The organism is Rhizobium sp. 0TCS1.26, from assembly GCF_050455525.1.
Taxonomy (GTDB): domain Bacteria; phylum Pseudomonadota; class Alphaproteobacteria; order Rhizobiales; family Rhizobiaceae; genus Neorhizobium.
Window position 1 is genome coordinate 668,222 of the sequence record NZ_JBCIYV010000002.1, and the last position, 109,338, is coordinate 777,559.

Genomic DNA, 109,338 nt, shown 5'->3' on the forward strand with positions numbered 1-109,338 from the left:
GCAGGGCACAGGCTGATCACCCGGGCTATTGTGCAGGACGACAAGGCGCAGATCGCCGAGCAAGTGAGAGAGTGGACGCTGCGCGACGACATCGACGTGGTGATCACCACCGGCGGGACCGGCTTTACCGGCCGCGATGTGACGCCGGAGGCGCTGGAGCCGCTTTTCGAAAAGCGGATGGACGGCTTTTCCGAGGTGTTCCACCGGATCTCCTACGACAAGATCGGCACCTCGACGATCCAATCACGCGCCACGGGCGGAGTTGCCAACGCCACCTTCATCTTCGTCCTGCCGGGGTCGCCCGGAGCCTGCAAGGACGCCTGGGACGGCATCCTGCAGGCGCAGCTCGACTACCGCCACATGCCCTGCAATTTCGTGGAGATCATGCCGCGGCTGGACGAACATCTGCGGCGCGGTGGCACGCAATAAGCCGTCACGGACGGCGATCTCAGCTGCGCGCCGCCCAGGCCGGCACCATCTCGCTGACCAGTCGTAGCGCCTTTTCACCGCGTGCCAGATCGCTGAGCGACATTCCATCGCGCACCTTGGCAAGTGCCCGCTTTCGGTCGATCAGCATGCCGTTCTCCAGCGGCGGCAGGCGCTGGAACAGGCGCCGCAGCAGCGACGGGCGGTAATTGCGCGACGGCGAAAAGCGCGCCGGTCGGCCGTCGAGTGAGATATGCTCGGCGATCTCGTCGATCCAGCCGGGCTGCGGACGGGCACCGGGCTCGATCAGCAGCAACCATTCGCCACGGGCCGCCAGAAGCACGTCGCGCAGCTCTTCGTCCGCATGATAGCGGCATCCGGCCGCATCGGCGATCCGCGCCGAAGCATCCTTCGCGCCGCGATCGAGGACTGCCACATCGCCGACTAGTCCTTCCACGGCGCCAGCCACGAGCACAGACAGGGTCTGGGCCAGTTCGGTCTCCTGGTCGCGACATTCGATGATCACCGTGAGCATGCCGCATGCTTACCGCATCGCAACAGCAATATCCACAGCTCCCGCGCCTCGGCATTTTGTTCTTGCATTGTTCTCTTTTCGCGGCTAGGAATCGTGTCGGGTTGGACGCGACGTCCAGCGCAGGAGTTCCCACATGATTGAGATGTCTCAGTTGCGGCAGGGCGCATTTGCGCCTGCCCATACGGCCGATATTGCCGATGCGCTGGTGGAAACATCCGGCCTGCGGGTAGACGTCGATCGCCGCCGCGGACGTGGTGCCGGGCTCAACCCCAGTGGACGCTTCGAGGACCAGCGTCGCGAAGGGTTTGACGACGGTTGGCAGACGCTGGAGGATCTCGAGCCGTTCAAGACCGAGGTGCAGATCGAGAAGCCGCGCACCGCGATCACCCGCAACGAATCTCCCGATATTCCCTTCGACCGCTCGATCAATCCCTATCGCGGCTGCGAGCATGGCTGCATCTATTGTTTTGCCCGGCCGACCCACAGCTATATGGGGCTGTCCGCAGGCCTGGATTTCGAAGCCAAGCTGTTTGCCAAGCCCGATGCGCCGCGGCTTCTCGAACGCGAACTGAGCAAGGACGGCTACAAGGTTCGGACGATCGCCATCGGCACCAATACCGACCCTTATCAGCCGATCGAGAAGGAGTGGCGGGTGATGCGGCAGCTGCTGGAGGTGCTCGCCAAGGCGAACCATCCGGTGATGATCGTCACCAAGTCGGCACTGGTCATGCGCGACATAGATATTCTGGGGCCGATGGCTGCCAAGGGGCTGGCCAAGGTGGCGCTGTCGGTGACGACGCTCGACCGCAAGCTTGCCCGCTCGATGGAACCGCGCGCATCGACGCCGGCGCTGCGGCTGGAGGCCGTAAAGGCGCTGACCGATGCCGGCATTCCGACCAGCGTGCTGGTGGCTCCCGTCATCCCGGCGCTCAACGACCACGAGATGGAGCGGATCCTCGACGCCGCCAAGGCGGCGGGTGCCACGGAAGCGAGCTACGTGCTGCTGCGGCTGCCGCTCGAGGTCAGCCCGCTGTTTCGCGACTGGCTGCTGCGCAACTATCCGGATCGCTACCGGCACGTGATGTCGCTGGTGCGCTCGATGCGCGGCGGCAAGGATTATGACGCCGAGTTCGGCAAGCGGATGAAGGGTGCCGGTCCCTATGCCTGGCAGATTTCCCGCCGCTTCGAGCTGGCGACCAAGCGCCTGGGGCTCGGTCGGCGGGGCGTGATGCTGCGCGACGACCTGTTCGTCCGGCCGGACGGCGCCGGCGTGCAGCTGTCGCTGCTCTAGAGATCGGCCGTGGCGACAGGCGCCACGACCTGGCAGTCAGCGAGATCCTGAGCGGCATGACACCGCCTGGCAATCCCGCGCTGCTTTATCGACTTCGGAGGTTGGGCCGCGTTGATCGACGCCGGTGCGCCTCCAGAAAAGTTCCGGCACGGTCCCCACCGCCTCATCCGTGCCGGTACCCCGGACCGCCCTGTCCCCCTTGGGCGGAAAAGCGATGCCGCACTCAGCGCTTTGGCCGGGGCTTGCAGGAGATCGGGTGTGCGTGCGAATGAATGCCGCATGTTGAAACGCACGCCACCCGATTCTCCGAGCCTGTTCGATGCGCCGCCGCTGGCGCCGGATTTCAGCCTGGAGCTTGCCGCCCGTGCTGCCGGACACTGGCCGGTCGCCGGAACGGACGAAGCCGGGCGCGGACCGCTCGCCGGTCCGGTGGTGGCGGCAGCCGTCATTCTCGATCCAGACAACATTCCGGACGGCCTCAACGATTCCAAGCAGCTGACGGCCAGGCAGCGCGAGCGGCTGTTCGAGGAGATCATCACCTTTGCGCATGTATCGATTGCCAGCTCCGGACCGGCGCTGATCGATCAGCGCAACATCCTGCGGGCGAGCCTCGATGCCATGCGTCGGGCCGTTGCCGGCCTCTGCACCGCTCCGGCCTATGTGCTGACCGACGGCCGCGATATCCCGCCGGGGCTTGCCTGTGGCGCCAAGGCGGTCATCCAGGGCGATGCACGATCGGTATCGATCGCCGCTGCCTCTATCATCGCCAAGGTCACCCGCGACCGAATGATGACCCGAGCGCATCTCGTCTACCCGGCCTACGGCTTCGACAGCCATGCCGGCTATGCGACGGCGCAGCATCGCACGGCGATCGACACCACCGGCCCGTGTGGCCTGCACCGCATGAGCTTTCGGCCCCTGCGCAAGGACTGATTTCCCCTGCCCTCGACCTGGTTCAGCGCCGATGGTCGCGTGATCCCTGTTGCAAGGATTCGCCATCGCGTTGGGAAACCCCGGGCGCCAGCGTTGCTCTGACGAGCCGTCCAGGCTGATGCCTTCGACAAGCAAGGATGAGTTTGCCGACAGCCCCTCTTTCCCGTCTGCACCGCCTGATCGGCCACGGCCGCTATCCTGCAAACGCAAAAAAGGCCGGACAAGCCGGCCTTTCGAATGAGGTGAACGCTTGGAGCGATCAGTTGAGGCGGGTCTTCACCTGCGCCATCGACTTATCGAAAAGGGCGTTCTGCGTCGCGGCATCTGCCTTGGCGGCAATTACCTTCTCGGCCGCAGCGATCGCCAGATCGACGGCCGCCGAACGCACGGCACCGATCGCGTCGGTTTCCGCCTGGCGGATCTTCTGTTCCGAGAGAGCATTGCGGCGTGCAACGAATTCCTCGGTCTTCTGGCGGGCTTCTTCCGTCAGCATGGCAGCTTCGCGCTGGGCGGCGGCCAGGATATCGGCAGCCTCCGCTTCGGCTTCCTTGCGCTTGCGCTGGTATTCGGCGAGCAGCGCCTGGGCTTCCTCGCGAAGACGCTTGGCCTGATCCAGCTCGTCACGGATGTTGTCGGCGCGCTTGTCGAGCGCCTTGGTCATCATTGCCGGCACCTTGAGATAGGCAATCAGTGCCAGGAACAGCACCAGGCCGACAAGGGCGAAGAATGTTGCATCAAAAGCCATGGCGATCAGGCCTCCACTTTGGCAGCCGCAACCGCAGCCTTGACGTCATCGGCCGAGGCCTTGGGGCCGATCAGCTGGTCGACGATGGCGCTTGCGGTATCCTCGGCAATGGCACCGACTTCGGCAAAGGCGCTGGCCTTGATCTCGGCGATGCGGGCTTCGGCAGCGGCAAGCTTTTCGGCAAGCTCCGCTTCGATCGCGGCGCGGTCGGCAGAAGCCTTCGTCTTGGCTGCGTCACGTGCCGTGTCGGCGATGGTGCCGGCCTTGGCGCGGGCAGCCGCGAGTTCCTTTTCATAGGTTTCGACAGCGGCGTCGGCTTCAGCCTTGAGGCGCGATGCTTCGTCGAGATCCTGTGCGATCCGGTCGTGGCGGTGCTCGAGGATGCCACCGATGCGCGGCACGATCACCTTCTGCATGACCAGATAGAAGAGACCGAAGGTGATGACCAGCCACAGCAACTGCGACGGGTAGGTCGACTGGTCAAACGGCGGAAAAATGCCGGTGCCGTGCTCGCCAGGAGCCACACCGGTTTCCGTGTGCACGGTGCCAGCGGCTCCGTGCGTCTCGCCATTGGCCGGCGCGCCTTCCTGCGCGTATGCCGGTGTCACGAACATCATCACCTCCAGGGGTATTCGATACGAAGGATCACGGCGCGCGCGCGAAGGTGCGGCCGTGATCCCAATTCGTCAGCCGTGATTAGACGGCGAACAGCAGGAGGAGAGCAACGAGCAGCGAGAAGATGCCCAGAGCTTCCGTAACGGCGAAGCCGAATACCAGACGGCCGAACTGGCTGTCAGCAGCCGACGGGTTGCGCAGGGCGCCCGACAGGTAGTTGCCGAAGATGTTGCCGAGGCCGAGGGCCGTGCCGGCCATGCCAAAGCAAGCCAGACCTGCGCCGATGTACTTTGCTGCTTCCGCTTCCATGTGAATGCTCCTTAGAATGGGTTGTTGCGGCGGATGACTGACGCTTCAATACGCCAATGTCGCTCCTCAGTGGCCGCCCGGATGGACTGCGTCGTTGAGGTACATGCAAGTCAGTACCGCAAAGACGTAGGCCTGCAGGAAGGCTACGAGGAATTCGAGACCGGTCAAAGCGACCGTCATGATCAGGGGCAGGATCGCGCCACCGATTCCGAGTGCGCCAAGGGTTCCAAGCGAGGCGACGAAGCCTGCGAACACCTTCAGCGTGATGTGTCCCGCCAGCATGTTGGCGAAGAGACGAACCGACAGCGAAATCGGACGGGACAGGAAGGAGATGATTTCGATCGTCACGACCAGCGGCAGAAGCACGCCCGGCACGCCCTGCGGCACAAATACCTTCAGGAAGCTGAAGCCGTGCTTGTAGAAGCCGTAGACGAGAACCGTGCCGATGACGAGCAGCGCCAGCGCGAAGGTGACGATGATCTGGCTGGTGACGGTGAAGAAGTACGGGAACATGCCGAGCAGGTTGGCGGTCAGCACGAACATGAACAGCGTGAAGACCAGCGGGAAGAACTTCATGCCGTGGCTGCCGGCGCCTTCGCGCAGCATCGAGGCGATGAATTCATACGACATTTCCGCAACCGACTGCGAACGGCCGGGGATCAGGCCGCGATTGGCCGTGGAGAAGTACAGGAAGCCGGCTGCGACGGCGACGGTTGCCACCATGAACAGCGACGCATTGGTGAACGAGAAGTCCATACCAGCGATCTCAATCGGGACGATCTTCGAGATCTGGAACTGATGGGTCGGATCGTTGGCCACCGGTCTACCTTCTTTCTACCTTATACCCGCCGCGAGGACGGAAATTCCTAACCCAGGCGCTCCGCCCTTCAGTCGCCGGCCGGACCGTCACGGTCGGGCGCCTGGAGAGGCGCCGGCTTGGCGACCATGCCGACGGCACGGAGCACATTCAGTACACCGGCAGCAAATCCGAGAAGGAGAAGAATGATCATCCCCCAGGGCGCGCTGCCGGCAAAACGGTCGATCAGATAACCGAGCATGGCGCCTACTGCCACAGCCGCGATGAATTCGGAAGAGATTTTCAGGCCGAGAGCCATGCCTTTACGGCTTTCCTCGGACTGCGCCTCCCTCACTCGCTCCGCCGCCTCGCCTTTCTTGCGTCCCGCCAACTCGGCTGAAAGCTTGTTCCGGCGCTGCTCCAGACTATCTTCGCGGTCGTCCGTCATGGTCTATCCCCCGGCCCCTCGCCTGCCCGGGCCGCCCCGGCCCAAGCCTCTCTCGAAGCCCTGAAAATAGCGCCTTCCGGCCCGTTTTGAAGTCGGCCGCACCATAGTTTTGCGCGTTCGCATAGTCAAGGCACCGCGCGATGCTCATCCAGAACTAATTAAACCATGCAGGTCAAGGGGTTAGCCTGTTGAGACGCGAGCCTGCGACAGGTTTGCGCGGGAATCGCTGCGGTTCAGCTCCAGCCGCCGCCGTAGGTGCGGTAGAAGACATGCAGGCCGATGCGGCCGACCTTGTGCATGGTGCGGGCCCACTTGGGGCGCACATAGACGGCGTGATAGTGGGTGGCAGAGCCGACTTCCGGCAGCCAGATCTTGCCGGCGGTGACGGCCATTCCCACCTCGCGGGCCATGGCCCAGTGCTCTTGCGAGCGGATTCGGTCCTTGATGTTGTCGCAGGCAAACGAGAACTGGCAGCGGTTGCGCCAGTCTTCGTTCTGGTAGACGACGCCGCAGATGGTCTTCGGATAGGTGGGATTGCGGACGCGATTGAGGATCACCTGGGCGACGGCGGCCTGCCCCTTGGCCGATTCGCCGCGGGCTTCGAAATAGATGCCGGACGCCAGGCACTGCTGTTCGGCAGCGGAAAACACCTCAGCTGGCAGCGGCGTTGCGGCCCAGGCATGGTCCTCGGGGCCGATTTCGGGCACGAAGCGGCCGGCCTCGCTGTCAGCCTTGTCGTTCAGGATGGCATCGAACGGTGACTGGCGGGCAAAATCGGGTTTGGCCGGAGCATAGGCGGTCGCCAGCACATCGGCTTTCTGGTTGGTGATGAGGCTCGCCAGCATCGGCGACACGTCGCTGTCCGGGCTTGTCTCGTCGCGGCGGAAGTAGAAGGCCGCCAGTTCGACCTGCTCGTCCGGCTTCGGCGCCTTGACGAAGGCGACGCGATCGTCCTCCTCGTTCACCGGCGCCAGCAGGGAACTCTGCCGCTGCAACACGGACCCGGCGGAAAACGCCTTGGGCGGCTGCATCGGCTCGACCGCCATGACACGGCCGCGCTTGCCGTCGCGGTTGACGCGGGCTTCGTCCGGCGACTGATCTTCGTTCTTCTGCGGCGGCGTGAAGGCGATCTTGCGGCCGTCGGGCAGCGTCATGCCGGCACCGGCAACCAGTCGGGCCTCGCCGGCGGGAAACGCCAGTTCGGCCGCGTGCAGCGAGCCTGCCGGAGAATTGGTCATCACCATCCGCCACTGCGTGCCGGCCCGGTCGAAGCCGGCCAGCAGGTCCGCCAGATCGCCCTGGGCGGGGATGGTGGGAAAGACAAGCCATGCGGCAAGGCCGAAGATGGCCGGGGACGCCCACTGGTCCATCAAGGCCAGGGGCTTACGCTGAATGATCTTCGAACGCACAACCGCAACTCCACACGCACACATCGTTGGAGCAAACAATCTAATATTAACCTAAATGGACGGTTAACGCGGCGGCGCCAACCGTCCCTGGTCGAGGTGCTCGCCGCGCTTTGCGGGCGTCAGATGATGACGTGCGAACCGAGTTCGACGACGCGGTTGGCCGGCAGGTGGAAGTAGTCCGACGGGTCGATGGCAGCGTTCGCAAGGCCGATGAACAGCCGGTCCTGCCACATCGGCATGCCGGATTCAGCATCCGGCACCAGCTTGCGGCGGCCGAGGTAGAAGGAGGTCGACATGATGTCGAACTTCACGCCGCATTTGCGCAGGTAGCCCAGCGCCTGCGAGACGTTCTGCGACTGCATGAAGCCGAAGCGCAGCTCGATCAGCGTGAAGCGGTCTGTCAGCTTGGTGATCGTGAACGAGTTCTCCACCGACACCCGCGGCTTGTTGACGGTGCGGATGGTCAGGATGACGTTCTTCTCGTGCAGCACGTGATTGTGCTTGATGTTGTGCATCAGCGCTGCCGGCGCCGATTCCGGGTCGCTGGTGAGGAAGATCGCGGTGCCGGAGACGTTGACCGGGGCATGGGCGCTCTTGCGGTCGATCGATTTCTCGATGGAGGTGGCGAACGTCGACAGCGGCACGTCGATGCGGCGGGTCTTTTCGGCGAGAATGCCGGTGCCACGCCGCCAGGTCCACATGATCACGGTAAAGGCGATCGCCATCATGACCGGCACGTAGCCGCCGTCGTGGATCTTCAACAGGTTGGCGCCGAGGAAGACGAGTTCGAGCAGCAGCAGCGGCGCGAGCACGACGAGCGCGACGCCGCGCGGCCAGCGCCAGCGCGAACGGGCAAATTCGTAGGCCATCAGCGTGGTGACGACCATCGCCCCGGTGACCGAGATCCCGTAGGCGGTCGCCAGCGCATCGGAGCTTTCGAAGCCGAGCACCAGCGCCAGTACGCCGACGAGCAGCAGCGTGTTGACGGCCGGCAGGAAGATCTGCCCGGTATTGGTCTCGGAGGTGAAGAGGATCTCCATGCGCGGCAGGTAGCCGAGATGGATCGCCTGGCGGACCAGCGAGAAGGCGCCGGTGATGACCGCCTGGCTTGCGATGATCGTCGCGGCGGTTGCCAGCAGCACCATCGGCAGCAGCGCCCAGGACGGAAACATCAGGAAGAATGGGTTGCCCATGGCCTCCGGGTGCTTGAGGACGAGCGCCCCCTGGCCAAGATAGTTGAGCGTCAGCGCCGGGAAGACGACGACCAGCCAGGCCCACTGGATCGGCCGGCGGCCGAAATGGCCGAGGTCGGCATAGAGCGCCTCGGCACCGGTGACCGTCAGGAAGACCGCCCCGAGCACGACGATGCCGACATACTGCTCCTGGATCAGGAAGTTGACGGCATACATCGGGTTGAAGGCGAGGAAGATCGACGGATCGTCGAAGATGTGGGCGACGCCTGCCGCCCCCATGGCAAGGAACCAGACGGCGGTGATCGGCCCGAAGAAGCGGGCAACGAGCCCGGTGCCCTGCGACTGGATGGCGAACAGCCCGATGAGGATGACGATGGAGATCGGCAGGATCGCATCGTCCAGGGCGGGGGTGACGAGCTTCAGGCCCTCGACCGCCGACAGCACCGAAAGCGCCGGCGTGATCATCGCGTCGCCGAGAAACAGCGCAGCGCCGATCAGGCCGAGAAACATCAGGATCTTGCGGTTGCCGCGCGCGCTCTTCATCAGCATTGCGAGCAGCGACAGCGTGCCGCCCTCGCCGTCGTTATCGGCGCGCAGCAGGAAGAGCACGTATTTGAGCGTGACGATGATCGTCAGGGTCCAGATCATCAGCGAGATGATGCCGATGATCTCCGCCTGGGTGACGCCATCGGAGGCGACGGGCCGCAGGGCCTCGCGGAACGCGTAGAGCGGACTCGTGCCGATATCGCCGTAGACGACGCCGACCGATCCGAGAGCCAAGCCGAGAAACTGCTTCAGGCTGCGCGTATCTTCAACCTGTTCTTCATGTGCGTGCGACATCCGGTGATCTGGCCTTTTAGAGCCAGCCTTTCCAGCGGAAGAAAAAGAAGGGGACCACGGCCGACAGGATCATGACGCAGAGCGCCAGCGGATAACCGAGGGTCCAGCCGAGTTCCGGCATATGGGCGAAGTTCATGCCATAGATGGATGCAACGAGCGTCGGCGGCAGGAAGACGACGGAGGCGATCGAGAAGATCTTGATGATGGCGTTCTGCTCGACATTGATGAGGCCGAGCGAGGCGTCGAGCAGGAACGAGATGTTGGCAGCGACGAAGCCGGCATGTTCGGACAGCGTTGCGATATCGCGAGCCACCGTGCTGCACAGGCTGCTCAAGCCGGGGTCGCAGGTGATCGCCTGCGTATTCATCAGGAAGGTCAGCATCCGCGACAGCGATCCCAGGCTGTCGCGCACCTTGCCGATCAGCCGGTGACACTCGGCGATATCCGCCAGCTTGGCTTCCAGGAACTTCGGCGGACGACGGGTCTCGCGGTCGCGGAAGATGTCGGTGGACAGATGATCGATGCGGGCGATCGCCTGCTCGAGGATTTCCGCCGTGCGATCGGCGATGGTCTCCAGCAGATGGGCAAGCAGCGAGCGGCCATTGCCGTTGTCTTCCGGCGCGCGGCCGAGCGCTGCGATGAACAGGCCGAACGACTTCGGATCCGCATAGCGAACCGTCAGCAGCCGATCGTTGACGAGGATGAAGGCGACATCGGTCAGCCGCGGTGTATTGCTTTCGGCGCGCCACACGAGCGAGGCGGTCATGAACACCGAGCCGTGCTCGACATAGAGCCGGCTCGACGGCTCGATATCCTTCAGCTCGTCGCGGGTGGGCACGTCGATCCCCAGCAGGCTTTCGACGTAATGGTCTTCGTCCGGGCTCGGATCGATGAGGTCGATCCAGACGATGTCATCAGGCAAATGGGTCAGGGATGCGGCCGGCGTCAGAGCCGTTACCGAGCCGTTGGAGCGATAGGCATTGATCAATCTACGTCTCCGCGCCGGCGCCCGACTTACCGGCACATTTGAACGCCAAGGCTACAGTTCAGTTCCCTCGTCCAAGCGAGGAGCGCCTATAAGACCAGTAACGTCAGAAAGCAAGCGGAGCCTTCGGGCGACACGGGAAGCGGTTAATCAAAGACAATGCTTGGAGCGGCTCTTTGCTTGCGTCCCGTCAATTCTTCCCACACCTTGGCGGCGATCTCGCGGTAGATGAGCGCGGACGCACTTTCGGGGTCGGAGACGACGACCGGCGTACCCGCATCGGAGCGTTCGCGGATGTCCATGGTCAGCGGTACCTCGCCGAGGAAGGGGACGCCGATCCGCTCCGCCTCGGCTTTCGCGCCGCCATGGCCGAAAATGTCGTAGCGGTTGCCGGTGTCCGGGGCGAGGAAGTAGCTCATGTTCTCGATGATGCCGAGCAGCGGCACCTCGACCTTGCGGAACATCGCGATGCCCTTGCGGGCGTCGATCAGCGCCAGATCCTGCGGGGTCGAGACAATCACTGCGCCGGCCAGAGGAACCTGCTGAGCCATCGTCAGCTGCGCATCGCCGGTGCCGGGCGGCATGTCGACGATCAGCACGTCGAGATCGCCCCAGGCCACTTCGCGCAGCATCTGCAGGATGGCCGACTGGACCATCGGTCCCCGCCAGATCATCGCCGCTTCCTCGTCCACCAGGAAGCCCATGGACATGGCCTTCAGGCCATAGTTTTCCATCGGCACGATGATCCGGTTGTCAATCTGCTGCGGGCGACCGGAAATATTCAGAAGCCGCGGCACCGAGGGGCCGTAGATGTCGGAATCCAGGATGCCGACCTTGAGGCCGTTAGCCAGCATCGCCAGCGCCAGGTTGACGGCGGTCGTCGACTTGCCGACGCCGCCCTTGCCGGAGGCCACCGCGATGATCGACTTGACGCCCGGGACGCCGACCTTTTGCGGACGGTGGCCGTGGCCCGGCGCCTGCGGAGCGCCGGCTTTGGCAGCCGGAGGCGACGGCGGGGTCTGCGGCGCGGCGCCGGCCTTGCGGTCGGCCGTCAGGGTGACTAGCGCGCCCTTGACGCCCGGCATCGCCTTGACCGAGCGTTCGGCCGCTTCACGCAAGGGTTCGAGTTCCTTCGCCCGATCGGACGGCACCGTGATCGAGAAGTAGACCTTGGAGTCGGCGATGAAAACGTCGGAGACCATGTTGCGGGAAACGATGTCGCCCTCAAGGTCGGGACCGCGGACGCGGCGCAGCGTCTCGATCACCATTTCCTTCGTTACGTCCGACGTTACCTCGGCCATGACCCATCTCCCATTGCATCAACGGCATGACGCGGGCGGCAAGCCGTCGCGCGTTTTCGGTCGGACTTATAGGTGGTGCGCGGCGGCGGGAGCAACAAGTATTAAGCCGCCGGCGGGAGCCTGCCGCGGTCTTTCGACGCGCATGGGTCCTGCCGACGGCTTTTCCGTTCAGTCGCGCCTCTTGGTGCGCTTTCAGCCCCTCTGGACCTACGGGAAGCAATGCAGGATGCATGCCAACTGTAACAAAGCCGGTTTGCAGGCTCCAATCCATAGGATTTTGGACCTTGAAGCCTCCGGATGCTGAAATCTTGTGCGGCGCAGCGAAAGAAACGGGCGAATTGGTTACTTGATCAGGCCGCGCCGCAGGGCCTTGGCAACCGCCTGAGTGCGGTTGACGGCGTCCAGTTTCTTCGTTGCCCGGTTCAGGTAATGGTTCACCGTGTGCTCGGAGAGGTCGAGTATGCTGGCTATCTCGACGCTCGTCTTGCCGGCAGCCGTCCAGTTCAGACAGTCGAACTCGCGCTGGCTGAGTGTCTCGGCGGGCTTGCTGTCGCTGGAGCCGATCATCGTCAGACGCTCGAAGACATGCATGGAGATGTACATCAGCTCCAGCGTCTGCTGGCTGGTGAGGCTGACATCGTTGCCGCAATAGCCGATCGCGCAGCGGTTTCCGGCAGGATCATGGACCGGGAAGTAGACGCAGTTGTCCATGCCGAAGCGGTTGAAGATCTCCTGCGCCGACGTATCGCCGCGTTCCTTCGCCAGTTCGCCACTGCTGAGGGCGAACGGCAGCGTCGACTGCCGCAGACGCCGCGCCACGGGGCTGTTCTGCAGCAGCTGACGCTCGTCGAAAAGAGCAAGCAGTTCGGACGGCCAGTTGGTGATAATCGTGTTGCCGGACAGCACATTGACCGTGAGAGGCGGGATCGGCAGCACCATGAAAGCGCGAAAGCCATAGGCATCGGAGAGCCGGCGCATGAAGCGGAAGATATCAAAGTGGGTATCGAGACGAGCGATTTCGGCAACGGATTCGGACAGCCGCAGACGGGTGTCCCTGAAGGTATGCAAGTCCATGCTGTTCGATCAATCAATTGACGGCGGCAACGCCTCCCGCATCAACCCGCGACGTCTCCGGAAAGCCCGCCTTCGAGCTCGTTAAGCGGAGACAATATCAGCTTTCGATGTCGTTGCCTGCTGTGCGAAACCCTCCCTCACAATTGACAGTCGTCAGACAACCTATCTAGCGGCGTGGGCCCAGTCCGCATTCCACATCCCGGCTGATTGCGGCGGCGGCGGTACGCAACGGCACCGACCAGGCCTGCAACTGCGCGCCGTCGGCGCGGAAGGCCGGCGCGGTGACCGAGACGCCGCCGACGAAGCCTTGTGCGTCGACGCGGATGGATGCCGCGACGCAACGGATGCCCGGCTGATGCTCCTCCCAATCCAGGGCATAGCCGCGGCTGGCGGTTTCCTCGATAGCGGCGTTCAGTCCCGCGGCATCGGCCAGAGTCTCCGGCGTAAAGCTGCGGAACGTCAGCCGGTCAATGAGCTCGGCACGAACGTCGGGATCCAGGCTGGCGAGCGCCGCCTTGCCGACGCCGGTGCAATAGATCGGCGCGTTGTTGCCGACCTGCGAGTGCATGCGCACCGCCTGGCGACTTTCGAGCTTGTCGAGATAGACGACGTCGACGCCCCGCAGGACGCCGAAATGAATGGTCTCGCCGGTCATCTCCTGCAGCCGGTGCAGATGCGGTTCGGCAATCTGGCGCACCGAATTGCGCGACCAGGCCTTGGAGGCAAAGGCGAGCAGCCGAAGGCCCGGCGAGTAGCTGCCATCCGGCGCCACGTCGAGCAGCCCCTCCGCCACGAGATGGCGCAACTGGCGATGCAGGCTGCCCCGCGGCTGGCCGGCGATCCGCAGCAGGTCGCCGAAGCGCAGCGGCTGGTCGGCGCCAGCCACCAGATCGAGCACCGCAATCGCCTTGCCGAGGGTTCCCGTGCCGGCGACGCTGTCTTTTTCGTCGCTTCGCGCAACCGGAACGGAACCGGGTTCGGCATGTTGGGTGGGGCCGGAGCCGGCGCTCGAAGGGGGTGACATGCGGTGCGCCTTCGCGTGCGAGACCTTGACAGCGCGCCACGATACGGCGTCTATTCCAGATAGTCAAACTGAGTTCCACATATTGGAACTAGCGGAAATTCCATGAGCGATCACAGCAGCTTTAACTTCGCCGATCTTGCAGACCGCGGCGTGCTGATCACCGGCGGCGGATCCGGTATCGGCGCTGCCTTTACCCGGGCCTTTGCCCTGCAGGGCGCCAAGGTGGCGTTCATCGACGTCGCCGACGAGCCGAGCCTGGCGCTGGTCGAGGACCTCTCCGCCACCGCCCGCCATCCCGTTCATTACCTGAAGGCAGACCTCAAGCAGACGAGCGCCGTTCGCGCGGCAGTCGAGGAGGCCGCGAACCGGCTGGGCGGTCTCGGCGTGCTCGTCAACAATGCCGGCTGGGACGATCGACACGAGCTTCTCGAGGTCACCGAAGAGTACTGGGACGACAACCAGGCGATCAATCTGAAGCAGATGTTCTTTGCCGCGCAGGCGGCAGCCCCGCATCTGACCCGCGACGGCAACGGCGCGATCGTCAACCTGTCGTCGATCTCGTTCATGCTCAACAGTGGCAGCATGCCGAGCTATACGACGGCAAAGGCCGCCGTTCTCGGCCTCACCAAAAGCCTCGCGGGGAAGCTCGGCCCGGACAACGTCCGCGTCAACGCCATCCTGCCCGGCATGGTGGTGACGGAGCGGCAGAAGCGCTTGTGGCTCACCGACGAAAGCATGCGCGCGATGATCGACCGGCAATGCCTGAAACGCAGCCTGAGCGCCGAGGACATGGTCGGGCCTTGCCTGTTTCTCGCGTCGCGCGCCTCGGCCGGCATGACGGCACAATGGATAACTGTCGATGGAGGAGTACTTTGATGGCGCAGCCCGCCTACGTCGCCGTGGACTGGGGAACCTCCAGCTTCAGGCTATGGCTCATGGATGCCGAGAATGCGGTGCTCGCCGAAAGGCGCAGCGGCGAAGGCATGACGAGCGCCGCCGGCATCGGCTTCGGCGCGGTTCTCGACGCGCATCTGGCGGCCGTTTCGGCGCCTGACACGCTCCCCGTCGTCATCTGCGGCATGGCCGGGGCGCGCCAGGGCTGGGTCGAGGCCGGCTATATCGACGTGCCGGCACAGCTGTCGGCGGTCGCCCAAGGGGCGGTCCGCGTTCCCGGCGTCGCGCGCGACATCCGCATCCTGCCGGGCATCGCCCAGCGGAGCGTCGACACGCCAGACGTCATGCGCGGCGAGGAGACCCAGCTGCTCGGCTCGTTGTCGGACAGCGCCGCCGGCGAAAACCTGGTATGCATGCCCGGCACCCATTCGAAATGGGTGGCCGTTTCCGGATCGACCGTCACCAGCTTCTCCTCGTTCATGACCGGCGAAGTCTTCGACGTCCTGTCGAAGCAGTCGATCCTGAAGCACGCCGTCGACGGCGCCGAACCTTTCGACGGCAGCCATCCCGCCTTCCGGGCCGCCGTCAAGGCCGCCTGTGCCCGGCCGGCGATGATCAGCAACCTCATTTTCACTGCCCGCTCGGGCCAGCTTCTGCACGGGCTCGATGCCACCGGCGCGGCGGCACGGCTGTCAGGCATCCTGATCGGCACCGAGATCGCCGGCGGCCTGACCATGGCCGACCGGAGCGCGACGATCCGGCTGGTGGCTTCCGGACGGCTGCAGGGCCTTTATGAGGCCGCGCTCGAGACGGCAGGGCTTGCCTTCGAGACGGTGGACGCCGATCTTGCCGTTCGACAGGGGCTTGCGACGGCAGCCCATTCCCTTTTCTTCAGCACTGCGAAAGCCACGCCATGACCCGCATCCCCTTCCCCACCATGCAGCGGCCGCTGGTCGCCATCCTGCGCGGCCTGAAGCCCGAGGAAACGCAGGCCGTCGTCGGCGGCCTGATCGAGACCGGCTTTACCGCGATCGAGATCCCGCTGAATTCGCCCGACCCGTTCCGCTCGATCGAGATCGCCGCGAAGATGGCGCCGGACAATTGCCTGATCGGCGCCGGTACGGTGCTGACGGTCGAAAACGTTGCCTCGCTGGAAGCGGCGGGGGGTCGGCTGATGGTCAGCCCCAACGTCGAGCCGGCGGTCATCGAAGCGGCCGCCGCCAAGGGCATGGTCACCCTTCCCGGCTGCTTTACCGCCACCGAAGCGCTTGCCGCGGCGCGCGCCGGCGCAACCGGCCTCAAGTTCTTCCCCGCCAATGCACTGGGTGCCGCCGGCATCAACGCCATTCGGGCGGTGCTGCCGAAGGATCTCGTGATCGCTGCGGTCGGCGGCGTCTCGGAAGTCAACTTCGAGGAATATGTCAAAGGCGGCATCACCGCCTTCGGTCTTGGCTCCAGCCTCTACAAGCCAGGCATGAGCGCTGCCGACGTTACTGAGCGTGCGCGCATCACGATTACCGCCTACGACCGCGCCACGGGAGCGGCGGCATGACGGAGACGGTTGCTTTTCAGGGCAGCGTGCTGTCCTCGACGGCTTGCGAGCTCGGTGAAGGGCCGACCTACGACCCGCAGACCGACACGGTCTGGTGGTTCAACATCCTGGGGCGGGAACTGCATGAGCTTTCGGTCTCCACCGGCGACGTCAAGGTGCATGCGCTGCCGTTCAAGGCGAGCGTTCTCGCACGCATCGACGGCGACCGACAGCTCATGGCATCCGACCAGGGGCTGATGATCCGCGACAGCCGGACCGGAGCCTTCGAGCGATACCTGGAGCTTGAGCCTGCCCATATGGGCAACCGCTCCAACGACGGGCGCGTCCACCCCTCGGGCGCGCTGTGGCTGGGCACGATGGGGCTGAAGGCGCAGACCGGGGCCGGCTCGATCTACCACGTCGCGAAAGGCAGCGTGACGCGCATCGTCACCGGCGTCAGCATCCCCAACGCCATCTGCTTCTCGCCCGACGGCAAGGCCGGCTACTACACCGATACCGCGGTGAACCGGATCATGCGCCTGCCGCTCGACCCGGCGACCGGGCTTCCGACGGGCGACGCCGCCCTGTTCCTCGATACCAGCGACCGACCGGGCGGTGCCGATGGCGCGGTCTGCGATGCCGATGGGGCGATCTGGAACGCCCGCTGGGGGGAAGGCGCCGTCGATCGCTACGATGCCGACGGACGTCATCTGGCGCGCTACCAGGTCCCGGCAAAGCGCACCACATGCCCGGCCTTCTTTGGCGCCGGCGGACGCCGGATGCTGGTAACGACCGCCTTCGAGGGCGCGAGCGACAAGGAGCGCGCCGAGGATCCGCAGGCCGGGTTCACCTTCGATCTCGGCATCGACGTTGCCGGTCGGCTGGAGCCTTGCTTCGTGCTCTAGACGAAAGAGCGGCTGACGAAAATCGCGGCAAACGCGTTGTGATAGGTGAAAATGCTTTGGCATTTTTGCCTATTTTTTTCACAAATGCCTTAGGAACCATCCTTGTCGACCCGCATTGTCTCAACGGAACCGGTGCGGTGGCGGTCCTAAAAAGACCCGCAGCCGCGCTTCCGAAAGACACGAGACAAGAAGGTAGATTCGTTATGAAGAAGACACTGAGCACTATGGCAGCAGCTGCAGTTCTGATGGCTTCCACGGCGATCGCGCCGGCGTTTGCACAGACCAATAATGCCGCTCCGGCGACCCCGGCCACGCCGGGCGCACAGACCGACACGGTTACGCCGCCCGCCTCCGGCTCGATGGGTTCGCAGTCGGGTGCCGCAACGATGGGCGCCGCCTCGGGTGAATACCTGACGCAGCAGAGCGAAACCCAGATGAGCGCCAACGACTATATCGGCAAGGCCATCTACAACGGCGAAAACAACAGCATCGGTGACGTCAACGACATCATCATCGAGCAGAACGGCGGTATCGCCGCTGTTGTGGTCGGCGTAGGCGGCTTCCTCGGCATTGGCGAAAAGAACGTCGCCCTGCCGATGAGCAAGGTCACCATGAGCCGCGATGCGGAAAACCAGGACGTCCGCCTGACGACGACCGAAACCGCCGAAGCCTTGAAGTCCGCTCCGGAATTCCAGACGCTGGACGACCAGCAGGCTGCTGCTCGCTCGAACGGTGCGACCGACGGCACGACCACGTCGTCGACCACCGGCGCTGGTACGACAGCTCCGGCCGGCAGCGCAACGACCCCGTCGACGCAGGCCAAGCCGTAAGCTAGCCGCTGGAACGAGGGACGCGCTGTCGTCTCGACTGGGGGCGGTGCCTAGGCACCGCCCTTTTCCATGTTCGCCCGATGGATGTGGTTCAGAAGGCCTCGCGCACCAGCGGAGTGTCGCGGTAGTGGCGATCGAGGTAGGCGAGCGTAGCCGTCGCATCGACCGGCCGGCCGTAGTGATAGCCCTGCCCCATGGCGCAGCCGAGCGCCTTCAGCTTTTCGGCATCCGCCGGCTCCTCGATGCCTTCCGCGACCACCTCAAGATCGAGCCCGTCGCACATGGCGATGATGGCCTTGACGATATGTTCCGATGCGCGGTCGGTGGTGATCCGGGCGATGAAGGCACGGTCGATCTTGACCTTGTCAAAGGTGAAGTCGCGCAGCCTTCCGAGGCTGGACTGGCCGGTGCCGAAGTCGTCGAGGGAAATGCGCATGCCGGCGCCGCGCAGCTCGTTGATGATCCGCTGTGCCGTCTCGGCCGAACTCATCACCGCGGTTTCGGTAATCTCCAGCTCCACGCGGTTCGGATCCAGACCGACGCGCCCGAGTGTTGCCAGGATCGTCTGGACGGTGCCCGGCTCCATCAGCTGCACGGATGACAGGTTGAATGACAGGAACAGCTCGCGCGGCCAGGACAGGGCGGCCTCTGCGGCCTTGCGCAGCAGGGTTTCGGACAGCGCATCGATGAAGCCGCGCTCTTCGGCAAGCGGTACGAAGACGGCAGGCGACACGAAGCCGAGATCAGGATCGATCCAGCGGGCAAGCGCTTCGAAGCCGACCAGCGAGCCATCGCGAATGCGCACGATCGGCTGGAAATGGACGTCCACCGCGTCGGCGATGATGGCATTGCGCAGCGCCTGCTCCAGCTGCGTCGAGCGCTTCATCTCCTGGGCGATCTGGCGCGAATAGACGGTGATCTGGCCACGGCCGCGGCGCTTGGAGCGGTAGAGCGCCGTTTCAGCGCTCTTCAGCAGTTCCTCGAACTCCTCGCCGGCGAACGGATAGATGGCAAAGCCGAAGGAGGCGGAAAGCCGGACATTGCGGTCGCCGAGATCATAAGGTGCCGACAGCACTTCCTTGATCATCTGGCCCAGGCGCTCGGCGCCGTTCTTCTCGAAGACCAGCGGCAGCAGGAAGACGAACTCGTCGCCGTCATGACGGGTGACCGTCGCACCGTCGGGCATGCAGGCCTTCAGCCGGTGCGCTACCTGACAGAGGATCTCGTCGCCGGCCTGCGAGCCGAACAGGTCGTTGATCGGCTTGAAGCCGTCGAGATTGGCGATGCCGAGGGTAAAGGGTGCCGGGTCCTCGGCTCGTTCCGTGACGATAAGCCGGACTTTTTCCTTGATCCGCTGACGGTTGCCGAGACCCGTAAGGGCATCCCGGTAAGCCATTGCCTGCAGTTCTCTATGGGCGACCTCTGGCAACGGTTTCACCGCCGAATTCATGCATTGCCCCACGCATCTTTGGGTTTGCCGCAGAATGCGGCCCAAAGATTAAGAAAGGCATAGCAGTAGATACCGGGATATTGGGGGGGTGCCGAAGGGTCTGCGGCGGCTTTGACGAGGGGTCAGCCGGTGTCCTGGCGCCAGGCGCGGGACGTCTCGCCGAGATACTGGCGGAACTTCTCCTCGAGGATATCCGGGCTCAGCGGCTTCATCACCACGTCGTCGATACCGGCGGCCCAGCAGGCGTCGCGATCGCCTTCGACAGCCGGGGACAGCACGCCGATGATCGGCGTCGTACCCGGAAATTCCTCCGACTCGCGGATCTTCGAGGCAGCCTCGAAGCCGTTCAACACCGGCAGCGTGATATCCATCAGCACCAGCTTCGGCGACAGCTCCCGCCACAGCCGGACCGCCTTCTCGCCATCCGAAGCAATGGCGTACCGATAGCCGAAGCCTTCGAGGATCTGCGTGAAGACGATCTGGTTGACGGCATTGTCTTCCGCCACGAGGATGTCGATGGATGGCTCGGTGGAGATCTGCCAGTCGCCGTCATCGACCGGCTCGCTGACCACCGGCGGATTGCGCAGGTGACGGGTGATGTTCTTGACCAGGTCGCGGTGCAGCTGGAACGCCTCGAAGACCAGCACGTCGATGCCACAGGTCTGCGCCAGTTCAAGGCAGGCGATATCCATGGCGGCGTCGATGACCACCAGATCGATCGTGACGCCAGTATCGCGGGCAACTGCAAGGATCGCCTGGAGCTCCTGCGGATCGCGGGCAGCCGTCGCATCGAGCCCGAGCCGCAGCAGAAGCGGCAGGCCTTCGTTCTCGACCGACGTGTCGCCGGTCACCAGCAGGATCCGCCGTCCGGCGATATCGTCCGCCGCCGGCCGGACCGGAACTGGGCGATCACCCTGTCGGCGCAGATCCGAATGGACGAAATCGACGCCCTCGATGCCGGTCAGCAGCCGCTCGCCCTGCAGCCCGGCCTCGACGACGTCCGACAGATCCTCCATGGCTGTGACCACCAGGTAGCGGCCGGGCTTGCCGACCCTGAACTTGCGGGTGATGACCGCCGTCTCGGCGCCATCCGGCCGGACGAGCTTTTCGGCGATCTGGTAGGCGGTGCCGGTTTCGATGACCTGCTGGTTGATGCTGTCGACGCGGGCCGAGAGCTCGGCCGAATGCAGGTCTGTCGTCCGCCGTCCCAGCATCTGTTCGGATTGCAGGTCGTAGAGCGCACAGGCGGCGCGGTTGACGGCGACATAGGCGGAGTTGCGGTCCTGAACGGTGACCGGGAAAGGCAGGCTGTCGAGGATCTCCTCGGTCACCTGGACCCGTTCGAGATCGGAACGCCACTGATCCTCGCGTTTGCGGTGCTCGGAGATGTCACGGAAGATGCAGATGCCGAAGCCGGACGGCATTCGCCGCTTGGTCAGGCTCATCCAGCGGTCGGTGCCACGCTGCACGACGGTTTCGGCGCGCTCCTTCCACAGCGAGGCGATCTCGCCGGCGATCCAGTCGGCTCGCCCGACGCGCGACCGGCGTTCGGGCTCGGGCTGGTTCGGCCAATAGCCGCCGTGATCGTAGAGTGTGCCGAAGATATCGCGCAGGCGTGTGCCTGGCACCGGGGCGACGGAAAAGGCAGGCAGGAAGCTCTTCAGCTGCGGGCTCGCAAAGACAATCGCGTCCGTCCGGTCGTAGACCAGCATGGCGCCCGAAACTGCGTCGGCGATGATCTCCAGAAGCTGCGACGGGAAGGTGTCGTCCGAAAGCATGCCGGCAGTCATCGGAAGCCGTTCCGATGGCGACATGTGGCCCCAGATCGGCCGAGCCGGCGGCTCACTCGTGCCGGTCGCATCTTCGCATCCTCGTCGTCAGGCACAGTCGCCCCACTGCAGGGTCCCGCCTTGTTCTGATATGATCCGCCCGCCGCGGCCATCGATACCCAAACGATTAGACGGTCCGCGTTAAGGTCGACTTAACGGTTCGAAGCCCGGGACAAGGACGTCGCGGGGCTTTTCATCGCCGGGCGGATGCGAGACAATGGCGGCATGCCCGTCAGACAGCTGCCAGAAACCCTGATCAACCAGATCGCCGCCGGCGAGGTCATCGAGCGACCCGCCAGTGCCGCCAAGGAACTGATCGAGAACGCCATCGATGCCGGTGCCACGCGCATCGAGATTGCCACGGCCGGCGGCGGCAAGAGCCTCATCCGGATCACCGACAACGGCAGCGGCATGGATGCCGCCGACATCGACCTTGCGGTGCGCCGTCACTGCACCTCGAAGATCACCGCGACGCTCGACGACATCCGCACGCTCGGCTTTCGCGGCGAGGCGCTGCCGTCGATCGGCTCGGTCGCCAAGCTGTCGATCACCAGCCGTCGGGCCGGCGCCGATACCGGCGTCGAGATCACCGTCGTCGGCGGACGCGTATCGCCGGTTCGGCCGGCCGCTGCCAATCAAGGCACGGTGGTCGAGGTGCGCGACATCTTCTTCGCCACGCCGGCGCGCCTCAAGTTCCTGAAAAGCGAGCGGGCCGAGGCCGGCGCCATCACCGAGGTGGTGAAGCGCATGGCAATCGCCTTCCCGCATGTGCGCTTCGTCCTCTCCGGTTCGGACCGCTCCACGCTCGAGTTCCCGGCCTCGCCCGACGATCCGTTGACGCGCATGGCCCAGGTGCTGGGCGCCGATTTCAAGGACAACGCGATTGCCGTCGACGCGCTGCGCGAGGACGTCGGCCTCAAGGGCTTTGCCGGGGTGCCGACCTTCAACCGCGGCAATTCCGGTCACCAGTACGCCTTCGTCAACGGCCGGCCGGTGCAGGACAAGCTGATCCTCTCGGCCATCCGCGGCGCCTATGCGGAGACCATTCCGTCCGGCCGCTACCCGGTCGCCGTGCTGTCGCTGACGCTCGATCCGGCGCTGGTCGACGTCAACGTGCATCCGGCCAAGTCGGACGTCCGCTTTCGCGATCCGGGGCTGGTGCGCGGGTTGATCGTCGGCGCCATCCGCGAGGTTCTCGCCCGCGAAGGCGACCGCGCCTCGACCACCAGCGCCAGCGGCATGATGAGCGCCTTCCGGCCGGGGTTCGGCGGCGTGGGCTACGCCCAGCAACCGCTGCGGACCGCCTGGTCGGCGGCCACCTCGCCCTACCGACCCGTTAGTGGGTTCGCCCAGGCAGCCCAGCCCGACGGCTTTTACGAGACAGAGCAGGCGGCGTTCGAAACCGTGCTCTCTCCCAGCGCCCGCGCCGATCAGGGCTTTGCGACACCGGCCCTTGCAACTCCCGCCGAACGCCTGCAGACATCGGAACCGGTGGAGCTCGCCACCCGCTACCGGCTCGGGGCGGCACGCGCGCAGCTGCACGCGAACTACATCGTCGCCCAGACGGAAGACGGACTGGTGATCGTCGACCAGCACGCAGCCCATGAGCGGCTGGTCTTCGAAGCGATGCGCAAGGCGCTGGAACAGGAGCGACTGCCGTCGCAGGTGCTGCTGATCCCGGAGATCGTCGACCTTCCCGAGGAGGATTGCGACCGGCTGATGGTGCATGCCGAAGCGCTGGAGAAGCTCGGGCTGGCGATCGAGCGGTTCGGTCCGGGCGCCGTCGCAGTGCGCGAGACGCCGGCACTGCTGGGCGAGGTCGATGCAGCGAGGATGGTCCGCGACCTGGCCGACGAGATCGGCGAATGGAATACGTCGGAAGGCTTGCGCGGCCGGCTGGAGCATGTCGCGGCGACGATGGCCTGCCATGGCTCGGTGCGCTCCGGACGGCGCCTGAGACCCGAGGAAATGAACGCGCTGCTGCGCGACATGGAGGCGACGCCCGGTTCCGGCCAATGCAATCACGGACGGCCGACCTATATCGAGCTGAAACTCAGCGACATCGAGCGGCTGTTCGGGCGAAGCTGAGATATTTCTCGTCGCCGTCGGGACCGGCACTGGTCTTCGCGCGCCGCCGGCGATAGATCATGGCGATGATATTCGGCAGGAGACGCAAGATGAACCGTTTCGAAGGCGGCATGAACCGGGAGGCCAAGATCCGTTACCTCGACGGCGACTACCAGATCCTGACGCCCGGCGCCTACGTGCTCTGCGCCATGACCGGCGCCTCCATCCCGGTGGACGAGGTCCGCTACTGGAGCGTCGCCCGCCAGGAAGCCTATGTCGACCTGCAGTCCGCTGTGGAAGCCGACAAGCGCGCCGGCATCCTGCCGAACCAGAAGCGCGCCTGAGGCTTAAACATTCGGGCTGCTTGCCTGCCCCTCACCCGCGATCGGAGCAGGGCTAGCCCTACCCGTTGCGCAGCCGGCGAGCCCTGCATCGTTCGATCGCCTCGTCGATCATCCGGCCCGGTGCCTGCGGGTCATCAAACAGCATGTCCACCTCGACCACCGTCAGCCGCTTCAGGAGCGCCTCCGCTGCATCGTGATGGCCGGCGAGCCGTACCGCATCCTTGGCGGTGGTGACGAGCGTCAGGCCCTGTCTGCCGGCATCGTTCATCAGGTCGAGAAGCTCGTCCTCGACGAAGTGGTGGTGATCCGGAAAATCCCGGCTGGCGACGATCTCGCCGCCCATGGAACGCACCGTCCGGTAGAACTTCTGCGGGTCGGCAATACCGGCAAAAGCGAACAGTCGCTTGCCGGCGATCTGCGGGTCCGGGCGCGGCACCAGGCTTGCCACGTGGACCGCCTTCCCAGCCCGCGCCGTCTGGCGAACGAGGCTGTCCGCAGCCGACCCGCTGCCGACCTTCAGCATTGCCGACATCTGCCGCATCTGTTCGCGCAGCGGCGCGCGCACCGGTCCGGCGGGCACCAGATGGCCGTTGCCGATGCCGCGCATCGCATCCACAACCACCAGCGCGAAATCGATGGTCAGCCTGGCGCTCTGGAAACCGTCATCCATGATGATCAGGTCGGCGCCTTCAGAGACCAGCCGCTGGGCGCCTTCGTAGCGCCGCCTGGAGATCACCGTCATAGCCTCGCGCACCAGGAGCAACGGCTCGTCGCCGACCGCATCGGCGCGGTGGTGGTGCGGATCGACCAGCGTCGTGACGTCGAGCGTGCCGCCATAGCCACGGCTGAGGAAGCCCGGCTTCAGCCCACGGGCCTTGGCGGCCCGGGCGATGGCGAGCGCTGTCGGGGTCTTTCCGGCACCGCCGACGGTGAAATTGCCGACGCAGAAAACCGGTACCGGCACACTGGGACGGCGGGTGCGGGCCATCCGACGGCCGGCGATGCGGCCGTAGACCTGTGAGATCGGCCACAGGCTCCAGGCTTTCCAGTCCGCTCTTCCCCACCAAAAGGGCGGTGCTTCCGAAACCATCTCTTCCCCTCAAAACGGCGCCGGCGAAAGCCGTGGTATCTGCCTGTGCGTCAGGCCGGCTGAAAGACCGGTAGCAGGGTTTCCAACCCGAGAATATCGCCCAGCACGTGGTCGGCCGCAGCCTCCAGCGTCGACAGCGAACCGGTGCCGCTCAGCACTGCCACCTTCAGGCCGGCGCCGGCCGCAGCGGCCATGTGCAGGTCGTGATTGTTGTCGCCGATGACGGCGACCTGCGACGGCTCCAAGCCAACGGCACGGCAGAAGCCGAGGACCATGCCCGGTTCCGGCTTGCAGCCGTGGCCGCTGTCGTAGCCGGCAATGAAATCCAGATGTTCGAGAAAGCCGAAACGCCGCGCCGTCTCGCGGATCGACCGTTCGTTGTCGCTGGAGGCGACGCCGAGCCGATAGCCGCGGCGTCTCAGGCGACCGAAGAAGGCGGCGAGATCGGTCACCGCGACGGAAAAATCCGCAGCCCTGACGAACAGGTCGTCAAGCGCCACGGTCAGCGTCGCGACGTCGAGCGGCGATCCGGCTTCCACCAGTCCCGCGGCAATCTGTGCGGCGGTGCCGGCGGCAAACAGACTGTCGGCCATCGTCCGGCCGGTCACCGGATCCATGCCGCAGGCGATCAGCAGGCGCTCCTCGAAGGCGCTATCGCCGCCGGCGGCCGCGATGCGCGCCGCCTCGCGGTTCACCGGGCCCCAGCTTTCGTCGTACCGGAGGATCGTGCCGTCCTTGTCGAACAGCAGGCCGCGGATCAGGGCGGGATCGGTCGCCGCCATCAGATCAGGCGCCCGCACTGGCCGGTCGCAGCCGGGCGGTCACGGTCAGCGGGTTGATGTAGGGTTCGAGCGCCTTGACGGTGGTCGACAATGCGCCGCGCATGTCCTGCACCGCCTCGTGGCCGCAGTCGATCATCTTGCGGCGGGCAATGTCGTTGGTCATCAGGTAGTGGACGGCCTTGGCCAGCATCTCCACGTCGCGGACCATGCGCGCGCCGCCCTTGCGGATGATCTGCTGATAGGTCTCGCGGAAATTCTGGACGTTCGGACCCGACAGCACCGCGCAGCCGACCATCGCCGATTCCAGCGGGTTCTGGCCGCCGTCTTCCGTGAGCGAGCGCCCGACGAAGGAGATCTCCGTCATCCGCAGGTAGAGGCCCATCTCGCCGATCGTATCGCCGAGGAAGATGTCGGTCTCGGGCGTGATGACATCACCCCGCGACCGGCGGGCAACGACCAGACCCTTCTGCTTGAGCATGGTCTCGATCTCGTCGCCGCGCTCCGGATGGCGCGGCACGATGATCGTCAGCTGATGGTTGCGCGGCTTCAGCGCCCGGTGGACGAAGGCGGCGGCGGCCTCCTCGCCATCGAAAGTGCAGATCGCAGCCCAGGTCTTGCGATCGCCGACCTGCGACCGGTAGCGCTCCAGAACCTGCGGATCATAGGGAGGCGGATCGGTGTCGCCTTTCAGGTTGCCGGAAATGATCACCGGCCATGCGCCGAGATCGCGGAAACGTTCGGCATCGACGTCCGAGCGGGCGATCACCAGCGACAGCTTGCCGAACAGCAGCTCGGCGATGGCCGGATTGTTCTGCCAGCGATCATAGGAGCGATCCGACAGGCGCGCGTTGACGCGGATCTGCGGAATGTTGCGGCGGGTCAGTTCGGCAAGCGTCGTCGGCCAGATTTCCGATTCCGCGGTGATCGCCGCATCCGGGTGCCAGTAGGCGATGAACCGCTTGATCGGAAATTTGACGTCGAGCGGCACGTACTGGTGGATCACCTCGTCGCCGAGCCGCGACTGCACCAGCGAAGCCGAGGTGACCGTGCCGGTCGTCAACAGGACGTGGATGTTGCGGCGAACCAGTTCGCGGATGAGCGGGATGACGGCATTGGTTTCGCCAACGCTTGCCGCGTGAACCCAGATCAGCGGACCGTGCGGCCGGGCCCGGCTCGGGTAGCCGAGCCGTTCAAGCCGGCGCTGTCGGTCTTCCTTGCCCTTCAGGGCGCGGTAGGCGAGATAGGGCGTGACGAAGGGATAGGCGCCGATACCGGCGACACGGTAGCCAAGCAAAGCGGCGCGCGCCAGACCGCTCTTCACTTCACCCGCTCCCGCTTTTCCGCCATCCGCATCATCCCGTCTGCCGCTCTATCCTGCACATTGGCCTATGCGTTACAAATGCGTCAAAAACGCGCCGGCAAAGCCGGCCGCGTCGGACGTGCGGGCGGATCAGCCGTTGCTGTCGGGGTCCAGCAGGCGGTGCATGTGGACGATGAAGTAGCGCATCTGCGCGTTGTCGACCGTCTGCTGCGCCTTGGACTTCCAGGCGGTCAGCGCCGTGGCGTAGTTGGGGAAAATGCCAACGATATCCAGCGCCTGGAGATCCTTGAACTGGACGCCCTGCAGGCTTTCAAGCTCGCCGCCGAAAACCAGGTGAAGGAGTTGTTTCTGTCCGCTCTGGTCGGTCATGCTCAGCCTCGTCTTTTGTCTCTGCGAGCCCTTCTCCTGCGGCATTCCGGGCCAAAGGTCAACCCGCGTCCAGCCCGGCCACCAAGCTATCCAGCACATGTTCCGCAGCGCCGCACAAAACCCCGTGCTGGACGTCGGCGCGGTTATAGACGAGGCGCTTGCCCTGCATGTCGACGAGCCGTCCGCCTGCCCGCTCAAGGATAAGATCGGCCGCCGCCAGGTCCCAGTCGTGCGAGTTGCGCTTGACGACGGTGCCGTCGATACGGCCGGCCGCGACCATCGCCAGCCGGTAGGCGAGCGACGGCACGTGGCGGATCCTGCGCAGGGTGCTACGGAAAGCCGGGTTGAAGCTCTTCAGCGTGTCCTCTGCAACGGCGATCTCGCTCACCTCTCCCGGCCGCGCCGCCGAAACCGCGATCGGCTGGCCGTTGAGGACGGCCGGGCCGCCTGCCACCGCGAAGAACTCCTCTTCGAGCGCCGGGGCAAACAGCACGCCGGCCACCGGCGACCCGCGATGGACGACGGCGACGCTGACGCACCAGGTCTTTTCACCGTTGATGAAGGCGCGGGTGCCATCGATCGGATCGACCACGAACAGCGTTTCGCGCTTGAGCCGGGCGGCATCGTCGTCGGTTTCCTCCGATAGCCAGCCATAGTCGGGACGCGCGCCGAGAAGCAGCATGTGCAGCCGGTCGTTGGAGGCGAAATCGGCGGCGCTGACCGGCGAGCGTCCCTCGAGCTTCCACCAGACCTCCGGCGACTTGCCGAAATGCGACAGCGCGATCTCGCCCGCCTGTCGCGCCGCGTCGCGGATCAAGGCCAGGTCGTCGTTCCAGTCTCGCGCTGTCTGTTCGGTGAAAGTCATAGCCCCGCCAGCGTCATGCCCTCGATGGCAATGGTCGGTGCGGCGACGCCGTACTTGCGATCGATATCGTTCGCCGGCGTCAGGCGCATGAACATGTCCTTGAGGTTCGAGGCGATCGTCACCTCGGAGACAGGGAAGGCAAGCTTGCCGTTCTCGATCCAGAAGCCGGTCGCGCCGCGCGAATACTCGCCGGTGATCATGTTGACGCCTTGGCCGATCAGTTCGGTGACGTAGAAGCCGGTACCGATACCGGCGATTAGATCCTCGGGCGAAATGTCACCCGGCTCGAGCGCCAGGTTGGTGGAGGCCGGCGATACGAGATTACCGCCCCTCACGCCTCGGCCATTGGTGGCAAGGCCAAGCTCGCGGCCGGTCGATGTCGACAGGAACCAGTGATTGAGGACGCCGTCCTCGATCATCACCATGCGCTCGCCCTTGACGCCCTCGCCATCGAACGGACGCGAAGAGGAGCCACGGACCACCAGCGGGTCGTCGGTGATGCTGAGGCCCGATTTCAGCACCTGCTGACCCATCCGGTCGCGCAGGAAGCTGGTCTTGCGGGCAACCGACGCACCGTTGATGGCGCCGGCGATATGGCCGACGAAACCACGCGCCAGGCGCGGATCGAACACCACGGTCAGATTGCTGCCCGTCGGCACCTGGCGCGGATTGACGCGCTTGACGGTGCGCTCGCCGGCGCGGCGGCCGATGACCTCCGGTGCATCGAGGTCGGCGGCGAACAGGCGACTGTCGAAATCGTAGTCGCGCTCCATCTTCGTGCCCTCGCCGGCAATCACGCTGACCGAGCGGCCGAAACGGCTGGCCATGTAGTTGCCTGAGAATCCGTGCGAGGTGACCAGCACCATGCCGCCGGCACCGGCCGACGCACCGGCTCCGGACGAATTGCTGATGCCCGGCACATCGAGTGCCGCCTGCTCGGTGGCAAGCGCTGCCTCGGTCAGGGCGTCCGTCGAAATCTCCGTCGGATCGAACAGGTCGAGATCCGGATAATCCCGCGCCAGGCGATCCTCGTCGGCGAGGCATGCGAAGGGATCCTCCGGCGACACCTTGGCCATCGCCACGGCCCGTTCGGCGAGCGCCTTCAGATCGAAGCCGGGATTGGCCGAGACACTGGCGACCCGGTTGCCGACGAAGACGCGCAGCGAGAAATCGTCGCTCTCGGACGCTTCTGTGCTTTCCACCTTGCCGAGCCTGACGCTGACCGAACGGGATCTGGAGCGAACGATGACTGCATCGGCCCGATCGGCACCCGCTTTTTGTGCAAGATCGATAAGCTCGCCGGCGCGAGACTGCAGGGCACCGGAATCGATTTCAGAGGACATGCAATGAGCCTTTCATTCCAGAACCATGTATTGTGGACTAAAGGATGCATCAAGGGCGGCAAGGCGATTCTTGCCCGCTTCCAGTCCAGCACGTCGAGGCTTCATGGCGAACCCTGATCCGCTCTTCAACGAAACGCTCCTGCTTCTCGCCGGCACCGTCGTCGCCGCGCCTTTGTTCAAGAAACTCGGCCTCGGCACGGTGCTCGGCTATCTCGCCGCCGGGATTGTCATCGGCCCTGTCCTGCAGCTGATCAGCGATCCGGAGGAGGTTCTGCACGTCTCCGAACTCGGCGTCGTGTTCCTGCTATTCATCATCGGGCTGGAGCTCAAGCCGTCGCGGCTGTGGAAGATGCGCGGTGAGATCTTCGTGCTCGGCACGGCGCAGGTGATGCTGTCGGGCCTGATACTGACCGGGCTCGCCTGGGCCGCCAACATCGCCAGCTGGCAAGGCAGCGTCATCGCCGGCTTTGGCCTGGCGTTGTCGTCAACCGCCTTCGCGCTGCAGATCCTCAACGACGGCGGTGAGACCAACAGCCTCTACGGCCGACGGTCGTTTTCCATCCTGCTGTTCCAGGATCTGGCGATCGTGCCGCTTCTGGCGCTGGTGACGGTGCTCGGTTCGGGCCATGGCACGGCCGAAAGCTCGTTTCTGATCGATTTCGCCGAGGCCGCGGCGGCGGTGCTGATCATGGTTCTGGCCGGCCGCTACCTCCTGACGCCGATGTTCCAGGTGATCGCCCGCACCGGTGCGCGCGAGGTGATGCTGGCGGCCGCCCTGCTGGTGGTGCTGGGATCGGCCGCCGCGATGCAGCTGGCCGGGCTGTCGATGGCGATGGGTGCCTTCCTGGCCGGCGTGATGCTGGCCGAATCCTCCTATCGGCACGAGCTGGAGGCGGACATCGAGCCGTTTCGCGGGCTGCTGCTGGCAATGTTCTTCCTTGCCGTCGGCCTTTCGCTCGATCTTGCCGCAGTCGCGTCGAACTTCTGGCTGATCCTCATCGGCGTGCCGCTGTTCATGATCGTCAAGGCGCTGGTGCTCTACGGTCTCTGCCGCTTCTGGGGTTCGACACACGAGGATTCGGCGAGCATCGCTGCGCTGCTGCCGCAGGGCGGCGAATTCGGCTTCGTGCTGTTCACCACCGCTGTCGCCGCCGGTCTGCTGACGCCCGCCGACGCCTCGCTGCTGATCGCCAGCGTCACCCTGTCGATGGCGCTGACGCCGCTTGGCGTGGCGATAACGCAGCGCCTGCTGGTGCGCGACAGGCACGAGGAGATCGACGAAGATTTCGAAGGTGCCGGCGCCGACATCCTGATGGTGGGCTTTTCGCGCTTCGGCCAGATCGCCGCGCAGATCCTGCTCGCCGGCGGCAGCGAGGTGACCGTCATCGACGATTCTGCCGACCGTATCCGCCAGGCAGGCACGTTCGGATTCCGCATCTATTTCGGCGACGGAACGCGCCGCGAGGTGCTGCTGGCGGCGGGCATCGAGCGGGCGAAGATCGTCGCGGTGTGCACCCAGAAGCGTGAGGTGACGGATCGCATCGTCGACCTCATCCGCTCGGAATTCCCCGATGTCCGGCTGTTCGTGCGTTCCTACGATCGCATCCACACGCTGTCTCTCAGGGCGCGCGAGGTGGAATACGAGCTGCGCGAGACGCTGGAATCGGGGCTGCTGTTCGGCCAGAAGGCGCTGGAGGCGCTTGGCAAGCCGGAAACCGAAGTCTCGGCGATCGGTGACGACATCCGGCGGCGGGACGAGGAGCGGTTGCAGATCCAGGCGGCGGACGGCATCAGTGCCGGCCTGCACATGCTGCACACGCGGCCGGTGCGCCCGGAACCGCTCACCAAGCCCAAGCGCATGCCGGCGCCCGATCCGATGGAAGCGGCGGAAGAAGCCGATACGATGTAGGTCGATGCGGCAGCTGGTGGACGAGCACCGTCCGGCAGCACCGTTCAGACCCGGTCGGTCACCGACAGCAGGGCTTCGAGGCCACGCTTCAGCTCGTCCTTGACGCCTTCGGCTTCAGCGAGGATCTCGCGCGCCTTGAGGAAATCGAGGACCCGGAAGCGGTTGACCGAGGGGCGCAGGAAGAGATGCGGCGGGTGCAGCTTCATCGCCAGCGATATGGCGCCCTGCATCATCAGCTGGCTGGCGCCGAACATGCTGTCGAAGCGGTTCGGCGGGTGCGTCCCGTCACCTTCGGGCGCGCCCACCACGTCGATGCCGATGACGATGTCGCTCTCCGGCATGACGTGCTTCCACGGCACGGGATTGAAGATGCCGCCGTCGACCATGACGCGGCCGTTGATGCGCACCGCCATGAACAGACCTGGGATCGCCGCGGAGGCCGCAATCGCCTGGCGCAGGTCGCCCTCCTGCAGGATCGCTTCAGCCTGGCCGTAATAATCCGTGACGGCGATCTTCAGCGGGATTTCCAGCGCCTCGAAGCTGTCCGGCACCTGTGCCGGCAGGAAGGCGCCGAGGATGCGCTCCAGGTTGAAGTGTCCCAGCCGGAAGCCGCCGACACCGTCGCGCATGCTGCTGGGACCCAGCGACCAGAGCCGGTTCAGCACCGCGTTGCGGTTACCGATGGTCTCCAGCGTATGGTCGCGGATTTCCGCACCGCTCATGCCGGCCGCCATGCCGGCGCCGAAGATCGCACCGATCGACGAGCCGGCGATCGCCACCGGCCGGATGCCCATCTCGTCGAGTGCCTCGATGACGGCAATGTGGGCGATGCCCCGCGCTCCGCCGCCGCCGAAGGCGATGGCGACGCGCGGTGTCCGTCCTTTCGGCAGTCGATCCGTTTCAGGAAGAGAAAGCCGAGTGGTCATGACCGACCTCTTATGCCGGTTGATAGCGGAAGAAATGGATGCGGGTATCGCCGAAGATCCGCTGTTCCAGCGGCTGGAAGACAGGGGCGACCGCCGGCTCGACATCGGCGCGTTCCTCGAGCACGACGAGCGCACCGGGCATGACCCAGCCGCCTTCATGCGCCGAGAGGATCGCCGCTTCGCCGAGCCCCTGCCCATAGGGCGGATCGGCAAACAGGAAATGGCAGGGCTCCATCGTGCCGACGGGACCGAGCTTGGTGGCGTCGCGGCGCAGGATGCGGGCGCGCCCGTGCAGGCCGAGGCTTTCGATGTTTTCCCAGAGCAGGCCCCTGCCCTCGACGCCGTTCTCGACGAACAGCGCGGAGCGACAGCCGCGCGACAGGGCTTCCAGACCCACCGCGCCCGTGCCGGCAAAGAGGTCCATCACCCGCGTTGCCTCGATCGCGTCCGGATAGACGTGACCGATGATATTGAAAAGGCTTTCTCGGGTCCGGTCGACGGTCGGCCGGATCGCATTGGTTTTGGGCGTGGCCAGGTTACGGCCGCGAAACTCACCTCCGACGATCCGCACGCCCGTTACCCTCTCGGCGTTCTGGAGCGTGCGCCGCCCTTCGGACCGGCACCCGTGCCACGGGTTCCGGCGGGACGACCGCCGGGTTTACCACCCGGTTTGCCGCCTGCGGGCTTCGATCCGCCGGGCTTGCCGCCAAACGACTTTCCGCCGCCCGGCCTGCCGAATGGCTTTCCACCGGATGGCTTGCCACCCGAAGGTTTGCCGAAACCGCCGCGACCTTCCGGACGCTCGGAACGTTCGCCAGCCGGCCGGCCAAAGCCTTCGCGACCCGTGCCTTCGGCCCGCTCGGCCGACGGACGACCGGAATAGGGTCTTGCACCGGCGGGCTTGCCGCCAAAGCCGCCACGACCGCCCTCGGAGCGTTCGCCGGAGGGCTTGCCGGAATAGGGCCGCGCGCCGGACGGCTTGCCACCGAAACCACCACGCCCGCCTTCGGGACGGTCACCGGCGGGACGGCTAAAGGCACGCTCGGCGTTTTCACGCGGCGAACGACCAGGCCCGGCACCGGCGCCATACGGCTTGGAGCGCGGACGATCATTGTCGTCCCGCGGCTTGCGGTCGCCGCGCGGACGGTCGGAGAAACTGCGGTCTTCGCCGCGCGCCGGACGATCACCCCGGTCGGGACGGTCAGAGCGTGCCGGGCGATCGCCACGCGGCGGCCGGTCGCCACGGTCGCCACGGCCAGCGCCATCGCGCGGGCTGCGGGCGGCCGGCTCGTCGGCACGGATCCAGTCGCTGTCGCCCTGTACGCGGTTGACCTGGACGCGCAGGCTCACATCGTCGGTGCCCTTGGCGAACAGGCGCTCGGCCTCGGCGCGTGCCGAAGGACTGCCCTTGCCGTCGGCGGTCGGGCGGGCGCCCGGTGCCATCCAGACATTGGCGGTGCGCGACGTGCCCATCGGCGGGCGCTTCTTCGGCCTGTCCTCGTCGAACTGGCCGGCGCCCGGCTTGCTGCCGAATCTGGGCTTGTCGCCGAACTTCGGCTTGTCGCCAAACTTCCTGTCGCCCGAACCCGGCTTGCCGCCGAACTTCCTGGGGCCGGAGGAACGCTCGCCTTCGTGGCGCTCGCTGCGGCCCTGCTCGCCGTCACGGCGGTCGACGCGCTTGTCTTCGGTGCGGCCCGAGGGCCGTTCGCGACGCTCGGCACCCCAGCCACCCTCGGCCCGTTCGCCGCGGGCGGACGGCTTGGCAGCCGGCTGCTCTTCTTCGGCCGGTGCATCATTGTAGATCGGCGCGTCGAAATTGGCCTTCGATTCCTCGATCAGACGCGGGCCCAGCTGGTCGCGCAGCATGCGGCCGCGCACCTCGACCACCTGGCCTTCGGGCAGATCGCCAAGCTGGAACGGTCCGTAGGAAATGCGGATCAGCCGGTTGACCTCGAGACCGAGGGCGCCGAGGACGTTCTTGATCTCGCGGTTCTTGCCTTCGCGCAGGCCCATGGTGATCCACACATTGTGGCCCTGGGTGCGGTCGAGGGTCGCATCGATGGCGCCGTAGAGGACGCCGTCGACGGCGATGCCTTCCTTCAGCTTGTCGAGCTGTTCCTGCTTGATGTCGCCGTAGGCACGGACGCGGTAGCGCCGCAGCCAGCCGGTGGTCGGCAGTTCGAGAACGCGCGACAGGCCGCCGTCGTTGGTGAGCAGCAGCAGGCCTTCGGTGTTGATGTCCAGGCGGCCGATCGACAGCACCCGCGGCAGCTCTTCCGGCAGGTTCTCGAAGACCGTCGGGCGGCCTTCCGGATCGGAATTGGTCGTCACCAGGCCGGCCGGCTTGTGGTAGAGCCACAGGCGCGTGCGCTCGATGCCGCGGATCGGCTGGCCGTCCACTTCGATGTGATCCGACAGCGTCGCGTTGACGACCGGCGTCTCGAGCACCTTGCCGTTGACGCTGACGCGGCCCTCCATGATCATCCGCTCGATGTCGCGGCGCGACGCGATACCGACGCGCGCGAGGATCTTCGAGATCCGCTCGGGCTTGCCCGCCGTGGCATCGGCCACCGGCGCGGCTGCGGCCACCGGCTTGCGCACCGGTTTGTCGCGCATCGGCTTTTCGGCACCTGTCGGCTTTTTGGCAGTGGTGGCTTTTTTGCTGTCACGCTCGAAGGGCTTGCTGCCCGCGCGCTTCGGCTTGTCTTTGAAGCTCATATGTTGTTTGCCTGAGGCATGTGTCGGACGCAAAGCATCCAGAACATGTACGTTAACTTTACGGACATCGGGTCGCGCCCCGAAAATGCCGGGCGCAACGCAGGTTGGACCGTTCCTACCAGTTCGCGTCCTCCTGGTTAAGAGGGAATCGCCGCATGGGCGGGACAAATCGCTTCATGGATGAGGCACTGGTGGAAGCCCGCAAGGCCGGTGCCCGCGACGAGGTGCCGATCGGCGCGGTGGTCGTGGTGGATGGGGCGGTCGTCGGCCGGGCCGGCAACATGACGCGCGCCACCTGCGACCCGACGGCGCATGCGGAAGTGGTGGCGATCCGCATCGCCTGCGAGGCGCTGGGCCAGGAGCGGCTGACGAATGCCGATCTTTACGTGACGCTGGAGCCCTGCACGATGTGCGCGGCGGCGATCTCGTTTGCCCGCATCCGCCGGCTCTACTACGGCGCCAACGACATCAAGGGCGGGGCGGTGGAAAGCGGCGTGCGGTTCTTCGGCCAGCCGACCTGCCATCACGCGCCGGACGTCTATTCGGGCATCGCCGAAAGCGAGGCCGCAGGCCTGCTGCTGGGGTTCTTCCGTGGAAAACGGGAGGAGTAGCGATACACTTGCAGGATGCTGGCGGAATCGAACCAAGACGGTCGAATTTGTCCGCTTACCTTGCTCTCGCTGGCCCAGCGAGCCGCCTGAGGGGAAGAATGGAAAGCGACCCTGGCGCCAACGCGCGTCTTGCCAGCGGCGAGACGATGCCGGCAGGCGGATGAGACCGAAATTCACGCAGTGGTCACCAGGTCATCGACGAACGACCCAACCTCACCACCTTAGAAATGAAGCCCTTATTGGAAGGGCTTCCACCAGGACGAGGTCTTGCTCGAATCGGTCGCGGCCTTCTTGCGCTCGCGTTCCTTCTTGAGTTCCGGCTCGCCGAGATCCTCGAGATTGGCATTGTCGGCGATGCGGTACTGTGTCGGCGGCTCGGTCAGGGTGCGGCGCTGGCCGGCGATACCGGGGTTTTCGGCATTCGTCTTGGCCTGACGGAAGGCTTCCCACTTCTGGCTTTCGGTCATCGTGCCGGCGGTGCCGTTGCCGGCCAGAAGCGGCGAGCGGTAGTTGGGATTGTTGCGGTTGTCTTCGGCTTCCTGACGCAGGCGGGCGCGGGTTTCCTCCGGCGATTCCACCCAGTTCGGATTGTTCTCGCGGCTGGCAAGCGAGGTCTGCGGTGCCGGCAGGTCACCCGTCTGCTTGCCGCGCACGACCAGTGCCGGACGCGGATTGTACTTGGTGTCGGCGTTCTTGGCGCCGGGCGTTACCGCCACCGCATCGCCCAGGTCGTCCATCAGCTGTTCGGCCGCTGTCTTGCTGGTGCCATAGGTCGGGCTCGACATGCAGCCGGTCAGTCCGACGGACGCGACGGCCACAGCGAGAATGCCTGCGCGGGCGCGAATTCCTTGCGTCATTTTCATTCAAACCCTTCCAGCCGCGCCCGTCCCGACGCCTGCGAGATCCAATGTCACCCGCCTGACCGAAAAATCCGGCCAATTTCAGGCAGACTTACCGGATGATCCGCCAAAGCGCAATCATCCGGCCTTCCACTTACATGAGCGCTGCCAGCTCGCGCAGCGCCTGCGCATCGCGCGCCGAAACGTCCGGATACTCCGGATCCGATCCGACATCGCGGGTGATCTTCCACGACCGGGCGCAGCGCGTGCCTTCCGCAAGCTTCGGCTCGACGGAGACCTTCGTTCCGTCGTCGAGACGGAAGGCATCCGCCGGTCCCTCGCCCTCGACGACCGAGATGTCCGAGGTGATGCAGATTTCCGCGAAATCGAGACCGTCGAGTGCCCGGTAGAGTTCCGGCTCGGCGACATAGACGACCGGCGCCGCCTCGAGCGACGAGCCGATACGCTTTTCGCGACGCTCCACTTCCAGCGCGCCGGTGACGGCACGACGGACGGCGCGGACGTGCTTCCACTTTTCCGATACCGCTTCGTTCGACCATTCGGCCGGAATGTCGCGGAACTGCTCCAGATGCACCGATTCCGCTTTCGGATCGCGCGACAGCCAGGCTTCTTCCGAGGTGAATGGCATCATCGGCGCAAACCACAGCACCAGGCAGTCGAACAGCTGGCGGATGACATGCAGGGCGGCGCGACGCTTCAGGCTCGACGGTGCCTCGCAGTAGAGCGTGTCCTTGCGGATGTCGAAGTAGAAGGCCGACAGTTCGACATTGGCGAAATCGGACAGGGCCCGGACGATGCGTTTGAAGTCGAATTCGTCGTAGCCCTTGCGGACCACCTGGTCGAGCTCGGCCAGCCGATGCAGCATCAGCTTTTCGAGCTCCGGCAGGTCGGCATAGGCGATCTCCTCGCCCTGATCGTGGGCGAGCGTGCCGAGCATCCAGCGGATCGTGTTGCGGATCTTGCGGTAGGCGTCGATGTTAGTCTGGATGATCGTCTTGCCGAGACGCTGGTCCTCGGCGTAATCGGCACTCATCACCCAGAGGCGCAGGATATCCGCCCCCGACTGCGCCATCACCTCTTGCGGGGTGACGGTGTTGCCGAGCGACTTCGACATCTTGCGACCGTCCTCGGCCATGGTGAAGCCGTGGGTAACGACAGCATTGTACGGCGCCCGGCCGCGCGTTGCGCAGCTTTCCAAGAGCGACGAGTGGAACCAGCCGCGGTGCTGGTCGGAGCCTTCGAGATAGACGTCGGCCGGCCATTTGAGGTCCGGACGGTCTTCCAGCGTGAAGGTATGCGTCGAACCTGAGTCAAACCAGACGTCGAGAATGTCGGTGACCATCTGCCAGCGCTCGCCGTCATGGTCGCCGAGGAAGCGCTGCTTGGCGCCTTCGGCAAACCAGGCATCGGCACCTTCGGCCTCGAAGGCTTCGAGGATGCGGGCGTTGACCTCGTCGTCCTGCAGGACATTGCCATCAACATCGGCGAAGACGCAGATCGGCACGCCCCAGGCACGCTGACGGGAGAGGACCCAGTCCGGGCGCTGTTCGATCATGGCGCGCAGGCGGTTCTGGCCGCCAGCCGGCACGAAGCGGGTCTGGTCGATGGCCGAGAGCGCGCGGGTGCGCAGCGTCGTGCCGTCACCCAGCTCCTTGTCCATGTAGACGAACCACTGCGGCGTGTTGCGGAAGATCACCGGCTTCTTGGAGCGCCAGGAATGCGGGTATTCGTGCTTGATGCGGCCGCGGGCAAACAGCTTGCCGACGGCGATCAGCGCCTCGATGACGCGCTTGTTGGCGTCGCCCTTCTTGCCGTTGTCGTCGAGCACGCGGGCGGCACCACCTTCGGCCGAAGGGCCGAAGCCCGGCGCATCCTCGGTGTAGAAGCCGGCATCGTCGACCGGGAACGGGATTTTCGGGTCGATGCCGCGGGCTTCGAGCTGGCGGACATTGGCCATCCAGGCCTCGAAGTCTTCACGACCATGAGACGGCGCCGTGTGGACGAAACCGGTGCCGGCATCGTCGGTGACGTGGTCGCCGTCGAGCATCGGGACTGGGAACGTGTAGCCCATGTCGACCAGCGGGTGGGCGCAGGTGATCGCACCGAGTTCCGCTCCGGTGACGTCGCGGACCAGCTTGAAGGTCAGCTTGGCCTTGGCGGCGCAGTCTTCAGCCAGCCGCTTGGCGAAGATCAGCTTCTCGCCCGGCTGCGGGCCGAAATCGTTGACGGCTTCGGTGACTTCGTACAGGCCGTACTCGATCCGAGACGAATAGGAGATCGCCCGGTTGCCGGGGATGGTCCATGGCGTGGTCGTCCAGATGACGACTGAAGTCCCATACAGATCCGCGTTGAGAGAACTTGTGTGTGTCATCACTCGGTCCATCTGCTCAGGATGGGTCCGCGCAATTGCCTCCACCACCGGGAACTTCACCCAGATCGTGTCGCTCTCGACCTCCTGGTATTCCACCTCGGCTTCGGCCAGCGCCGTGCGCTCGACGACCGACCACATGATCGGCTTCGAACCGCGGTAGAGCTGGCCGGACTTGGCGATCTTCAGCAGTTCGCCGGCGATGCGGGCTTCGGAATGGAAGGCCATCGTCGTGTAGGGATTGTCGAAATCACCCTCGATGCCGAGGCGACGGAATTCCTCCGACTGGATGTCGATCCAGCCTTGCGCGAACTCGCGGCATTGGCGGCGGAATTCGTTGATCGGGACCTCGTTCTTGTCCTTGCCCTTCTCGCGATACTTTTCCTCGATCTTCCACTCGATCGGCAGGCCGTGGCAGTCCCAGCCGGGCACGTAGTTCGAGTCGAAACCGCGCATCTGGAAGGAGCGGGTGATGACGTCCTTCAACACCTTGTTCAGCGCATGGCCGATATGGATGTTGCCGTTGGCGTAGGGAGGGCCATCGTGCAGCACGAATTTCTCGCGGCCGGCAGCAGAGGCGCGCAGGCGCTTGTAGAGGCCCATCTCTTTCCACTTCGCCGCCGTTTCCGGCTCCTTCTGCGGAAGGCCGGCGCGCATCGGAAACTCCGTCTGCGGCAGATAGAGGGTCTTGGAATAATCGAGCTTGTCTGCGGTATCGTTCATGGATCAACCATCGGGAAAGGCGACCGGCAGCGGTCGCAGAATGTCATGGAATGGCGGCAGGCGCGATAAGGGTAGACCCCGAGCGCCAAAAACCCGGACCTTCCCGCGGCTTCAAGCTGCTGGGAAGGCCGGGCCGATAATTCGGATGATCCGGGCCGCCAAAAGATACGTCATGCTGCCGCGTTCTTTAGGGGGTTTTGGCCGGAAAGGAAAGAGGCGTCAGCGGCCGGTCGCTGGACGATGCGGCGGAGAAAGCCTATATCTGACCAGCTGACCAATTGGAGCCCATCATGTCCCCAAAATCCGATGCGAAAAGGGTCTGGAAGCTCGAAGAGGCGAAGGCGCGTTTCAGCGAGGTTGTTCGTCGCGCCCGAAGCGACGGGCCGCAGCACGTGACGGTGCGCGGCCAGGAGAGCGTAGTGGTAATCAGCATCGAGGAGCTGCAAAGGCTGACGAAACCTGCGCCTCGACAGTCGCTGGTCGAGTTCATGGAGACGCTGGGCCTGGAGACGCTGGCGCTGGAGCGGGAAGCCGATCGCGGCCGGGAAGTCGAGTTGTGAAAGGCTGGCTGCTGGACACCAAGGTCATCGCCGCGCTGATCAACACGAATGGAGCACCGTCCGTCAAGCGATGGGCGAAAGACCAGCAGGAAGCCTCCTTCTTCATCAGCGTGCTATCGCTTGCGGAATACGACAAGGGAATTGAGAACCTGCCTCAGGAGGATGACAATCGCCATCGCTACAGGGTCGCACGCGATGCGCTGGAGGAGAGGTTCGCCGGCCGGATTCTTTCCGTCACGGACCCGGTGGTCAGGACCTGGGGCAGAATAGCCGGCAGGGTTCGCCAAGCGACGTCACACGCTCCGCCGGTGATCGATACGCTGATGGCGGCGAGCGCAATCGAGAACGATCTCTACCTCGTCACGCGCAACGTCAAGGACGTCAGCCTGTCGGGTGCTGCGGTTTTCGATCCGTGGCAGGATGATCCGGAGCGCTTCCCTCTCAGCCGCAGGTAGAGCCGAGGCGCGATCGGCGGGCTGTTTCGTCCGACGGCGCCTCAAGCTGCTGGGAAGACGTGTTGGTCAGGCGGCAGAGCGCGCTTGACGCGTAGACAACGGAACCACAGGAAAGGCCGGATGATCTGCGGCGAAGGCCTCGAGCTCGACGACCTCGCCGGCTTTCGCACGGCAGACGGCACCCGGCTGATGGGCGCATTCGCCGGCGGCGAAATGCACTGCGGCCTCCTCACTCGAGAACAAGCCGCCAACCCTGTCTTCCCGATCAAGGACGACCCACCAGCCGTGATGATCGCGCCCGACGGTAAAGCGCGGCAGGTTGGAGGCGAAGGATCGTTGCGGACCCACGGAACCCATGTCAGTCTCCTTTTTCGACAGGTTCGAATTCACGGAAATTTTGGCTCTAAAGCCGGCAGCGCAGGCCACCGCCGCTGGCGATGGCGACCGCCGACAGGAACGAAAGATCGGTGGAGAGCCCGACCAGCGACAGCGCCTGGCGCAGCTCCGGCAGGTTCTGGCTCTCAACCGGCAGAAGCGGCAGGCGCACCTGCGCGTCGATGCCGAAGACGTAGGCGAGCGCCTGCTTCAGCGTCGAGACCGGATGATCGCGTTTCATGGCATCAAACAGCGGCGTCAGCCGGCTGTGCAGCAGGCGCGCAGCCTTGAGGTTGCCGCCTGACGCCGCATGATGAAGCGAGGTGGCAAGGCGCGGCGAGACGTTGGCGATCCACGAGACGAAGCCGGCAGCGCCGGCGCAGGACGCAGAGCCCGCCTGGTCGTCACCATAGAACAGGCCGAGGCCTGCAGCGTCGTCACCATACTCTGCGATGGCGTGGAAGGGGTCCGGGCCGCAATCGACAATGCCGCAGAGGTTCGGCAGGCCGCGAAGCTGCGCGACGAAGGCGGCATCGATGGGCATCATCGACGCGGCGGGACGGCTCAGCACCAGAACCGGCAGACCGGCTCTCAGGCTGACCGCCGTGACGTGGCGCAGCACGCCTTCCCGCGCCGGCTTGTTGTAATAGGGCAGCGTCAGCACGACGCCATCGGCGCGTGCGGCACGCGCCTGCTCCACCAGCACGATGGCCTTGTCGGTGCAGTTGGCGACGACGCCGACCAGCACCGGCACCCGGCCGCGCGCCACCTCGACGGCGGTCGCGATGACCGTCTGGCGCTCCTCCATGCTGAGGCAGTGGCTTTCGCCCGCTTCGCCGCAGACCAGCAGGCCCTCGATGCCACACTGGATCTGCCATTCGAGGAGCAGCGAGAGCCCCGCCTGATCCAGTTCGCCCGAGCGGAAGGGCGTGACGAGATCGACGATCGTGCCGCTGAAATCTGTCCTTGGCATCGCGGCCTCCCTCAATGCGAAGGCCGCGCCAGAAGCAGGCGCAGGCGACGGAAGAACGGCTGGAGAACCAGAGCTTTTTCCTGCTCGCAGGGGACAGCATCGCGCTTCTCGACCGGAGCACTGCGCGCGCCGTTCGAGGCGCCATCAGCGGCCGGAGTTCGGCCGGCACCGGTGTGCGGAGCGAACAGCAGATCGGCATAGATATGCGTTTGAAAGAGGCTGAGCCTGTACATCGTCATCGTTCCTCGACGGCATCTGATGACAAAGTTAGGCAGTGCCGCGTCAGTTCTCGATTTCGAAAACGTGGGTGCGACGTCAGGATTTCATAAGCGTCGGAAGGTGCACTGAGGACGTGGCCCGCCGATCAATCCTTGGGATTGGCCGCCATGACCGCACGCAGCGCGTCGTTGATGCGATCCTGCCAGCCCGGGCCGTCGTCCTGGAAATATTGGATCACCGCGCTGTCGAGCCTCAGCGACACGAGTTCGCGCGCTTCGGGCACGGCGCGTTTCTCGACGCTGGCTTCCACCTTCTTCCCCGGCTTGAACAGCGCCTCGGCGGCATCCATCGGGCTGACGGGTCGGCGTGGGGTCGTTGCCATGAGATCCTATCCTTGATTGCCGGACTGCAGGTCGAACGCGATCTTCGCATCCAGCGCGCCGAGCGGCGTGACGCCGGCCAGCAGTGTACGCGCTTCTTCCTCGTCGCGCTTCATCTGTTCGACCAGCGGATCGAGCCCATCGAATTTCAGTTCCGGGCGAAGGTAGCCAAAGAACGATACCGCGCAGATCTCGCCGTAGAGGCTGCCGGAGAAGTCGAACAGAAAGGTTTCAAGGAGCGGAGCGCCGTTGTCGGTGACCGTCGGGCGGCGGCCGTAGCTCGCGACGCCGTCGTGCAGGGAACCGTCGGGGCGGCGGAAGCGCACGGCATAGATGCCGGCCTTCAGTTCGGTCTCCGGCGGCAGCTGCATGTTGGCTGTGGGGTAGCCGAGCGTGCGGCCGAGCTTTTCGCCGCCAATGACTTCGGCTTCCACCGTATAGCGGTAACCGAGCAGCCCGGCTGCCTGCGTGACGTCGCCTTCGGACAGAAGCGTGCGGATGCGGCTTGAGGAGATGACGTCGGAATTTTCGTCGCGGAACGCATCGACCAGCGCCACGTCGAAGCCGGAGCGCTTGCCGGCATCGATGAGATAGGCGGGGCCGCCTTCCCGGCCACGGCCGAAATGGAAATCGAAGCCGGTGACGACGGCGCTCGCCTTCAGCCAGTCGACGAGGATGGACTGGACGAAGTCTTCCGCCGAACGCTGGGCGAATTCGCGGTCAAAGGGGTAGTCGATCACCGAGCGAAAGCCCATCGCCTCCAACAGCCGCGCCCGGATCGGCGCCGGCGTCAGGCGGAAGACCGGCTGGTCGGGCTTGAAGACGCTGCGCGGGTGCGGCTCGAAGGTCAGCACCGAGGCCGGCACGCCGCGCTGGCTCGCGAGCTCCAGCGCCCGGTCGAGCACGCTGCGATGGCCGCGATGCACGCCGTCGAAATTTCCGATGGCGACGACGCCGCCCTGCAGCTCGGCGGGCAGCGGCTCTTTCTTCTCGTTGCGGTGAAAGACCGTCATGGCTTCTTGTCCGTCAGGCCAGGCGCGGCATCCACCACTTCGGTGTCGCCCCTTCCCGCTTCAGATAGGCGTTGAGGATCGCCTCGTCGGTTTCGCCATGCAGCGTGTATTCGGCAGCGTGAATGCCGCCGGAGATGTAGAGAAGGTCGAGGCCGTAGCTCAATGCGCCCTTGACGTCGGTCGGCATGCCGTCGCCGATGGCGATGACCTTGGCGAGATCGATCTCACCGCGTACTTCGCGGGCAGCAGACAGGGCCGCCTCATAGATCGGCCGGTGCGGCTTGCCGGCAATGCGGGTCTTGCCGCCGAGCTGTTCGTAATAGGCAGCGACGGCACCGGCGCAGGGGATGATGCGATGGCCGCGCTCGACCACCAGGTCGGGATTGGCGCAGATCAGCGGCACGTCTCGGGTAACGAATGCGGTCAGCATGTCGTGGTAGTCTTCCGGCACCTCCGTCTCGTCGTCGAAGAAGCCGGTGCAGACCACGCAATCGGCCTTGTCGGCGTCGGTCAGCACAACGTCGAGACCCTCGAACAGCGGCGTGTCGCGCTGCGGGCCGAGCAGGAAGATGTTCTTCGGGCCTTCGGCGATCAGCTTGCGCGTCACGTCGCCGGAAGTGACGATCCGGTCATAGGCGGCATCCGGCACGCCGAGCGCCCGCAGCTGGTCGATGACACCCGGCGAGGGACGCGGCGAATTGGTGATCAGCACCACGGCGACGCCTGCCTTGCGGGCCTCGGCCAGCGCTTCGCAGGCGGCCGGAAACGCATCGATCCCGTTGTGCAGCACGCCCCAGACGTCCGAAAGCACGAGCTCGTAACCAGCGGTGATGGCGCTGAGGTTGTTGATGCGGTCTGCCATGGTCACCCGTTGCTGCTGCATTGAAACTGGCGCTGACATGGCAAAGCTGTTGCGCATTGGCAAGGAGATTCAAGCGGAGAAGCGGGATTTCAGCGCTTCAGAAGCCGGCGATCCGCCAGCCGAGGCCGATCAGCGCGCAGAGCCCCAGGACCTTCACCATGCCCACCCGCAGCCACAACAGTAGCACCGCCGAGACCGCAAACAGCGCAAGAGCCGCCGGATCGAGCGAGGACACTTCCGGCCACCAGATGCCGGGTGCTGCCTCACGCGGCCATCCGGCAAACAGCGGGATGCGGCGCACGTCGGCAAACAGCACATGCAGGCCGAACCACAGGGCGAGGTTGAGGATGACGCCGACGACGGCCGCGGTGATCGCCGACAGCGCGGCGGCGACTTTTGCATGGCCGCGCAGTCGCTCGATATAAGGGGCGCCGGCAAAGATCCAGATGAAGCTCGGAACGAAGGTTGCCCAGGCGGTCAGCACGGCACCGATGATGCCGGCGACGACGGGATCGAGACCGGGTACGGTGCGGAAGCCGACGAGATAGCCGACATAGGACAGCACCAGCACCAGCGGCCCGGGCGTGGTTTCGGCGAGCGCCAGTCCGTCGAGCATCTCTCCGGGCTGCAGCCAGCCGTAATTTTCCACCGCCACCTGCGCCACATAGGCGAGCACGGCATAGGCGCCGCCGAACGTGACCAGCGCCATGCGTGAGAAGAAGGAGAACATCGCCGCCAGCCCTTCGGCGCCATCGATGCTCCAGAGGAGGACGAGCGGCGACTGCCACACGGCGATCCAGAACAGCAGAGACAGGATCGATCTCGCCAGCGGCGGACGCGCCACCGGATCGACGGGGGTGATCGCCGGAGCCAATCCGGCCGTCCTGCCGCGCAGATAGCCGGCAAGGCCCGCCGCCAGCACCACCAGCGGGAACGGCACGGCGAACACGAACAGGGCAAGGAATGCCAGCGCCGCCAGCCAGACGAGAAAGGCCGATTTCAGCGTCCGCCGGCCGAGCCGGATGACTGCCTCCACGACGATCGTCAGAACCGCCGCCTTGAGGCCGAAGAACAGGCCGGCCAGCCATCCGGCATCCTGGAACACGGCATAGGCGGTGCTGAGCCCGATCATCACCGCAAGCCCCGGCAGCACGAACAGCAGCCCGGCAATGATGCCGCCACGCACCCCGTGCGCCAGCCAGCCGATATAGGTCGCCAGCTGCTGGGCTTCCGGTCCCGGCAGCAGCATGCAGTAGTTGAGGGCGTGGAGAAACCGATCCTCCGACAGCCAGCGGCGCTCGTCGACGCAGACCCTGTGCATCATGGCGATCTGGGCTGCCGGCCCGCCAAAGCTTAAGACACCGATGCGGGCGAATGCCAGCGTCAGTTCGCGGAGAGACGGCGGGCTCTCAGACAAGTCTTCACATAGCTTAGTCATTGTGTCGCTCTCTTCGGCGCATGCGCAACCCAATCATGTCGTTCCTCGGTCGCGTCGCGCGCCCAGCGATACAGGCTATCGTATATGACCATGCCCGCATCGAGCTGCTCCAGATCCTTCGAATACAGTCTGGACAGACCAAGCGAGATCGCCAGCAGCCCGGCGGCTTGCGGGACCTGATCGAGCCGATCGGTATCGGCTGCCCGCACGATGGTCGCCATCTTCAGCAGGGGCTCGGTGGTCAGCCGGAACTCTTCGAGCATCGTATCGAAGGTGCAGAACTCGCCGCGATGGCTCCAGAATGCACCCTCCACGTCGAACGGCGTCGCCCCGAAGTGCTCCGCGACGGCGTTTATCTCAGAGGGCGATACGAACAGGAATGTTGCGTCCGGATCGATGAAGCGGCGGATCAGCCACGGGCAGGCAATGCGATCGATCTTGGGTCGGCTGCGGGTGACCCAGAGCGTCGAACCGCCGGGTCTCGCATCCGGGATGGCCGCCATCGGCACGAGCGGCAGGCCGGCCTGCTGCCAGGCTTCCGTGCCGCCCTCCAGCACCTCTGCCTCGATGCCAAGGCACCGCAGGTGCGCGGCCACGCCTTCGCTGAGCTTCTTGCCGCGCTTGCACACGACGATGACCGACTGCGCATCGCGATAGGAGGGCGCCCACTCGCCGACCGTGGCATAATCACGGATGACGGAGCCCGGAACGACGAAGGGGAATGCCGCGACATCTGCCGCAAAGCGCACGTCAAGGATTGCGGGCGATCGGGGGGATCCGAGGATCCTGGCGGTCTTGTCGGGGGATATCGAATTGAAAGAGGCCATGACACGTCCTTTGGTCACAAGAGGGACGCGAAACTGCGGCATGGTGCCTCGTGGAGCATTCGCAAACTCCATGCCTTCATTAGGGCCAACTGCGCGTGCAAGTCAAGTTTCAACACCAGGCCTCGCAGGGCGTCTCACGCACCCCAAAAAATTCGGGCTCCGTTCTTGACTCGCTCTAGGCGCGGTCTTATCTCGGGGTCGTTAGCACTCCTGCACAGTGAGTGCTAACGATTGAGGGACGAGCCTCTTGAAACTCGTCAAGGTCATTTGATCGAGGGATTAGACAATGGCAAGCACCAATTTCCGCCCGCTTCACGACCGCGTCGTCGTTCGTCGCGTTGAGTCCGAAGCGAAGACCAAGGGTGGCATCATCATCCCGGACACCGCCAAGGAAAAGCCGCAGGAAGGCGAAATCGTCGCCGTCGGCACCGGCGCGCGTGACGAGAAGGGCAACATCGTTGCTCTGGACGTCAAGGTTGGCGACCGCATTCTGTTCGGCAAGTGGTCCGGCACGGAAGTGAAGCTCGACGGCGAAGACCTTCTGATCATGAAGGAAGCCGACATCATGGGCATCATCGGCTGATCTTGTAGCCGATTGCTTCCACAGAAATATCGCTGACACCCCTTCCAGGAGTTACCAACATGGCAGCTAAAGAAATCAAGTTTGGCCGCACCGCGCGCGAAAAGATGCTTCACGGCGTCGACATCCTCGCTGACGCAGTGAAGGTTACGCTCGGCCCCAAGGGTCGTAACGTCATCATCGACAAGTCCTTCGGCGCTCCGCGCATCACCAAGGACGGCGTATCGGTCGCCAAGGAAATCGAACTTGAAGACAAGTTCGAAAACATGGGCGCCCAGATGGTCCGCGAAGTTGCTTCGAAGACCAACGACATCGCCGGCGACGGCACCACGACCGCTACAGTTCTTGCCCAGGCCATCGTTCGCGAAGGCAACAAGGCCGTAGCCGCCGGCATGAACCCGATGGACCTGAAGCGCGGCATCGATCTCGCCGTCGCAGAAGTCGTCAAGGATCTCCAGGCCAACGCCAAGAAGATCTCGACGTCGGAAGAAGTCGCTCAGGTCGGCACGATCTCGGCAAACGGCGACACCCAGGTCGGCCGTGACATTGCTGAAGCCATGCAGAAGGTCGGCAACGAAGGCGTCATCACCGTCGAAGAAGCCAAGACCGCCGAAACCGAACTCGAAGTCGTCGAAGGCATGCAGTTCGACCGCGGCTACCTGTCGCCCTACTTCGTGACCAACCCGGAAAAGATGATCGCCGATCTCGACGACGCTTACATTCTCCTTCACGAGAAGAAGCTGTCGAACCTGCAGGCGATGCTCCCGGTTCTGGAAGCTGTCGTTCAGACCGGCAAGCCGCTCCTCATCATCGCTGAAGACGTCGAAGGCGAAGCTCTTGCAACGCTCGTCGTCAACAAGCTGCGCGGCGGCCTGAAGATTGCTGCCGTCAAGGCTCCTGGCTTCGGCGACCGCCGCAAGGCCATGCTGGAAGACATCGCCATCCTGACGGGCGGCACTGTCATCTCCGAAGACCTCGGCATCAAGCTTGAAAACGTCACGCTCGACATGCTCGGCCGTTCCAAGAAGGTCTCGATCTCCAAGGAAAACACGACGATCGTCGACGGTGCCGGCCAGAAGACCGACATCGAAGGCCGCGTTGCACAGATCAAGGCGCAGATCGAAGAAACCTCTTCGGACTACGACCGCGAAAAGCTGCAGGAACGTCTTGCCAAGCTGGCTGGCGGCGTTGCCGTCATCCGCGTCGGCGGTTCCACGGAAATCGAAGTCAAGGAACGCAAGGACCGCATCGACGACGCTCTGAACGCGACGCGCGCTGCTGTTCAGGAAGGCATCGTTCCGGGCGGCGGCACGGCTCTGCTGCGCGCTTCCACGAAGATCACGTCCAAGGGCGCGAACGACGACCAGGAAGCCGGCATCAACATCGTCCGCAAGGCGCTGCAGTCGCTGGTTCGCCAGATCGCCACCAACGCTGGTGACGAAGCTTCGATCGTCGTCGGCAAGATCCTCGACGGCAACAGCGACAACTTCGGCTACAACGCTCAGACGTCGGAATACGGCGACATGATCGCCATGGGCATCGTCGACCCGGTCAAGGTCGTTCGTACGGCTCTGCAGAACGCAGCTTCGGTTGCTTCGCTGCTGATCACGACGGAAGCCATGATCGCCGAACTTCCTAAGAAGGAATCGGCTGGCGGCATGCCGGGCGGCATGGGCGGAATGGGCGGAATGGACATGATGTAAGACCTTCGGGTCTCACATCTGAGCCAACCGGTTCAGACTACGGAAGGGCGTCGGGCAACCGGCGCCCTTTCTGCGTCTCAAGGATCACCGGCACGCACGAAAAAAGGGCCGGTTGCCCGACCCTTCAATGCTCGCCCTGACGGGGATGTTCAGTAAATGCCGCGACCGTTGTGCGTCTTGCGGTAGATATTGCGCGAGGCGCGGTCCTGCATCCGCTCGATCCGCCGGCGCTCGCGCGGCGAGACGTAACCGTCGCGGGTCGAACGTGCCTGATGGCGATCGATACGATGCTGCTGACGCTCAAGCCTGCGCATCTCCTGCGGCGTCAGATGACCCTGTGCGGCACCCCGGTAGATGCGGTGCTCCTGGCGGGCGTCGCGGTTATTGGAATGGTAGGTCTGCGCCATAGCCGGGGCGGCACCCAGCAGGGCGAGTGCGAGAGCACCCATAATCAGTCTCTTCATGACGTGTCTTCCTCCGGCTTTGCGCTGAATTCCGTTCAGGCTGCCGCAGCAACGGGGATGCCCCCGATTAGGTTGCGTCAGCGCCGAATATCGCGGATGGCGCCGGTCATCGTTCGACAATGATGAACGTAGCGTCTTCTACTGTTCATCTTTCGCCCTGCGCTGAGTTGACGCATAGTCTGTCCAGGAAATTTCACGGCCGACCGGCCCTCACGTCCTGGAGAACACCAATGTCGACCACCAACAATGCGCTGATCCTTCTCGCGCGCATCCTCCTCTCCGTCATCTTCATCACCTCGGGCTTCGGCAAGCTGGCTGATCCGGCCGGCACCGCCAGCATGATCACCGGCGCCGGCCTGCCGGCCGCGACGGGCCTTGCCTATCTTGCAGGCCTGTTCGAACTGGTGGCCGGTCTCGCCATCCTCGTCGGCTTCCAGACGAAAATCGCCGGCTGGGCGCTCGCCGTGTTCTGCGTATTCACTGGTCTCGCCTTCCATTCGGGCACCATCGCCGTTCCCGGCTGGCCGGAACCGGCACTCGGCTGGATCAACGCGCTCAACGGCATCATGATGATGAAGAACTTCACGCTCGCCGGCGCCTACATCCTGATCGCCACGGTCGGCGCCGGTGCCTATTCGATCGATGCCCGCCGCGGCACGACGGCTCCGCTGGCTGCCTGATCTCCCTGCCCCAAAGGCAAAAAAACAAACCCGCCGGAGCGATCCGGCGGTTTTTTTGTCGGGAGTAGCGGAGGTCACATCAAGCGCGCCCCCTCTGGGGGCTTTTCCGCAAACTTCGATAGGCCGGAGGGCTAGACCGCTCCGCGCACCGCTTGGACGATCCTCTGGACCGTCGGATCGCCCTCATGCGCCGGCTTTCTCGCCCGCACCAGGCAGGCCTCGGAGCGCAGGATCACGCCGTCGGACAGCACCTTCAGATGGTTGGCCTTCAGCGTCGAGCCCGTGGACGTGATGTCGACGATGATGTCCGCCTGGCCAGCCGCCGGTGCACCCTCGGTGGCGCCCAGGCTTTCGACGATGCGGTAGAGCTGGATGCCGTGGCTTCCGGAAAAATGCTGCTGCGTCAGCCGCCAGTATTTCGTGGCGATGGCGAGCCGCCGGCCGTGACGGGCGCGAAACTCGGCTGCCACATCGCCGAGATCGGCCATCGTCTCCACGTCGAGCCAGACCTCGGGCACGGCGACCACCACGTCGGCGTGGCCGAACCCGAGACGAGCAGCGATTTCGACCCGCTTGTCGGCTTCCGCCAGCCCCTCGCGGATCAGGTCCTCGCCGGTGACGCCGAAATCCACCGTGCCGTTGCCGATCTCGCGGGAAATTTCCGAGGCCGACAGGAAGGCAATCTCGACGTCGTCAAAACCCTCGACACGGCCGCGATAGGAGCGATCATTGCCGACGGCTAAGATCTTCATGCCGGCGCGCTCGAAAATGGCCGAGGCGTCGTCCTTCATGCGGCCCTTGGAAGGGAGCCCGATGGTGATGGTCATCGGCTTGCCTCCCGGGCCTGTTCGATGCGGTCCAGCCACAGCGAGAAACCGACCGCCGGAATGTGGTCCCTGGCGCCGAGCAGCGTCAGCATGCGGTCGTAGCGCCCGCCGCCGGCCAGCACGTGGTGTTCGCCGCGCACCGTCACCTCGAAGACGAGGCCGGTGTAATAATCGAGGGGCCGGCCGAAGGCGGCGCGCCAGGTGATGTCGGCAAGCGACGCGCCGGCTTGCGCCAAGGCCGCGACGCGCGCATCGAAACCGGCGATCGCCGCATCGAGAGGCAGTCCGGCGGAGCGGGCGAAATCGGCCAGCACGCCCGGTGCATAGCGCAGCGAGACGTTGATCGACAGGAATTCCTTCAGCGCATCGAGCTTGGCGGCGTCGAGCGAGGCCCCGGCCAGCAACCGCTTCTCGGTCAGCCGGCGGACGATCTCGTGTGGCGTGCGGCTGGCATTTGTCAGAGTGCCGGTGCGCTCCATCTCCGCCGTCAGATGCGCGACGACGGCGGCCTCGTCTCCGGCCTCCAGCAGGTGTTCGACGTGCGGCGACAGGCCCGCCACCGGCTGCGGCTTGGCAAGCCTTGCGATCATCGCCTCCAGCAGATCCGTCTGGCCGAAGGCGCGCACGAGGCGACGCTGCCAGCCGGCCGGCAGACCAAGGGCTGCGACGACCGCCTCGAACACCGCCTGATCGCCGATGGTGACGGCGAAGGCCTTTTCCGGCAGCACCGTCTGCAGGCAGGCGAGCGCATCGGCAACGACCCGCGCATCGGCGCCGGCTGCGTCGGTATCGCCGAGATCCTCAAGACCCGCCTGATAGAACTCGTTGGCGCCCTCGCGCCGCTGGCGAAACACCTCACCGAGATAGGCATAGCGTTTCGGCGTGCCGGTGGCCGTCTCGATGTGGCGCAGGCAGACGGGAATAGTGAATTCGGGCCGCAGGCAAAGGCTCTCGCCGCGCTCGTTCTCGGTCAAAAAGATCCGGCGGCGCAGGTCCTCGCCGGCCATGTCGAGGAAAGGTGCTGCCGGCTGGATCACCGGCGTGTCGACGCGCGTCGTTTTGCGCGCGGCAAATTCCGCAAGGATCGCCGGGGCGAAATCGGGCATGTCGGTCAGCGGCATGACAGCATGCCTTCCAAGAAATTCCCCTTCTGAGCTGCCGCCCTTTGGGGCCGAGCTACGCCCCTCGACCCGTCTTTCGGATCGCACCACAAGGGGGGAAAAGACGTGGAGCAAGCGTTCGACACCCGTCCGGCTTTAAGGCACCCCCCTCTGTCACTTCGTGACATCTCCCCCTCAAGGGGGGAGATCAGAGGGAGTTCGCGGCGTCCGCCCCAGGTCGATCTCCCCCCTTGAGGGGGAGATGCCCGGCAGGGCAGAGGGGGGTATGGCCGAACGAGAAGGTCGCTGAAAGCGAGCTTATCGAAGACAGACATCAGCGGCGTGCGCGAGCCTGCCCCCTCCCCCTTGTGGGGAGGCTTGGGAAGGGGAAAAGCAACGAAGCCAGACATCAGCCCGCCTTCGCGCGACGGCGGTCTTCCGCCTGATGAGCCAGGATTTCCTTCACCTTTTCCACCAGCTGATCCTCCGGCACGACGACCTGCGCGACGCGGGCCTCGCGCCATTCGGTGTTGTCGGTAATCTCGCCGGAGAGACGCTTGCCCTCGATCAGGTCCTTGATCTGCACGACGCCTTCAGCGCGCTCGTCGCCGCCCTGGATGATGGCGATGGGAGAGCCGCGACGGTCGGCATATTTCAGCTGGTTGCCGAATTTCTTCCAGTTGCCCTGGTACATTTCGGCGCGGATGCCGGCGTTGCGCAGGTCTTGCGCAAAGCGCTGGTAGCGGCCCATGGCCTCGACATCGCCATCCATGACGGTGACGAGAACGGGCGCCAGGATCTCGTCCTGACCGAGCTTGCCGAGGTTCTTCAGCGCCGTCATCAGGCGCGATACGCCGATCGAAAATCCTGTCGCCGGCACAGGCTGCCCCATGAAGCGGGAGACGAGACCGTCGTAGCGACCGCCGCCCCCAACCGAACCGAAGACGACCTTTTCGCCCTTTTCGTTGGTCACGTCGAAAGTGAGCTCGGCCTCAAATACGGGGCCGGTGTAATATTCGAGGCCGCGCACACAAGAGGGATCAATCTTGATGCGGTCGGGGCCGTAGCCGGCCGCTTCAACCATCTGACTTAAATTATCTAGCTCTTCAACACCCTGTCGGCCCATCTCTGAACCAAGTGTTGTCCCATGGAGCAAATGGAGCAATTCCAGCCTGTTGCTATCAACTGGCTCCAGCAGTTTGATGATTTTGTTAATATGGATCTCTGGCAGGCCAGCGCCTTTAGTGAAGTCGCCAGACTCATCCTTGCGCCCTGCTCCCAACAGGAGCCGAACTCCTTCCACACCGAACTTGTCGAACTTATCCATCGCCCGCAGCACGTTCAGCCGGCGCGCCGCATTTTCCTCGCCGCCGAGACCGATGGCTTCCATCACGCCATCCAGAACCTTGCGGTTGTTGACGCGGATCACGTAGTCGCCGCGCTTGATGCCCAAGGCTTCCAGCGTGTCGGCCATCATCATGCACATCTCGGCATCCGCAGCCACGCCCGGTGCGCCGACGCTATCCGCGTCAAACTGCATGAACTGGCGGAAGCGGCCCGGGCCCGGCTTTTCGTTGCGGAACACATAGCCCTGGCGGTAGGTGCGGTAGGGCAGCTGGATCTCGTTGAAGTTTTCCGCCACGTGGCGGGCAAGCGGTGCCGTCAGGTCATAGCGCAGGCTCATCCACTGCTCGTCATCATCCTGCAGCGAGAACACGCCCTCGTTCGGCCGGTCGCTGTCGGGCAGGAATTTGCCCAGCGCATCGGTATATTCGAACTGCGGCGTCTCGATCGGATCGAACCCGTAGCGCTCATAGACTTCGCGGATCTTGGCGACCATTTCGTTCGTGGCGTGGATGTCGGCGGCAGTCCGGTCACCAAAGCCACGCGGCAGGCGGGCCTTGAGTTTCTGCGGTTTTTTCTGCTTGTCGCTCATCATCGTCATCCTTGCCGCCGGCACGTCGGAAAAGGCCGGAAATTTCAGCGGTTTCTTAGAGGATGCAGGCCATGGCGGCAAGGGTGAAGGCTGGTGACCTTGGCGGTGACCGCATGCTATATTGGCCACGGAAACCGAGGCAGAAGACGATGAACAAGCGCGCTAGCATAGAAATACCCGTAGAGATGCACCGGCTGGTCACGCGCTATGGGGATCTGCACGGTCTGGATGCCAACGACTATGCGACAATGGCGCTTGCGCGTCACTTTGAGGATATTCATGACATTGCTGTCGCCGACGAGGCCATGAAACAGATCCGAAGCGAAGAGGATAAAGTTCTGACGTCAGAGGAGTTCTGGCGTGGCTTGGACGATTGAGTATCGGCAATCTGTTCGCAAATCGATGGAAAAACTGGATCCTGTCATCCGCCCCCGGATCCGACGATTTCTTGAAGACCGTGTCGCGACCCTCGATGATCCTCGCCAGAGTGCCGAGCGACTTCAGGGCCCCGAACTGGGCCACTACTGGCGCTACAGGGTTGGACATTTCCGCATCATCTGCGACATCCAGGCCAGAGACTGGTTATTCTGGTCATCGAGATTGACCATCGAAGCGGGATTTTCCGTTGATCCTTGAAGCCTTGAACTATGCCGCCACGTGGCCGCTGACGCCGGCGCCCTTTCGCCCGCACATCGCCTCCTCCGTCAGCCTTGCAGCGCGCGCCAACCGCTGCCGCGAGGCGTGGGCCGAGCATGAGGAGAATAGCAAGGCGCACATCCTTTCCACAATCAACGGAATGCGGCAGCGGCGGACCGCGGTGGTTCTCGGCTCCGGCCTGTTGCGCGACGTGCCGATCGTTGATCTGTCGCGGGCCTTCGATACGGTGGTGCTGGTCGATCTGGTGCATCTTGCGAGCGTCCGGACCTGGCTTGCCGCCAGGCGCCTGAAGAATACCCGGCTGATCCACCGGGATCTTTCCGGCCTCGATGCGGCACTGGCCGGACCCGCGCCGGAGCCTTTCGCCTTCCTGCGTCAGGTGCCGTATCTCGATCTCGTCGTCTCGGCCAATCTTCTGTCGCAGATCACGGTCGGCGCCAGGCAGCGGCTGCAGCGCGAGGGACAGCATGAAAGGGACGACACGATCGGTCCGGCGCTTGTCCGGGCACATCTCGAGGGGCTATCCGCCCTGCCCTGCACGACGGCGCTCATCACCGACGTATCCTACTCGGTCATCGACCGGCAGGGACGGGAGCTGGAACGCGACGACCTGCTGGCCGGCATTCCGCTGCCCGATCACAGCGCCCGCTGGGACTGGACGGTGGTGCCGTTCGCGGAAGGTCGCGGCGAATACCAGGCGGTTCATCAGGTGATTGCCGGCTGAACAGGCAGGGCGTCGACGCGCACTTCCTGCCCGGCATTCCTCGCCAAGAATTCATTTGCCAGCGCGCCGCAGAGGCCTAGATTTGCAGCCATGCGTCGACCGGCCCTGCTCATCATGGTTCTTGCCTGGCTCCTCCAGGGGATGATGCCGGCGCTTGCCGTGCCGATGACGGACGCCGTTCATCACAACATGACCGAGGCCATGCCGCACAGCCATCGGCCGGCGACTGCGCAGACACATCATCATCCGGAGCGTCAGGCAGTGTCGCACCCGCCCTGCCCGGACTGCCCTCCCCACACGTCGAAATCCGTCTGCGCCATGAGCCTTTGCGCCGCCTGTACTACGCTGGCGCCGCTGCTCCTGGTCGCTGGCGGCGCTGCGCCGATCTTCCGCTATCCGTCGCCGGAGCCCGTGGCGGCCCTTGTGGCAATCCGCCCTGCCCCTCTCCTGCCGCCGCCGCGCGCCTGACCCTGGCCGAGATCGCACCTCTATTTTTGTTCGCGTCAGATACGGGAGATCCCCATGAACGCCAGAACTATCGCGTCTGCCTTTGCCGCAGCCTTCATCCTTGCCGCACCGGCTGTCGCCCAGGACATGAAGATGCCCGCCCACGGCAACCACATGCCGGCCGCCGCGGCCACCACGCCGTCGACTGCGGCATTCGAAGCCGCCAATGCAAAGATGCACGCCGATATGGCGATCGACTATACCGGCAGGCCGGATGTCGATTTCGTCCGCTCGATGATCCCGCACCACGAAGGCGCCATCGCCATGGCGCGGATAGAGCTGGAGCACGGCAAGGATCCGCAGATCCGCAAGATCGCCGAGGAGGTGATCAAGGCGCAGGAGGCCGAGATCGCCATGATGAAGGACTGGCTCGCCAAGAACGGCGAGTAGCCGTTCGAGAAGGACAGCAATGGCGCAGACACGCGCCATTGCATTGCCCAACCGGCGGATTAGGTTAGAGCCGAGTTGCAGACGGGAGGCCGCGCCGCATGACGATCCGCCCATTGACCGTGATCGGTTTCGACGCCGACGACACGCTCTGGCAGAACGAGCAGTACTACCGGTTGACGGAAACGCAGTTCCGCGAATTGCTGACGGATTTCGCCGAGGGAGATCGCGTTTCGGAACGCCTGCTGGAGGCGGAAAAGCGCAACCTTGCCCACTACGGCTTCGGCATCAAGGGCTTCACCCTGTCGATGATCGAGACGGCGCTGGAGATCACCAACGGCAAGGTGCCGACCGAGGTGATCGGCAAGATCCTGGCGATCGGCCGCGACCTGCTCAGCCATCCGGTGGAATGCCTGCCGCATGCGCGCGAGACGCTGGAGGCCCTGCGCGGCCGCTTCTTCCTGGTGATGATCACCAAGGGCGACCTGTTCGACCAGGAGCGCAAGCTGGCGCAGTCGGGCCTGGGCGATTTCTTCGATGCGGTCGAGATCGTCTCGGAGAAATCGGCAACCACCTATCGCGGCATTTTCGGCAAGCACGGCGAAGGGCCGGAACGGGCGATGATGATCGGCAACTCGCTGAAATCCGACGTGGTGCCGGCTTTGGCGGCGGGCGCCTGGGGCGTCTTCGTGCCGCACGAGCTGACGTGGATCCTGGAGCATGTGGAAAAGCCCGCGGATGCGCCGCGCTTCCGGGAGATCGGCACACTCGGCGAGCTTGGCGGGCTGATCGACGATATCTGCCAGTGAGGGGCGACGCAGATGCGCAGCTTAGATGACATCTGGGCACTGGCCGTGGAGCGCAAGGGCGAAACGGCGGTACGCGACGCCCTGCTGTTTCCCAAGACCAAGGCCGAGATTGCAGCCACGCCGGATGACCGCATCCTGTCACTGATGACCCGGTGCATCTTCCAGTCCGGCTTCAACTGGAAGGTCGTCGATGCCATGTGGCCGGGTTTCGAGGCGGCCTTCGAAGGCTTCGACATCGGTCGCTGCGCCATGCTGCACGACGAGGATTTTGGCCGCCTCGTCTCCGACACGTGCATCGTCCGGCACGGCCAGAAAATCAGGTCCGTGCAGGAAAACGCCGTCTTCCTGTCGGACCTCGCCCGAGACCACGGCAGCGCCGGCGCCTTCTTAGCCGCCTGGCCTTCGGAAGACTATGCCGGCCTTCTGGAACTCCTGCGCCTCAAGGGCTCGCGCCTCGGCGGCAATACCGGGCAGTACGTGCTGCGGTTTGCCGGGATAGACGGCTATATCCTGTCGCGAAGCGTGGTGAACCGCCTGGTGGCGGAGGGCGTGGTATCAAAGGCACCCACGTCTGCGCGCGACAAGGCAGCGGTTCAGAGCGCCTTCAACACCTGGCGCGAACAGTCCGGCCGGTCGCTGACCGAGATCAGCCGGGTCCTGGCGCTCAGCATCGACTGATGCCGATCAGGGACGGGCGAGCTCGGCGCGCAGGGCATCAACCTCCGTCTGACGGAAGCAGCCATCCAGGTGATCGTTGACGAGGCCCATCGCCTGCATGAAGGCATAGACGGTGGTCGGCCCGACAAAAGTCCAGCCGCGCTTCTTGAGGTCCTTGGAGAGACGGATCGAGGTCGGCGTCGTCGGGTTGGCGCGCAGGGTCTCCAGATCCATCACCGCAGGGCGCTCGTCGCGTCCCGGCTCATGCGACCAGAAGAAATTGGCGAGCGAGCCGAATTCGCGGCAAAGTTCGATGGCCCGTCCGGCATTGTTGATCGTCGAGACGATCTTGCCGCGATGGCGGATGATGCCAGCATCGGTGACGCAACGCTCGATGTCGGCCTCGTCGAACTGCGCCACCTTGGCGAAGTCGAAACCGGCGAAGGCTGTGCGAAAATTCTCCCGCTTGCGCAGGATCGTCAGCCACGACAGGCCGGACTGGAACCCTTCGAGGCAGATCTTTTCGAACAGCCGGATGTCGTCGGTCACCGGCCGGCCCCATTCCTCGTCATGATAGCGCTGGTAGTCGGCAAGCCCGCCATGCCATGCACAACGGCAGCGCCCGTCTTCGCCCTCGATCAAGCCCGGCTTCAGCATCGCGTCTTCCCCTTCTGCTCGCAAAGCGTCTTTAGCAGCCGTCAACCATCTTTCCAAACCGGCGATTAACCTTGCGAAAAGCTTTCGCGTCACAGGCGCATTCGAACGGTGCGGCATTTACCATTCGCTTGCCTCTTCCGCGCACGGTCAAGCTTGAGGACGGGCCTGTTTCGTGGCCCGCGACGAGATCGTGTCTGGAGTGGAACGTCGATGAAGAAGATGCTGCTGATCACCGCCAGCCTGTTGAGCGCGTTTGGCTTTTCCGCCCAGGCCAATGATCGGTACCGGGAGCGCCCGCCGGTCATCGTCAGCCCCGATCTCACCGCACCGTGGATCATGCAGCTTGGCGGCCAGGTGAACCCGGCGCCGGCGGTTCGCAGCCAGCAGAGGCAAGGCCAGGTCTATTACCGCCAGCAGGCACCGCGCGCCGTCTACCGCCAGGCGCCGCCATCGGGTCGCCAGCCGATCTTTGCGCCGCGCACACAGTCGACGCAGATCCGGCCGCCGCAGATCCGCCACCAGCAGCCCCGCATGCAGGTTCAGGCTGCCGCTGTCCGGCCCAACCCGGTGATCCGCCAGGGCCTCGAGCCGCAATTCCTGCCGCAGATGGTGGACTACCGGACCGACAAGGCGCCGGGCACGATCGTCATCGATACCAACAACCGCTTCCTCTACCTGGTGATGGAAAACGGCCAGGCGAAGCGCTACGGCGTCGGCGTCGGCAAGCCGGGCTTCGAGTGGGCCGGCACCCACACCGTGACGCGCAAGGCGGAATGGCCGAGCTGGCATCCGCCGAAGGAAATGATCCAGCGCGAGGCGGCAAAGGGCCACTACCTGCCGGTTTCGATGGAAGGTGGTCCGGAAAATCCGCTCGGCGCCCGCGCCATGTATCTCGGCTCGACGCTCTACCGCATCCACGGCACCAATGCGCCCTGGACGATCGGCAGCGCCGTCTCTTCCGGCTGCATCCGGATGCGCAACGAAGACGTGACGGACCTCTACCAGCGCGTCGATGTCGGAACCAAGGTCTTCGTCATGTAATCATCTGCCGAAGCGCGGCGAAAAGCAGCGCCGCGCTTCGTTTCTTCTTGCCGCAATACTTGCCTTCCGCGAAAAATCCGGCAACCTGCGATCTTTCTGGACTGACAGGGGGACGGCATGATTTTCGCAAAGACGGGGTTCGCCAGCGTGGTGGCGGCCGCAACGTTGATGGTGGTGACAGCAACGACCGGCGCCAGCGCCGGAACATTGCCCAAGGCAGGTATCGCCGCCAGCGGGCGCAGCGACGTCATCTCGGTTGCGCAGCGGCGCGAGCCCGACGAGAAATTCCAGCGGCGCGTGGTGCGTTTTTCCACCGATGAAGCGCCGGGCACGATCATCATCGATACCAACAACAAGTTCCTCTACTTCGTCGAGGGTCCGAAGCGCGCCACGCGGTACGGCGTCGGGGTCGGCCGTGATGGCTTCGGCTGGTCCGGCGTCGTGAAGATCGGTCGCAAGGAAGAATGGCCGGAATGGCGCCCGCCGGGCGAGATGCGCCGGCGCGAGGCCGCCAAGGGCCACATCCTGCCGGTGGTGCAGAAGGGCGGCATCGACAATCCGCTCGGCGCCCGCGCCATGTATCTCTACAAGGACGGCCGCGACACGATCTTCCGCATTCACGGCACCAACCAGCCGTGGACGATCGGCCTCAACATGTCGTCCGGCTGCATCCGGATGATGAACAAGGATGTCGAGCACCTCTACCGCCGCGCCCAGATCGGCGCCAAGGTGATCGTCATCGGCCCCGGCAACCGGCAGGGTAGCGTTGCCTTCGAGGATCGCGGCCTCGACATCCTGCGGACGATCTTCGGCGGCTGACCGCTACGACAGCCTGGCGGGCTTCGGCCCGCCATAGGCCCAGTCCAGCAGTTCCACCGTGTGGACAATCGGCATCGACAGGCCGGATCCCAGCTGCGTCATGCAGCCGATATTGCCGGTGGCCACGACGTCGGCGTGCGTCGCCTCGACATGGGTGAGCTTGCGCGCCTTGAGCTGCGCCGAAATCTCCGGCTGCAGGATGTTGTAGGTACCTGCCGAACCGCAGCAGAGATGCCCTTCGGCGGGGTCCTTCACCGCAAAGCCCGCCGCCTTCAACAGCAGTTTCGGCTGCATGGTGATTTTCTGCCCATGCTGCATGGAACAGGCGGAATGATAGGCGACGGTCATTCCGCGTGCCTCGAGACGCGGCAGGTCGAGCGTCGCCAAGTATTCCGTGACATCCATCGCGAGCGCCGACACCCGCGCTGCTTTTTCCGCATAGTCCGGATCGAGGAGCAGCATGTGGCCGTAATCCTTGATCGTCGTGCCGCAGCCGGACGCCGTGATGATGATCGCGTCCAGTCCGCCGGTTTCGATCTCCGCCGTCCAGGCGTCGACATTGGCGCGGGCGAAATCGAGCGCCTCCGCCTCCCGGCCCATGTGATGGACGAGCGCCCCGCAACAGCCCTCCCCTTGCGGCGTGACGATCTCGACCCCGACGCGTGACAGCAGGCGGCGGGTCGCCGCATTGATGCCCGGATCGAGCACCGGCTGAGCGCAGCCCGAGAGGATGGCGACACGGCCGCGTCGGCTATCCGGAGCCGGTGGCGCCTGCAGGCTCTCGACCGCTGTGGCCGACGGCATCGCGCGCGGCGCCAGCGCCAGCATGGCGGCGAGCGGCTTCAGCGGCCGGACGCGGTCAAGGAGTGGTGCCAGCGGCCGTGAAACACGAGCAAGCCCGAGCGCCAGCCGGAAGCGGGGGGGATACGGCAGTACTTTTGCCAGCGACCAGCGGATCAGCCGATCGATGAGCGGCCGGCGGTAGGTATCCTCGATATGGACCCGCGCATGGTCGACCAGGTGCATGTAATCGACGCCGGACGGACAGGTGGTGGCGCAGGCAAGGCAGGACAGACAGCGGTCGATATGCTTGACCACTTCGGCATCCGCCGGCCGGTCGTTTTCCAGCATGTCCTTGATCAGGTAGATGCGGCCGCGCGGGCTGTCCAGCTCGTTGCCGAGTGTCACATAGGTGGGACAGGTGGCGGTGCAGAAACCGCAATGGACGCAGCGGCGCAGGATCTTTTCGGATTCCGCCACATGCGGATCCGCCAGCTGCTCGGGGGTGAAGGAGGTTTGCATGAAGGCCTATCCCTCTCGGTCGAACTGAAAGGAGATCGAGTAGCGAAACAGCGCAAGGTTGGGCAGAGCCTTTGCCGCCGACCGGCTCCGCTGATCGAAATCGTGAGCGACGATGATCCCGCGCACCCGCGTCTCTTCTTCCTCCTGCAGATCGCCCATGTAGCCGAAGGATCTGGCCGATAACGCGTGCATCGGTCTTGCCGGCCTTCAGCTCGACAATGACGAAGGAGCCGCCGGAATCGCGGCACAGGATGTCGATGAAGCCGGAGAGGGCTTCGTTCAATGCCATCGTCGGCGATCGTCAGGCCGGTTTCCAAGAGCGAGATGTTTCGGCGCAGGGCCGTCTGCATGTCCCGTTCGAGGGAAAGCCGCTGCTTCTCGACAATGTCCGGCATTGGTGCCGTCGTCGGCGCTCGACCGTCGATCGCCTGCGTCGGGTCCAGTTGGGCGTGCAGAAACTGGAAGTAGCGGGCAACGGCGTTCTTGTAGGATTGCAGGTTGTTGCGGACATTGCCCTCGAAGGGGATGCGCGACGGGTTGATCTTTCTCGCCCGCTCGTCGGCGGTGGAGTAGGTGAGATCGGCGATCAGCGCTTCGTAGCCTCCCGATGCCGCGATGTCGTCGAGGCTTCCGTAGAACTGCTCGACCTTGCCGACCCGGTGAAGCTGCGCGGCGATCGTGTTGTCCTGGTAACCCGCAGCCGCCAGTGCCGCCTTGTACTCGATCCTCATGCGGCAGCCGCCATCTTGCCCGGGTTGAAGACGCCGGCCGGATCGAGCGAGGCGCGCACCCGTTCGGTCAGCGCCGCGACGGCCGGCGGCAGCGGCTGGAATGCCGGCACCGTCTCGCGCATCGCCTCGGATGCCCGCAGCAGCGTCGCATGTCCACCGCCATGGTGGCGCACCACCTGGCGAACGAGATCGGCTTCCGGTTCCGCCTCCATGCGCATCCAGACGAGGCCACCCTGCCAGTCGTAGAAGGCATCGATGCCGGCCTGCATCCTGAGGTCCGCGACCAGCTGGAAACCGGAACTCGGCGCAACGCTGACACGCCAGATCGGTCTGAGGCTGCCGTCTGCATAGGGTGCGACGTCGCGTACCTGCCGCCAGAGCTGGGCGCCGGCATCGGGCTCCAGACGGCTGACGGACCCACTGCGGCCGAGCGCCGAAGCGAGCTTTTGCGCGCGCACCGCGACCGAGGCCGGCAGCCCTTCCAGCCGCAGGACGGTCGCCGGTCCGTCCGGCAGCGAGCCGCCGATGAACCGGCCGCGCACGCTTTCCGGCAGATGCGCGGCGCCGGAAACCTCGACAGACAGTCCCATCGCCATGGCCATGGCGCGCGCCGCCTCGCCATCGTCGAGGCCGGACACAACGATCGTCTCTTCCGCCTCCGGCCGCGGCAGGACGCGGAAGGTGACCTCGGTCAACAGCCCCAGCGTGCCGTGCGATCCGGCCAGCAGCTTGACGAGATCCAGCCCGGTGACATTCTTCATCACCCGCCCGCCGGCGCGCACGATATCGCCCCGCCCGTTGACGAAGCGGATGCCGAGCAGGCTGTCGCGGGCAGCCCCCGACAGCAGGCGCCGCGGCCCGGACGCGTTGCTGGCAAACACGCCGCCGATGGTCGGCTCGCCTTCCGTCCCCATCAGCGGGCGGTGGTCGATGGGCTCGAAGGCCAGCATCTGGCCGTTTTCCGTCAGCGCCTCCTCGACCTCGGCAAGTGCGGTGCCGGAACGGGCGGTCATCACCATCTCGGCTGGATCATAGGCGACGATGCCGGAAAGGCCGGCCGAGCGCAGCACGGCATCGGCCGCGACGCGGTTGCCGAACCCCGAGCGGGTATTGCCGCCGGCGATCAGCAGCCGTCTGCCTGAGGCGGCAGCTGATCGCACCATGTCGGCCGCTTCCGACTCGCGGGTCGGAACGAGGATCGCCTTCATGCGGCGGGCCTTCCATCCAGTGGAAACACCTTGGACGGGTTCAGCAGCCATTGCGGATCGAAGGCCGCCCGCACTGCCATCTGCTGGTCGAGATCGGTCTGCGAATACTGGTGGCGCATCAGATCGCGCTTTTCGATGCCGACGCCGTGTTCGCCGGTCAGGCAGCCGCCGGCATCGACGCAGAGCTTGAGGATTTCGTTGCCGGCGGCTTCCGCCTTGCGCGCCTCCTCCGGGTCGTTGGCATTGAAGAGGATCAGCGGGTGCATGTTGCCGTCGCCGGCATGAAAGACATTCGCGACCCGCAGGCCGAAACCTGCGACGATTTCCGCCGTTCGCTGCAGGACGTAGGACAGTTGGCTGAGCGGCACCGTGCCATCCATGCAGATGTAGTCGGCGATGCGGCCGGTGGCGCCGAAGGCCGACTTGCGGCCTTTCCAGATGAGCGCCGCTTCGGTGGCCGACTGGCATTCGCGCACCGTCCTTACCCCGTGGCGCCGGGCGATCTCGACGATCAGCAGCAGCATCGCGTCCATTTCGGCCTCGGATCCCTCGACCTCGACGATCAGCAGCGCGCCGACATCCAGAGGATAGCCGGCCTTGGCGAAGGCCTCGCAGATGGCGATGGCCGGCCTGTCCATGAACTCGATGGCGACGGGGATGATGCCGGAGCCGATGATATCGGCGACGCAAGCACCCGCCTCTTCCGACGTATCGAAGCCGAAGAGCACGGGACGCGCCCCTTCCGGCTTGGCGATCAACCGGACGACAGCCTCCGTGACGATGCCGAGCTGGCCCTCCGACCCGCAGAGCAGCCCGAGAAGATCGTAGCCGGCGCTGTCGAGATGCTTGCCACCGAGCTCGATCACGGTGCCGTCCACCAGCACCAGCTTGGCGCCGAGAAGATTGTTGGTGGTCACGCCGTATTTCAGACAGTGGGCACCGCCGGAGTTCATGCCGATATTGCCGCCGATGGTGCAGGCGAGCTGCGAACTCGGATCCGGCGCGTAGAAGAAGCCTTCCGGCCCGACGGCATCGGAAATCGCAAGATTGGTGACGCCCGCCTGCACCGTGGCGGTGCGGTTGAAGGTGTCGATCTCAAGGATGCGGGCCATCTTCGACAGGCCGATCACCACCGCATCCTCCTGCGGGATGGCGCCGCCGCAGAGCGAGGTGCCGGCACCGCGGGGGATCACGGGGATGCCGTAGCGATGACAGTATTTCAGAACCGCCGAGACCTGCGCGGTCGTCTGCGGCAGGGCCACCGCCAGCGGCACCTTCCGGTAGGCGACGAAGGCATCGGTCTCGAAGGGGACGAGTTCCCGCGGCTCGTGCACCAGGCACTCCGGCGGCAGCAGATCCGTCAGGTCGGCAATGATCGCGGCACGGCGCGACAGAACGCCGGGGCGCGGCTTCAGGAACTCAATGGTGTCGGACACGTCGTCTCCTCCTCCAACTTGCCGCCTGTCTGTCCTCTCACGGTTGCGCTGCCGCTTCAAGCATCTCGTACCGGCTGGGTTTCGAAGCGGAAGCCGGAACGCACCAATAGTCTCGCGCAACCTTGGTGGCTCAGGATGGTTCGGCGGGCAAACATGCCGATGATAAATCCTTCGGCGCCGCATTTGAACAGCTGTGCAAGCGTCCATATGTGGTACACTCGATTATCGATCCGGAGCCGGAATCACCGTGAAGCTGCTGAACCAACTGACCGCCAATCTCTGCCTGATGTTTCGGCGCCCGCCGCAGCAGCAGTACGCAGCGTTGTGCTATCGGTTCGATCCCATCGCCGGGCTCCAGGTTCTGCTGCTGACCAGCCGCGACACGCGTCGATGGGTCATTCCCAAGGGCTGGCCGATGAAGGGCAAGAAGGCCCACGCGGTCGCCGCGCAGGAGGCCTACGAAGAGGCCGGTGTGAAGGGCGAGGCAGAGAAGGCGGCCTTCGGCTACTTCGCCTACATGAAGAAGCTGAAGAGCGGCCTGAAGGTGCCGGTGCGGGTTCAGGTGCATGCGCTGCGCGTCGACGCGATGCTGGAGGCGTTCCCGGAGCGTGACAGCCGGACGCTCGAATGGGTGTCGTGCACCGAGGCTGCGGCGCGCGTCAGGGAGCCGGAACTGCGCAACCTGTTCCTCGCCTTTGCCAGCCGCGAGGCAGCACCCCTCCCGCAAAAGCTGCGCGCTGTCGGCCGGTAAGATTTTCCCGTGCCGCGTGCCTGTGCTGGTGATCCGCCGGGCGAAGCCCGGCTGCATTTTCAAAGGCAATACGAACCATCGTGATCACTCCGCAGAACACCACGAACAGAGGTAACGCGCCAAGGTCGGGCCGCAAGCAGACCCTGGACAAGGATCTGGAGAAGATTACCTCCGTCGAATATGCGTCCCGCAACGTATCGCGGCGGCTGGCAGCACCGGGCGCCGCCTTCCTGTTCCTCGTCGCCGTGACCATCTTTTCCGCCGTCTCGCTCATCGGGCAGCCGGCACTGGTTGTGGCGGTGGCCGCCTCCGTGCTTGCCGCCTACATGGCGATGAACATCGGCGCCAACGACGTCACCAACAATATCGGCGCGGCCGTCGGAGCAAAGGCCTTCAGTCTTGGTCTGGGGCTTGCGATCGCCGCCGTCTGCGAGGTCGCAGGAGCGCTGATTGCCGGCAGCCCGGTGGTCGATACCATCGCCAACGGCATCCTCAACGTCGAGATGATGGCAAGTACTGCGCATTTCATCTGGGCCATGATGGCAGCGCTCCTGGCGGCGGCGATCTGGATCAACGTTGCCACCTGGATCGGTGCGCCGATCTCGACCACCCATGCCATCGTCGGCGGAGTGAGCGGCGCCGGCATTGCGGCGGCCGGCTTCGGCGCCGTCAACTGGGGCGTGATTGCCGGCATCACGGTCAGCTGGATCGTCTCGCCGCTGATGGGTGCCTGCGTTGCCATCGCCATGCTCGCCTTCATCAAGCGGTTCATCATCTACACGCCCGACAAGATCGCCGCGGCTCGCCGCTGGGTGCCGGTCCTGATCGGCCTGATGTTCGGCGCCTTCTCCGCCTATCTCAGCATCAAGCTGGTTCCGGAGCCGTTCGTGCCCGACCTGCCGCGGGCGATGCTGTTCGGCCTGCTGGTCGCAATCGCCGGCTGGTTGATCAGCATCCCGCTGGTCCGCCGCCAGTCGGAGGGCCTTGAAAACCGCAACCAGTCGCTCCGCCACCTGTTCCGCATCCCACTGATCTTCTCGGCAGCGCTGCTGTCGTTCGCCCACGGTGCCAACGACGTGGCGAACGCCGTTGGTCCGCTGGCGGCGATCATCGAGAGCCTGAACGGCGCAAAGCTCGGCAGCAATCAGGTCGTGCCCGCCTGGGAGCTGCTGATCGGCGGGCTCGGCATCTCCTTCGGCCTGCTGCTGTTCGGCCCGAAACTGATCAACCTCGTCGGCAAGCAGATCACCAAGTTGAACCCGATGCGCGCCTATTGCGTGGCGCTTTCGGCCGCGGTCACGGTGATCATTGCCTCGGGCATCGGCACGCCGGTCAGTTCGACGCATATCGCCATCGGCGCGGTGTTCGGCGTCGGGCTGTATCGCGAATGGTATATCCGCCACTCGCGCCATCGGCAGGACTATCTGCGGATGCGCGCCGAGGACCAGCAGATCGGCGAGATCCACGAAGCCAACAGCGCCGAGACCCGCCGCCGCTATCTGGTGCGTCGCTCGCATCTGCTGACCATCGTCGCTGCCTGGACTGTGACGGTGCCGGTCTCGGCGGCCCTTGCGGGCGTTCTCGCTTCGATTATGTTCCGCCTATTTATCTGAGCAGGACAAGCGATGCGCGCCAATTTCAAGATGCAACGGCTTTTCATCGATGCCCCCCTTGCCCCGGGGGCGGCGATCGAGGCCGGCAGCGACCACTTCAACTACCTGATCAATGTGCTGCGCATGCAGGAGGGCGGCGAGGTCCTGGTCTTCAACGGCCGGGATGGCGAGTGGACGGCGCGCCTGGTGCAGCCGAGCCGCAAGAAGCTGATCCTCGACGTGGTCTCGCAGACCCGTCCGCAGGATCCGCTGCCGGACCTGCATTACCTGTTTGCGCCGCTGAAGGTGGGCCGCCTCGACTACATCGTCCAGAAGGCGGTTGAGATGGGCGCCGGGCTGCTGCAGCCGGTGATGACGCAGCACGTGCAAGGCAAGATCACCAGCCTGGAGCGTCTGCAGGCGAATGTCGTCGAAGCTGCCGAGCAGTGCGGCGTGCTGGCGGTTCCTGAGGTCGCGGCGCCGGTCAAGCTGAAGGACCTGCTGGAGCGTTGGCCGGCGGATCGCCGCATCCTGTTCTGCGACGAAAGCGATGCAGGCTCCAATCCGCTGCCGATCCTGCAGGGGATCCACGAACGCAAGCTTGCCCTGCTGATCGGACCGGAGGGCGGGTTCTCGGAAGAAGAGCGGCACTTGCTGCGAAGCCTCTCCTTCGTCACCGCCATTCCGCTCGGCCCGCGCATCCTCAGGGCCGATACCGCGGCCGTTGCCGCGCTTGCCGTCGTGCAGGCAACCATCGGCGACTGGTCGGCATCGCCGGGCTGATCGGTGTTTTGAAAGAAATTCACTTGCACCGCCGCTAGATCCGGTACAAGCAGCAGATCCTTAACTGCCTGCGCAGCGTTACCCCAGACAAGGTCGACTTCATGGCCCGCGACACCACCGATCACACACCCCTCGGCTCCGTCTCGGACATGGCAGCCTATCTTGCACAGGGCTGCAAGCCGGAGGCCGATTTCCGTATCGGCACCGAGCACGAAAAGTTCGCCTTCTTCCAGGCCGACCATTCGCCGGTACCCTATGACGGCGATGCAAGCATCTCGGCGCTGCTCAAGGGCATGCAGGAGAAGCTCGGCTGGGAACCGATCCTCGATCGCGGCAACATCATCGGCCTGTCGGAAGCATCCGGCATGGGCGCCATTTCGATCGAGCCCGGCGGCCAGTTTGAACTGTCCGGTGCACCGCTTGAAACCCTGCACGACACCTGTCGCGAGTCCAACCAGCACCTGGCCGTGCTGCGCGAAGTCGCAGACCCGCTGGGCATCCGGTTCCTCGGCATCGGCGGCAGCCCGAAGTGGACGCTCGACGAGACGCCACGGATGCCGAAGTCGCGCTACGAGATCATGTCGCGCTACATGCCGAAGGTCGGCAGCCACGGCCTCGACATGATGTACCGGACCTGCACGATCCAGGTGAACCTCGACTTCTCGTCCGAGGCGGACATGGCCCGCAAGATGAAGCTGTCGCTGAAGCTGCAGCCGCTGGCGACGGCACTGTTCGCCGCATCGCCGTTCACCGAAGGCCGGCCGAACGGGCTGCTGTCGTGGCGCGGCGAGATCTGGCGCGATACCGACAATGCGCGCTCCGGCCTGCTGCCGCAAGCGTTCGGCGACGGCTTCGGTTTCCAGACCTATGTCGAATGGGCGCTCGACGTGCCAATGTATTTCATCGTCCGCGATGGCCACTATCATGACTGCACGCATGTCACGTTCCGGCAGTTCATGGCCGGCGCACTGAAGGGCGAAATCAAGGACTGGGAGCCGACGCTCGGCGACTGGACGAACCACCTGTCGACACTCTTCCCGGATGTGCGCCTGAAGCGCTACCTGGAAATGCGCGGCGCCGACGGCGGCCCGTGGCGGCGGATCTGTGCACTGCCGGCCTTCTGGGTTGGCTTGCTGTACGACGATGCGGCCATGGCCGAGGCGGAAGAAATCACCCGTGACTGGACCTATGAAGACGTGCTCTCGCTGCGCAATGCGGTTCCCGCCGAGGGTCTCAACGCCTCGGTGCGCGGTGGCTCGCTGATGTCGGTGGCGCGCGAGATCGTCGGCATCTCCACCCGGGGGCTCAAGTCCCGCGCGCGGCTCAACGGCGAAGGCCAGGACGAGACGGTGTTCCTGCAGCCGCTGGAAGAGATCCTGGCCAAGAAGACGGTGCTTGCCGAAGACCTGCTGGCGCGCTTCAACGGCCGCTGGAACCAGAACATCGAACCGGTCTTCGACGAGTTCCAGTACTGATCCGCATCCGCTCCGCGGCAGCTTCACCTCCAGACGGCAGCCGAACAAACCAGTTTCGCGGCCATGGTTTCCGGCTATAGTACCGGCTGGAGCGATTGCCGGAGGAGCCAGGTATCATGCTGCCGCTGTTCGATATGATGCTGAAGGCGCAGAACGGCGCCGCCATGGATACGCTCGCCAAGCAGTTCAATCTGGCCCAGGAGCAGGCTGCGCAGGCCATGGCCGCGCTGTTGCCTGCGTTCTCATCGGGTCTCCAGCGGACCGCTGCCAACCCCTACGATCTCAGCGCGCTGATGAGCGGCATGGTGTCCGGCACCTACGGCCCCTATTTCGAAGACATGGCAAAGGCCTTCACGCCGAAGGGAATGGCGGACGGCAATGCCGTTCTTGAAAAGCTGTTCGGCTCGAAGGAGATGTCGCGGGCGATCGCCCGTCAGGCGGAGCAGCTGACCGGCATCGGTCAGGACATCCTCAAGCGGATGATGCCGGCAATGGCCGATACGATCATGGGCGGCATGTTCAAGCAGATGACCGGACAGATGCAGCAAAACCCCTTCTCTCCCGACGCCATGAACCAGATGACGCAGCAATGGCTGGACGCCATCGGCTTCGCACCGAAGGCCAAAGCCGACAGCGCGACCATGCCCTTCGACAACCCGATGCTTCAGGCGATGCGCAGCATATGGGGGCTGGAGGAGCGGACGAAGGGTGCGGCCGCCCACAATCCGTTCACCGACAACCCGTTCGCCAAGGCATTCCAGGACATGATGACCGGCAGCTTTGCGCCGAAACAGGCGGAGCCGGCAGCCTCCGCCAAAGCCGGTGACGAGCAGGCGCAATCACCTGACATGGGCGCCTTCCAGTCGATGCTCGGCGGCATGTTCGACAGCGGCATCGAAGTGCAGAAGGCCTACCAGAAGAACATGGAAGCGATCTTCGACAGCTACCGCGGGGCGCCAGCGGGCGAAGCGCCCAAACCCCGGCCGATGTGAGAACGACCGCTCGGATAAAAAAAGCCCGGCGCGGAGAACCGGCCGGGCAAGAAGCAGGGTCATTGGCGTTACCCTGCGGGGAAAACTGAAACTCTAGAACCGCTGCGGCAGGACGGCGAACCGGCGGCGGCGCAGCTGTACGTCCTTCGGCAGAAGCGCGAAGGGATCGTCGAGAAGTCCGGAGCGGTTCACGGCGCGATCGACATCGGCGCGGGTCAGGCCGATATCCCGCAGCTGGTGATCCTCGAGATCGTGAAGGCGAAGCATCGCGCGGCGGTTGCGCGAGGCACGCAGAACGGACAGCACGAGGCTCTTCACCTGGCTCAGGAGGCGCGTCTCGATGCTGCGGATCGCAGAAAGGTCGCGGCTGGTCATCCGTTCGATCGTGCTCATGATCCTGTCCTTCCGGTTGGCACGAAGAAATCGATCCCGTCCGGGCGGCGGACGGGCGGCAGCAGGGCCTGGAGGCCGTTGAGTTGCTTGCCTGTCCCTTATCCAAAATCGCTATTGATCAGTCCAACGAATGTTTCTAATGGTTGGCATCAATCGTTTTCATGGGTCCCGTCATGTCCGCTCCGCTTGATATCGATCAGTTGCACACCTTCGTCGCCATTATCGACACCGGCAGCTTCACGAAGGCCGCCGACCGCGTCTTCAAGACGCAGAGCGCCGTCTCCATGCAGATGCGACGCCTGGAGGAGCGGGTCGGCAAGCAGCTGTTCACCAAGGACGGGCGCGGCAATCGGCTGACGGCGGAGGGCGAGAAGCTGCTCAACTACGCGCGGCGCATCATCCGGCTGAACAACGAGGCGCTGGCGGCCTTCGACGACAACCGGCTGGAGGGAACGCTGCGGATCGGCACGCCCGACGACTATGCCGACCGCTACATGCCGGAAATCATCGGCCGCTTTGCCAAGACCCACCCGAATGTCGAGCTCTACATCGTCTGCGAACCGTCGGTCGACCTGGCGGAGAAGATGGCGCGCGGCGAGCTTGATATCGCCCTCGTCACCCACAACCCGCGCGCCCGCCAATCCGACGTGGTGCGAACGGAACCCCTATGCTGGGTCGCCTCGGCCAACCATCCGCTGCGCGACAATGCGCCGGTGCCGCTTGCCGTTGGCCGGCGCGACTGCAACTGGCGCCAGCTCGCCTGCTCGGCGCTCGATGCGGATGGTCGCGAATATCAGATCCTCTTCACCAGCTGGTCGTCGACAGTGGTGGCCGCCGCGGTGCTGGCCGGCATGGCGGTCTCGGTGCTGCCCGAATCGGCTCTGCGTCCCGGCATGAAGGTGCTCAGCCAGTCGGACGGCTTTCCGCCGCTGCCGCCGGTGCAGATCGGTCTGATGAAGCGACCTGGCCTGTCGACGTCGCTGATGACGGCGATCACCGACCATATCGCCGCCTGCCTCGACAACATCTCGCCGGCCGTGGCGCCCGACGACATGGATGGTGCCGAGATCAAGCCGTTCGGCCGCACGTCGCAGCGCCTGCGCAACGCGCCGCTGATGCCGAGCTGGTAATCGGCTGCCCGACAGTTTTCAGACCGGCGACCGCTTTTTCGCCCGCCGGATCGGGCCAAGGGGCTCGCGTTCAGGCGAGATATTTGCGGAAGAAGCCGATCGTCCGGCTCCAGGCAAGATCGGCGGCCGGCTTGTCGTAGCGGGCCGAGGACGTATCGTTGTTGAAGGCGTGGTTGACGCCGTCATAGACGAAGATCTCGAAGGTCTTGCCGCCCTTTTCCAGCGCCGCCCTGTAGGCGTCGATGCCGGCATTGATGCGTTCGTCGAGCCCGCCATAATGCAGCATCAGCGGCGCCCTGATCGCCGGCACCTCTTCGGCCGGCGGCTGCGCGCCGTAATAGGCAACGCCGGCATTGAGATCCGGAGAGGCAATCGCCATCCGGTTTACCAGCCCGCCGCCCCAGCAGAAGCCGACCGCCCCGACCTTGCCGTTGGCACCGTCACGCCCGGCGAGAAACGCCCGTGTCGCCTCGCCGTTCGCGGTCGTCTGCTTCATGTCGAGCCCGGAGAACATCTGCCGCGCCTTGTCCTCGTCGGCAGGCGTGCCGCCGGCCGGCGACAGGAAGTCCGGGGCAAGGGCTGCAAAGCCGTCCAACGCCACGCGCCGCGCCACATCGCGGATATGCTCGTTGAGACCCCGGTTCTCGTGGATGACGATCACCGAGCCGAGCGGCGCGGTGGTAGCCTTCGGCAGGACCAGGTAGCCCTTCATCTCGCCGGATGCGCCGGGATAGGTGATATCCTCTGCTGAGAGGCGATCATCGTCGGCGGCAACCATGGCCGCCTGGGCCGTGCTTGCCGCCAGCATCGGGGCAATGGCGGCGGCAGCCGCGCCGGAGCCGGCCAGCACCGTCAGCCGCTCCATGAACTTGCGGCGGTCGAGGCTCAGATGGGTATAGTCGTCATAGGCGTCGATCATCGCTTGGGTGACTGTCGGCTTGTCGGTCATGGCGCTTCCTCCGTGCAGAACCTTGGCCACCCCATGATCGAGCGGCACGCCATCCTGCCAGCAGGAAGGCCGCGCGCCGCCACAATTTTGCGTGAAGGCGCACGGGTCCCGGCTTCAGTGCAGGTCGAGGACGATACGACCGTCGATCTTGCCGTCCTGCATGCGCTGGAAGATGTCGTTGATGTTCTCCATCCTGTCCCAGGAGAAATGCGAGGCGACCTTGCCCTCGCCGGCGAACTGCAGGCTCTCCTCCAGGTCCTGCCGGGTGCCGACAATGGAGCCTCGCACTGTAATGCGCTTGAGGACGGTGTCGAAGACCGGCAGAGAAATGTAGCCGGGCGGCAGGCCGACCAGCGCCATCGTGCCCCTGGCACGCAGGAAGCCGAAGGCCTGCTCCATGGCTTTTGGTGATACGGCAGTGACCAGTGCGCCATGCACGCCGCCGGTCGCCTTCTGCACCTGCGCGACGGCATCGGCCGCCGTACCGTTGACGATGACATCGGCGCCGAGCTTGCGGGCAAGCTCAAGCTTGTCGTCGAAGATGTCGGCAGCGACGACATGCATGCCCATCGCCTTTGCGTATTGCACGGCAAGATGGCCGAGCCCGCCGATGCCGGAGATGGCGACCCATTCGCCGGGACGCACCTCAGTTTCCTTCAGGCCCTTGTAGACGGTGACGCCGGCGCAGAGGATGGGCGCAGCAGGGCCGAAGTCGAGGCTGTCCGGCAGGCGGCCGACGAAATCGGGATCGGCCAGGCCGTACTGGGCAAAGGTGCCGTTCACCGAATAGCCGGTGTTCTGCTGGCTGGCGCAGAGCGTTTCCCAGCCGGTTCGGCAGGGCGAGCAGCATCCGCATGCGGTGTGCAGCCAGGCAACGCCGACGCGGTCACCCTCCTTGATCCGCGAGGATACGCCGGCGCCGAGCTTTGCCACATAGCCGGTGCCCTCATGGCCGGGGATGAACGGCGGATTGGGCTTCACCGGCCAGTCGCCGTTTGCCGCATGCAGGTCTGTGTGGCAAACGCCGGTCGCCTCGTAGCGGACGAGGATCTGGCCAGGGCCCGGCTCGGGCACCGGCCTCTCTTCGATCACCAGCGGCTTGCCGAACTGCCGCACCACAGCGGCCTTCATCATCTCAGCCATGCGTAACTCCTCTAGGCGGCAGCATTCCGGACGGTCTTGCCGCTCGCAATGCTTCTAGAGGAGTGCCGGGGGAGATCGCCTTGATCTGCCGCAAAGGCGACAAGCGATCAGGTCAGGGCGAGCCAGACGGCAAGCCACACCCACAGGCCCAGCAACGTCGCGACGCCGGCAATAAAGGCCGGCCGCCGGTGGCGGATGCGGTTGGTCGTCACGTGGATGTAGGCATGGACATAGCGCGAGGCGACGAACAGCCAGGCCAGAACGACGGTGCCGATATTGTCGCCATCCACAGCAAACAGCGCCAGGCAGACGATGTGGAAGAACATCGGCAGCTCGAACTGGTTCTTCAGGTTGTTGTGGACGAACAGGCTTTCCTCGGGCTCGCGCAGGTTCTCGCGGAACTGCGCGACCGTTGCCCGGCCCGCCTTGACGGCCGCCACCCGGCGACGCGAGAGCTGCACGTACAGCGCCAGAACCAGGGCCGCATGGGCAATCATCGGCCAGATCATAGCTTCATTGGAGATCATCGGGTTTCCGTTCAATCAGTCTGCATGAAATCGGGCGAAAGTGCCGACCGCAGTCTTGATGCTGCGGCCAGGCACCGCGATCGTCAGTTGCGCAGGCGCAGCGTTTCGGTTCCGGAACCGTCCTGACCCGAGATGGTCCACGAACCGTTGAGGACACCGCCCGGCATGACCTCGTAGATCACCAGGCCGACCGCTTCGCCAAGCACATAGGCGGCGGCGAAGGCGTTGTCCTGCAGCATGCAGATGCCGTTGGAGGTCGTCTCGCCGGTCTTCCACTCCATGGCGCAGGTGGTTTCGCTGGTAAGCACGATCCGCGCGGTTCCGCTGTATTTCGAGCCGTCGAGATTGGTCCCGGCGACATCATAGGTCCCCTCGTGGACCGTCTGCGCCTGAGCGCTGGTCAACAGTCCGGCGGCGAAAAGCGCGCAGGCAACAAATCTCTTCATGGCATCCCCCAAAGAGCCGGCACGATCGCCGGCTCTCCACCATAGCGGGGGACCTACGGCTGGCAATGGTGCCGGCCGCCCCGGCGAAAGAGAATTATCAGGCGCTCACGCCCGGATAGTTCGGGCTTTCGCGGGTGATCGTCACGCCATGCGGATGGCTTTCGCGCAGGCCGGCGCCGGAAATGCGCACGAAGGTGGCCTTTTCCTGAAAGTCCTTGATGTCCTTGCCGCCGACATAGCCCATGGCAGCCTTCAAACCGCCAGCCAGCTGATGCAGCACGGCCGAGACGGGGCCCTTGTAGGGAACCTGGCCTTCGATGCCTTCCGGCACCAGCTTCAGCGTGTCGCGCACTTCCGCCTGGAAGTAGCGGTCGGCCGAGCCGCGCGCCATGGCGCCCACGGATCCCATGCCGCGATAGGCCTTGAACGAACGGCCCTGGTAGAGATAGACCTCGCCGGGGCTTTCGTCGGTGCCGGCCAGAAGCGAGCCGACCATGACAGCCGATGCGCCGGCAGCGATCGCCTTGGCGACATCGCCGGAAAACTTCAGGCCGCCATCGGCGATCACCGGGATGTCGTGCTTATTGCCTTCCTCGACGGCCGCCATGACGGCTGCCAGCTGCGGCACGCCGACGCCGGCGACGATACGCGTGGTGCAGATCGAGCCCGGGCCGATACCGACCTTGATGCAGTCGGCGCCGGCATCGATCAGCGCCTTGGTGCCTTCGGAGGTGGCGACATTGCCGGCGATGATGCGAATGGCGTTCGACATCTTCTTTACCTGAGCGACGGCGTCGAGAACCTTCTGCGAGTGGCCGTGGGCGGTGTCGACGACGATGACGTCGACGCCGGCCTCGATCAGCCGCTCGGCGCGCTCGCGGCCGTCGTCACCGGTGGAGATGGCGGCGGCGACCCGCAGGCGGCCCTGCGCATCCTTGGCGGCATTCGGGTTCAGCTGCGACTTCTCGATGTCCTTCACGGTGATCAGGCCGATGCAGCGACCTTCGTTGTCGACCACCAGCAGCTTTTCGATGCGGTGCGAATGCAGAAGGCGCTTTGCTTCGCTCTGCTCGACGCCGTCGCGCACCGTGATGAGGTTCTCGCGGGTCATCAGCTCGTAGATCTTCTGGCTGGGATCCGAGGCGAAGCGGACGTCGCGGTTGGTGAGAATGCCGACGAGGCGACCCGGGCGGCCGCCGTTTTCGACCACCGGAATCCCGGAAATGCCGTGCGACTTCATCAGCGACAGCGCATCGGCAAGCGTCGCATCCGGACCGATGGTGACCGGATTGACGACCATGCCGCTTTCGAACTTCTTGACCTGACGGACCTCTTCGGCCTGCTCGACAGGCGTCAGGTTGCGGTGGATGACGCCCATGCCGCCGGACTGGGCCATGGCGATGGCAAGCCGGCTTTCGGTGACTGTATCCATGGCCGAGGAGAGGATCGGCAGCGACAGGTCGATATCGCGTGCGATGCGGGTGGCGATGTTGGTCTGACCCGGCATGACTTCCGAATGTCCGGGCTGAAGAAGGACATCGTCAAAGGTGAGCGCTTCCGCTCCGGTTGCCGAAACTACGATGCGTGCCATTGCCAATTCCTTCGTTCTTGAAAATGCGCGGAACCCCCGGAACGAAAATCCCGCCCGGTGCGTCGCGCAATAAATGCGTGGAAGTTGGCGAGGGCTGGTAACACGTTCATGACACGATGGGAACAGAAAAAACCCGAAGGGCTGTCCCTCCGGGTTTGCATGGCTTCGATGCACCCGATCTGTTCACGGTGCGAGCGATCAGCAATGATGCGGCGGCACCGTTCCCAGATTGGAAACATTTCGCTTGTTTCCAATCTGGGAACACATTAGATGAGGGGTCAGGTGAACGTTATCGCGAAATCCTCCTTGGTCGATTTCTGGAACAGCCTGCCCCGCGGGATTCCGAGAGCGACAGCTGAAGCGGCGATGAGGGACTGGTATGCTACCGCATCGAAAGCGACGTGGACCAACTTCAGCGAGTTGAAGAACACCTTCAACTCGGCTGACATCGTCGGTGGCAACAAGGTCATCTTCGACGTCGGCGGCAATAAATACCGCATAGTGGGATTGGTCGCGTTTCGATCGAAACGCATTTTCTTGCTCTTCGTCGGCACGCACGCCCAGCACGACGCAATTGACGTTAACGAGCTTTGATGAGGGGCAGATCGATATGCTGAACTTGAAAGCTCTTCGGACGCTTCAGAGTGAACACGAATATCACGCCGCACTGAAGGAGGTCCGGCCTTACTTCGAGAATGAGCCGGAACCGGGGTCCGACGAGGCGGCGCATTTCGATGCCCTCGTCCTGCTGATCGAACATTACGAAGCCCGGCACTATCCGATTGCGGCCGCGAGCCCCATCGACGTCATCAAGTCGGTGATGGCTGCGAACAATTACAGCCGTGCAGATCTCGTGACAGTGATCGGCTCCAAGGCCCGAGCAGCCGATCTTCTGAACGGCAAGCGGGAAATCAACCTGGATCAGATTCGTAAGCTCAGCAGGGAATGGAACATTCCTCCCGGCTCACTGATCGGCGACGTTTCCGCTTAAGGACCGAAGCCAACCGGCGGCTGGCTTCGGTCCTGTCGAAACTCGGAATGCCTTCCAATGATGCGGCGAGACCCACCGGGCCTGCCCCATCATTCTCGCTAGATGTCGAACTGGTAGGTCTTCGGGACGAACCGGTAGCCGGTATCGAGCTTTTCCGCGTAGCCGACCGACGGGAACGGCATGTGGTAGCCGAGGAATGCGACCTTGTCGGTGGCGATCATGTCGAACACCTTGCGGCGGCTGGCGGCGGCGGCCTGCTTGTCCATGTCGAACTTCACCTCCCAGTCCGGCCGCTGCAGCGACAGGACATAATGGTTGGCGGTATCGGCCGTCAGCACCAGCCGGCGACCGGCCGATTCGACGTTGTAGATCATGTGCCCCGGCGAATGACCGAAAGCGGCCATGCCGGTGATGCCGGGAACGACGGTGGCGTTATCGCCGACGAAGGTCATCTTGTCGGCGAGCGGCTTGACGTTGGCAAGCACCGCCTTGTGGCCGCCCTCGGCAGCGGTGCCGGCGCGCTCGGTGCTGGCCCAGAAGTCGTATTCCTTCTGGCCGGTGATGTAGCGCGCATTCGGGAAGGCCGGCTTGCCGTCTTCCATCAGCCCGCCGATGTGATCGCCGTGGAGATGCGTCAGCACGACGATCGTCACGTCTTCCGGGCGATATCCGGCAACCGCCATGCCTTCGGCCAGGCGGCCATTGCCCTGGCCCCGACCGGCAGCGCCGAAGCCGGTGTCGAACAGCACGACGTCGCTGCCGGTATCGATCAGCGTCGGCGAGAAGGAATTGACGAAGTTGTCGGCGGGCAGGAAATTATCCTGCAGCAGGGCGCCGACATCCTCCGCGCTCTGGTTGGTGCCGAACGTCTCGTTGGGCTTGCCGGACGGCCGGGCGCCGTCCTTGATGACGAGGACGTGGTAGTCGCCGACCTTGAAGCCATGAATGTCCGGTGGTGTCTTTGCTGTCATCTGTGTATCCGTTGCGGGTTGAGACGTACTAACCTGTGCAAATGCGCGACCGCCGAGGATCGCCGGCGCGGCCAACAGGCCCGCCCCCGCGGAGCCGAGCAGCGTCCGCCTTCCCAGTTCAAACTGTGCCATTCCAACCTCCACTCGCGGGACCGCCGCCGCGTCTGTTTCTTTTGCCGGTCGCTGGCGAAGATATGCGCAACGGCGGCGACGAAAATGTTTCTCACGTAGACGTGATACCGAGACGACGGTGGCCGATAAAACCGGTGGTCTCGCGTGCCAAGCAGGCGTAGGAGTGTCAGCCTTCCGATGCACGAAGCCTGCCTTTCATGAACCGAATCGTCCCGCTTATCCTCGCCGTCGCGCTCTTCATGGAGCAGATGGATTCAACCGTCATTGCCACTGCGCTGCCGGCCATCGCTACCGATCTCGGCGTCGGGCCGATCACGCTCAAACTGGCGCTCACCTCCTACATGGTGGCGCTGGCGGTGTTCATCCCGGTCAGCGGCTGGATGGCCGACAAGTTTGGCGCCAAGAGCATTTTTCGCCTGGCGATCGTCGTCTTCGTCATCGGCTCGATCCTCTGCGCGATGTCCTCGTCGCTCCTCGAATTCGTGCTGGCGCGCTTCCTGCAGGGCATGGGTGGCGCGATGATGACGCCGGTCGCCCGGCTGGTGCTGCTGAGGACGACGCAGAAGCGCGACCTGGTGTCGGCCATGGCGCTGCTGACCATTCCAGCCCTGGTCGGCCCGCTCACCGGACCGCCGATCGGCGGCTTCATCACCACCTATTTCACCTGGCACTGGATTTTCCTGATCAACGTGCCGGTCGGCGTGATCGGCATCTGGCTTTCGACCATCTACCTGCCGGAGATCGAACGCCGCTCCTCGCCACCGCTCGATCTTGTCGGCTTCCTGCTGATCTCGGTTGCCGCCGCCGGTACGGTGTTCGGCCTGTCCGTCGTCAGCCTGCCGGCATTGCCGCCGGCAATCGGCATCGCGACGACCGTGCTCGGCATCCTCTGCGGCATCCTCTATGTCAGCCATGCGGGGCGGCACCCGGCGCCGATCCTGAAGCTAACCCTGTTTCGCAACGAAGCCTTCCGCTCGGCGATCACCAGCGGCACGCTGTTTCGCATCGCCACCGGCGCCGTGCCCTTCCTGATGCCGCTGATGCTGCAGCTCGCCTTCGGCATGACGCCGTTCCAATCAGGCCTCACGACATTTGCCGGCGCACTCGGCGCGCTCACCGTCAAGTTCGTCGCCCGACGGCTGTTTGCCGCAACCGGCTTCAAGGTGACGCTGATCGGCGCCAGCATTGCCGGCGCCGCGACAACGGCGGTCAACGGCTTCTTCACCGAGGCGACGCCGCAGGTGATGATCATCCTGTTCCTGTTCGCATCGGGGCTTGCGCGCTCGATGTTCTTCACCGGCACCAACGCGCTCAGCTATTCGGAGATTGAGGATGAGGAAGCCAGCCAGGCGACGTCGATCAGTTCGGTGATGCAACAGGTCAGCCTGGCGCTCGGCGTCTCATTCGCGGCCTTCGTGCTGGAAGCCTCGTCCTACCTGTCGGGCTCGCATCTCGAGCTTACCGACTTCCACCTGGCGTTCTTCCTGGTCTCGGCCATCTCGCTTGCAGCATTGCTGCCGCTGATCCGGCTGCCGCCGGGTGCCGGCGCCGGCGTCTCCGGCCACCGCCGCTACCAGCAACAGCAGGCCGGCGAAGTGCCGGGCGAATGATCAGCCTTCGTCGTCCTCGTCCGGATAGCGGGGGCGATGATCGGTGCTGTCGTCGAGCGGATCCAGCGGGTCTGTCGGGCGATGCAGTTCTTCGCGATAGCTCGGGCCTTCGGCGCCCGGCTTGCGGCCCTTGAACCCCTTGGCGAGCAGGAACATCTCGACAGATTCGGAGCGCGACGAGGCCGGCTTGATGTGCAGGACCTGGCGGAAATTCTGCTTCAGCATATTCAGCAGATCCTTTTCGGTTCCGCCCTGGAAGGTTTTGGCCAGGAAATGGCCGCCTTCGCCCAGAACTTCGACGGCAAAATAGGCCGCCACCTCGCAAAGATGCATGGTGCGCAGGTGGTCGGTCTTCTGGTGGCCGGTGGTCGGAGCCGCCATGTCGGAAATGACCAGATCCGGCGTGCCGCCGACGGCTTCCATCAGCTTTGCCGGCGCTTCCTCCTCGAGGAAGTCGAGCTGCAGGATCTTTACTCCCGGCAGCGGCGCCATCTCGAGAAAGTCGATCGCCGCGACGCGAATGTCGCTATCCGTCGAACCGGTGACCTTGGCAGCGATCTGCGACCAGCTGCCCGGCGCTGCACCAAGATCGATGATGCGCCGCGCGCCCTTGAGGATCTGGTGCTTCTCGTCGATTTCGAGCAGCTTGAAGGCGGCGCGCGCACGGTAGCCCTCGAGCTTGGCGCGCTGCACGTAAGGGTCGTTGATATGGCGTTCGATCCAGCGGCGCGACGACGCCTTCAGCTTGCCCTTCTTGACCTTCTGGCCGAGTTTTCGGCCGATCGGCGTCTTCGTCATCGGCGTATCTCCAACGTGCTGTGGTTGCCGCCATCGGCCGGCCGGCGCCGCATGCGCCGCCAGACGCCATCGTCGGCCATCATGTCTGTGAGCAGGCCCTCGCGCAGGCCGCGATCGGCAACGCGCATGCGCGTGCTCGGCCAGCGGCGGCGGATAGCCTCGAGAATGGCGCAGCCGGCCAGCACCAGATCGGCGCGGTCCGGACCGATGCACGGATTGGCCGCACGGCCTTCAAAATCCCAGGACAGCAGCTTTGCCTGCATGGCGCTGACCTCGTCGTCGGTCAGCCAGAGGCCGTCCACTTTGCGCCGGTCATAGCGCGGCAGATCCAGGTGAACGCCGGCAAGCGTGGTGACCGTGCCGGAGGTGCCGATCAGGTGAAAATCGGCGTCGACGCGGCCATGCTGCTCGCCGACCGGCGGGCAATCAAAGCCTTCGAGCATGGTCTCCACCTCGGTGACCATGGCGGAGAACACCGCCGGGGTGACATCACGACCGCCATGGCGTTCCGACAGGGTGACGACGCCGACCGGCAGCGAAGTCCAGTGGGTGATGTGGTTGGCGAGCCGACTGGAGCGGCTGTCGCTGATGCGGATGACGGCGATTTCCGAGGAGCCGCCGCCGATATCGAACAGCACCACCGAGCGGGCCTCGCGGCCGACCAGCGACGAGCAGCCGGAGACGGCGAGCCGCGCCTCGGTTTCGCGGTCGATGATTTCCAGCTGCAGGCCGGCTTCGCGGGTGACGCGCTCCAGAAACGCCTCGCCATTGGAGGCTGCGCGGCAGGCTTCGGTGGCGATCAGCCGCATCTTGCGGACCGGCCGGTTGGCGAGCTTGGCGGCGCAGATCTTCAAGGCTTCGACTGCACGGTCCATCGCCTCTTCCGACAGACGACCGGTGGCGGCAAGTCCTTCGCCGAGGCGAACGATGCGCGAAAAGGCATCGACGACCCGGAACTGGCCAGGCCGAGTCGGCTGGGCGATCAGCAGGCGGCAATTGTTGGTGCCAAGGTCGAGCGCCGCGTAGAGATCGTCGGGAGCGCGGCGGCGGGCCTGTTCGGCGATCTCCGCAGCCTGATGCGACCTCGACCGTTGATCATGGCCGCCAGCCCTGGCGCCGGGTTTGGCGATGATTGCCGCGCCGTTGGCACCGCGGGCGGTGGCGGGCGCGCCCGATCCATGCACGGCATGGGCGCCCTGCGGCTTGCCGGCCGGTGGCTTGGCAGACGGCACAAGCGGCCGCCCCTGCAGGCCACGGCCCTCGCGGTTCTTCTTGTTGCGGCCGCGCCGCCGACCGCTGCCGGACGGGCGTTGTTCCGCCGCATCGCGGCCAGGCGCTGCTGCAGAACCGCGAGACCCTTCGGCGGACTGCGTGTCCGCATTGGCTCCGGAGCGCATCCGGTCGGCGTGCGCCTGATCAGCATCTGAGCGTCCGCCGCGCTCTTGCCCTGCCTCAGGCCGAGCCACTTGCCGCGAGGTCCAATCCTCACCAACTGCTCCGTGCGACTGGGCCGAGGATCTCTCCGCCGAAGCCTGTGCCGAAGCCGCCTGCCCCCCGTTGGAAGTGCCGGCATGCGGATACAACGCCGGCCGCTCGCCTATACGTCCGCGGTCGCGCTGGTTCGAACCCGTATCCGACGACGACCCGGAAGGTGCGCCATTCTGGCGTCCATGCCGCGGCTTTCCGGAGCCGGCAGGGGTATCACCAGGAACGCGATGGTGCTCGTGATTTCGGGCGGAGTTGTTCTGTTCTGACTGATTCTCGCCAGCCAGGTTCGGGACCGCTTTGTTCGGGGGCGCCTGTTTCGGGTCTAGCGGCTCACGGGCTACAGGATTATGGGCGGCATGGCCGTGACCGCCCTTGCGGTCGCCACCACGCGACCGCCGCCGCTTGCGCTTGCGGACGGGGCTATCGTCCTGTCTGGCGTCGGGGCGTTGCGGATCGCGGGCTTGCGCCGCTTCCGCTCCACGCGCAGCCGTGTCGGCGGAAGGCTGTTTGCCGCTCCGCTTCGCCTTTCGGCGACGGCCGGGCTTGCCACCCGGTCGCCCTGCTGCTGACGCCCCGCCTTCGGGCGGCTTTTCGCCGCTGTCGGGGTTCATCAAGGGTCTTTTCCATCTGGCCGCGCAAGAGCAACGAGGCTCGCAGCGGCTCTATCTGTTTCGTTGCCATGAAGATAACAGCCGCAGGCGGTTTCGCCAATGGGCTTTGTCACACACGGAAATGCCACGTCGCCTGGGCGAGCATCACGGCGCCGGACGACGCGACAAAGGCTTGCGAGAACCGCGCCGCAGCCGCTTGCCGAGCCAGGCCGCGTGGCCCCGCGAAAAAGTCTTCACTGGGCTCTTGATCGAGGATTGGAATCTGGTACAAGGCGCCCACGAAGCGGTTGGGCAGCGACTTTTGCGCGTTGCCCCTCTCCTTAAACCGGGAGATCCAGCCGCACCGATCCGTCAGCCTCCGGGCACGGCAGGATTGGGGAATAGTTCAATGGTAGAACGACGGACTCTGACTCCGTTAATCTTGGTTCGAATCCAGGTTCCCCAGCCAATTCTCCTGAAAAGCCGCTGCGCTCCCTGATTTTCCAGTCGCGCCGGATACCGTTGTGGCATCATTGGCGACCTGATGCCGGTCTGCGAGATGCCGGTCTGCGAGATGCCGGTCTGCGAGATGCCGCAAGAGCTGACGAACTAAACCTCCGGCGTGTCAACTCCTCCTCGTGACCATCCCGCGCCGAACCCGATCGCGCTTCAGGCGTTGACGGTCGCGGGCTGTCGAATGCCTGCAGTAGAGGAGGCATGCCATGAGGGTTCTAAAGTTTGCCGTTGCAGATGCATCATTCGAGCGATCGCCCGGGCAGGATGGCGAGGTGTTCGCCGGCAACGTCATAGACCAGCGACACGGCGGGCCGGTGACCATCGGCTTTGGCCGCTATGGCCCGGAGCAGAGCATCGAGGAGACGCTTGCCGTCCACGATACGATGGTGATCCTCGAGGGTCAGCTCTCGGTCTCGACGGACTCGGGCACCGTCACCGCCGGCCCGGGCGAAATCGTCTACATGCCGAAGGGTGAGAAGGTCATCATCCGGTCGCACGCCCAAGGTGCCGTGACAGCCTACGTCACCTACCCGCACTGGCAGTCACCGGAGGCCTAGCCAGCTCTGACCCTTGCGCGGACAGGAGATAAGCGGCCAAGGAACGAGAGCATGGCGAGGAGCGACTATCTATTGACGCCGACCCATGGCCGCCTGCCTGCTACGTGTATGAAGCCTGCAACGGCGACGGCTGCGCACAGGGCCGACGGCCTGGCGCAGGTGCGCCGGATCCCTGTCCGCCTCGCCTACCAAAGGTCGACGTGACGGTTGACGTCCTTGTAGAGCAGGTAGCGAAAGCGACCTGGGCCGCCCGCATAGCAGGCCTGCGGGCAAAAGGCGCGCAGCCACATGAAATCACCCGCCTCGACCTCCACCCAGTCGCGATTGAGGCGATAGACGGCTTTTCCTTCCAGCACGTAGAGACCGTGCTCCATCACATGCGTTTCCATGAAGGGTATGGTGCCGCCAGGCTCGAAGGTGACGATGTTGAGGTGCATGTCGTAACGGACATCGGCCGGATCGATGAAACGCGTCGTGCCCCAGGCATCGGTACCCGGCATCAGCGAGACCGGGTGCTCGTCCTCACGGGTGAAGATCGCCGGTGGCAATTCCAGTCCGTCGACCTTCTTGAAGCGCTTGCGGACCCAGTGGAACTTTACCGGGCGGCTGCCGGTGTTGGCGACGCTCCAGGCGGAACCAGCCGGCAGGTAGGCGAAGGAGCCGGTGCGCAGCGACTGAGGCCTGCCTTCAAACGTGATGGTCATCTCGCCATCGACGACGAAGAGCGCTGTTTGCGCCAGCGGGTCGGGCTCGGGGCGGTCGCTGCCGCCGCCCGGTTCGATCTCCATGATATATTGGGCGAAGGTTTCGGAAAAACCGGTCATCGGGCGGGCAATGATCCAGGCGCGGGCGGCATTCCAGTGCGGCAACAGGCTGGTGACGATATCGGTCATCACCGTGCGCGGAATGACTGCATAGGACTCGGTGAAGACAGCCTTGCTGGACAGCAGTTCCGTCTGGCCCGGAAGGCCGCCCATTCCCGCATAAAGCCGTGTCTTCTGCATACCGTCACTCCACTGCGCTCGCGGACCGCCAACCGGCCGCACCCCTTGTTCGTCTCTTATCGCCGTGTCGCCAGCCTGCCAACGGAAAACCAGCCACTCGAACCAACGGCAAACCGGGCGGGCAGATCGGCAGTGGCGCGGCGCCGGGGAATTGTCTAGGAGATGCCAAATCGTTGAGGCAGGAGCGCAGATGGCGCCGATGAAGGTTCTCCATTTCTTCAAGACCTACTGGCCCGACACGTTTGGCGGGGTCGAGCGCACAATCCATGCGATCAGCCGCGGCACCGAACGCCACGGCATCCGCTCGGAAGTGCTGTCGCTGAGTGCCGATCCGGCCAAGAATTCCGTCGCGCTCGACGGCCACATGGCGCACAAGGCCAAGCTCGACCTGGACATCGCCTCCACCGGGCTGTCGCGCGAGGTTTTCGGCCACTTCCGCCGGCTCGCCCGCGATGCCGACATCATCCACTATCACTTTCCCTGGCCGTTGATGGACATCGTCCACCTGACAATCGGTGGCGGAAAGCCGTCGGTCGTCACCTACCATTCGGACATCGTCAAGCAGAAGACGCTGCTGAAGCTGTATCAGCCGCTGATGAACCGTTTCCTCGGCAGCGTCGACCGGATCGTTGCCACCTCCCCCAACTATCTCGCATCCAGCCCGGTGCTGCAGGCGTTCAAGGACAAGGTCAGCATCATTCCGCTGGGGCTCGACGAGGCGGGATACCCGACGGTGCGGGAGGAGACGCGAAACCGCTGGCGCGCGCTCCTGCCGCCGCGCTTTCTCGTCTTCGTCGGCGTGCTGCGCTACTATAAGGGGATCGACATCCTGATCGAGGCGGCAAGCCAGTCCGGTGTCGATGTCGTGCTGATCGGTGACGGTCATGGCGAGGATTACCAGGCCGAGGCGGAGCGCCGCGGCATCCGCAACCTGCACTTCCTCGGCAGCCTGCCCGATGAGGACAAGCTGGCGATCATCGATCTTTCGGTCGGGCTGGTCTTCCCGTCGCATCTGCGGTCCGAGGCCTTCGGCCTGTCGCTGGTCGAGGCGGCGATGCGCGCAAGGCCGATGATCTCCTGCGAGATCGGCACAGGCACGAGCTTCGTCAACCGCGACGGCGAGACCGGGATCGTCATTCCGCCCGCAGATCCGGCAGCGCTTGCGGCTGCCATGCAGCGGTTGTTTCAGGATGACGGGCTTGCCAACCAATATGGTCGAGCCGCGCGTCAGCGGTACCTGGCGATGTTTACGGCCGACCGGATGGCCGATGCCTATGCCGAGCTTTATCGCGGCATGCTGGACCGGCACCAGACCCACGGCTGACGCGGCCTCTTGCTGCCTGCCCGCCACAAGAAAAGCCGGCGGGTTCTCACCCGCCGGCTGCATGTTCAGGTGGAGATTGGGCATAGCCCCGCCGGCATCCGGCTGGGCTATGCGGTCAGGCCTGGGTGTAGGCGGTCTTCACCACGGTGAAGAATTCAGCCGCATACTTGCCCTGTTCGCGCGAGCCGAAGGACGATGCCTTGCGGCCGCCGAACGGTACGTGGAAATCGACGCCCGCCGTCGGCAGGTTGACCATCACCATGCCGGCTTCGGAATTGCGCTTGAAGTGCGTCGCGTGCTTGAGGCTGGTGGTGGCGATGCCGGCAGACAGGCCGAACGGCGTGTCGTTGGCAACGGCCAGCGCCTCGTCGTAATCCTTGACGCGGATGACGGCGGCCACCGGTCCAAAAATTTCCTCGCGGCAGATGCGCATGTCGTTGGTGGCTTCGGTGAACAGCGTCGGGGCGAGGTAGAAGCCGGGCGTCTCGCGCTCGATGCGTTCGCCGCCGAAGGCCAGCCGGGCGCCTTCGCCCTTGCCGATATCGATGTAATCGGTGTCCTGCTTCAGCTGCTTCTCGTCGACGACTGGGCCGATATGGGTGCCGGCCTTCAGGGCATTGTCGACGGTCAGCGACTTCAGCCTGTCGGTCAGCGCCGCAACGAACCGGTCGTGGATGCCTTCGGTGACGATGATGCGCGACGAGGCAGTGCAGCGCTGGCCGGTGGAGAAGAAGCCGGAATTGGCGGCGGCTTCGACGGCGACGGTGAGATCGGCATCGTCGAGCACGACCATCGGGTTCTTGCCGCCCATTTCCAGCTGGAACTTGCGGTTATGCTCAATGGACGCCATGGCCACGCGCTTGCCGGTGCCAGTGGAGCCGGTGAAGGTGATGCCGGCGAGATCGGGGCTGTCGAGCATCGTCTGGCCAACGACCGAACCGCGGCCCATCACCAGGTTTAGCACGCCCTTCGGCAGGCCGGCCCGGTGCAGGATGTCGACGATCGCCCAGGAGCAGCCGGGAACCAGGTCGGCCGGCTTGAAGACGACGGTGTTGCCGTAGCAGAGCGCAGGGGCGATCTTCCAGGCGGGAATGGCGATCGGAAAATTCCACGGGGTGATGATGCCGATCGGGCCGAGCGGCTCGCGGGTGATCTCGACGCCGATGTTGGGACGCGCCGAGGGCACGACCTCGCCGGTCAGCCGCAGCGCCTCGCCGGCGAAGAAATCGAAGATCTGTGCGGCGCGGACGGTCTCGCCAATGCCTTCGGGCAAAGTCTTGCCCTCTTCACGCGACAGCAGGCGGCCGATCTCGTCCTTTCGCGCCATGATCTCGTCGGCGGCCTTCTTCAGGATCGCATGACGCTCGAGGATGCCCGAGCGGGACCAGGCCGGGAAAGCGGCCTTGGCGGCGGCAATCGCCGTGCGCGCATCTTCGGCGGAGCCTTGTGCGTAGAGGCCGACAACGTCCTTGGTGTCGGACGGATTGATGTTTTCCGACGCGTCGCCGCCGACCCAGTCGCCGGCAATCAGGTTCTGATGAATGGTCATTGTGCCTCCCTTGGACAAACGTCCGAGCGTGATCTTCTAAAGCCAGGCAGCGCAACATCCGCCTGTTCGAAACGCGTGGCCCCAATGGCCGCTGACGTCATCGGCTTCCGACGCTTACCGCTCCTGCAAAAGGGAGGTGCGCCCGGAAAGAACGACGCGCCCGTTAAAGCAGTTGGCAGCCCCCGGGATCAAGAGGCGTTCGCCATATCTCTTCCCCTTCCCCTTCCATGCCTGTAGAACGAGGACATAGATCGATCCGGCGCTTTATAAGACCTCTTCGGCTGGCCGGTGGCGGCAAATCGGCAGCATAGATGGCATGATTCGAAGACGTCCAGACGACAGACCGGGGCAAGCGAAGAAATCCCAATCAATCCGCGAAAACAGCGGCTTAGAGAAAAGCGAGAACGTCAATTCGGCAGTTTTGAGAAATTTTATTTTCAAACATTCTTGCATTCTTCAGTGAAACGGCTAAATTGGGCTCATCGAACTTGGTCGTGACTTTGTCCGAGAGCTAAGGCGCTCTGTCAGATTTCCTTTCAAACATCGATCCCGTGCGCAGTCGCCGCGGGAAAACTTTCAACGATTTGATTAGGAGATCGTTATGAATACGGGCACCGTAAAGTGGTTCAACAGCACCAAGGGTTTTGGCTTCATTCAGCCTGATAACGGCGGCGCGGACGTTTTCGTCCACATCTCCGCTGTTGAGCGTGCTGGCATGCGCGAACTCGCAGATGGTCAGAAGATCAGCTACGACATCGTGCAGGACAAGCGCTCGGGCAAGAGCTCGGCAGACAACCTGCGGGCTGCTTAATTGTTATTCGCCGATGCCGACCACGGATGTACTGGCGGCGCATCGGTTTGAATGACTGGAAGAGGTCGGGGTAACGCCCGGCCTTTTTGTTTTGCATCCGGAACCGGAGAAAGACATGGGCGCACCCAGCTTTGCCGTCGGCGACACGATCGTCCTGAAAACGGCCCAGAGCGGGGTCCCGAGTGGCAACTGCCGCATCTCCGCCGTTCTGCCTGCCGCCTACGGCCACGTGCAGTATCGCATTCGGTTCGATGGCGAAACATTTGAACGTCGGATCGTTGAGTCCGACATCGATCGAGAGCGCTCTACGCGCTCGGCACACGTTGAAAAGACCGTCTCGCCCGCCAAGGGCAAGTCGTGGCTCAACCCCACGTCCATGAAGATCGGCAAATAAGCAACGAAACGCACAATGGCCGAGTGGCCGTGCCCAAAGGAGATGTTTTGCAGGTTCTAGTCAGAGACAACAATGTCGACCAGGCACTTCGGGTGCTGAAGAAGAAGATGCAGCGCGAAGGCGTCTTCCGTGAAATGAAGGCCCGCAAGTCCTACGAAAAGCCGTCCGAACGCCGGGCGCGCGAAAAGTCGGAAGCGATCCGCCGCCAGCGGAAGCTGCTTCGCAAGAAGATGCAGCGCGAAGGACTTCTGCCCATGCCTAAGAAGGCCGTTCGCCCCGCCCGTTGATGGGACGCGACAGGTTTCCTGTCATCCCTGGAAGGGATCTCCATGACTGCGATGAAGGAACAACCCGGCGGCAAGACCACTCGACCGTCGGCTCGTGACAAGGCCGAAGCGACGGATCACGTCGCTCGGGCCATCATCGATGCCGAATTGGTGGCTCGCCTGAAGAAGACCGAACGCCTCAAGGCACTGCGGCTGAAGAAAGTCGCGGAAGAAGAGACGTCGCCTGAAAAGCCCGCCGTCAAGGCGAAGCGAAAGCGGCCAGCCTGAGGAGCTTTGCTCCGGCTGGCGACTACCGGGCGCACCTTGCGCCATGGCCGATTCATCCTCGGTGGTGGATCAGCCTCCGCTGTGAACCGGCTTCGGCCGGATCCAGTCTCTCCTCCCCACTATCCCCCTCCCCTCACTCATGGCTGCTTCGTCTGTCCGGTCGCGCCGTTCGGCGGGACTTCCTGCGGGCGAATGACCGGCGTCTCGCCGACGGACGGCGCCGGTTCGACCATTTCGCCATCGCCCATAGCCGGCGGCGTCAGCACTCCACCACAATCGGAAAGCTGGGTGGTCGAGGAACCCGCACTCGGCTGCGCTGTTCGCCCGGACTTGCTCTGTGGCGGCACGACGCATTTTTCGCCGAGCTGTCCCGCTTGCGGCTGCGCTGCGCCGGACGAACCTGCGTCCTGAGCGCTTGCCAGCGTCAGAGATCCTGCGACGTATAGGGTGCTCAAGGCGCCAGCGGTGATCCCGAGCAGATTGACGGTCTGACTGTTCCTGAGAGATGACATGTGCGTACTCCTTCGAACGGGAAAACCTGCCGGACAACCGGTCGTTCCATACGCGGCGCGGCACCTGTCTTCACAAACCCGCGAACGCGCGGAACGTAGAGGTTCTTCCGCTACAACTTCCTGATGTCCGCCCTCTTCCATGCGAAGACGACAAAATGTCGGAAAAACCTTGTCACCGCGTTGAAAAACCGCTGAAATGGAACCGTTGGCGCTCCGCACCGTACGGTAGAAAACAGACTGGCGGATTCCGGGCATTAAGCGCGCCGGGTCAGGAACAAAAGCTGTGGCGGCCTGTTCCTTTCCCATTGGGACAGAGAGGCAGACATCATGACGGATATTGCCGGAAACGATCGTGTGCGGGCGGAGATGATAGAACTCATCCCGGCCCTGAGATCATTCGCGCGTCGGCTGGATCGCAGCCCGAGCAACGTGGATGATCTCGTACAGGAGACGCTGGTGCGCGCTCTTGCAAATCTCGACAAGTTTCAGGAGGGCACCAGCCTGAAATCGTGGATGTTCACGATCCTGCGCAACACCTTCTGCACGAAATTCGGCCTGGCGAAACGCGAGACAGTCGGCCTGGACGACTGCGCGTCCGCCCGCCCGACCGTCAACGCGCCACAGGAGTGGTCCGTGCGGGCGCACGAGTTCCACCGGGCGATGCTGGACCTTCCGGAGCACTATCGCGACGCGGTGGACATCATCCTGCTGCAGGGCCAATCCTACGAAGCCGCGGCCGAACGCTGCGGATGCCCCGTCGGCACCATCAAGAGCCGGGTCAACCGCGCTCGCGCACAGCTTGCCGAACAACTCAACTGAGCGACCCGGCCGCCAAATTGCAAGGCGAGGATCGATACGTCCTCGCCTTTTTCGGCTGGCTTCTCCACCGCAAGGCGCAGGGACAAAAAGAGGATGATGTGCCGATGACCGCAGATCAGGACCCCAAAAAAGATCGGCAGGAAGAGGCGACGGATCGGATGATCAAGGCCGGCGCATCGGGTGCCGGAAAGCCGGATGGGTCGCTTGCCAATGGACCGGACGCGCTGGTGAAAGCGAGCGACCCGGTGCCTGCGGCAGCCAACCGTCGCAAGGACGATCGTTCACAGGACTGAAGCCTGTCACTTGATGCTGGCTGCTGGCCGGCACTGTTTCCGGCTGTCACTGCTGCTCGATTGCATGCGGGCTCGGCTGCTGTCCGGGCTCATCGTCGCTCGTGCCCAGCGAGCGCAGGCCGAGGATGACAACTGCCGCCACCAGGACGATCACGGCGAGCAGGATCCATCTGTTGTTCATCGAACCATTCCCCAAGGAAAAGCATCTTCTCTCCGGCGGCGCGCATCGGCACCGCCGGAGAGAACCGTTGATCACATCTGCTCAGCCTGCGCGCCGCTGTTGGGCTTGGCGGTGCCGAGGTTCGGCTTCTGGCCGAGCGGCTGCATCGGAGCTGCGGTGAAATCGCCCTTTCCGTCGACCGAGCGGCCTTCCGACCAGCGCCCTTCCGGGATCGTGCCATCCGTCTGGAAGCCGAGGAAGGCGTAGGAGAACTCGCCCTTTTCCTTCGCCTGCGGGAAGCTGTTGGGGATCGGGAAGGCGCCTTCATGGCCGCCGAGCTCTTCGAGCGCTGCAAGCCACTGGTTCTGGTGCATCGTATCGCGGGCAATGAGGAAGGACAGCATGTCCTTCATGCCGGCGTCATTGGTCATGTTGAACAGCCGGACCGCCAGGACGCGGCCGGTGGATTCGGCTGCAACGTTTGCCGTCATGTCGGCCGCGATGTTTCCGCTCGCATAGATATGCGACATGTTGAACGGCACGCCGTCGGAATCGATCGGCATCGCCGACAGGCCGGACGACAGGATGTTCTTCATGTTGATGCCGCCGAGCACCATGCTGGCGACCGGGTCCTTGGCGACATCCTCCTTCTCGGAGAGCGGCGCGCCTTCCAGATTGAGGGCCACCGCTGTCGCGAGCATTTCGATATGACCCAGCTCTTCGGCCGCGGTGTTCATCAGCAGGTCGCGGAATTTCGGGTTTCCACGCGCGCCGCAGGCCTGGAAGAAATACTGCATGGCGACGCGGATCTCGCCCTCGATCCCGCCGATTGCCTGTTGGAGAGCACGGGCGAAGAGCGGATCGGCCTTATCGACGCGAACCGGGTGTTGAAGCTTGCCGTCGGTATAAAACATTGCTGTCTCCTTCAAGATCTGACCGCCGTCGAACAAGAGCTTGCCGGAGAAGTTCCCGCTTGCGGCAGACCTGCCCCGGGAACGAAAAAGGGGCCGCGAGGCCCCTTGGTCGAAGACGGTGAGATGGCGAGACGGCCGCTCAGCCAGCAAGGCGCGGGGCGACTTCGGTCTCGAAACTCTTCAGCGCGGCGCCGATCGCCTGGTGCATGTCGAGATAGCGATAGGTGCCGAGACGCCCCCCGAAGATGATGTCCTTCTCCAGGCCAGCCAGTTCCCGGTAGGCGAGATAGGTGCGTTTGTCCTCGGCTGTATCGATCGGGTAATAGGGCTCGTCGGCGCGTGTCGCGAAGCGCGAGTATTCACGCACGATCACCGTCTTGTCCTTCTGGTAATCGCGCTCCGGATTGAAGTGACGGAATTCCAGGATGCGGGTGTAGGGAATGTCCTCGTCGGCGTAGTTCATCACCGCGGTGCCCTGGAAGTCGCCCACCGGCACGACCTCTTCCTCGAAATCGATTGTCCGCCACTTGAGCTCGCCCGCACGGTAATCGAAGTAGCGATCGATAGGCCCCGTATAGACCACCGGCTTGCCGGCCGGGATCTCTCCCCTTACCGAGAAGAAGTCGGTGTTGAGCTGCACGTCGATGCGCGGATTGTCGAGCATGCGCTCGAAGATGGCCGTGTAGCCGTCGACCGGCAGACCTTCGTAGGGATCGTTGAAGTAGCGGTTGTCGAAATTGTAGCGCACCGGCAGGCGGGTGATGATCGATTCCGGCAGCTCGCGCGGATCTGTCTGCCACTGCTTGGCCGTGTAGCCGCGGATGAACGCCTCGTAGAGCGGCCGGCCGATCAGCGAGATCGCCTTCTCCTCGAGGTTCTGCGGTGCCCGGTCGCCCAGTTCGCCGGCCTGCCCGGCCACCAGCGCTCTCGCTTCGGCGGGGCTCATGCGCTTGCCGAAGAACTGGCAGATGGTGCCGAGATTGATCGGCATGGCATAGACCTGGCCGTTATAGCTGGTGAAGACGCGGTGCCGGTAATCGGTGAAGGCGGTGAACCGGTTGAGATAATCCCAGACGGTCTTGTTCGGCGTATGGAACAGATGCGCGCCGTACTTATGCACCTCGATGCCGGTCTCGCGATCGTTCTCGCTATAGGCATTGCCGCCGATATGGCGGCGGCGATCGATGATCAGCACCCGCTTGCCGAGCTCGTTGGCTGCCCGTTCGGCAATGGTGGCGCCGAAAAAACCAGCGCCGACAATGATGAGGTCGTAATCTGCAAGGCTCATAAGCGGCGCTCTTCGGCTGAAAATGGTTCGAATCAAACGGCGTGGTCTGGACAGACTCAGTTCTTCATCCCCTAGAATACGAGGCTAGCGCGGCCCTTGCGGCGCCGGCTTTCCACCCTTCCAGAGGCGCCCGGCCAGCCGTTGTGCCAAATCCAGCGAGACAGACAGGCGAGACATGACAGCAGATGCAATCGTTCTGGGCGCCGGTATCATCGGCGTGTCGACCGCCGTTCACCTGGCGCAACGTGGCAAGTCGGTGGTGCTGGTCGATCGGCGCGGCCCCGGCGAGGAGACCTCCTACGGCAATGCCGGCCTCATCCAGCGCGAGGGCGTCGTGCCTTACGGCTTTCCGCAGCAGATTGGCATGATCCTGCGCTATGCGCTGAACAACCGCATTGATGCCCATTATCATGCACGGGCGCTGCCTTCGGTGGCGAGATTTCTCAGCCGATACTGGTGGAACTCGAACGTCAGCCGCCACAAGGTGATCGCCCGCGCCTATGCACCCTTGATCGAACATTCGATTGCCGAGCACGCGGCCCTGGTCGAGGCTGCCGATGCCGGCCACCTGATCCGCAAGGAAGGCTGGACCGAGATCTTCCGCACCAATGCAAAACGCGACGGCGAACTCCGAGAGGCGGGACGGCTGCAGCAGGACTACGGGCTTTCCTTCGAAGCGCTGGATGCACGTCAGCTCGCCGACCGGGAGCCGCATCTGAGCGGCGATTTCGTCGGCGGCCTGCGCTGGAACGATCCCTGGTCGGTGGTCGATCCGCACGGGCTGACGCTGGCCTATGTGAAGCTGATGGAGCGGCATGGCGGCAGCCTCGCCAGGGGCGATGCCGCAAGCCTTCAGCCGACCGCGACCGGCTGGTCGGTAATGACCGAGACCGGGCGGGTGGAAGCCAAGGATGTCGTCGTGGCTCTCGGCCCCTGGTCGGACACGGTGACCAGACCGCTCGGCTACGATTTCCTCGTCGGGGTCAAGCGCGGCTACCACATGCATTACGGGACGCGCAACAACGCGGTGCTGAACGGCTGGATCATGGATGCCGAGCGCGGCTACCTGCTGGCACCGATGCGCCAGGGCATCCGGCTGACCACCGGCGCCGAGTTTGCCGTGCGCGATGCGCCGAAGACCCCGGTGCAGTTGCAGCGCGCCGAAGCCATGGCGCGGACGGTATTTCCGCTCGGCGACCGGCTGGACAAGGAGGCGTGGATGGGTGCCCGCCCCTGCACGCCGGACATGATGCCGGTGATAGGTAAGGCGCCGCGGCATCGCGGCCTGTGGTTTGCCTTTGGCCACGCGCATCACGGCCTGACGCTCGGTCCAGTGACCGGCCGCGCCGTCGCCGAAATGATCTGCGGCGAGACGCCGTTCATCGACACCACCGCCTATCGCCCCGACCGCTTCCGCATCTGAGGTTCACGCCCGCCATGGCTTCCAACGCCGCGTCGTTTCCGCAAAATCCCGGCCATGCCGCCTCGTGGTATGCCGCCTCCGCTCACGACAGGCGGCGCAGGCCTGCGCTCGACGGCGACATGGAAACCGATGTCTGCATCGTCGGCGCGGGCTTCACCGGCATATCCGCAGCGCTCGAACTGGTCGAGCGAGGCTACAAGGTCGTCGTGCTCGAGGCCGAGCGCATCGGCTTCGGCGCCAGCGGGCGCAACGGCGGGCAGATCGTCAACGGCTACAGCCGCGACCTCGAGACGATCGCCAGCCGCTACGGTGCCGACAAGGCCGCGGCACTCGGCGCCATGTCGCTGGAGGGCGGCGCGATCATCCGCGAACGGGTGGCGCGCTACGGCATCGACTGCGCGCTGGCCGACGGCGGATTCTTTGCTGCCTTCACCGACAAGCAGATGCGCGAGATGGAGGCGCACAAGGCGCATTGGCAACGTCACGGCCACCCCGGGCTGGAGATGGTCGGCCGCAGCGACGTCGGCCGCTACGTGGCCACCGATCGCTATGTCGGCGGCTTGGTCGACCGGCTGGGCGGCCATCTGCATCCGTTGAACCTGGTGCTTGGCGAAGCAGCCGCCGTCGAGCGACAAGGCGGCCAGATCTTCGAAGGTTCGCGTGTGACGGGGCTTGAAGCTGGCGAGCGCAACCGCGTCCGCACCGCAGCCGGCAGCGTCTCCTGCCGCTACGTGCTGATCTGCGGCAATGCCTATCTCGGACCGCAGTTTCCAGAAATCAGCGGGCGGATGATGCCGGTCTCCAGCCAGGTCGCGGTGACCGAGCCGCTTGACGAAGAGCGGGCGCAGGCGCTGCTGCCGGCCAATGCCTGCGTCGAGGATGCCAACTACGTGCTCGACTACTATAGGCGGACGGAAGACAACCGCATCCTCTATGGCGGCGGGATCGGCTACGGCGGACGCGACCCGCGAGACATTGCCGGCCTCATCCGCACAAAGCTGCTGAAGACCTTCCCGAACCTCTCGGATGTCCGCATCGACTATGCCTGGAGCGGCAATTTCGCCCTGACGCTGACACGCATCCCGCATGTCGGGCGCCTCTCACCCAGCGTCTACTTCTCGCATGGCGACAGCGGCCACGGCGTGACGACGACGCATCTGCTCGGCAAGATCCTCGGCGAAGCCGTCGCCGGCCATGCCGAACGCTACGCTGTGTGGAGTTCGCTGCCCAACCTCGCCTTTCCCGGCGGCCGCGTACTGCGCGTGCCGCTGACGGTTCTCGGCGCCTGGTGGTACGGGTTGCGCGACCGGTTCGGCGTCTGAGCGATGGACCGGTTTGCCTGGATGTCAGGCAGGCAGCTCGGCCGGGTGTCCGACGAACATGCCGATCTGGGCGCGTACCGAGGCCTTGTAGTCGCTGATGATCCGGTCGCCCTCTTCCGGCGGTACCTTCAAAACCAGGCGAACCAGACTGACGGTCAGGTGGCACATTGTGAAGGCCGTGCAGCGGTAGCGCTCGCGCAGGTCCCTGTCGATGAAGCCTTCGGTCGCTTCGCAGAACATCGCGGCCACCAAACGGGTCTCGGAGATGTCGATGTCGGCGAGCATCTTGTCGGCCTGTATGGCATTGACCAGGTCCTGCACCGCCGGATGCCCGCGGACGAAAAAGGCATAGAGGTCGATCATCGCATCGGTTGCCCGACAGATGTCGCCTTCGCTGCGGACATCGACGAGACCGTTGATCACCAGGGCTTTCACCTGGGCGATGTAGCGCTGGTAGAGGGTGGCGATGATCGCCGACTTGTTGGGAAAGTACTGGTAGACGGACGCGATCGGCCCGCCCGACAGGCTGGCGATCTCCTTCATCGTCACCGCATCGATGCCCTTGCGACCGATGAGATCCATCGCCACGTTGAGGATGTCGTCGATGCGTCCCCGGCTGCGATCCTGCTTGGGAATGCGGCGCAGGCCGGTTCCCCTTGCCGCATCGCCCGCACCACGCGCTCCGACCACCAAACCGTTCATGCGTCCCACTCCCCTTGAACCGAGGAGGACGATGCCACGCATCGCCTGCTCCTCGACTGCAGACCGCCCCCGCGATCCGCATGCCGCCAGATGTGAGGCGGCGCAAACATTGTTTTCAAAAACTTGAGCCAGCTGCCGGCTGGCTTGTTGAATGCAGGCCGGAAACGAACATGTCCGGCACATAGGCACCCGACATGCCCTACCAGCAGTATAAAAACAGCAGTCCTTCAACCAATCCGCTTGCTATCCTGCCGCGGTTGTATGGGACGTTCATTCGCAATGTGAGTCAACCGGATTTGTTCGATATAGAAGCCGGATCGACTGATCTGTTCTCCGTCAGTACTTCATGTTGTACGCTTGTTCAACTGCTGTACGGAGCGAATATCCTATACAAGGAATATAGTTTTTCGCGGGTAAGAATTAGGATCTGCTGCGGCGTGCCAGCACCAGCGGCATGAGCACCGACAGAAAGACAAGTCTCAGGATGTGATGGGTACCGACATAGGCCGGATCGGCGTGCATGATGACGGCCATGGCAGCCATGGTTTCGAGACCGCCCGGCGCGAAGGCAATCAGCGCGGCGGCCAGCGGCACGTCGAGTGCGGTCGAGACCAGCAGCGCCATGGATGCCGACACGGAACCGGCAAGGACGGTGACGGCAATGCCGGCGACGAGGGCACGGCGCAGGTCGGCCAGCGCGACACCGGAAAACCGCGTGCCGATCATGCTGCCCAGCACGACATAGACGGGGATCTGCAGCCATTGCGGGATCGGCCCGGTCACGAGCCCGCCGAGGTGAGCGAAGCTGGAGACGAGCATGCCGCCGACCAGCAGCGCCGCCGGCACGCGAAGCCTGAGCAGCCCGAAGCCGAGGATGGCGGCCGGCAGCGCCATCAGCAGGAGCGGCAACGGCCCGACCGCGGTCGGCAAGCCCAGCGTCTCGCTCGTCGCCAGGCCGTTCACCTCGACGATCAGCGGCACGAGAAGGGTGAGCGCCAGAACCCGGACGCTCTGGATGATGCCGACGCTCGGCAGATCGCTCTTCATCCCGGCGGCAAGGCTCAGCACATAACTGAGGTGGCCCGGACAGGCGGCGAGCATCGCAGTGACACCGTCGTAGTGGAAAACACTGCGCAGGATGCGGTAGGCGACAAAGAGCAGCAGGACCGTGGTGACCAGCACCATGGCAAAGCTTGCCGGCCAGGCGGCGGCTGCCTGCAATACTTCCGGCGTGACGCCTGAGCCCATCGACAGTCCGACGGACAGGAAGGCGGCGTTGCGCAGGAGCACCGGGACAGCGAGCCGCAGCCCGAGAAGCCCGCCCAGCGTGACGCAGGCGGAAGGGCCGACCAGATAAGGCGCCGGCAGGCCGAGATAGGATGCCACGAAGGCACCGGCGGAGCCGAGCAGCAATGTGGAGATGTAGGGAAGGATTATCTGCGGCGACATCGTGCGGGGGACCGCCCGCGCACGGGCTTTAAGGCTGTATCTGCGATTCGGAAGGTCAGATCTTGAGGCGAGCCTCAGGCGCGGTCAAGCGTGAAAGCCGTCCGCGCCGCGCCGCGTCGTGAAGCCGTCGATCAGGCAGGGATGGCGTACGGCCGGGCCGGCAGGATATCGAGGCCGAGCAGGAAGTTGATCTGCGGACGCGCCTTGACCAGATCATCGATCGAGTATTGCGTCAGCACGTCGAAGAAGGCGTTGAGCGCCTTGCGCAGCGCAGCGTTCAGGCCGCAGCTGTCGACCAGCGGACATTCCACCGCACCATCCTCGAAGCATTCGGCCATGGCGAAGCTGTCTTCGGTGACCCTGACCACGTCGAACAGGGTGATCTTTTCGGCGGCACGGCCGAGCTTGACGCCACCGTTGCGCCCACGGACGGTTTCGACGAGACCGGCTCTCGTCAGAGGCTGGAGGATCTTGAACAGAAACAGCTCAGACACGCCATAGGCGCGCGCGATTTCCGGAATGCGGCTGAGATTGCCCTCATTGGCCGCACAATACATCAACATGCGCACCGCGTAGTTCGTCTGCTTGGTCAAACGCATGCGTCGCTCCTGGGTTCGATTTAACCTTATATAAGCCTGTCGGAAGTTTTGAACAATTCCAAAATATGAAAATCGTCGTCAGCTTATCCCACCAGGCGGGGGGCTGTGGATACCGCGCCGTCGAGCATCCCTGAAACGCCGGAGGGCGCCCGCAAGGCGCCCTCCCAATCCATCAGAGACGTGCTGCAGACGATCACTTCATCGTCGGCATGACGAACTCGGCACCGTCCTTGATGCCCGACGGCCAGCGCGAGGTGATCGTCTTGGTGCGTGTCCAGAACCGGATCGAGTCCGTGCCGTGCTGGTTGAGGTCGCCGAAGGAGGATGACTTCCAGCCGCCGAACGAGTGGTAGGCGAGCGGTACCGGAATCGGCACGTTGACGCCGACCATGCCGATATTGATGCGGCTGGCGAAGTCGCGGGCGGCATCGCCATCGCGGGTGTAGATTGCAACGCCGTTGCCGTATTCGTGGCGCATCGGCAGATCGAGCGCCTCTTCGTAGTTCTTGGCGCGCACGACTGACAGAACCGGTCCAAAGATCTCGGTCTTGTAGATGTCCATGTCGGGCGTGACGTTGTCGAACAGGCAGCCGCCGACGAAATAGCCGTCCTCATAGCCCTGCAGCTTGAAATCGCGACCGTCGACGACGAGCTTGGCGCCGGCCTCGACGCCGCTATCGATCAGGCCGAGGATCTTCTGCTGGGCTTCCTTGGTGACGACCGGGCCCATGTCGGCCTTCTCATCGGTATAGGGACCGATGCGCAGGCTTTCCACCATCGGCGTCAGCTTCTCGATCAGCCGGTTGGCGGTTTCCTCGCCGACCGGAACGGCAACCGAGATCGCCATGCAGCGCTCGCCCGCCGAACCGTAGCCGGCGCCCATCAGCGCCTGGGCAGCCTGGTCGAGATCGGCATCCGGCATGATGATCATGTGGTTCTTGGCGCCGCCGAAGCACTGGGCGCGCTTGCCGTTCATCGCCGCGGTGCCATAGACGTAGCGGGCGATCGGCGTCGAGCCGACGAAGGAGACGGCTGCGATATCCGGATGCGTGAGGATGCCGTCGACCGCCGACTTGTCACCGTTGACGACATTGAGGATTCCGGCCGGTAGGCCCGCCTCGATCATCAGTTCGGCGAGCCGGATCGGCACCGACGGATCGCGCTCCGACGGCTTTAGAATGAAGGCGTTGCCGCAGGCGATCGCCGGGGCGAACATCCACATCGGGATCATGCCGGGAAAGTTGAACGGCGTGATGCCGGCACCGATGCCGACCGGCTGGCGGATCGAATACATGTCGATGCTCGGGCCGGCGCCTTCGGTGAATTCGCTCTTAGACAGATGCGGGATGCCGATGACGAACTCGCAGACTTCCAGGCCGCGGATGATGTCGCCCTTCGAGTCCTCGACCGTCTTGCCATGCTCCTTCGACAGCATCACGGCAAGCTCGTCCATATTGTCGTTCAAGAGCTGGACAAACTTCATGAACACGCGGGCGCGTCGCTGCGGGTTGGTGGCGGCCCATTTCGGCTGCGCCGCCTTGGCGCTTTCGACAGCGGCGTTGAGCTCGGCTGCGCTGGCAAGCGCGATCTCGCCCTGCGCTTCGCCGGTGGCGGGGTTGAAAATCGGCTGGCTGCGGCCGGACGTGCCTGCGACATGCTTGCCGCCGATGAAGTGCCCGATCTGGTACATGGATGGTTCCTCCGTCTTCATGCTTGAGCCGAGCTTACACTTCGATTTGCCCAAGGCAATGCGCTGGGTTAAGCATCCGTTGTGCAGAAATTGAAGTCCAACCGCTTCCTGTCATGCAGCCCTCACCTGTTCCAACAAGACGGAGAGAGGGTCACGCGTTGCAGACGAGGGGCGATCGGGATTGCTGGCGGCCGTGAGATGAACTGGGACGACATCCGCATTTTCCTCGCCATCGCCCGCAGCGGCCAGATTCTGGCCGCCTCGCGACGGCTGGGCGTCAATCACGCGACGCTGTCACGCCGCCTGACGATGCTCGAGACCGCCTTGCAGACGCGGTTGTTCGTCCGCCGCACCCATGGCTGCGAGTTGACCGCCGAGGGCGAGATCTTCCTCACCTCCGCCGAACGCATGGAAACCGAAATGCTGGCGGCGCAGGCAAGCCTCGGGCGGCCCGATACGGCGATTGCCGGCACAGTCAGGATCGGCGCGCCGGACGGATTTGGCGTGTCGTTCCTGGCGCCGCGCATCGGAAAGCTGATCGAGCGGCACCCGCAACTGAAGATCCAGCTGGTGCCGGTGCCCCGCTCCTTCTCACTATCGCTGCGCGAGGCCGATATCGCGATCACACTGCAGCAGCCCGACCAGGGCCGGCTGGTTTCCTCGAAGCTGACCGACTACACGCTCGGCCTCTATGCATCGAAGAGCTATGTGGATCTTCACGGCATGCCGGAGGATGCCGAGGCGCTGAAGCGGCACCGGCGGATCGGCTATGTCGACGACCTGATCTTCTCGCCGTCGCTCGATTTTACCGGAGAGGTGATGCGCAACTGGGATGCCGGCTTCGAGATCTCCTCGGCGATCGGCCAGCTGGAGGCGGTGCGCTCCGGCGCCGGTATCTGCATCCTGCACAACTACGTGGCGCGGCAATACCCGGACCTGGTGCGCGTCATGCCGCAGACAACGATCCACCGCACCTACTGGACGAGCTACCACGAAAGCCAGCGGGATCTCGCCCGCATCCGCACCGTCGTCGACTTTCTGCAGGATGCCGTCGGCACCGCGCGGCAGATCTTTGTGTGAGATGCCAAACTGGCCGGCAAACTTCGGGGATGTGATCCGATAATGAAATGAAGTGCCGGGGAAAAATGGTACGGTTGGGGGGAATTGAACCTCCGACCTCAGGTGCCACAAACCTGCGCTCTAACCAACTGAGCTACAACCGCATACCATGTCGCCGGCAAATCTGGCCGGCGGCGTCTGGGGCGTGACATAGAAGCATTGCAATTTTTTTGCAAGCCCCCTCGGAACGACCCGATGCAAAAAGGCCGGGCAAAACCGCCCGGCCTTTGATGGATGGGAAACAGGGGGTCAGGCCTGCTTGAAGGTGCTCATCGCCTTCTCGGCAGCCTCGCGGCCGGGGCGTGCAACCTCTTCGGCGACCTTGCGCGCGGTGTCCTGCATGAGCTTTGCCTGCTCGACCGTCATTTCGGCCTGCTTGCGAACAAAGCCGGTCTGCAGTTCGATCAGTTCGGCCACCGATTTGACACCGAGCATCGCTTCCATGTGCGACATCGACAGGTCGACATTGGTGCGCATGGCGTCGATCGCCTTCAGGCCGAATTCCATCGAGCCGGCCTGCGCCGTCTGCAGGGTGACTTCCAGCGTCCTGCTGGCATCTTCGGCGACCGACTTCATCTTGCCGAAGGCATCGCGGGACTGGGTGGCGCTCTTTTCGGCCATCTCCCGCAGGCTGTCGGTCATCCTGGACGGGTCGAATGCGGAGAACGAGAAGATATCGTCAGTTCTGTATGCCATGGGAGACTCTCCTTTTATGGGGGTCACGGCGCCGATGGCGGAGCCTGCTTGAGTTCTTATATAGCACTTCTTGTTGTGCACTGCAACATTATTGTGCATCGCACAAATCGTTAACTCCGGTTAACCTTGTTCGGCAATTCCGTCGCAGGGATTGTGGATCTGGCGGGGCTGGGAAGTTACTAACAATGTGTTAATCTGCCGTCCGCGTGAGATGAAGACGGCATTCATTGCAAGGCCCGCCATGTCCTCTGTGCAATATCCTTTCATAGACATCGCCGTTCACGACCGGGTGCGCGCGCATTTCGCCGCGGGCAAGGCGCTGGCGCTGTTTTCGCAGGACATGACCGAGGTGCTTTGGGCGAACGGCGGCGGTGCGGAACTGTTCGGCGCGCGCAGTCTCTACGATTTTCTCGACCATGGTCCGCCAAAGAGCGACCTGACCCTGCGGCAGGCGGCGGCCACGGCAGGCCAGCTGAAACGTCCGGGCGACAGCCGCACCTTCCTCATGCGCATGACCAAGGGATTCCAGAAGGTGGCGGTAACGGCGCTCTGCGAGCGCATCCGGCTGGCGGATGGCGCCGAAGCCGTGCTGCTTGCGGTGCCGGCCGGCGCCATGGACCCCAAGCCTGCGGAGTGCGCCCGGCAGATGCTGGTGGGCTTCGACGATCCGTCAACGCATGTGGCGGTGCTGGACGAAACGGGCGGCATCATCTCCGCTTCGGCGCAGTTTGACAGCCTGCAGCTGACGCAGCAGACGGCGCGGATGCTGGTGACGCTTGCCGGCGGCGGCCGCGAACGGCTGGTGAAGCGCCCGGTGCCGACCGCCTTCGGCTACCTTCCGGGTGCCGTGGCAAAGCTTTCCGACGAGCCGGCGCTGCATCTTCTGTTCCTCGTGCAGCCGGAGACCGGCGCCCCGCAGGATCCGGACCTCGCTATCGAAGACGCTGCGCAGCCGGAGGAGGCGGCGGAGGCAGCGGAGGCCCCGGAGGCCGAGCATTTCGGTACCGCACCGGAGGAGCCTCTGCCCGTCGACGACGTGCTTGTCGAGCAGCCGGGACTGGCCGTCGTCGCACCGGATTTCGAGGAAGCGCTGACCGCCGTCTCCGCCATCGACGAGCTGGAAGACGAGGCCGAGGAAGAAAGCCCGTTCACGCCGATCGCCGAGGACGTTGCGACGGCCGACGACGCCGGCGGGGATGAGACCCTGTCCGATGGCCAGGACAGCGATGCGGAGCCGGCCGAACCGGCGCCTGAATTGGCTGCCGCGGCGCAAGACGCAGTATCCGAAGGCAACGCGCCCGAAGTCTCCGCGCCGATCGCGCAAGCCGCCCCGTCCGCACGAGCTGAAGCGACGCCCGTCTTTTCGCCGCGAACCGATGCGCGCGCCATGCGCTTCGTCTGGAAGATCGATGCCGAAGGACTGTTCCGCGAAGTCTCGCCGGAACTTGCAGCGGCCGTCGGTCCGCATGCGGCCGATGTCGTCGGGCTTTCCTTCGCCGATGTCGCGGCCCTCTTCAACCTCGACCCGGATGGCAAGATCGACGAACTGCTGCGCCGCCGCGACACGTGGTCGGGCAAAACCATTCGCTGGCCAATCGAGGGAACCTCACTGGCGGTGCCGATCGACCTCGCTGCCCTGCCGACCTACACCCGAAGCCGAGAGTTCGACGGCTTCCGCGGTTTCGGCATCCTGCGGATGGCCGACGCGCAACCGGATCCGCTGGCGACCGGACTTGTGCTTGCCGCATCCGAGGCGGAACGGCAGGCGCTGCGGGCGACGACGCCCGCCGATGAGCCCGGCGTCGCCGATGAGGCTGAACCTGCTGCCGCGATGTCGCCGGTGCCTGACGACGATGTTTTCGACGATGCCGTCCCCCTCGCCGCTTCGCCGGAGCCGGCAAATGTCGAGCTCGTGCCGACGGCCGAGGAGATCGAACGCGAGGCGCAGGATAGCCAGGCTGTCGCCACGGATGTCGAAGCCTCTGATGCGGATACGGCCGCTGCCGGGCCCGACACGGCTCGCGACCAGCCGACGAGGTTCGTATCGGTCGAGCCGCCGACCGAGGAGCTGGTGCCGTCGGCTGCCGATGCGCTGAAGGATGCAGGTGTTCCGGAAGACGACGCCGATGAGCAGACCCTGGACACAGCTGCAAACGCTCCGGCCGAAACACCGACAGACGATAGTCGCCCGGCAACCGAGCTTCCCGCAACCGAAAAGCCGGTGCTGCGGATCGTCGATGCGCCGAGCCAGCAGTTTTCCGACAAGGTCGTGCGTTTCGACGAGCGGCGGCTGACCGGCAACGACCGGCTGACGCCGGGCGAGCAGGCCAATTTCCGTGAGATCGCCCGACGCCTTGACGTGTTCCGACGGCCGGACGACACGCTGACCGCTGCACCTGTCGAGCCCGATGCCGCAGATGCCCAGACGGTGGCGACATCGGCCCCGCGCCCCGCGCCGGATGACGTCGTTCCGGCGCCCGACCAGGGCCTGCAGCCGGATCCGCGAGCGCCCGCGTCCGAAACGACGGTCGAGGCATCCGCCGATTCCGTTCCAGCGGACAGAGACGATGAAGCCGGTCCGGTCGCAGCGCAGGAGGAGGTTTTCGCCGACGCGAACGACGAGATTGCCGAAGACGGTGCGGAAACCACCGAGGCCGAGGCTGCTGATGACGCCGCCGATCTGGTGGCCGAAGCGGAGGAAGAGCTTGCCTCAGCCGAAGAAGCGCACGATGACGCGCCTGATGAGGAAGAGATCTCGCTGAGCGAGGCCTATGCGCAGGCCATCCCGCTGCGGCCGCGCCCGGAGCTATCGGCGGACATCATCGACCAGATGCCGGTGGCGCTTCTCGTCCACAGCGGCGACAGGCTGATCCATGCCAATCCGGAATTCCTGCGGCTGACCGGCTACACCGCCCTCGACGCACTGTCGGAGGTCGGCGGCCTGGACGCGCTGCTGCAGCGCCAGGATCTCGAGGACAAGACGGCGGAAGCCGGCGGCATGGTCGTGGTGCGCGCCGACGACGTGGTCGTTCCGGTGAGCGCCCGCCTGCAGTCGATCCGCTGGGACGGCAATTCGGCACTCATTCTGGCGCTGATGCCGATGACGGAGTTTGCCGCCCATCCATCGGCTCCATCGGCGGACACGGAAGTGGATAGCGGTGAGCTGTCGCGCCTGGAGGTCGAAGTGGAGGAACTTCGCGCCATTCTCGACACAGCGACCGATGGCGTCGTGACGATCGGCGGCGAAGGCGAGATCCGCTCGATGAACCGGGCGGCCAGCGCCCTCTTCAACTACGACAACGAGGAAACCACCGGCCGGCCCTTCGTCATGCTGTTTGCGCATGAAAGCCAGAAGTCGGTGCTCGATTATCTCGCCGGGCTTGCCGGCAACGGCGTCGCCAGCCTGCTGAACGATGGCCGCGAGGTGATCGGCCGCGAGGCATCCGGCGGCTTCCTGCCGATCTTCATGACCATCGGCCACCTCTCCTCGTCGCACGGCTACTGCGCCGTCATCCGCGACATCACCCAGTGGAAGCGCACCGAAGAGGAGCTTCGCAACGCCAAGCGCGCCGCCGAAACCGCCAATGCGCACAAGAGCGATTTCCTTGCACATGTGAGCCACGAGATCCGTACGCCGCTCAATGCAATCATCGGCTTTGCCGACATGATGGCGACCGAGCGGCTCGGCCAGATCGGCCACCCGCGCTACGTCGAGTATGCCAACGATATCGGTCGTTCCGGGCGTCATGTCCTCGACATCGTCAACGACCTCCTCGACATCTCGAAGATCGAGGCCGGCGAGATGGAGCTGGATTTCGCCGCCGTCGGGCTGAACGAGACCGTTTCGGAAGCCGTGTCGCTGGTCCAGCCGCAGGCCAACAGCCAGCGGGTGATCATCCGCACGGCCCTGTCGCAGGCAGTGCCGCCGGTGGTCGCCGACCTGCGGTCAATCAAGCAGATCGTCCTCAACATCCTGTCGAATGCCATCCGCTTCACGCCTTCCGGCGGGCAGATCGTCGTCTCCAGCGCCTACGAGGCGAACGGCAATGTCGTGCTTCGCATCCGCGACACGGGGATCGGCATGACCCGGGCCGAGCTCGAGCTTGCCATGAAGCCGTTCCGCCAGGTGGCCGGCGCCGGCCGCAAACGCGGCGACGGAACCGGGCTTGGCCTGCCGCTGACAAAGGCGATGGTCGATGCCAATCGCGCCGCTTTCGCCATCAATTCGGCGCCCAACGAGGGAACGCTGGTCGAAATCACCTTCCCCTCGCAGCGGGTACTGGCGAACTGACGGAGGCAATAGCTGCGGCACATCGGGTGTCGGCGCATTGACGGGTGCGGCGCGCGCCTGATCTCGGTCAGTGAAGGTTCGGTAAGATCGACCGAAGGCAGCAGCGTCCAGCCAAAGAAAAAGGCAGCCGAGGCTGCCTTCAAGTTGATGCTGATGGAATGGTCCAGAATAGTTCCAGAACGCGGACTGCTCGCTTGTCCGCCAGTCTGAGTTCATCGTCCGGGTTGCAGATTAACAACCTGTTAAAACTGCGGCCGTCCTCGCTCCCGAGATGCGCTTTCCAGTCGATCGGTACGGTATCGCACAATTCGACATCGCTGAAACAATGGGTCCACGGTCAGCAGGCTGAAAACATTGCCTTATTTTAGCGCCACCACATGCAAACCCCTGTGTTTGCAAGCGTCTCGCAATTCAGCTAACCAGACGCCACGGCATCCATGCCACCCTGTTTCAGAAAGCAACGGCTCAGACACATGAGTTCCGCCAAACCGCGCCGCATGCTTGCCCGGACCACGCTGATCGCCAGCGCCGGCCTTCTGGTGCTGGTCCTGCTGTTTCGCATTCTTGCTCCGGCACTCGTTTCCTCAAGTCTCGTGCGCGAAAGCATGGAGACGGCCGTCGAAGCCTGGCTCGGTCACGAGGTCGCGATTGAAGGATCGCCGGAGCTCACCTTCTGGCCACGACCGCTGGTCACTCTCAGCGGCATCACCATCCGCGACGGCGATGGTCCCGACGCCGAGATACTCGGACGGATCGGCGCGATGTCGGCGCGTTTCAGCATTCTCGAAGCACTGCGCGGCAAGCCGGTGTTCGAGGACTTCGATCTCGTGTCGCCCGATATCAAGGTGACCGTCGATGATGCCGGAAAGCTTAACTGGAGCAGTGACGGGTTGCTGGGGCGGGCCGTTGCCGGTGCGTCAGCACAGACGACGACCGCCACGACCGAGACCCCCGACCCGGTCATCGGCGATGTCGAGATCACCGGCGGCCGGCTGGAGATCGCCGATACGCACGGTCGGCGGCTGGCACTCGAGGACATCCAGGGATCGCTGTCGTGGCCGCGTCTCAGCTCCGCAGCCAGGCTGAGGATCCGCGCCGCAGTGCGCGACCAGGTGATGGATATCGACCTCGGCTCGCCGCAGCCACTGATGCTGCTTGCCGGACGCAGCACCGAGATCACCGCGTCGCTGCAATCGGCGCTTGCCTCGCTCAGCTTTTCCGGACGCGCCGATCTCGCCACCTATGCGTTCTTCTCGGGCGACCTGCAGCTCAGCGTGCCGAGGGTCGCCGATGTGGTCCGCTGGGCGAACCTGCCGATCCACACCGCCGATCGGCTGACCGATCTGACCCTGTCGGCGAGCCTCATAACCCTGGACCGAGTGCTGCGGTTCGACCGTATGGCAATCGCCGCCAACGGAACGCGCGGCACCGGCGTCATGGACCTGATCATGGCGACGGACAAGCTGCCGCCTCGCGTGACCGGCACGCTCGCCTTCGACCGGCTGGATCTCTGGGCGCTGGTGACGGCAATCTCCGATGACCGCACGGAAGCGGAGGTGCTCGATCCCGCGGCCCTGCCACCCTTCGAGCGGCAGCTCGGGTTCGATGTCCGATTTTCCGCAAACGAGGCGCGCCTCGGCAGGCTGGCGCTGACGAACGCCGCGGTCAGCATCCTGTCCGATGCCCGACGCGCGCAGGTGGACATCCTCGACAGCGACCTTTCTACCGGAAGCCTGACCGGCCAGTTGCGCATGGACCTTGCACCGCAGCCGGTAACGAGCCTCACGCTTTTGGCCCGCAATGTCGATGCGGAAAGCGTTGCCCAGCAGATGTCGCTCTCTGGGCCGCAGATCGCCGGACCGGTATCACTCGATGCCAACCTGTCACTCAGCAGGGCGGTTGCTCAGGCACGTCCCGAGGATCTTGCCGGCACACTGCATCTTACGGGGCAGAACGGCACGATTTCGGGCCTTGCGATGAACAAGATCCGAGGTCTTGCTGCCACCAGTTCCTA

Annotated in this window: 111 protein-coding genes and 2 tRNA genes (2 of these 113 only partly in view); 50 read left to right on the forward strand and 63 right to left on the reverse strand. The window is 64.5% G+C overall.

Annotation, left to right across the window (positions count from 1 at the left end):
• Positions 1-429 carry the 3' portion of a molybdenum cofactor biosynthesis protein B gene (moaB, locus tag AAIH46_RS10420; protein WP_430305789.1) on the forward strand. 123 nt of this gene lie to the left of the window's left edge, so only the last 429 of its 552 coding nucleotides appear in the window; the start codon falls outside the window, past its left edge; the stop codon is at positions 427-429.
• A 19-nt stretch (positions 430-448) separates the two neighbouring features.
• Here the strand turns inward: moaB and AAIH46_RS10425 are convergent, their stop codons facing one another.
• A complete protein-coding gene (locus AAIH46_RS10425) occupies positions 449-961 on the reverse strand; it encodes a glycosyl transferase (RefSeq protein ID WP_430305790.1) in 513 nt (170 codons plus the stop codon).
• Between the two features lie 133 nt (positions 962-1,094).
• On the opposite strand from AAIH46_RS10425, the gene AAIH46_RS10430 reads away from it, so the two are divergent.
• Both AAIH46_RS10430 and AAIH46_RS10435 read left to right on the forward strand, forming a co-directional pair.
• Positions 1,095-2,252: a PA0069 family radical SAM protein gene (locus AAIH46_RS10430; protein ID WP_430305791.1), complete on the forward strand. Its 1,158-nt coding sequence runs from the start codon at positions 1,095-1,097 to the stop codon at positions 2,250-2,252.
• A 279-nt stretch (positions 2,253-2,531) separates the two neighbouring features.
• Entirely contained in the window at positions 2,532-3,185 is a 654-nt protein-coding gene (locus tag AAIH46_RS10435) for a ribonuclease HII (protein WP_430305792.1), read from the forward strand.
• A 259-nt stretch (positions 3,186-3,444) separates the two neighbouring features.
• Here AAIH46_RS10435 and AAIH46_RS10440 read toward each other — a convergent pair whose 3' ends face one another.
• The 11 genes from AAIH46_RS10440 to AAIH46_RS10490 form a co-directional block, all read right to left on the reverse strand.
• Entirely contained in the window at positions 3,445-3,930 is a 486-nt protein-coding gene (locus AAIH46_RS10440) for a F0F1 ATP synthase subunit B (RefSeq protein WP_430305793.1), read from the reverse strand.
• Between the two features lie 5 nt (positions 3,931-3,935).
• The gene (locus AAIH46_RS10445) at positions 3,936-4,547 is read right to left on the reverse strand and encodes a F0F1 ATP synthase subunit B (protein WP_430305794.1); all 612 of its coding nucleotides are present in this window, start codon (positions 4,545-4,547) and stop codon (positions 3,936-3,938) included.
• Positions 4,548-4,626: 79 nt separating this feature from the next.
• Positions 4,627-4,854: a F0F1 ATP synthase subunit C gene (locus AAIH46_RS10450; protein WP_088680620.1), complete on the reverse strand. Its 228-nt coding sequence runs from the start codon at positions 4,852-4,854 to the stop codon at positions 4,627-4,629.
• A 66-nt stretch (positions 4,855-4,920) separates the two neighbouring features.
• On the reverse strand, positions 4,921-5,673 hold the full coding sequence (locus AAIH46_RS10455; protein WP_430305795.1) for a F0F1 ATP synthase subunit A: 753 nt from the start codon (positions 5,671-5,673) through the stop codon (positions 4,921-4,923).
• A 68-nt stretch (positions 5,674-5,741) separates the two neighbouring features.
• Positions 5,742-6,098 carry an AtpZ/AtpI family protein gene (locus tag AAIH46_RS10460; protein ID WP_430305796.1) on the reverse strand — a complete coding sequence of 119 codons (357 nt, stop codon included), beginning with the start codon at positions 6,096-6,098 and terminating at the stop codon, positions 5,742-5,744.
• 233 nt (positions 6,099-6,331) lie between these two features.
• Complete coding sequence (locus tag AAIH46_RS10465) at positions 6,332-7,531, reverse strand: cell wall hydrolase (RefSeq protein WP_430305797.1); 1,200 nt, start codon at positions 7,529-7,531, stop codon at positions 6,332-6,334.
• A 95-nt stretch (positions 7,532-7,626) separates the two neighbouring features.
• Positions 7,627-9,540 (reverse strand): potassium transporter Kup, encoded by a 1,914-nt coding sequence (locus AAIH46_RS10470; RefSeq protein WP_430305798.1) that lies wholly within the window; start codon positions 9,538-9,540, stop codon positions 7,627-7,629.
• A gap of 16 nt (positions 9,541-9,556) precedes the next feature.
• Complete coding sequence (locus AAIH46_RS10475) at positions 9,557-10,528, reverse strand: magnesium transporter CorA family protein (RefSeq protein ID WP_430305799.1); 972 nt, start codon at positions 10,526-10,528, stop codon at positions 9,557-9,559.
• Positions 10,529-10,671: 143 nt separating this feature from the next.
• Positions 10,672-11,826, reverse strand: a complete 1,155-nt coding sequence (gene apbC / locus AAIH46_RS10480; RefSeq protein ID WP_430305800.1) for an iron-sulfur cluster carrier protein ApbC — start codon at positions 11,824-11,826, stop codon at positions 10,672-10,674.
• A 342-nt stretch (positions 11,827-12,168) separates the two neighbouring features.
• Entirely contained in the window at positions 12,169-12,900 is a 732-nt protein-coding gene (locus tag AAIH46_RS10485) for a helix-turn-helix transcriptional regulator (RefSeq protein ID WP_430305801.1), read from the reverse strand.
• A 166-nt stretch (positions 12,901-13,066) separates the two neighbouring features.
• Entirely contained in the window at positions 13,067-13,924 is an 858-nt protein-coding gene (locus AAIH46_RS10490) for an IclR family transcriptional regulator (RefSeq protein ID WP_430305802.1), read from the reverse strand.
• Between the two features lie 102 nt (positions 13,925-14,026).
• Between AAIH46_RS10490 and AAIH46_RS10495 the strand changes: the two genes are divergently transcribed.
• The 5 genes from AAIH46_RS10495 to AAIH46_RS10515 all read left to right on the forward strand — a co-directional run bounded on the left by AAIH46_RS10495 (position 14,027) and on the right by AAIH46_RS10515 (position 18,084).
• Positions 14,027-14,800, forward strand: coding sequence for an SDR family NAD(P)-dependent oxidoreductase (locus tag AAIH46_RS10495; RefSeq protein ID WP_430305803.1), 774 nt, complete (start codon positions 14,027-14,029; stop codon positions 14,798-14,800).
• Entirely contained in the window at positions 14,800-15,735 is a 936-nt protein-coding gene (locus AAIH46_RS10500; RefSeq protein ID WP_430305804.1) for a 2-dehydro-3-deoxygalactonokinase, read from the forward strand. Before AAIH46_RS10495 ends, AAIH46_RS10500 begins: the two co-directional genes overlap by 1 nt.
• Positions 15,732-16,370: a 2-dehydro-3-deoxy-6-phosphogalactonate aldolase gene (locus tag AAIH46_RS10505; protein WP_430305805.1), complete on the forward strand. Its 639-nt coding sequence runs from the start codon at positions 15,732-15,734 to the stop codon at positions 16,368-16,370. Before AAIH46_RS10500 ends, AAIH46_RS10505 begins: the two co-directional genes overlap by 4 nt.
• Positions 16,367-17,254, forward strand: coding sequence for an SMP-30/gluconolactonase/LRE family protein (locus AAIH46_RS10510; protein WP_430305806.1), 888 nt, complete (start codon positions 16,367-16,369; stop codon positions 17,252-17,254). The genes AAIH46_RS10505 and AAIH46_RS10510 overlap by 4 nt, the downstream gene beginning before the upstream one ends.
• Positions 17,255-17,457: 203 nt before the next feature.
• Positions 17,458-18,084, forward strand: coding sequence for a PRC-barrel domain-containing protein (locus AAIH46_RS10515; protein ID WP_430305807.1), 627 nt, complete (start codon positions 17,458-17,460; stop codon positions 18,082-18,084).
• Positions 18,085-18,175: 91 nt separating this feature from the next.
• Here the strand turns inward: AAIH46_RS10515 and AAIH46_RS10520 are convergent, their stop codons facing one another.
• Entirely contained in the window at positions 18,176-19,534 is a 1,359-nt protein-coding gene (locus AAIH46_RS10520; protein ID WP_430305808.1) for a putative bifunctional diguanylate cyclase/phosphodiesterase, read from the reverse strand.
• A 122-nt stretch (positions 19,535-19,656) separates the two neighbouring features.
• Positions 19,657-21,324: a response regulator gene (locus tag AAIH46_RS10525; RefSeq protein WP_430305809.1), complete on the reverse strand. Its 1,668-nt coding sequence runs from the start codon at positions 21,322-21,324 to the stop codon at positions 19,657-19,659.
• A 264-nt stretch (positions 21,325-21,588) separates the two neighbouring features.
• Here AAIH46_RS10525 and mutL point away from each other — a divergent pair, with 264 nt between their 5' ends.
• Both mutL and AAIH46_RS10535 read left to right on the forward strand, forming a co-directional pair.
• Complete coding sequence (gene mutL, locus AAIH46_RS10530; RefSeq protein ID WP_430305810.1) at positions 21,589-23,451, forward strand: DNA mismatch repair endonuclease MutL; 1,863 nt, start codon at positions 21,589-21,591, stop codon at positions 23,449-23,451.
• Between the two features lie 89 nt (positions 23,452-23,540).
• Positions 23,541-23,774 (forward strand): DUF2093 domain-containing protein, encoded by a 234-nt coding sequence (locus AAIH46_RS10535; protein ID WP_430305811.1) that lies wholly within the window; start codon positions 23,541-23,543, stop codon positions 23,772-23,774.
• 58 nt (positions 23,775-23,832) lie between these two features.
• Here the strand turns inward: AAIH46_RS10535 and lpxK are convergent, their stop codons facing one another.
• The 6 genes from lpxK to AAIH46_RS10565 form a co-directional block, all read right to left on the reverse strand.
• Positions 23,833-24,864, reverse strand: a complete 1,032-nt coding sequence (gene lpxK / locus AAIH46_RS10540; RefSeq protein WP_430305812.1) for a tetraacyldisaccharide 4'-kinase — start codon at positions 24,862-24,864, stop codon at positions 23,833-23,835.
• A 50-nt stretch (positions 24,865-24,914) separates the two neighbouring features.
• The gene (locus AAIH46_RS10545) at positions 24,915-25,646 is read right to left on the reverse strand and encodes an HAD family hydrolase (RefSeq protein WP_430305813.1); all 732 of its coding nucleotides are present in this window, start codon (positions 25,644-25,646) and stop codon (positions 24,915-24,917) included.
• A gap of 4 nt (positions 25,647-25,650) precedes the next feature.
• Positions 25,651-26,967, reverse strand: a complete 1,317-nt coding sequence (gene waaA, locus AAIH46_RS10550) for a lipid IV(A) 3-deoxy-D-manno-octulosonic acid transferase (RefSeq protein ID WP_430305814.1) — start codon at positions 26,965-26,967, stop codon at positions 25,651-25,653.
• A 129-nt stretch (positions 26,968-27,096) separates the two neighbouring features.
• Entirely contained in the window at positions 27,097-27,336 is a 240-nt protein-coding gene (locus AAIH46_RS10555; protein ID WP_430305815.1) for a DUF4170 domain-containing protein, read from the reverse strand.
• A gap of 58 nt (positions 27,337-27,394) precedes the next feature.
• The gene (locus AAIH46_RS10560; RefSeq protein WP_430305816.1) at positions 27,395-28,201 is read right to left on the reverse strand and encodes a 3'(2'),5'-bisphosphate nucleotidase CysQ; all 807 of its coding nucleotides are present in this window, start codon (positions 28,199-28,201) and stop codon (positions 27,395-27,397) included.
• The gene (locus AAIH46_RS10565; RefSeq protein WP_430305817.1) at positions 28,198-29,544 is read right to left on the reverse strand and encodes a TldD/PmbA family protein; all 1,347 of its coding nucleotides are present in this window, start codon (positions 29,542-29,544) and stop codon (positions 28,198-28,200) included. Before AAIH46_RS10565 ends, AAIH46_RS10560 begins: the two co-directional genes overlap by 4 nt.
• 103 nt (positions 29,545-29,647) lie before the next feature.
• Here AAIH46_RS10565 and AAIH46_RS10570 point away from each other — a divergent pair, with 103 nt between their 5' ends.
• Positions 29,648-31,453: a monovalent cation:proton antiporter-2 (CPA2) family protein gene (locus AAIH46_RS10570; RefSeq protein WP_430305818.1), complete on the forward strand. Its 1,806-nt coding sequence runs from the start codon at positions 29,648-29,650 to the stop codon at positions 31,451-31,453.
• Positions 31,454-31,497: 44 nt separating this feature from the next.
• On the opposite strand, the gene AAIH46_RS10575 is transcribed toward AAIH46_RS10570, so the two are convergent.
• The 3 genes from AAIH46_RS10575 to AAIH46_RS10585 are packed head-to-tail and all read right to left on the reverse strand — an operon-like array spanning position 31,498 to position 35,097.
• Positions 31,498-32,379: a patatin-like phospholipase family protein gene (locus AAIH46_RS10575; protein WP_430305819.1), complete on the reverse strand. Its 882-nt coding sequence runs from the start codon at positions 32,377-32,379 to the stop codon at positions 31,498-31,500.
• 10 nt (positions 32,380-32,389) lie between these two features.
• Positions 32,390-32,950: a 16S rRNA (guanine(966)-N(2))-methyltransferase RsmD gene (gene rsmD / locus AAIH46_RS10580; RefSeq protein WP_430305820.1), complete on the reverse strand. Its 561-nt coding sequence runs from the start codon at positions 32,948-32,950 to the stop codon at positions 32,390-32,392.
• 5 nt (positions 32,951-32,955) lie between these two features.
• On the reverse strand, positions 32,956-35,097 hold the full coding sequence (locus AAIH46_RS10585) for a pseudouridine synthase (RefSeq protein WP_430305821.1): 2,142 nt from the start codon (positions 35,095-35,097) through the stop codon (positions 32,956-32,958).
• A gap of 155 nt (positions 35,098-35,252) precedes the next feature.
• On the opposite strand from AAIH46_RS10585, the gene AAIH46_RS10590 reads away from it, so the two are divergent.
• Positions 35,253-35,708 (forward strand): nucleoside deaminase, encoded by a 456-nt coding sequence (locus tag AAIH46_RS10590; RefSeq protein ID WP_430305822.1) that lies wholly within the window; start codon positions 35,253-35,255, stop codon positions 35,706-35,708.
• 236 nt (positions 35,709-35,944) lie between these two features.
• Here AAIH46_RS10590 and AAIH46_RS10595 read toward each other — a convergent pair whose 3' ends face one another.
• Together AAIH46_RS10595 and ileS are read right to left on the reverse strand one after the other, a co-directional pair.
• Positions 35,945-36,571 (reverse strand): hypothetical protein, encoded by a 627-nt coding sequence (locus AAIH46_RS10595; RefSeq protein WP_430305823.1) that lies wholly within the window; start codon positions 36,569-36,571, stop codon positions 35,945-35,947.
• 130 nt (positions 36,572-36,701) lie between these two features.
• Complete coding sequence (gene ileS / locus AAIH46_RS10600; protein WP_430305824.1) at positions 36,702-39,659, reverse strand: isoleucine--tRNA ligase; 2,958 nt, start codon at positions 39,657-39,659, stop codon at positions 36,702-36,704.
• A 290-nt stretch (positions 39,660-39,949) separates the two neighbouring features.
• Between ileS and AAIH46_RS10605 the strand changes: the two genes are divergently transcribed.
• Both AAIH46_RS10605 and AAIH46_RS10610 read left to right on the forward strand, forming a co-directional pair.
• The gene (locus AAIH46_RS10605) at positions 39,950-40,219 is read left to right on the forward strand and encodes a type II toxin-antitoxin system prevent-host-death family antitoxin (RefSeq protein WP_430305825.1); all 270 of its coding nucleotides are present in this window, start codon (positions 39,950-39,952) and stop codon (positions 40,217-40,219) included.
• Complete coding sequence (locus AAIH46_RS10610; RefSeq protein ID WP_430305826.1) at positions 40,216-40,674, forward strand: type II toxin-antitoxin system VapC family toxin; 459 nt, start codon at positions 40,216-40,218, stop codon at positions 40,672-40,674. Before AAIH46_RS10605 ends, AAIH46_RS10610 begins: the two co-directional genes overlap by 4 nt.
• 66 nt (positions 40,675-40,740) lie before the next feature.
• On the opposite strand, the gene AAIH46_RS10615 is transcribed toward AAIH46_RS10610, so the two are convergent.
• From AAIH46_RS10615 to AAIH46_RS10650, 8 genes are all read right to left on the reverse strand, one after another.
• Positions 40,741-41,064 carry a hypothetical protein gene (locus AAIH46_RS10615; RefSeq protein WP_430305827.1) on the reverse strand — a complete coding sequence of 108 codons (324 nt, stop codon included), beginning with the start codon at positions 41,062-41,064 and terminating at the stop codon, positions 40,741-40,743.
• Positions 41,065-41,077: 13 nt separating this feature from the next.
• The gene (locus AAIH46_RS10620) at positions 41,078-42,022 is read right to left on the reverse strand and encodes a dihydrodipicolinate synthase family protein (RefSeq protein WP_430305828.1); all 945 of its coding nucleotides are present in this window, start codon (positions 42,020-42,022) and stop codon (positions 41,078-41,080) included.
• A gap of 11 nt (positions 42,023-42,033) precedes the next feature.
• Complete coding sequence (locus AAIH46_RS10625) at positions 42,034-42,255, reverse strand: hypothetical protein (protein ID WP_430305829.1); 222 nt, start codon at positions 42,253-42,255, stop codon at positions 42,034-42,036.
• A 131-nt stretch (positions 42,256-42,386) separates the two neighbouring features.
• Positions 42,387-42,623, reverse strand: coding sequence for a BrnA antitoxin family protein (locus tag AAIH46_RS10630; protein ID WP_430305830.1), 237 nt, complete (start codon positions 42,621-42,623; stop codon positions 42,387-42,389).
• Between the two features lie 6 nt (positions 42,624-42,629).
• Positions 42,630-43,634 carry a bifunctional riboflavin kinase/FAD synthetase gene (locus tag AAIH46_RS10635; protein ID WP_430305831.1) on the reverse strand — a complete coding sequence of 335 codons (1,005 nt, stop codon included), beginning with the start codon at positions 43,632-43,634 and terminating at the stop codon, positions 42,630-42,632.
• A 13-nt stretch (positions 43,635-43,647) separates the two neighbouring features.
• Positions 43,648-44,496, reverse strand: a complete 849-nt coding sequence (locus AAIH46_RS10640; RefSeq protein ID WP_430306537.1) for a TIGR01459 family HAD-type hydrolase — start codon at positions 44,494-44,496, stop codon at positions 43,648-43,650.
• A gap of 97 nt (positions 44,497-44,593) precedes the next feature.
• Positions 44,594-45,934: a chromate efflux transporter gene (gene chrA / locus AAIH46_RS10645; RefSeq protein ID WP_430305832.1), complete on the reverse strand. Its 1,341-nt coding sequence runs from the start codon at positions 45,932-45,934 to the stop codon at positions 44,594-44,596.
• Complete coding sequence (locus AAIH46_RS10650; RefSeq protein WP_430305833.1) at positions 45,931-46,761, reverse strand: chromate resistance protein ChrB domain-containing protein; 831 nt, start codon at positions 46,759-46,761, stop codon at positions 45,931-45,933. Before AAIH46_RS10650 ends, chrA begins: the two co-directional genes overlap by 4 nt.
• 286 nt (positions 46,762-47,047) lie before the next feature.
• On the opposite strand from AAIH46_RS10650, the gene groES reads away from it, so the two are divergent.
• Together groES and groL are read left to right on the forward strand one after the other, a co-directional pair.
• The gene (gene groES, locus AAIH46_RS10655; RefSeq protein WP_430305834.1) at positions 47,048-47,344 is read left to right on the forward strand and encodes a co-chaperone GroES; all 297 of its coding nucleotides are present in this window, start codon (positions 47,048-47,050) and stop codon (positions 47,342-47,344) included.
• Between the two features lie 59 nt (positions 47,345-47,403).
• The gene (gene groL / locus AAIH46_RS10660; RefSeq protein ID WP_430305835.1) at positions 47,404-49,044 is read left to right on the forward strand and encodes a chaperonin GroEL; all 1,641 of its coding nucleotides are present in this window, start codon (positions 47,404-47,406) and stop codon (positions 49,042-49,044) included.
• Positions 49,045-49,193: 149 nt separating this feature from the next.
• On the opposite strand, the gene AAIH46_RS10665 is transcribed toward groL, so the two are convergent.
• On the reverse strand, positions 49,194-49,508 hold the full coding sequence (locus tag AAIH46_RS10665) for a hypothetical protein (protein ID WP_430305836.1): 315 nt from the start codon (positions 49,506-49,508) through the stop codon (positions 49,194-49,196).
• Between the two features lie 230 nt (positions 49,509-49,738).
• On the opposite strand from AAIH46_RS10665, the gene AAIH46_RS10670 reads away from it, so the two are divergent.
• A complete protein-coding gene (locus tag AAIH46_RS10670; RefSeq protein WP_430305837.1) occupies positions 49,739-50,188 on the forward strand; it encodes a DoxX family protein in 450 nt (149 codons plus the stop codon).
• Positions 50,189-50,319: 131 nt separating this feature from the next.
• Here the strand turns inward: AAIH46_RS10670 and hisG are convergent, their stop codons facing one another.
• From hisG to hisS, 3 genes are all read right to left on the reverse strand, one after another.
• Complete coding sequence (gene hisG / locus AAIH46_RS10675; RefSeq protein ID WP_430305838.1) at positions 50,320-51,015, reverse strand: ATP phosphoribosyltransferase; 696 nt, start codon at positions 51,013-51,015, stop codon at positions 50,320-50,322.
• Positions 51,012-52,136: an ATP phosphoribosyltransferase regulatory subunit gene (locus tag AAIH46_RS10680; protein ID WP_430305839.1), complete on the reverse strand. Its 1,125-nt coding sequence runs from the start codon at positions 52,134-52,136 to the stop codon at positions 51,012-51,014. Before AAIH46_RS10680 ends, hisG begins: the two co-directional genes overlap by 4 nt.
• A 388-nt stretch (positions 52,137-52,524) precedes the next feature.
• Positions 52,525-54,051 carry a histidine--tRNA ligase gene (gene hisS, locus AAIH46_RS10685; RefSeq protein WP_430305840.1) on the reverse strand — a complete coding sequence of 509 codons (1,527 nt, stop codon included), beginning with the start codon at positions 54,049-54,051 and terminating at the stop codon, positions 52,525-52,527.
• Between the two features lie 149 nt (positions 54,052-54,200).
• Between hisS and AAIH46_RS10690 the strand changes: the two genes are divergently transcribed.
• The 7 genes from AAIH46_RS10690 to AAIH46_RS10720 all read left to right on the forward strand — a co-directional run bounded on the left by AAIH46_RS10690 (position 54,201) and on the right by AAIH46_RS10720 (position 57,813).
• Positions 54,201-54,428, forward strand: a complete 228-nt coding sequence (locus AAIH46_RS10690; RefSeq protein WP_430305841.1) for a type II toxin-antitoxin system RelB family antitoxin — start codon at positions 54,201-54,203, stop codon at positions 54,426-54,428.
• On the forward strand, positions 54,412-54,687 hold the full coding sequence (locus AAIH46_RS10695) for a type II toxin-antitoxin system RelE family toxin (protein WP_430305842.1): 276 nt from the start codon (positions 54,412-54,414) through the stop codon (positions 54,685-54,687). Before AAIH46_RS10690 ends, AAIH46_RS10695 begins: the two co-directional genes overlap by 17 nt.
• The gene (locus tag AAIH46_RS10700) at positions 54,677-55,432 is read left to right on the forward strand and encodes a hypothetical protein (RefSeq protein ID WP_430305843.1); all 756 of its coding nucleotides are present in this window, start codon (positions 54,677-54,679) and stop codon (positions 55,430-55,432) included. The genes AAIH46_RS10695 and AAIH46_RS10700 overlap by 11 nt, the downstream gene beginning before the upstream one ends.
• A gap of 90 nt (positions 55,433-55,522) precedes the next feature.
• A complete protein-coding gene (locus AAIH46_RS10705; RefSeq protein WP_430305844.1) occupies positions 55,523-55,900 on the forward strand; it encodes a hypothetical protein in 378 nt (125 codons plus the stop codon).
• A gap of 54 nt (positions 55,901-55,954) precedes the next feature.
• On the forward strand, positions 55,955-56,329 hold the full coding sequence (gene copM, locus AAIH46_RS10710; RefSeq protein ID WP_430305845.1) for a CopM family metallochaperone: 375 nt from the start codon (positions 55,955-55,957) through the stop codon (positions 56,327-56,329).
• A gap of 98 nt (positions 56,330-56,427) precedes the next feature.
• A complete protein-coding gene (locus tag AAIH46_RS10715) occupies positions 56,428-57,135 on the forward strand; it encodes an HAD family hydrolase (protein ID WP_430305846.1) in 708 nt (235 codons plus the stop codon).
• 12 nt (positions 57,136-57,147) lie between these two features.
• The gene (locus tag AAIH46_RS10720; protein ID WP_430305847.1) at positions 57,148-57,813 is read left to right on the forward strand and encodes a DNA-3-methyladenine glycosylase I; all 666 of its coding nucleotides are present in this window, start codon (positions 57,148-57,150) and stop codon (positions 57,811-57,813) included.
• A 6-nt stretch (positions 57,814-57,819) separates the two neighbouring features.
• On the opposite strand, the gene AAIH46_RS10725 is transcribed toward AAIH46_RS10720, so the two are convergent.
• Positions 57,820-58,449, reverse strand: coding sequence for a DNA-3-methyladenine glycosylase I (locus AAIH46_RS10725; RefSeq protein WP_430305848.1), 630 nt, complete (start codon positions 58,447-58,449; stop codon positions 57,820-57,822).
• Positions 58,450-58,659: 210 nt separating this feature from the next.
• Between AAIH46_RS10725 and AAIH46_RS10730 the strand changes: the two genes are divergently transcribed.
• The gene (locus tag AAIH46_RS10730) at positions 58,660-59,490 is read left to right on the forward strand and encodes a L,D-transpeptidase family protein (protein ID WP_430305849.1); all 831 of its coding nucleotides are present in this window, start codon (positions 58,660-58,662) and stop codon (positions 59,488-59,490) included.
• Positions 59,491-59,607: 117 nt separating this feature from the next.
• On the forward strand, positions 59,608-60,309 hold the full coding sequence (locus AAIH46_RS10735; protein WP_430305850.1) for a L,D-transpeptidase: 702 nt from the start codon (positions 59,608-59,610) through the stop codon (positions 60,307-60,309).
• A 3-nt stretch (positions 60,310-60,312) separates the two neighbouring features.
• On the opposite strand, the gene glcF is transcribed toward AAIH46_RS10735, so the two are convergent.
• Genes glcF through AAIH46_RS10755 form a run of 4 tightly spaced genes read right to left on the reverse strand, consistent with a single transcriptional unit; the run spans position 60,313 to position 64,986 of the window.
• A complete protein-coding gene (gene glcF / locus AAIH46_RS10740) occupies positions 60,313-61,611 on the reverse strand; it encodes a glycolate oxidase subunit GlcF (RefSeq protein ID WP_430305851.1) in 1,299 nt (432 codons plus the stop codon).
• Positions 61,494-62,342 (reverse strand): hypothetical protein, encoded by an 849-nt coding sequence (locus AAIH46_RS10745; protein ID WP_430305852.1) that lies wholly within the window; start codon positions 62,340-62,342, stop codon positions 61,494-61,496. The genes glcF and AAIH46_RS10745 overlap by 118 nt, the downstream gene beginning before the upstream one ends.
• On the reverse strand, positions 62,339-63,550 hold the full coding sequence (gene glcE / locus AAIH46_RS10750; RefSeq protein ID WP_430305853.1) for a glycolate oxidase subunit GlcE: 1,212 nt from the start codon (positions 63,548-63,550) through the stop codon (positions 62,339-62,341). Before glcE ends, AAIH46_RS10745 begins: the two co-directional genes overlap by 4 nt.
• Complete coding sequence (locus AAIH46_RS10755) at positions 63,547-64,986, reverse strand: FAD-linked oxidase C-terminal domain-containing protein (protein WP_430305854.1); 1,440 nt, start codon at positions 64,984-64,986, stop codon at positions 63,547-63,549. The genes glcE and AAIH46_RS10755 overlap by 4 nt, the downstream gene beginning before the upstream one ends.
• Before the next feature lie 286 nt (positions 64,987-65,272).
• Here AAIH46_RS10755 and AAIH46_RS10760 point away from each other — a divergent pair, with 286 nt between their 5' ends.
• The 5 genes from AAIH46_RS10760 (at position 65,273) to AAIH46_RS10780 (ending at position 70,579) form a co-directional block, all read left to right on the forward strand.
• Positions 65,273-65,737: an NUDIX hydrolase gene (locus AAIH46_RS10760; protein ID WP_430306538.1), complete on the forward strand. Its 465-nt coding sequence runs from the start codon at positions 65,273-65,275 to the stop codon at positions 65,735-65,737.
• Between the two features lie 80 nt (positions 65,738-65,817).
• Positions 65,818-67,350, forward strand: a complete 1,533-nt coding sequence (locus AAIH46_RS10765) for an inorganic phosphate transporter (protein WP_430305855.1) — start codon at positions 65,818-65,820, stop codon at positions 67,348-67,350.
• Positions 67,351-67,362: 12 nt separating this feature from the next.
• Positions 67,363-68,112, forward strand: a complete 750-nt coding sequence (locus AAIH46_RS10770) for a 16S rRNA (uracil(1498)-N(3))-methyltransferase (protein WP_430305856.1) — start codon at positions 67,363-67,365, stop codon at positions 68,110-68,112.
• A gap of 101 nt (positions 68,113-68,213) precedes the next feature.
• Positions 68,214-69,587, forward strand: coding sequence for a glutamate--cysteine ligase (locus AAIH46_RS10775; RefSeq protein WP_430305857.1), 1,374 nt, complete (start codon positions 68,214-68,216; stop codon positions 69,585-69,587).
• Between the two features lie 116 nt (positions 69,588-69,703).
• Entirely contained in the window at positions 69,704-70,579 is an 876-nt protein-coding gene (locus AAIH46_RS10780; RefSeq protein WP_430305858.1) for a DUF937 domain-containing protein, read from the forward strand.
• A gap of 93 nt (positions 70,580-70,672) precedes the next feature.
• Here AAIH46_RS10780 and AAIH46_RS10785 read toward each other — a convergent pair whose 3' ends face one another.
• Positions 70,673-70,972: a DUF1127 domain-containing protein gene (locus tag AAIH46_RS10785; protein WP_430305859.1), complete on the reverse strand. Its 300-nt coding sequence runs from the start codon at positions 70,970-70,972 to the stop codon at positions 70,673-70,675.
• Positions 70,973-71,145: 173 nt separating this feature from the next.
• Here AAIH46_RS10785 and AAIH46_RS10790 point away from each other — a divergent pair, with 173 nt between their 5' ends.
• Positions 71,146-72,102, forward strand: coding sequence for a LysR substrate-binding domain-containing protein (locus tag AAIH46_RS10790; protein WP_430305860.1), 957 nt, complete (start codon positions 71,146-71,148; stop codon positions 72,100-72,102).
• 70 nt (positions 72,103-72,172) lie between these two features.
• Here AAIH46_RS10790 and AAIH46_RS10795 read toward each other — a convergent pair whose 3' ends face one another.
• The 5 genes from AAIH46_RS10795 to guaB form a co-directional block, all read right to left on the reverse strand.
• Positions 72,173-73,051, reverse strand: a complete 879-nt coding sequence (locus AAIH46_RS10795; protein WP_430305861.1) for a dienelactone hydrolase family protein — start codon at positions 73,049-73,051, stop codon at positions 72,173-72,175.
• Between the two features lie 114 nt (positions 73,052-73,165).
• A complete protein-coding gene (adhP, locus tag AAIH46_RS10800) occupies positions 73,166-74,194 on the reverse strand; it encodes an alcohol dehydrogenase AdhP (protein WP_430305862.1) in 1,029 nt (342 codons plus the stop codon).
• 107 nt (positions 74,195-74,301) lie between these two features.
• Entirely contained in the window at positions 74,302-74,721 is a 420-nt protein-coding gene (locus AAIH46_RS10805; RefSeq protein ID WP_430305863.1) for an MAPEG family protein, read from the reverse strand.
• Positions 74,722-74,804: 83 nt separating this feature from the next.
• Entirely contained in the window at positions 74,805-75,167 is a 363-nt protein-coding gene (locus tag AAIH46_RS10810; protein ID WP_430305864.1) for a hypothetical protein, read from the reverse strand.
• 97 nt (positions 75,168-75,264) lie between these two features.
• Positions 75,265-76,758: an IMP dehydrogenase gene (guaB, locus tag AAIH46_RS10815; RefSeq protein ID WP_430305865.1), complete on the reverse strand. Its 1,494-nt coding sequence runs from the start codon at positions 76,756-76,758 to the stop codon at positions 75,265-75,267.
• 282 nt (positions 76,759-77,040) lie between these two features.
• On the opposite strand from guaB, the gene AAIH46_RS10820 reads away from it, so the two are divergent.
• Positions 77,041-77,352 carry a type II toxin-antitoxin system HigB family toxin gene (locus AAIH46_RS10820; protein WP_430305866.1) on the forward strand — a complete coding sequence of 104 codons (312 nt, stop codon included), beginning with the start codon at positions 77,041-77,043 and terminating at the stop codon, positions 77,350-77,352.
• Between the two features lie 16 nt (positions 77,353-77,368).
• Positions 77,369-77,749 (forward strand): helix-turn-helix domain-containing protein, encoded by a 381-nt coding sequence (locus tag AAIH46_RS10825; RefSeq protein ID WP_430305867.1) that lies wholly within the window; start codon positions 77,369-77,371, stop codon positions 77,747-77,749.
• A 98-nt stretch (positions 77,750-77,847) separates the two neighbouring features.
• Here AAIH46_RS10825 and AAIH46_RS10830 read toward each other — a convergent pair whose 3' ends face one another.
• The gene (locus AAIH46_RS10830; protein ID WP_430305868.1) at positions 77,848-78,852 is read right to left on the reverse strand and encodes an MBL fold metallo-hydrolase; all 1,005 of its coding nucleotides are present in this window, start codon (positions 78,850-78,852) and stop codon (positions 77,848-77,850) included.
• Between the two features lie 197 nt (positions 78,853-79,049).
• On the opposite strand from AAIH46_RS10830, the gene AAIH46_RS10835 reads away from it, so the two are divergent.
• Entirely contained in the window at positions 79,050-80,462 is a 1,413-nt protein-coding gene (locus AAIH46_RS10835) for a DHA2 family efflux MFS transporter permease subunit (RefSeq protein WP_430305869.1), read from the forward strand.
• Here AAIH46_RS10835 and AAIH46_RS10840 read toward each other — a convergent pair whose 3' ends face one another.
• Together AAIH46_RS10840 and AAIH46_RS10845 are read right to left on the reverse strand one after the other, a co-directional pair.
• Positions 80,463-81,260, reverse strand: coding sequence for an RlmE family RNA methyltransferase (locus AAIH46_RS10840; protein WP_430305870.1), 798 nt, complete (start codon positions 81,258-81,260; stop codon positions 80,463-80,465). It lies immediately after the preceding gene.
• Positions 81,257-82,843: a Ppx/GppA phosphatase family protein gene (locus AAIH46_RS10845; RefSeq protein ID WP_430305871.1), complete on the reverse strand. Its 1,587-nt coding sequence runs from the start codon at positions 82,841-82,843 to the stop codon at positions 81,257-81,259. Before AAIH46_RS10845 ends, AAIH46_RS10840 begins: the two co-directional genes overlap by 4 nt.
• Positions 82,844-83,104: 261 nt before the next feature.
• Between AAIH46_RS10845 and AAIH46_RS10850 the strand changes: the two genes are divergently transcribed.
• From AAIH46_RS10850 to AAIH46_RS10860, 3 genes are all read left to right on the forward strand, one after another.
• Complete coding sequence (locus AAIH46_RS10850; RefSeq protein WP_430305872.1) at positions 83,105-83,317, forward strand: hypothetical protein; 213 nt, start codon at positions 83,105-83,107, stop codon at positions 83,315-83,317.
• Positions 83,318-83,733: 416 nt separating this feature from the next.
• Positions 83,734-83,807 (forward strand) — tRNA-Gln (locus AAIH46_RS10855).
• A 253-nt stretch (positions 83,808-84,060) separates the two neighbouring features.
• On the forward strand, positions 84,061-84,411 hold the full coding sequence (locus AAIH46_RS10860; protein ID WP_430305873.1) for an ethanolamine utilization protein: 351 nt from the start codon (positions 84,061-84,063) through the stop codon (positions 84,409-84,411).
• Positions 84,412-84,596: 185 nt separating this feature from the next.
• Here the strand turns inward: AAIH46_RS10860 and AAIH46_RS10865 are convergent, their stop codons facing one another.
• Positions 84,597-85,415, reverse strand: coding sequence for a bifunctional allantoicase/(S)-ureidoglycine aminohydrolase (locus AAIH46_RS10865; RefSeq protein WP_430305874.1), 819 nt, complete (start codon positions 85,413-85,415; stop codon positions 84,597-84,599).
• 199 nt (positions 85,416-85,614) lie between these two features.
• Here AAIH46_RS10865 and AAIH46_RS10870 point away from each other — a divergent pair, with 199 nt between their 5' ends.
• The gene (locus AAIH46_RS10870; RefSeq protein ID WP_430306539.1) at positions 85,615-86,739 is read left to right on the forward strand and encodes a glycosyltransferase; all 1,125 of its coding nucleotides are present in this window, start codon (positions 85,615-85,617) and stop codon (positions 86,737-86,739) included.
• Between the two features lie 115 nt (positions 86,740-86,854).
• Here the strand turns inward: AAIH46_RS10870 and AAIH46_RS10875 are convergent, their stop codons facing one another.
• Entirely contained in the window at positions 86,855-88,288 is a 1,434-nt protein-coding gene (locus tag AAIH46_RS10875) for an aldehyde dehydrogenase family protein (protein WP_430305875.1), read from the reverse strand.
• Positions 88,289-88,889: 601 nt separating this feature from the next.
• Here AAIH46_RS10875 and AAIH46_RS10880 point away from each other — a divergent pair.
• The 4 genes from AAIH46_RS10880 (at position 88,890) to AAIH46_RS10895 (ending at position 90,047) form a co-directional block, all read left to right on the forward strand.
• The gene (locus AAIH46_RS10880; RefSeq protein WP_430305876.1) at positions 88,890-89,099 is read left to right on the forward strand and encodes a cold-shock protein; all 210 of its coding nucleotides are present in this window, start codon (positions 88,890-88,892) and stop codon (positions 89,097-89,099) included.
• A 115-nt stretch (positions 89,100-89,214) separates the two neighbouring features.
• The gene (locus AAIH46_RS10885; protein WP_430305877.1) at positions 89,215-89,493 is read left to right on the forward strand and encodes a cold-shock protein; all 279 of its coding nucleotides are present in this window, start codon (positions 89,215-89,217) and stop codon (positions 89,491-89,493) included.
• 47 nt (positions 89,494-89,540) lie between these two features.
• Entirely contained in the window at positions 89,541-89,780 is a 240-nt protein-coding gene (rpsU, locus tag AAIH46_RS10890; protein ID WP_430305878.1) for a 30S ribosomal protein S21, read from the forward strand.
• Positions 89,781-89,822: 42 nt separating this feature from the next.
• Positions 89,823-90,047 (forward strand): hypothetical protein, encoded by a 225-nt coding sequence (locus tag AAIH46_RS10895; protein ID WP_430305879.1) that lies wholly within the window; start codon positions 89,823-89,825, stop codon positions 90,045-90,047.
• 137 nt (positions 90,048-90,184) lie between these two features.
• Here AAIH46_RS10895 and AAIH46_RS10900 read toward each other — a convergent pair whose 3' ends face one another.
• Positions 90,185-90,559, reverse strand: coding sequence for a hypothetical protein (locus AAIH46_RS10900; RefSeq protein ID WP_430305880.1), 375 nt, complete (start codon positions 90,557-90,559; stop codon positions 90,185-90,187).
• Between the two features lie 327 nt (positions 90,560-90,886).
• On the opposite strand from AAIH46_RS10900, the gene AAIH46_RS10905 reads away from it, so the two are divergent.
• A complete protein-coding gene (locus AAIH46_RS10905) occupies positions 90,887-91,378 on the forward strand; it encodes a sigma-70 family RNA polymerase sigma factor (RefSeq protein ID WP_430305881.1) in 492 nt (163 codons plus the stop codon).
• 17 nt (positions 91,379-91,395) lie between these two features.
• Complete coding sequence (locus AAIH46_RS10910; RefSeq protein ID WP_430305883.1) at positions 91,396-91,671, forward strand: hypothetical protein; 276 nt, start codon at positions 91,396-91,398, stop codon at positions 91,669-91,671.
• Positions 91,672-91,717: 46 nt separating this feature from the next.
• Here AAIH46_RS10910 and AAIH46_RS10915 read toward each other — a convergent pair whose 3' ends face one another.
• The 3 genes from AAIH46_RS10915 to glf form a co-directional block, all read right to left on the reverse strand.
• On the reverse strand, positions 91,718-91,852 hold the full coding sequence (locus AAIH46_RS10915) for a hypothetical protein (protein WP_430305884.1): 135 nt from the start codon (positions 91,850-91,852) through the stop codon (positions 91,718-91,720).
• 71 nt (positions 91,853-91,923) lie between these two features.
• Positions 91,924-92,745, reverse strand: a complete 822-nt coding sequence (locus AAIH46_RS10920; protein WP_430305885.1) for a manganese catalase family protein — start codon at positions 92,743-92,745, stop codon at positions 91,924-91,926.
• 139 nt (positions 92,746-92,884) lie between these two features.
• Positions 92,885-94,033, reverse strand: a complete 1,149-nt coding sequence (gene glf, locus AAIH46_RS10925) for a UDP-galactopyranose mutase (RefSeq protein ID WP_430305886.1) — start codon at positions 94,031-94,033, stop codon at positions 92,885-92,887.
• Positions 94,034-94,208: 175 nt separating this feature from the next.
• Here glf and AAIH46_RS10930 point away from each other — a divergent pair, with 175 nt between their 5' ends.
• The gene (locus AAIH46_RS10930) at positions 94,209-95,456 is read left to right on the forward strand and encodes an NAD(P)/FAD-dependent oxidoreductase (protein WP_430305887.1); all 1,248 of its coding nucleotides are present in this window, start codon (positions 94,209-94,211) and stop codon (positions 95,454-95,456) included.
• Positions 95,457-95,470: 14 nt separating this feature from the next.
• A complete protein-coding gene (locus tag AAIH46_RS10935) occupies positions 95,471-96,778 on the forward strand; it encodes an NAD(P)/FAD-dependent oxidoreductase (RefSeq protein WP_430305888.1) in 1,308 nt (435 codons plus the stop codon).
• Between the two features lie 24 nt (positions 96,779-96,802).
• Here AAIH46_RS10935 and AAIH46_RS10940 read toward each other — a convergent pair whose 3' ends face one another.
• The 4 genes from AAIH46_RS10940 to AAIH46_RS10955 form a co-directional block, all read right to left on the reverse strand.
• The gene (locus tag AAIH46_RS10940; protein ID WP_430305889.1) at positions 96,803-97,480 is read right to left on the reverse strand and encodes a TetR family transcriptional regulator; all 678 of its coding nucleotides are present in this window, start codon (positions 97,478-97,480) and stop codon (positions 96,803-96,805) included.
• Between the two features lie 420 nt (positions 97,481-97,900).
• Positions 97,901-98,929, reverse strand: a complete 1,029-nt coding sequence (locus AAIH46_RS10945; protein ID WP_430305890.1) for an AbrB family transcriptional regulator — start codon at positions 98,927-98,929, stop codon at positions 97,901-97,903.
• Positions 98,930-99,060: 131 nt separating this feature from the next.
• Positions 99,061-99,528, reverse strand: a complete 468-nt coding sequence (rirA, locus tag AAIH46_RS10950; RefSeq protein ID WP_430305891.1) for an iron-responsive transcriptional regulator RirA — start codon at positions 99,526-99,528, stop codon at positions 99,061-99,063.
• Between the two features lie 193 nt (positions 99,529-99,721).
• Complete coding sequence (locus AAIH46_RS10955) at positions 99,722-101,218, reverse strand: CoA-acylating methylmalonate-semialdehyde dehydrogenase (protein ID WP_430305892.1); 1,497 nt, start codon at positions 101,216-101,218, stop codon at positions 99,722-99,724.
• Between the two features lie 198 nt (positions 101,219-101,416).
• Between AAIH46_RS10955 and AAIH46_RS10960 the strand changes: the two genes are divergently transcribed.
• On the forward strand, positions 101,417-102,298 hold the full coding sequence (locus AAIH46_RS10960; RefSeq protein WP_430305893.1) for a LysR family transcriptional regulator: 882 nt from the start codon (positions 101,417-101,419) through the stop codon (positions 102,296-102,298).
• Positions 102,299-102,364: 66 nt separating this feature from the next.
• Here the strand turns inward: AAIH46_RS10960 and AAIH46_RS10965 are convergent.
• Both AAIH46_RS10965 and AAIH46_RS10970 read right to left on the reverse strand, forming a co-directional pair.
• A tRNA-His gene (locus AAIH46_RS10965) sits at positions 102,365-102,441 on the reverse strand.
• A 145-nt stretch (positions 102,442-102,586) separates the two neighbouring features.
• A complete protein-coding gene (locus AAIH46_RS10970) occupies positions 102,587-103,033 on the reverse strand; it encodes a phasin family protein (RefSeq protein WP_430305894.1) in 447 nt (148 codons plus the stop codon).
• A gap of 241 nt (positions 103,034-103,274) precedes the next feature.
• On the opposite strand from AAIH46_RS10970, the gene AAIH46_RS10975 reads away from it, so the two are divergent.
• Together AAIH46_RS10975 and AAIH46_RS10980 are read left to right on the forward strand one after the other, a co-directional pair.
• The gene (locus tag AAIH46_RS10975; protein WP_430305895.1) at positions 103,275-107,324 is read left to right on the forward strand and encodes an ATP-binding protein; all 4,050 of its coding nucleotides are present in this window, start codon (positions 103,275-103,277) and stop codon (positions 107,322-107,324) included.
• A gap of 473 nt (positions 107,325-107,797) precedes the next feature.
• Positions 107,798-109,338, forward strand: the 5' portion of a protein-coding gene (locus tag AAIH46_RS10980) for an AsmA family protein (protein WP_430305896.1). Its footprint extends 292 nt past the window's final position; only the first 1,541 of its 1,833 coding nucleotides appear in the window; it begins with the start codon at positions 107,798-107,800; its stop codon lies off the right edge, out of view.

Excerpts from the sequence above, each read along its gene's own strand:
- AAIH46_RS10425 (WP_430305790.1), bottom strand. The coding sequence starts at position 961 with ATGCTCACGGTGATCATCGAATGTCGCGACCAGGAGACCGAACTGGCC.
- AAIH46_RS10430 (WP_430305791.1), top strand. The coding sequence starts at position 1,095 with ATGATTGAGATGTCTCAGTTGCGGCAGGGCGCATTTGCGCCTGCCCAT.
- AAIH46_RS10435 (WP_430305792.1), top strand. The coding sequence starts at position 2,532 with ATGTTGAAACGCACGCCACCCGATTCTCCGAGCCTGTTCGATGCGCCG.
- AAIH46_RS10440 (WP_430305793.1), bottom strand. The coding sequence starts at position 3,930 with ATGGCTTTTGATGCAACATTCTTCGCCCTTGTCGGCCTGGTGCTGTTC.
- AAIH46_RS10445 (WP_430305794.1), bottom strand. The coding sequence starts at position 4,547 with ATGATGTTCGTGACACCGGCATACGCGCAGGAAGGCGCGCCGGCCAAT.
- AAIH46_RS10450 (WP_088680620.1), bottom strand. The coding sequence starts at position 4,854 with ATGGAAGCGGAAGCAGCAAAGTACATCGGCGCAGGTCTGGCTTGCTTT.
- AAIH46_RS10460 (WP_430305796.1), bottom strand. The coding sequence starts at position 6,098 with ATGACGGACGACCGCGAAGATAGTCTGGAGCAGCGCCGGAACAAGCTT.
- AAIH46_RS10465 (WP_430305797.1), bottom strand. The coding sequence starts at position 7,531 with ATGTGTGCGTGTGGAGTTGCGGTTGTGCGTTCGAAGATCATTCAGCGT.
- AAIH46_RS10470 (WP_430305798.1), bottom strand. The coding sequence starts at position 9,540 with ATGTCGCACGCACATGAAGAACAGGTTGAAGATACGCGCAGCCTGAAG.
- apbC (WP_430305800.1), bottom strand. The coding sequence starts at position 11,826 with ATGGCCGAGGTAACGTCGGACGTAACGAAGGAAATGGTGATCGAGACG.
- AAIH46_RS10485 (WP_430305801.1), bottom strand. The coding sequence starts at position 12,900 with ATGGACTTGCATACCTTCAGGGACACCCGTCTGCGGCTGTCCGAATCC.
- AAIH46_RS10490 (WP_430305802.1), bottom strand. The coding sequence starts at position 13,924 with ATGTCACCCCCTTCGAGCGCCGGCTCCGGCCCCACCCAACATGCCGAA.
- AAIH46_RS10495 (WP_430305803.1), top strand. The coding sequence starts at position 14,027 with ATGAGCGATCACAGCAGCTTTAACTTCGCCGATCTTGCAGACCGCGGC.
- AAIH46_RS10500 (WP_430305804.1), top strand. The coding sequence starts at position 14,800 with ATGGCGCAGCCCGCCTACGTCGCCGTGGACTGGGGAACCTCCAGCTTC.
- AAIH46_RS10505 (WP_430305805.1), top strand. The coding sequence starts at position 15,732 with ATGACCCGCATCCCCTTCCCCACCATGCAGCGGCCGCTGGTCGCCATC.
- AAIH46_RS10510 (WP_430305806.1), top strand. The coding sequence starts at position 16,367 with ATGACGGAGACGGTTGCTTTTCAGGGCAGCGTGCTGTCCTCGACGGCT.
- AAIH46_RS10515 (WP_430305807.1), top strand. The coding sequence starts at position 17,458 with ATGAAGAAGACACTGAGCACTATGGCAGCAGCTGCAGTTCTGATGGCT.
- AAIH46_RS10520 (WP_430305808.1), bottom strand. The coding sequence starts at position 19,534 with ATGAATTCGGCGGTGAAACCGTTGCCAGAGGTCGCCCATAGAGAACTG.
- AAIH46_RS10525 (WP_430305809.1), bottom strand. The coding sequence starts at position 21,324 with ATGACTGCCGGCATGCTTTCGGACGACACCTTCCCGTCGCAGCTTCTG.
- mutL (WP_430305810.1), top strand. The coding sequence starts at position 21,589 with ATGCCCGTCAGACAGCTGCCAGAAACCCTGATCAACCAGATCGCCGCC.
- AAIH46_RS10535 (WP_430305811.1), top strand. The coding sequence starts at position 23,541 with ATGAACCGTTTCGAAGGCGGCATGAACCGGGAGGCCAAGATCCGTTAC.
- lpxK (WP_430305812.1), bottom strand. The coding sequence starts at position 24,864 with ATGGTTTCGGAAGCACCGCCCTTTTGGTGGGGAAGAGCGGACTGGAAA.
- AAIH46_RS10545 (WP_430305813.1), bottom strand. The coding sequence starts at position 25,646 with ATGGCGGCGACCGATCCCGCCCTGATCCGCGGCCTGCTGTTCGACAAG.
- AAIH46_RS10555 (WP_430305815.1), bottom strand. The coding sequence starts at position 27,336 with ATGACCGACCAGAGCGGACAGAAACAACTCCTTCACCTGGTTTTCGGC.
- AAIH46_RS10560 (WP_430305816.1), bottom strand. The coding sequence starts at position 28,201 with ATGACTTTCACCGAACAGACAGCGCGAGACTGGAACGACGACCTGGCC.
- AAIH46_RS10565 (WP_430305817.1), bottom strand. The coding sequence starts at position 29,544 with ATGTCCTCTGAAATCGATTCCGGTGCCCTGCAGTCTCGCGCCGGCGAG.
- AAIH46_RS10570 (WP_430305818.1), top strand. The coding sequence starts at position 29,648 with ATGGCGAACCCTGATCCGCTCTTCAACGAAACGCTCCTGCTTCTCGCC.
- AAIH46_RS10575 (WP_430305819.1), bottom strand. The coding sequence starts at position 32,379 with ATGACCACTCGGCTTTCTCTTCCTGAAACGGATCGACTGCCGAAAGGA.
- AAIH46_RS10585 (WP_430305821.1), bottom strand. The coding sequence starts at position 35,097 with ATGAGCTTCAAAGACAAGCCGAAGCGCGCGGGCAGCAAGCCCTTCGAG.
- AAIH46_RS10590 (WP_430305822.1), top strand. The coding sequence starts at position 35,253 with ATGGGCGGGACAAATCGCTTCATGGATGAGGCACTGGTGGAAGCCCGC.
- AAIH46_RS10595 (WP_430305823.1), bottom strand. The coding sequence starts at position 36,571 with ATGAAAATGACGCAAGGAATTCGCGCCCGCGCAGGCATTCTCGCTGTG.
- ileS (WP_430305824.1), bottom strand. The coding sequence starts at position 39,659 with ATGAACGATACCGCAGACAAGCTCGATTATTCCAAGACCCTCTATCTG.
- AAIH46_RS10605 (WP_430305825.1), top strand. The coding sequence starts at position 39,950 with ATGTCCCCAAAATCCGATGCGAAAAGGGTCTGGAAGCTCGAAGAGGCG.
- AAIH46_RS10620 (WP_430305828.1), bottom strand. The coding sequence starts at position 42,022 with ATGCCAAGGACAGATTTCAGCGGCACGATCGTCGATCTCGTCACGCCC.
- AAIH46_RS10625 (WP_430305829.1), bottom strand. The coding sequence starts at position 42,255 with ATGTACAGGCTCAGCCTCTTTCAAACGCATATCTATGCCGATCTGCTG.
- AAIH46_RS10630 (WP_430305830.1), bottom strand. The coding sequence starts at position 42,623 with ATGGCAACGACCCCACGCCGACCCGTCAGCCCGATGGATGCCGCCGAG.
- AAIH46_RS10635 (WP_430305831.1), bottom strand. The coding sequence starts at position 43,634 with ATGACGGTCTTTCACCGCAACGAGAAGAAAGAGCCGCTGCCCGCCGAG.
- AAIH46_RS10640 (WP_430306537.1), bottom strand. The coding sequence starts at position 44,496 with ATGGCAGACCGCATCAACAACCTCAGCGCCATCACCGCTGGTTACGAG.
- chrA (WP_430305832.1), bottom strand. The coding sequence starts at position 45,934 with ATGACTAAGCTATGTGAAGACTTGTCTGAGAGCCCGCCGTCTCTCCGC.
- AAIH46_RS10650 (WP_430305833.1), bottom strand. The coding sequence starts at position 46,761 with ATGGCCTCTTTCAATTCGATATCCCCCGACAAGACCGCCAGGATCCTC.
- groES (WP_430305834.1), top strand. The coding sequence starts at position 47,048 with ATGGCAAGCACCAATTTCCGCCCGCTTCACGACCGCGTCGTCGTTCGT.
- groL (WP_430305835.1), top strand. The coding sequence starts at position 47,404 with ATGGCAGCTAAAGAAATCAAGTTTGGCCGCACCGCGCGCGAAAAGATG.
- AAIH46_RS10665 (WP_430305836.1), bottom strand. The coding sequence starts at position 49,508 with ATGAAGAGACTGATTATGGGTGCTCTCGCACTCGCCCTGCTGGGTGCC.
- AAIH46_RS10670 (WP_430305837.1), top strand. The coding sequence starts at position 49,739 with ATGTCGACCACCAACAATGCGCTGATCCTTCTCGCGCGCATCCTCCTC.
- hisG (WP_430305838.1), bottom strand. The coding sequence starts at position 51,015 with ATGACCATCACCATCGGGCTCCCTTCCAAGGGCCGCATGAAGGACGAC.
- AAIH46_RS10680 (WP_430305839.1), bottom strand. The coding sequence starts at position 52,136 with ATGCCGCTGACCGACATGCCCGATTTCGCCCCGGCGATCCTTGCGGAA.
- hisS (WP_430305840.1), bottom strand. The coding sequence starts at position 54,051 with ATGAGCGACAAGCAGAAAAAACCGCAGAAACTCAAGGCCCGCCTGCCG.
- AAIH46_RS10690 (WP_430305841.1), top strand. The coding sequence starts at position 54,201 with ATGAACAAGCGCGCTAGCATAGAAATACCCGTAGAGATGCACCGGCTG.
- AAIH46_RS10705 (WP_430305844.1), top strand. The coding sequence starts at position 55,523 with ATGCGTCGACCGGCCCTGCTCATCATGGTTCTTGCCTGGCTCCTCCAG.
- copM (WP_430305845.1), top strand. The coding sequence starts at position 55,955 with ATGAACGCCAGAACTATCGCGTCTGCCTTTGCCGCAGCCTTCATCCTT.
- AAIH46_RS10715 (WP_430305846.1), top strand. The coding sequence starts at position 56,428 with ATGACGATCCGCCCATTGACCGTGATCGGTTTCGACGCCGACGACACG.
- AAIH46_RS10720 (WP_430305847.1), top strand. The coding sequence starts at position 57,148 with ATGCGCAGCTTAGATGACATCTGGGCACTGGCCGTGGAGCGCAAGGGC.
- AAIH46_RS10725 (WP_430305848.1), bottom strand. The coding sequence starts at position 58,449 with ATGCTGAAGCCGGGCTTGATCGAGGGCGAAGACGGGCGCTGCCGTTGT.
- AAIH46_RS10730 (WP_430305849.1), top strand. The coding sequence starts at position 58,660 with ATGAAGAAGATGCTGCTGATCACCGCCAGCCTGTTGAGCGCGTTTGGC.
- AAIH46_RS10735 (WP_430305850.1), top strand. The coding sequence starts at position 59,608 with ATGATTTTCGCAAAGACGGGGTTCGCCAGCGTGGTGGCGGCCGCAACG.
- glcF (WP_430305851.1), bottom strand. The coding sequence starts at position 61,611 with ATGCAAACCTCCTTCACCCCCGAGCAGCTGGCGGATCCGCATGTGGCG.
- AAIH46_RS10745 (WP_430305852.1), bottom strand. The coding sequence starts at position 62,342 with ATGAGGATCGAGTACAAGGCGGCACTGGCGGCTGCGGGTTACCAGGAC.
- glcE (WP_430305853.1), bottom strand. The coding sequence starts at position 63,550 with ATGAAGGCGATCCTCGTTCCGACCCGCGAGTCGGAAGCGGCCGACATG.
- AAIH46_RS10760 (WP_430306538.1), top strand. The coding sequence starts at position 65,273 with ATGTTTCGGCGCCCGCCGCAGCAGCAGTACGCAGCGTTGTGCTATCGG.
- AAIH46_RS10770 (WP_430305856.1), top strand. The coding sequence starts at position 67,363 with ATGCGCGCCAATTTCAAGATGCAACGGCTTTTCATCGATGCCCCCCTT.
- AAIH46_RS10775 (WP_430305857.1), top strand. The coding sequence starts at position 68,214 with ATGGCCCGCGACACCACCGATCACACACCCCTCGGCTCCGTCTCGGAC.
- AAIH46_RS10780 (WP_430305858.1), top strand. The coding sequence starts at position 69,704 with ATGCTGCCGCTGTTCGATATGATGCTGAAGGCGCAGAACGGCGCCGCC.
- AAIH46_RS10785 (WP_430305859.1), bottom strand. The coding sequence starts at position 70,972 with ATGAGCACGATCGAACGGATGACCAGCCGCGACCTTTCTGCGATCCGC.
- AAIH46_RS10790 (WP_430305860.1), top strand. The coding sequence starts at position 71,146 with ATGTCCGCTCCGCTTGATATCGATCAGTTGCACACCTTCGTCGCCATT.
- AAIH46_RS10795 (WP_430305861.1), bottom strand. The coding sequence starts at position 73,051 with ATGACCGACAAGCCGACAGTCACCCAAGCGATGATCGACGCCTATGAC.
- adhP (WP_430305862.1), bottom strand. The coding sequence starts at position 74,194 with ATGGCTGAGATGATGAAGGCCGCTGTGGTGCGGCAGTTCGGCAAGCCG.
- AAIH46_RS10805 (WP_430305863.1), bottom strand. The coding sequence starts at position 74,721 with ATGATCTCCAATGAAGCTATGATCTGGCCGATGATTGCCCATGCGGCC.
- AAIH46_RS10810 (WP_430305864.1), bottom strand. The coding sequence starts at position 75,167 with ATGAAGAGATTTGTTGCCTGCGCGCTTTTCGCCGCCGGACTGTTGACC.
- guaB (WP_430305865.1), bottom strand. The coding sequence starts at position 76,758 with ATGGCACGCATCGTAGTTTCGGCAACCGGAGCGGAAGCGCTCACCTTT.
- AAIH46_RS10825 (WP_430305867.1), top strand. The coding sequence starts at position 77,369 with ATGCTGAACTTGAAAGCTCTTCGGACGCTTCAGAGTGAACACGAATAT.
- AAIH46_RS10830 (WP_430305868.1), bottom strand. The coding sequence starts at position 78,852 with ATGGCACAGTTTGAACTGGGAAGGCGGACGCTGCTCGGCTCCGCGGGG.
- AAIH46_RS10835 (WP_430305869.1), top strand. The coding sequence starts at position 79,050 with ATGAACCGAATCGTCCCGCTTATCCTCGCCGTCGCGCTCTTCATGGAG.
- AAIH46_RS10840 (WP_430305870.1), bottom strand. The coding sequence starts at position 81,260 with ATGACGAAGACGCCGATCGGCCGAAAACTCGGCCAGAAGGTCAAGAAG.
- AAIH46_RS10850 (WP_430305872.1), top strand. The coding sequence starts at position 83,105 with ATGGCCGTGACCGCCCTTGCGGTCGCCACCACGCGACCGCCGCCGCTT.
- AAIH46_RS10860 (WP_430305873.1), top strand. The coding sequence starts at position 84,061 with ATGAGGGTTCTAAAGTTTGCCGTTGCAGATGCATCATTCGAGCGATCG.
- AAIH46_RS10865 (WP_430305874.1), bottom strand. The coding sequence starts at position 85,415 with ATGCAGAAGACACGGCTTTATGCGGGAATGGGCGGCCTTCCGGGCCAG.
- AAIH46_RS10870 (WP_430306539.1), top strand. The coding sequence starts at position 85,615 with ATGAAGGTTCTCCATTTCTTCAAGACCTACTGGCCCGACACGTTTGGC.
- AAIH46_RS10875 (WP_430305875.1), bottom strand. The coding sequence starts at position 88,288 with ATGACCATTCATCAGAACCTGATTGCCGGCGACTGGGTCGGCGGCGAC.
- AAIH46_RS10880 (WP_430305876.1), top strand. The coding sequence starts at position 88,890 with ATGAATACGGGCACCGTAAAGTGGTTCAACAGCACCAAGGGTTTTGGC.
- AAIH46_RS10885 (WP_430305877.1), top strand. The coding sequence starts at position 89,215 with ATGGGCGCACCCAGCTTTGCCGTCGGCGACACGATCGTCCTGAAAACG.
- AAIH46_RS10895 (WP_430305879.1), top strand. The coding sequence starts at position 89,823 with ATGACTGCGATGAAGGAACAACCCGGCGGCAAGACCACTCGACCGTCG.
- AAIH46_RS10900 (WP_430305880.1), bottom strand. The coding sequence starts at position 90,559 with ATGTCATCTCTCAGGAACAGTCAGACCGTCAATCTGCTCGGGATCACC.
- AAIH46_RS10905 (WP_430305881.1), top strand. The coding sequence starts at position 90,887 with ATGACGGATATTGCCGGAAACGATCGTGTGCGGGCGGAGATGATAGAA.
- AAIH46_RS10915 (WP_430305884.1), bottom strand. The coding sequence starts at position 91,852 with ATGAACAACAGATGGATCCTGCTCGCCGTGATCGTCCTGGTGGCGGCA.
- AAIH46_RS10920 (WP_430305885.1), bottom strand. The coding sequence starts at position 92,745 with ATGTTTTATACCGACGGCAAGCTTCAACACCCGGTTCGCGTCGATAAG.
- glf (WP_430305886.1), bottom strand. The coding sequence starts at position 94,033 with ATGAGCCTTGCAGATTACGACCTCATCATTGTCGGCGCTGGTTTTTTC.
- AAIH46_RS10930 (WP_430305887.1), top strand. The coding sequence starts at position 94,209 with ATGACAGCAGATGCAATCGTTCTGGGCGCCGGTATCATCGGCGTGTCG.
- AAIH46_RS10935 (WP_430305888.1), top strand. The coding sequence starts at position 95,471 with ATGGCTTCCAACGCCGCGTCGTTTCCGCAAAATCCCGGCCATGCCGCC.
- AAIH46_RS10940 (WP_430305889.1), bottom strand. The coding sequence starts at position 97,480 with ATGAACGGTTTGGTGGTCGGAGCGCGTGGTGCGGGCGATGCGGCAAGG.
- AAIH46_RS10945 (WP_430305890.1), bottom strand. The coding sequence starts at position 98,929 with ATGTCGCCGCAGATAATCCTTCCCTACATCTCCACATTGCTGCTCGGC.
- rirA (WP_430305891.1), bottom strand. The coding sequence starts at position 99,528 with ATGCGTTTGACCAAGCAGACGAACTACGCGGTGCGCATGTTGATGTAT.
- AAIH46_RS10955 (WP_430305892.1), bottom strand. The coding sequence starts at position 101,218 with ATGTACCAGATCGGGCACTTCATCGGCGGCAAGCATGTCGCAGGCACG.
- AAIH46_RS10960 (WP_430305893.1), top strand. The coding sequence starts at position 101,417 with ATGAACTGGGACGACATCCGCATTTTCCTCGCCATCGCCCGCAGCGGC.
- AAIH46_RS10970 (WP_430305894.1), bottom strand. The coding sequence starts at position 103,033 with ATGGCATACAGAACTGACGATATCTTCTCGTTCTCCGCATTCGACCCG.
- AAIH46_RS10975 (WP_430305895.1), top strand. The coding sequence starts at position 103,275 with ATGTCCTCTGTGCAATATCCTTTCATAGACATCGCCGTTCACGACCGG.